At 69.9% G+C, this 111906-nt stretch carries 104 protein-coding genes and 1 pseudogene (2 of these 105 only partly in view); 50 read left to right on the plus strand and 55 right to left on the minus strand.

Going from position 1 to position 111906, the window contains the following annotated elements:
* The 10 genes in view from ACGF3C_RS20055 to ACGF3C_RS20100 are tightly spaced (at most 40 nt apart) and all read left to right on the plus strand, a layout consistent with a single transcriptional unit that may run on beyond the window.
* A protein-coding gene (locus ACGF3C_RS20055) for an acyl-CoA dehydrogenase family protein (protein ID WP_393223989.1) crosses the window boundary here: on the plus strand, window positions 1-232 show its final stretch. It extends 953 nt beyond the left edge of the window; only the last 232 of its 1185 coding nucleotides appear in the window; its start codon lies beyond the left edge, outside the window; it ends in the stop codon at window positions 230-232.
* On the plus strand, window positions 229-1389 hold the full coding sequence (locus ACGF3C_RS20060) for an acyl-CoA dehydrogenase family protein (RefSeq protein WP_393223992.1): 1161 nt from the start codon (window positions 229-231) through the stop codon (window positions 1387-1389). The genes ACGF3C_RS20055 and ACGF3C_RS20060 overlap by 4 nt, the downstream gene beginning before the upstream one ends.
* A 4-nt stretch (window positions 1390-1393) precedes the next feature.
* Window positions 1394-2212 carry a class I SAM-dependent methyltransferase gene (locus ACGF3C_RS20065; protein WP_393223995.1) on the plus strand — a complete coding sequence of 273 codons (819 nt, stop codon included), beginning with the start codon at window positions 1394-1396 and terminating at the stop codon, window positions 2210-2212.
* A complete protein-coding gene (locus ACGF3C_RS20070; protein WP_393223997.1) occupies window positions 2209-3408 on the plus strand; it encodes a cytochrome P450 in 1200 nt (399 codons plus the stop codon). The genes ACGF3C_RS20065 and ACGF3C_RS20070 overlap by 4 nt, the downstream gene beginning before the upstream one ends.
* The gene (locus ACGF3C_RS20075; RefSeq protein ID WP_393224000.1) at window positions 3405-4511 is read left to right on the plus strand and encodes a hypothetical protein; all 1107 of its coding nucleotides are present in this window, start codon (window positions 3405-3407) and stop codon (window positions 4509-4511) included. Before ACGF3C_RS20070 ends, ACGF3C_RS20075 begins: the two co-directional genes overlap by 4 nt.
* Window positions 4508-5245: a thioesterase II family protein gene (locus ACGF3C_RS20080; protein WP_393224003.1), complete on the plus strand. Its 738-nt coding sequence runs from the start codon at window positions 4508-4510 to the stop codon at window positions 5243-5245. The genes ACGF3C_RS20075 and ACGF3C_RS20080 overlap by 4 nt, the downstream gene beginning before the upstream one ends.
* Before the next feature lie 5 nt (window positions 5246-5250).
* Complete coding sequence (locus ACGF3C_RS20085; protein ID WP_393224005.1) at window positions 5251-5955, plus strand: class I SAM-dependent methyltransferase; 705 nt, start codon at window positions 5251-5253, stop codon at window positions 5953-5955.
* 40 nt (window positions 5956-5995) lie between these two features.
* A complete protein-coding gene (gene lysA, locus ACGF3C_RS20090; RefSeq protein WP_393224008.1) occupies window positions 5996-7321 on the plus strand; it encodes a diaminopimelate decarboxylase in 1326 nt (441 codons plus the stop codon).
* A complete protein-coding gene (locus ACGF3C_RS20095; protein WP_357233795.1) occupies window positions 7315-8439 on the plus strand; it encodes an aminotransferase class I/II-fold pyridoxal phosphate-dependent enzyme in 1125 nt (374 codons plus the stop codon). The genes lysA and ACGF3C_RS20095 overlap by 7 nt, the downstream gene beginning before the upstream one ends.
* Entirely contained in the window at window positions 8432-9289 is an 858-nt protein-coding gene (locus ACGF3C_RS20100; RefSeq protein WP_393224011.1) for a 2,3,4,5-tetrahydropyridine-2,6-dicarboxylate N-succinyltransferase, read from the plus strand. The genes ACGF3C_RS20095 and ACGF3C_RS20100 overlap by 8 nt, the downstream gene beginning before the upstream one ends.
* 6 nt (window positions 9290-9295) lie before the next feature.
* On the opposite strand, the gene ACGF3C_RS20105 is transcribed toward ACGF3C_RS20100, so the two are convergent.
* The 4 genes from ACGF3C_RS20105 to ACGF3C_RS20120 all read right to left on the minus strand — a co-directional run bounded on the left by ACGF3C_RS20105 (window position 9296) and on the right by ACGF3C_RS20120 (window position 12694).
* Window positions 9296-10066 carry a BTAD domain-containing putative transcriptional regulator gene (locus tag ACGF3C_RS20105; protein ID WP_393224014.1) on the minus strand — a complete coding sequence of 257 codons (771 nt, stop codon included), beginning with the start codon at window positions 10064-10066 and terminating at the stop codon, window positions 9296-9298.
* A 616-nt stretch (window positions 10067-10682) separates the two neighbouring features.
* The gene (locus ACGF3C_RS20110; protein ID WP_393224016.1) at window positions 10683-11306 is read right to left on the minus strand and encodes a DUF4241 domain-containing protein; all 624 of its coding nucleotides are present in this window, start codon (window positions 11304-11306) and stop codon (window positions 10683-10685) included.
* Complete coding sequence (locus ACGF3C_RS20115) at window positions 11300-11791, minus strand: hypothetical protein (RefSeq protein ID WP_393224019.1); 492 nt, start codon at window positions 11789-11791, stop codon at window positions 11300-11302. The genes ACGF3C_RS20110 and ACGF3C_RS20115 overlap by 7 nt, the downstream gene beginning before the upstream one ends.
* Before the next feature lie 153 nt (window positions 11792-11944).
* Complete coding sequence (locus tag ACGF3C_RS20120; RefSeq protein ID WP_357230907.1) at window positions 11945-12694, minus strand: DinB family protein; 750 nt, start codon at window positions 12692-12694, stop codon at window positions 11945-11947.
* A gap of 361 nt (window positions 12695-13055) precedes the next feature.
* On the opposite strand from ACGF3C_RS20120, the gene ACGF3C_RS20125 reads away from it, so the two are divergent.
* A complete protein-coding gene (locus tag ACGF3C_RS20125; RefSeq protein WP_393224023.1) occupies window positions 13056-13619 on the plus strand; it encodes a DinB family protein in 564 nt (187 codons plus the stop codon).
* Between the two features lie 35 nt (window positions 13620-13654).
* On the opposite strand, the gene ACGF3C_RS20130 is transcribed toward ACGF3C_RS20125, so the two are convergent.
* The 5 genes from ACGF3C_RS20130 to ACGF3C_RS20150 all read right to left on the minus strand — a co-directional run bounded on the left by ACGF3C_RS20130 (window position 13655) and on the right by ACGF3C_RS20150 (window position 18210).
* Window positions 13655-14308, minus strand: a complete 654-nt coding sequence (locus ACGF3C_RS20130; protein ID WP_393224026.1) for a response regulator — start codon at window positions 14306-14308, stop codon at window positions 13655-13657.
* Window positions 14305-15459, minus strand: a complete 1155-nt coding sequence (locus ACGF3C_RS20135) for a sensor histidine kinase (RefSeq protein WP_393224029.1) — start codon at window positions 15457-15459, stop codon at window positions 14305-14307. The genes ACGF3C_RS20130 and ACGF3C_RS20135 overlap by 4 nt, the downstream gene beginning before the upstream one ends.
* Window positions 15460-15473: 14 nt before the next feature.
* Window positions 15474-16223 (minus strand): ABC transporter permease, encoded by a 750-nt coding sequence (locus tag ACGF3C_RS20140; RefSeq protein ID WP_393224032.1) that lies wholly within the window; start codon window positions 16221-16223, stop codon window positions 15474-15476.
* Window positions 16220-17116, minus strand: coding sequence for an ABC transporter ATP-binding protein (locus ACGF3C_RS20145; RefSeq protein ID WP_393224035.1), 897 nt, complete (start codon window positions 17114-17116; stop codon window positions 16220-16222). Before ACGF3C_RS20145 ends, ACGF3C_RS20140 begins: the two co-directional genes overlap by 4 nt.
* 98 nt (window positions 17117-17214) lie before the next feature.
* The gene (locus ACGF3C_RS20150) at window positions 17215-18210 is read right to left on the minus strand and encodes a DUF418 domain-containing protein (RefSeq protein ID WP_393224038.1); all 996 of its coding nucleotides are present in this window, start codon (window positions 18208-18210) and stop codon (window positions 17215-17217) included.
* Window positions 18211-18357: 147 nt separating this feature from the next.
* Between ACGF3C_RS20150 and ACGF3C_RS20155 the strand changes: the two genes are divergently transcribed.
* Window positions 18358-19503 carry a sensor histidine kinase gene (locus ACGF3C_RS20155; RefSeq protein ID WP_393224041.1) on the plus strand — a complete coding sequence of 382 codons (1146 nt, stop codon included), beginning with the start codon at window positions 18358-18360 and terminating at the stop codon, window positions 19501-19503.
* A complete protein-coding gene (locus ACGF3C_RS20160) occupies window positions 19500-20138 on the plus strand; it encodes a response regulator (RefSeq protein WP_393224044.1) in 639 nt (212 codons plus the stop codon). Before ACGF3C_RS20155 ends, ACGF3C_RS20160 begins: the two co-directional genes overlap by 4 nt.
* A gap of 83 nt (window positions 20139-20221) precedes the next feature.
* Here ACGF3C_RS20160 and ACGF3C_RS20165 read toward each other — a convergent pair whose 3' ends face one another.
* From ACGF3C_RS20165 to ACGF3C_RS20190, 6 genes are all read right to left on the minus strand, one after another.
* Window positions 20222-20929, minus strand: a complete 708-nt coding sequence (locus ACGF3C_RS20165) for an SDR family oxidoreductase (protein ID WP_393224047.1) — start codon at window positions 20927-20929, stop codon at window positions 20222-20224.
* Between the two features lie 130 nt (window positions 20930-21059).
* Window positions 21060-21395, minus strand: a complete 336-nt coding sequence (locus ACGF3C_RS20170; protein WP_393224050.1) for a DUF4387 domain-containing protein — start codon at window positions 21393-21395, stop codon at window positions 21060-21062.
* On the minus strand, window positions 21385-22758 hold the full coding sequence (locus tag ACGF3C_RS20175; protein ID WP_393224053.1) for an acyclic terpene utilization AtuA family protein: 1374 nt from the start codon (window positions 22756-22758) through the stop codon (window positions 21385-21387). The genes ACGF3C_RS20170 and ACGF3C_RS20175 overlap by 11 nt, the downstream gene beginning before the upstream one ends.
* A 29-nt stretch (window positions 22759-22787) precedes the next feature.
* Window positions 22788-24452 carry an FAD-binding dehydrogenase gene (locus ACGF3C_RS20180; RefSeq protein ID WP_393224056.1) on the minus strand — a complete coding sequence of 555 codons (1665 nt, stop codon included), beginning with the start codon at window positions 24450-24452 and terminating at the stop codon, window positions 22788-22790.
* Entirely contained in the window at window positions 24449-25393 is a 945-nt protein-coding gene (locus tag ACGF3C_RS20185) for a phosphoglycerate dehydrogenase (RefSeq protein ID WP_393224059.1), read from the minus strand. Before ACGF3C_RS20185 ends, ACGF3C_RS20180 begins: the two co-directional genes overlap by 4 nt.
* Window positions 25393-26652 (minus strand): MFS transporter, encoded by a 1260-nt coding sequence (locus ACGF3C_RS20190; RefSeq protein ID WP_393224062.1) that lies wholly within the window; start codon window positions 26650-26652, stop codon window positions 25393-25395. The genes ACGF3C_RS20185 and ACGF3C_RS20190 overlap by 1 nt, the downstream gene beginning before the upstream one ends.
* A gap of 98 nt (window positions 26653-26750) precedes the next feature.
* On the opposite strand from ACGF3C_RS20190, the gene ACGF3C_RS20195 reads away from it, so the two are divergent.
* Together ACGF3C_RS20195 and ACGF3C_RS20200 are read left to right on the plus strand one after the other, a co-directional pair.
* Window positions 26751-27440, plus strand: a complete 690-nt coding sequence (locus ACGF3C_RS20195; protein WP_393224064.1) for a GntR family transcriptional regulator — start codon at window positions 26751-26753, stop codon at window positions 27438-27440.
* Window positions 27437-28534: a tartrate dehydrogenase gene (locus tag ACGF3C_RS20200; protein ID WP_393224066.1), complete on the plus strand. Its 1098-nt coding sequence runs from the start codon at window positions 27437-27439 to the stop codon at window positions 28532-28534. The genes ACGF3C_RS20195 and ACGF3C_RS20200 overlap by 4 nt, the downstream gene beginning before the upstream one ends.
* Window positions 28535-28678: 144 nt before the next feature.
* Here the strand turns inward: ACGF3C_RS20200 and ACGF3C_RS20205 are convergent, their stop codons facing one another.
* The 7 genes from ACGF3C_RS20205 to ACGF3C_RS20235 form a co-directional block, all read right to left on the minus strand.
* Window positions 28679-29008 carry a hypothetical protein gene (locus ACGF3C_RS20205; RefSeq protein WP_393224069.1) on the minus strand — a complete coding sequence of 110 codons (330 nt, stop codon included), beginning with the start codon at window positions 29006-29008 and terminating at the stop codon, window positions 28679-28681.
* 117 nt (window positions 29009-29125) lie between these two features.
* Window positions 29126-30145 carry an aldo/keto reductase gene (locus ACGF3C_RS20210; RefSeq protein WP_393224072.1) on the minus strand — a complete coding sequence of 340 codons (1020 nt, stop codon included), beginning with the start codon at window positions 30143-30145 and terminating at the stop codon, window positions 29126-29128.
* 248 nt (window positions 30146-30393) lie between these two features.
* The gene (locus ACGF3C_RS20215) at window positions 30394-30795 is read right to left on the minus strand and encodes a DUF4260 domain-containing protein (RefSeq protein ID WP_393224075.1); all 402 of its coding nucleotides are present in this window, start codon (window positions 30793-30795) and stop codon (window positions 30394-30396) included.
* A gap of 184 nt (window positions 30796-30979) precedes the next feature.
* Entirely contained in the window at window positions 30980-33442 is a 2463-nt protein-coding gene (locus ACGF3C_RS20220) for an ABC transporter permease (protein ID WP_393224078.1), read from the minus strand.
* On the minus strand, window positions 33439-34200 hold the full coding sequence (locus ACGF3C_RS20225; protein ID WP_393224081.1) for an ABC transporter ATP-binding protein: 762 nt from the start codon (window positions 34198-34200) through the stop codon (window positions 33439-33441). Before ACGF3C_RS20225 ends, ACGF3C_RS20220 begins: the two co-directional genes overlap by 4 nt.
* A gap of 111 nt (window positions 34201-34311) precedes the next feature.
* On the minus strand, window positions 34312-34968 hold the full coding sequence (locus tag ACGF3C_RS20230; protein WP_357235246.1) for a response regulator transcription factor: 657 nt from the start codon (window positions 34966-34968) through the stop codon (window positions 34312-34314).
* A complete protein-coding gene (locus ACGF3C_RS20235) occupies window positions 34956-36179 on the minus strand; it encodes a sensor histidine kinase (RefSeq protein WP_393224084.1) in 1224 nt (407 codons plus the stop codon). The genes ACGF3C_RS20230 and ACGF3C_RS20235 overlap by 13 nt, the downstream gene beginning before the upstream one ends.
* Window positions 36180-36346: 167 nt before the next feature.
* Between ACGF3C_RS20235 and ACGF3C_RS20240 the strand changes: the two genes are divergently transcribed.
* Window positions 36347-36577, plus strand: coding sequence for a hypothetical protein (locus ACGF3C_RS20240; protein WP_357224570.1), 231 nt, complete (start codon window positions 36347-36349; stop codon window positions 36575-36577).
* On the opposite strand, the gene ACGF3C_RS20245 is transcribed toward ACGF3C_RS20240, so the two are convergent.
* Complete coding sequence (locus ACGF3C_RS20245) at window positions 36492-37523, minus strand: LysR family transcriptional regulator (RefSeq protein ID WP_393224088.1); 1032 nt, start codon at window positions 37521-37523, stop codon at window positions 36492-36494. The genes ACGF3C_RS20240 and ACGF3C_RS20245 overlap by 86 nt on opposite strands.
* Before the next feature lie 123 nt (window positions 37524-37646).
* On the opposite strand from ACGF3C_RS20245, the gene ACGF3C_RS20250 reads away from it, so the two are divergent.
* Window positions 37647-38582, plus strand: a complete 936-nt coding sequence (locus tag ACGF3C_RS20250; protein WP_393224091.1) for an EamA family transporter — start codon at window positions 37647-37649, stop codon at window positions 38580-38582.
* Between the two features lie 199 nt (window positions 38583-38781).
* On the opposite strand, the gene zwf is transcribed toward ACGF3C_RS20250, so the two are convergent.
* The gene (zwf, locus tag ACGF3C_RS20255; RefSeq protein ID WP_357203553.1) at window positions 38782-40275 is read right to left on the minus strand and encodes a glucose-6-phosphate dehydrogenase; all 1494 of its coding nucleotides are present in this window, start codon (window positions 40273-40275) and stop codon (window positions 38782-38784) included.
* Window positions 40276-40553: 278 nt separating this feature from the next.
* Between zwf and ACGF3C_RS20260 the strand changes: the two genes are divergently transcribed.
* Entirely contained in the window at window positions 40554-41822 is a 1269-nt protein-coding gene (locus ACGF3C_RS20260; RefSeq protein ID WP_393224094.1) for a hypothetical protein, read from the plus strand.
* A gap of 135 nt (window positions 41823-41957) precedes the next feature.
* On the opposite strand, the gene ACGF3C_RS20265 is transcribed toward ACGF3C_RS20260, so the two are convergent.
* The 8 genes from ACGF3C_RS20265 to ACGF3C_RS20300 form a co-directional block, all read right to left on the minus strand.
* Window positions 41958-43193, minus strand: coding sequence for an iron-containing alcohol dehydrogenase (locus tag ACGF3C_RS20265; protein ID WP_393224097.1), 1236 nt, complete (start codon window positions 43191-43193; stop codon window positions 41958-41960).
* Window positions 43186-43335, minus strand: a complete 150-nt coding sequence (locus tag ACGF3C_RS20270) for a hypothetical protein (protein ID WP_393224100.1) — start codon at window positions 43333-43335, stop codon at window positions 43186-43188. Before ACGF3C_RS20270 ends, ACGF3C_RS20265 begins: the two co-directional genes overlap by 8 nt.
* Complete coding sequence (locus ACGF3C_RS20275) at window positions 43332-44792, minus strand: NAD-dependent succinate-semialdehyde dehydrogenase (protein ID WP_393224103.1); 1461 nt, start codon at window positions 44790-44792, stop codon at window positions 43332-43334. The genes ACGF3C_RS20270 and ACGF3C_RS20275 overlap by 4 nt, the downstream gene beginning before the upstream one ends.
* Window positions 44793-44944: 152 nt before the next feature.
* On the minus strand, window positions 44945-46021 hold the full coding sequence (locus tag ACGF3C_RS20280) for an ABC transporter ATP-binding protein (protein ID WP_393224106.1): 1077 nt from the start codon (window positions 46019-46021) through the stop codon (window positions 44945-44947).
* Entirely contained in the window at window positions 46021-47088 is a 1068-nt protein-coding gene (locus ACGF3C_RS20285) for an ABC transporter ATP-binding protein (RefSeq protein WP_393224109.1), read from the minus strand. The genes ACGF3C_RS20280 and ACGF3C_RS20285 overlap by 1 nt, the downstream gene beginning before the upstream one ends.
* Window positions 47088-47999 (minus strand): carbohydrate ABC transporter permease, encoded by a 912-nt coding sequence (locus tag ACGF3C_RS20290; RefSeq protein ID WP_393224112.1) that lies wholly within the window; start codon window positions 47997-47999, stop codon window positions 47088-47090. Before ACGF3C_RS20290 ends, ACGF3C_RS20285 begins: the two co-directional genes overlap by 1 nt.
* Complete coding sequence (locus ACGF3C_RS20295; RefSeq protein ID WP_355008525.1) at window positions 47999-48823, minus strand: sugar ABC transporter permease; 825 nt, start codon at window positions 48821-48823, stop codon at window positions 47999-48001. The genes ACGF3C_RS20290 and ACGF3C_RS20295 overlap by 1 nt, the downstream gene beginning before the upstream one ends.
* A 122-nt stretch (window positions 48824-48945) precedes the next feature.
* On the minus strand, window positions 48946-50331 hold the full coding sequence (locus ACGF3C_RS20300; protein ID WP_393224116.1) for an extracellular solute-binding protein: 1386 nt from the start codon (window positions 50329-50331) through the stop codon (window positions 48946-48948).
* 437 nt (window positions 50332-50768) lie between these two features.
* Here ACGF3C_RS20300 and ACGF3C_RS20305 point away from each other — a divergent pair, with 437 nt between their 5' ends.
* The 3 genes from ACGF3C_RS20305 to ACGF3C_RS20315 all read left to right on the plus strand — a co-directional run bounded on the left by ACGF3C_RS20305 (window position 50769) and on the right by ACGF3C_RS20315 (window position 53012).
* Entirely contained in the window at window positions 50769-51512 is a 744-nt protein-coding gene (locus ACGF3C_RS20305) for a GntR family transcriptional regulator (protein WP_357224524.1), read from the plus strand.
* Between the two features lie 89 nt (window positions 51513-51601).
* Window positions 51602-52171 (plus strand): DJ-1/PfpI family protein, encoded by a 570-nt coding sequence (locus ACGF3C_RS20310; RefSeq protein WP_355008528.1) that lies wholly within the window; start codon window positions 51602-51604, stop codon window positions 52169-52171.
* A gap of 97 nt (window positions 52172-52268) precedes the next feature.
* Window positions 52269-53012, plus strand: a complete 744-nt coding sequence (locus tag ACGF3C_RS20315; RefSeq protein WP_357224575.1) for an alpha/beta hydrolase — start codon at window positions 52269-52271, stop codon at window positions 53010-53012.
* Window positions 53013-53035: 23 nt separating this feature from the next.
* On the opposite strand, the gene ACGF3C_RS20320 is transcribed toward ACGF3C_RS20315, so the two are convergent.
* The 4 genes from ACGF3C_RS20320 to ACGF3C_RS20335 all read right to left on the minus strand — a co-directional run bounded on the left by ACGF3C_RS20320 (window position 53036) and on the right by ACGF3C_RS20335 (window position 57459).
* On the minus strand, window positions 53036-54712 hold the full coding sequence (locus tag ACGF3C_RS20320; RefSeq protein ID WP_393224121.1) for an LPXTG cell wall anchor domain-containing protein: 1677 nt from the start codon (window positions 54710-54712) through the stop codon (window positions 53036-53038).
* Between the two features lie 176 nt (window positions 54713-54888).
* A complete protein-coding gene (locus ACGF3C_RS20325) occupies window positions 54889-55458 on the minus strand; it encodes a DinB family protein (protein ID WP_393224124.1) in 570 nt (189 codons plus the stop codon).
* A 193-nt stretch (window positions 55459-55651) separates the two neighbouring features.
* Window positions 55652-56314: a response regulator gene (locus tag ACGF3C_RS20330; protein ID WP_393224127.1), complete on the minus strand. Its 663-nt coding sequence runs from the start codon at window positions 56312-56314 to the stop codon at window positions 55652-55654.
* The gene (locus tag ACGF3C_RS20335) at window positions 56311-57459 is read right to left on the minus strand and encodes a sensor histidine kinase (protein ID WP_393224130.1); all 1149 of its coding nucleotides are present in this window, start codon (window positions 57457-57459) and stop codon (window positions 56311-56313) included. The genes ACGF3C_RS20330 and ACGF3C_RS20335 overlap by 4 nt, the downstream gene beginning before the upstream one ends.
* Before the next feature lie 195 nt (window positions 57460-57654).
* Here ACGF3C_RS20335 and ACGF3C_RS20340 point away from each other — a divergent pair, with 195 nt between their 5' ends.
* The gene (locus ACGF3C_RS20340) at window positions 57655-58167 is read left to right on the plus strand and encodes a DUF1772 domain-containing protein (protein ID WP_357226891.1); all 513 of its coding nucleotides are present in this window, start codon (window positions 57655-57657) and stop codon (window positions 58165-58167) included.
* Window positions 58164-58673, plus strand: coding sequence for a hypothetical protein (locus tag ACGF3C_RS20345; RefSeq protein WP_393224133.1), 510 nt, complete (start codon window positions 58164-58166; stop codon window positions 58671-58673). The genes ACGF3C_RS20340 and ACGF3C_RS20345 overlap by 4 nt, the downstream gene beginning before the upstream one ends.
* A gap of 99 nt (window positions 58674-58772) precedes the next feature.
* Here ACGF3C_RS20345 and ACGF3C_RS20350 read toward each other — a convergent pair whose 3' ends face one another.
* Window positions 58773-60056: a PQQ-dependent sugar dehydrogenase gene (locus tag ACGF3C_RS20350; RefSeq protein ID WP_393224136.1), complete on the minus strand. Its 1284-nt coding sequence runs from the start codon at window positions 60054-60056 to the stop codon at window positions 58773-58775.
* 151 nt (window positions 60057-60207) lie between these two features.
* On the opposite strand from ACGF3C_RS20350, the gene ACGF3C_RS20355 reads away from it, so the two are divergent.
* From ACGF3C_RS20355 to ACGF3C_RS20375, 5 genes are all read left to right on the plus strand, one after another.
* Window positions 60208-60738 (plus strand): hypothetical protein, encoded by a 531-nt coding sequence (locus ACGF3C_RS20355; protein WP_393224139.1) that lies wholly within the window; start codon window positions 60208-60210, stop codon window positions 60736-60738.
* Window positions 60739-60848: 110 nt separating this feature from the next.
* Window positions 60849-62084, plus strand: a complete 1236-nt coding sequence (locus tag ACGF3C_RS20360) for a low temperature requirement protein A (protein ID WP_393224141.1) — start codon at window positions 60849-60851, stop codon at window positions 62082-62084.
* Window positions 62085-62320: 236 nt separating this feature from the next.
* Window positions 62321-62620, plus strand: coding sequence for a hypothetical protein (locus ACGF3C_RS20365; protein WP_357229643.1), 300 nt, complete (start codon window positions 62321-62323; stop codon window positions 62618-62620).
* Between the two features lie 78 nt (window positions 62621-62698).
* On the plus strand, window positions 62699-63256 hold the full coding sequence (locus tag ACGF3C_RS20370) for a hypothetical protein (RefSeq protein ID WP_357229645.1): 558 nt from the start codon (window positions 62699-62701) through the stop codon (window positions 63254-63256).
* A gap of 1 nt (window position 63257) precedes the next feature.
* Window positions 63258-64697, plus strand: a complete 1440-nt coding sequence (locus ACGF3C_RS20375) for a dihydrolipoyl dehydrogenase family protein (RefSeq protein WP_393224146.1) — start codon at window positions 63258-63260, stop codon at window positions 64695-64697.
* A 163-nt stretch (window positions 64698-64860) separates the two neighbouring features.
* On the opposite strand, the gene ACGF3C_RS20380 is transcribed toward ACGF3C_RS20375, so the two are convergent.
* Window positions 64861-65469, minus strand: a complete 609-nt coding sequence (locus ACGF3C_RS20380; RefSeq protein ID WP_355008537.1) for a helix-turn-helix domain-containing protein — start codon at window positions 65467-65469, stop codon at window positions 64861-64863.
* Window positions 65470-65776: 307 nt separating this feature from the next.
* Here ACGF3C_RS20380 and ACGF3C_RS20385 point away from each other — a divergent pair, with 307 nt between their 5' ends.
* Window positions 65777-66550, plus strand: a complete 774-nt coding sequence (locus tag ACGF3C_RS20385; protein ID WP_357229649.1) for an alpha/beta hydrolase — start codon at window positions 65777-65779, stop codon at window positions 66548-66550.
* Window positions 66551-66688: 138 nt separating this feature from the next.
* On the opposite strand, the gene ACGF3C_RS20390 is transcribed toward ACGF3C_RS20385, so the two are convergent.
* Together ACGF3C_RS20390 and ACGF3C_RS20395 are read right to left on the minus strand one after the other, a co-directional pair.
* Window positions 66689-67012 (minus strand): nuclear transport factor 2 family protein, encoded by a 324-nt coding sequence (locus ACGF3C_RS20390; protein ID WP_357229651.1) that lies wholly within the window; start codon window positions 67010-67012, stop codon window positions 66689-66691.
* Between the two features lie 101 nt (window positions 67013-67113).
* Entirely contained in the window at window positions 67114-67944 is an 831-nt protein-coding gene (locus ACGF3C_RS20395; RefSeq protein ID WP_393224152.1) for an SDR family NAD(P)-dependent oxidoreductase, read from the minus strand.
* A gap of 58 nt (window positions 67945-68002) precedes the next feature.
* On the opposite strand from ACGF3C_RS20395, the gene ACGF3C_RS20400 reads away from it, so the two are divergent.
* Window positions 68003-68653 (plus strand): TetR/AcrR family transcriptional regulator, encoded by a 651-nt coding sequence (locus ACGF3C_RS20400; RefSeq protein WP_357229655.1) that lies wholly within the window; start codon window positions 68003-68005, stop codon window positions 68651-68653.
* Window positions 68654-68699: 46 nt separating this feature from the next.
* Here ACGF3C_RS20400 and ACGF3C_RS20405 read toward each other — a convergent pair whose 3' ends face one another.
* Window positions 68700-69362: a class I SAM-dependent methyltransferase gene (locus ACGF3C_RS20405; RefSeq protein WP_393224155.1), complete on the minus strand. Its 663-nt coding sequence runs from the start codon at window positions 69360-69362 to the stop codon at window positions 68700-68702.
* Window positions 69363-69597: 235 nt separating this feature from the next.
* Between ACGF3C_RS20405 and ACGF3C_RS20410 the strand changes: the two genes are divergently transcribed.
* Both ACGF3C_RS20410 and ACGF3C_RS20415 read left to right on the plus strand, forming a co-directional pair.
* Window positions 69598-70041 (plus strand): hypothetical protein, encoded by a 444-nt coding sequence (locus tag ACGF3C_RS20410; RefSeq protein ID WP_357235671.1) that lies wholly within the window; start codon window positions 69598-69600, stop codon window positions 70039-70041.
* A 380-nt stretch (window positions 70042-70421) separates the two neighbouring features.
* Window positions 70422-70568, plus strand: a complete 147-nt coding sequence (locus ACGF3C_RS20415; RefSeq protein WP_357234822.1) for a VOC family protein — start codon at window positions 70422-70424, stop codon at window positions 70566-70568.
* Window positions 70569-71032: 464 nt separating this feature from the next.
* Here ACGF3C_RS20415 and ACGF3C_RS20420 read toward each other — a convergent pair whose 3' ends face one another.
* The 4 genes from ACGF3C_RS20420 to ACGF3C_RS20435 all read right to left on the minus strand — a co-directional run bounded on the left by ACGF3C_RS20420 (window position 71033) and on the right by ACGF3C_RS20435 (window position 78080).
* Window positions 71033-73246, minus strand: a complete 2214-nt coding sequence (locus ACGF3C_RS20420; protein WP_393224158.1) for a HelD family protein — start codon at window positions 73244-73246, stop codon at window positions 71033-71035.
* Window positions 73247-74393: 1147 nt separating this feature from the next.
* Window positions 74394-74948 (minus strand): hypothetical protein, encoded by a 555-nt coding sequence (locus ACGF3C_RS20425; RefSeq protein ID WP_357227036.1) that lies wholly within the window; start codon window positions 74946-74948, stop codon window positions 74394-74396.
* A gap of 130 nt (window positions 74949-75078) precedes the next feature.
* Window positions 75079-76926: a glycoside hydrolase family 15 protein gene (locus tag ACGF3C_RS20430; RefSeq protein ID WP_357227033.1), complete on the minus strand. Its 1848-nt coding sequence runs from the start codon at window positions 76924-76926 to the stop codon at window positions 75079-75081.
* Between the two features lie 149 nt (window positions 76927-77075).
* Window positions 77076-78080 carry a LacI family DNA-binding transcriptional regulator gene (locus ACGF3C_RS20435; protein ID WP_357227031.1) on the minus strand — a complete coding sequence of 335 codons (1005 nt, stop codon included), beginning with the start codon at window positions 78078-78080 and terminating at the stop codon, window positions 77076-77078.
* A gap of 139 nt (window positions 78081-78219) precedes the next feature.
* Between ACGF3C_RS20435 and ACGF3C_RS20440 the strand changes: the two genes are divergently transcribed.
* From ACGF3C_RS20440 to ACGF3C_RS20455, 4 genes are read left to right on the plus strand one after another with little or no spacing between them, the layout of a single operon-like run.
* A complete protein-coding gene (locus tag ACGF3C_RS20440; RefSeq protein WP_393224162.1) occupies window positions 78220-79527 on the plus strand; it encodes an extracellular solute-binding protein in 1308 nt (435 codons plus the stop codon).
* The gene (locus tag ACGF3C_RS20445; RefSeq protein WP_357227026.1) at window positions 79524-80522 is read left to right on the plus strand and encodes a sugar ABC transporter permease; all 999 of its coding nucleotides are present in this window, start codon (window positions 79524-79526) and stop codon (window positions 80520-80522) included. The genes ACGF3C_RS20440 and ACGF3C_RS20445 overlap by 4 nt, the downstream gene beginning before the upstream one ends.
* Window positions 80519-81385 (plus strand): carbohydrate ABC transporter permease, encoded by an 867-nt coding sequence (locus ACGF3C_RS20450; RefSeq protein WP_393224165.1) that lies wholly within the window; start codon window positions 80519-80521, stop codon window positions 81383-81385. The genes ACGF3C_RS20445 and ACGF3C_RS20450 overlap by 4 nt, the downstream gene beginning before the upstream one ends.
* Window positions 81386-81423: 38 nt before the next feature.
* Window positions 81424-83748 carry a glycoside hydrolase family 3 N-terminal domain-containing protein gene (locus ACGF3C_RS20455; RefSeq protein WP_393224168.1) on the plus strand — a complete coding sequence of 775 codons (2325 nt, stop codon included), beginning with the start codon at window positions 81424-81426 and terminating at the stop codon, window positions 83746-83748.
* Between the two features lie 136 nt (window positions 83749-83884).
* Here ACGF3C_RS20455 and ACGF3C_RS20460 read toward each other — a convergent pair whose 3' ends face one another.
* The 3 genes from ACGF3C_RS20460 to ACGF3C_RS20470 form a co-directional block, all read right to left on the minus strand.
* Window positions 83885-84745: an oxygenase MpaB family protein gene (locus ACGF3C_RS20460; RefSeq protein WP_393224171.1), complete on the minus strand. Its 861-nt coding sequence runs from the start codon at window positions 84743-84745 to the stop codon at window positions 83885-83887.
* Entirely contained in the window at window positions 84742-85434 is a 693-nt protein-coding gene (locus ACGF3C_RS20465; RefSeq protein WP_393224174.1) for a haloacid dehalogenase-like hydrolase, read from the minus strand. The genes ACGF3C_RS20460 and ACGF3C_RS20465 overlap by 4 nt, the downstream gene beginning before the upstream one ends.
* Before the next feature lie 65 nt (window positions 85435-85499).
* Window positions 85500-89582, minus strand: a complete 4083-nt coding sequence (locus tag ACGF3C_RS20470; protein ID WP_393224177.1) for a tetratricopeptide repeat protein — start codon at window positions 89580-89582, stop codon at window positions 85500-85502.
* Between the two features lie 74 nt (window positions 89583-89656).
* Here ACGF3C_RS20470 and ACGF3C_RS20475 point away from each other — a divergent pair, with 74 nt between their 5' ends.
* Window positions 89657-89818 carry a hypothetical protein gene (locus ACGF3C_RS20475; protein WP_357223620.1) on the plus strand — a complete coding sequence of 54 codons (162 nt, stop codon included), beginning with the start codon at window positions 89657-89659 and terminating at the stop codon, window positions 89816-89818.
* Entirely contained in the window at window positions 89815-90453 is a 639-nt protein-coding gene (locus ACGF3C_RS20480) for a hypothetical protein (RefSeq protein ID WP_357223617.1), read from the plus strand. The genes ACGF3C_RS20475 and ACGF3C_RS20480 overlap by 4 nt, the downstream gene beginning before the upstream one ends.
* Window positions 90454-90504: 51 nt before the next feature.
* On the opposite strand, the gene ACGF3C_RS20485 is transcribed toward ACGF3C_RS20480, so the two are convergent.
* Window positions 90505-91551, minus strand: a complete 1047-nt coding sequence (locus tag ACGF3C_RS20485; RefSeq protein ID WP_393224180.1) for an SMP-30/gluconolactonase/LRE family protein — start codon at window positions 91549-91551, stop codon at window positions 90505-90507.
* Window positions 91552-91834: 283 nt separating this feature from the next.
* Here ACGF3C_RS20485 and ACGF3C_RS20490 point away from each other — a divergent pair, with 283 nt between their 5' ends.
* The 4 genes from ACGF3C_RS20490 (at window position 91835) to ACGF3C_RS20505 (ending at window position 95453) form a co-directional block, all read left to right on the plus strand.
* Entirely contained in the window at window positions 91835-93013 is a 1179-nt protein-coding gene (locus ACGF3C_RS20490; RefSeq protein ID WP_357223611.1) for a MalY/PatB family protein, read from the plus strand.
* Between the two features lie 262 nt (window positions 93014-93275).
* Window positions 93276-93791, plus strand: coding sequence for a SigE family RNA polymerase sigma factor (locus ACGF3C_RS20495; protein ID WP_357204076.1), 516 nt, complete (start codon window positions 93276-93278; stop codon window positions 93789-93791).
* Window positions 93788-94957: a hypothetical protein gene (locus ACGF3C_RS20500; protein WP_357223608.1), complete on the plus strand. Its 1170-nt coding sequence runs from the start codon at window positions 93788-93790 to the stop codon at window positions 94955-94957. Before ACGF3C_RS20495 ends, ACGF3C_RS20500 begins: the two co-directional genes overlap by 4 nt.
* Window positions 94958-95069: 112 nt before the next feature.
* Window positions 95070-95453 carry a hypothetical protein gene (locus ACGF3C_RS20505; RefSeq protein WP_357223634.1) on the plus strand — a complete coding sequence of 128 codons (384 nt, stop codon included), beginning with the start codon at window positions 95070-95072 and terminating at the stop codon, window positions 95451-95453.
* A gap of 17 nt (window positions 95454-95470) precedes the next feature.
* On the opposite strand, the gene ACGF3C_RS20510 is transcribed toward ACGF3C_RS20505, so the two are convergent.
* The gene (locus ACGF3C_RS20510) at window positions 95471-95866 is read right to left on the minus strand and encodes a hypothetical protein (RefSeq protein ID WP_393224184.1); all 396 of its coding nucleotides are present in this window, start codon (window positions 95864-95866) and stop codon (window positions 95471-95473) included.
* 125 nt (window positions 95867-95991) lie between these two features.
* On the opposite strand from ACGF3C_RS20510, the gene ACGF3C_RS20515 reads away from it, so the two are divergent.
* Complete coding sequence (locus tag ACGF3C_RS20515) at window positions 95992-96222, plus strand: hypothetical protein (protein WP_355008566.1); 231 nt, start codon at window positions 95992-95994, stop codon at window positions 96220-96222.
* Window positions 96223-96229: 7 nt separating this feature from the next.
* Here ACGF3C_RS20515 and ACGF3C_RS20520 read toward each other — a convergent pair whose 3' ends face one another.
* A complete protein-coding gene (locus ACGF3C_RS20520; RefSeq protein ID WP_393224187.1) occupies window positions 96230-97105 on the minus strand; it encodes an alpha/beta fold hydrolase in 876 nt (291 codons plus the stop codon).
* Between the two features lie 93 nt (window positions 97106-97198).
* Window positions 97199-97543: a DUF1330 domain-containing protein gene (locus ACGF3C_RS20525; RefSeq protein WP_357223597.1), complete on the minus strand. Its 345-nt coding sequence runs from the start codon at window positions 97541-97543 to the stop codon at window positions 97199-97201.
* A 121-nt stretch (window positions 97544-97664) separates the two neighbouring features.
* Here ACGF3C_RS20525 and ACGF3C_RS20530 point away from each other — a divergent pair, with 121 nt between their 5' ends.
* Window positions 97665-98507: a helix-turn-helix domain-containing protein gene (locus ACGF3C_RS20530; RefSeq protein ID WP_393224191.1), complete on the plus strand. Its 843-nt coding sequence runs from the start codon at window positions 97665-97667 to the stop codon at window positions 98505-98507.
* Here ACGF3C_RS20530 and ACGF3C_RS20535 read toward each other — a convergent pair.
* On the minus strand, window positions 98462-99484 hold the full coding sequence (locus tag ACGF3C_RS20535; protein ID WP_393224194.1) for a hypothetical protein: 1023 nt from the start codon (window positions 99482-99484) through the stop codon (window positions 98462-98464). The two genes, ACGF3C_RS20530 and ACGF3C_RS20535, sit on opposite strands and share 46 nt — an antisense overlap.
* 503 nt (window positions 99485-99987) lie before the next feature.
* Between ACGF3C_RS20535 and ACGF3C_RS20540 the strand changes: the two genes are divergently transcribed.
* Window positions 99988-102984: a glycoside hydrolase N-terminal domain-containing protein gene (locus ACGF3C_RS20540; RefSeq protein WP_393224196.1), complete on the plus strand. Its 2997-nt coding sequence runs from the start codon at window positions 99988-99990 to the stop codon at window positions 102982-102984.
* Window positions 102985-103093: 109 nt separating this feature from the next.
* Here ACGF3C_RS20540 and ACGF3C_RS20545 read toward each other — a convergent pair whose 3' ends face one another.
* Window positions 103094-106555: an alpha-glucuronidase family glycosyl hydrolase gene (locus tag ACGF3C_RS20545; protein WP_393224199.1), complete on the minus strand. Its 3462-nt coding sequence runs from the start codon at window positions 106553-106555 to the stop codon at window positions 103094-103096.
* 257 nt (window positions 106556-106812) lie between these two features.
* Here ACGF3C_RS20545 and ACGF3C_RS20550 point away from each other — a divergent pair, with 257 nt between their 5' ends.
* On the plus strand, window positions 106813-107337 hold the full coding sequence (locus ACGF3C_RS20550; RefSeq protein WP_357222856.1) for a YfbM family protein: 525 nt from the start codon (window positions 106813-106815) through the stop codon (window positions 107335-107337).
* Window positions 107338-107418 (plus strand): annotated as a pseudogene (locus ACGF3C_RS20555) (DUF664 domain-containing protein); the annotation flags it as partial. It lies immediately after the preceding gene.
* Window positions 107419-107456: 38 nt separating this feature from the next.
* On the opposite strand, the gene ACGF3C_RS20560 reads toward ACGF3C_RS20555, so the two are convergent.
* On the minus strand, window positions 107457-108545 hold the full coding sequence (locus ACGF3C_RS20560; protein ID WP_357222853.1) for a LacI family DNA-binding transcriptional regulator: 1089 nt from the start codon (window positions 108543-108545) through the stop codon (window positions 107457-107459).
* Between the two features lie 185 nt (window positions 108546-108730).
* Between ACGF3C_RS20560 and ACGF3C_RS20565 the strand changes: the two genes are divergently transcribed.
* The 3 genes in view from ACGF3C_RS20565 to ACGF3C_RS20575 are tightly spaced (each overlapping or abutting the next) and all read left to right on the plus strand, a layout consistent with a single transcriptional unit that may run on beyond the window.
* Window positions 108731-109951 carry an ABC transporter substrate-binding protein gene (locus ACGF3C_RS20565; RefSeq protein ID WP_393224204.1) on the plus strand — a complete coding sequence of 407 codons (1221 nt, stop codon included), beginning with the start codon at window positions 108731-108733 and terminating at the stop codon, window positions 109949-109951.
* The gene (locus ACGF3C_RS20570; protein ID WP_393224207.1) at window positions 109948-111060 is read left to right on the plus strand and encodes an ABC transporter ATP-binding protein; all 1113 of its coding nucleotides are present in this window, start codon (window positions 109948-109950) and stop codon (window positions 111058-111060) included. The genes ACGF3C_RS20565 and ACGF3C_RS20570 overlap by 4 nt, the downstream gene beginning before the upstream one ends.
* Window positions 111057-111906, plus strand: the 5' portion of a protein-coding gene (locus ACGF3C_RS20575) for an ABC transporter permease (protein ID WP_393224210.1). The gene runs 50 nt beyond the window's last position; only the first 850 of its 900 coding nucleotides appear in the window; its start codon is at window positions 111057-111059; its stop codon lies beyond the right edge, outside the window. Before ACGF3C_RS20570 ends, ACGF3C_RS20575 begins: the two co-directional genes overlap by 4 nt.

Consider the following 111906-nt stretch of genomic DNA (forward strand, 5'->3'; position numbering starts at 1 on the left):
GTGGGTGACCGGCGGTGCGGTGAACACCCTGTCCGCAGCGGTCAAGCTGCGCTCCAGCCGTCTCACCCGTGAGGTAGCCCGCACCTGCCTGCACCTGCACGGCGCCGAGGGGCAGCTCAGCACCCACCCGGTCAACCGCGCCTTCCGCGACACCCGGCTGTTGTCCATCTCCACCGGATCGGACGAGATGATGCTCACCGCCCTCGCCCGCCTGCGCGGGTGGCCCCAGTGACCGCCGCGTCGGTGCTCGCCTCGACCGTCGGGTCGCGTTGTCCGCAGGGCGCCGCCGACGTCGAATTCGCGACGCGGCTCGACGCCTTCACCGACCGGCACCGCGACGGTCTGCTCGCTGCGGGCGTCTGGGAGTCGGCCGGCCCGCCCGTACGGGAGTTGCTGCGCGCCGTCGGCGAGGCCGGCCTGCTGCGCGACGCGTGGGCCGAGCGTGGCGGCGACCGCGCCGCAGCCCTGTGGCGCGCCGCCGCGTTGCACCGCGCGTTCGCCCGGGTCGGTAACGGCGCGCCGGGCGCGGCGCTGCTCACCCACCTGGAGGTGGCGACACGCCTGCTCGGCGTCCTGCCGACGACACCGGTGGGGCTGGTGGCGGACGCCCTGGCCGGCTCGGCGACCAGTGCGCTGGCCGCCACCGAACCGGACGGCGGCAGCGACCTGACCGCCCTGAAGACCACTGTGGGCGCCGGGGCGGCAGGTGGGCTGACCGTGACCGGAACGAAGTGGTTCATCAGCAACGCCCCGTACGCCGACCACCTGCTCGTACTGGCCGACGACCGCGACGGGCGCACCGGTCGGCGTGGGCCGGCGCTTCTGCTGGTGTCCGCCGGGCCGCGCGTCGGGGTGACCACCCTGGACGGCCTGGGACACACCGGCCTGACCGGTGCGGTGGTCCTCGACGCGGCCCCGGTCGCCGCCGTGCTCGCCGTCGGCGGGCACGGACTGCTGGTGCTGATGCGCCACTGGATCCACGAACGCGTGATGCTCGCCGTCCGGATGGCCGAACTGGCCGAGTCGGTCCTGGACCACGCGGTCGCCGACGCCGGCCGGCGGATCACCTTCGGGGTTCCGCTGATCACCAACCAGCACGTCCGATTCACGCTCGCCCGGCTCGACGCCGCGATCCAGGAGGTGCAGGCGATGGCCGGGCAGAGCCTTCGGCTGCTCGCCGCAGGCGCCTGCCCCGGCGGCTGGGCGGCCGCCGGCAAACACCGGGCCGCCGCAGTGCTGGCCGAGGTGGCCGACGAGGCGCTGCAACTCTCCGGTGCTGACGGCTACCGGCGCGGCCATCCGGCGGAACGGGCCCTGCGTGACGCGACCGGCCTGGCGCTCGCCGGCGGCACCACCGAACTCATGCTCCAACAGATTGATCGAGGGTGACACGATGACACAGCACTCCGTCCACCAGTCCCGGCCCGACCCCGGGTGGGACGCCGACCGCTACGACCGTCAGTTCGGCTACGTGTCCGCGCTGGCCGGCGGTGTCGTCGAGCTGCTCGCCCCGGTGCCCGGCGAGACCGTCCTCGACCTGGGGTGCGGCACCGGTGAGCTGGCCGCCACGATCGCGGCGCGCGGGGCGCGGGTGATCGCGGTCGACGGCGACCCCGCCATGGTCGCCTCGGCCACCGCCCGCCTGGGATCGGACGTGCTACTCGCGGACGGCCACGACTTCCAGATCGACGAGCAGGTCGACGCGGTGTTCTCCAACGCCGCGCTGCACTGGATGACCCGTCCGGCGGAGGTCGTCGTCGCCGTCCGCCGCGCGCTGCGCCCGGGTGGGCGTTTCGTCGCCGAACTCGGCGGTGCGCACAACGTGGCCGGGATCCTCGCCGCCGTCCGTGCCGCGCTGGCCGAGCAGGGTCTGACCGAGGGCGCGCGGATGCCCTGGTACTTCCCGAGCCCGGGGGAGTACGCCACTCTGCTGGAGGCGCACGGCTTCCAGGTGCTGCGGATGGACTACTTCGCCCGGCCCACCGAGTTGACCGACTGCCCTGGCGGTGTCGCCGACTGGGTCGCCATGTTCGGCGCGGCCCTGATCGGCCATGTGCCGCCGCAGCGGCGCGACGCCGTCCTGGCGCGGATCAACGAGCTGGCCGCGCCGACGTTGCTGCGCGACGGCCGCTGGTACGCCGACTACCACCGGCTGCGCTTCGCCGCCGTGCGGGAGCCGGCCGACGCGCCGGATGCGGCGGTGATGCGGTGACCGCGCCCGCGCGCAACGGCGCCGACCGCGACTTCGGGACGCCCGCGTTCCAGCTCGACCCCTATCCCGTGTACGCGGCGCTGCGGGCGCAGGGCCAGCTCGTCCACTCGACGTCGCGCCGCACCTGGTTCGCCACCGACCACGCCGCCGCCGGGGCGGTACTACGCGACCGGCGTTCCAGTGTGGAGAGTCCGTTCCGGGCGACCCGGGTGCTGTTCGGTCGCACGGTGACCGACGTGGAGGGGGAGGAGCATGTCCGGCTGCGGGCGTTGACCAACCGGAGCTTCTCCGCGTCGGCCATCCCCGGGTACCTCGACGAACTCGTCCCGGCGGCGGTGCGCGGCGTGCTCGACGATCTCGACACGGCGGCCGGTGATGGCCCGGCCGACTACGTGACGGGCTTCGCGAACGCCGTACCGATCCGGGTGATGTCGCGCATCATCGGCCTGCGACCGGCGGACGTGCCGCAGTTCCAGACCTGCAGCGACGCGGTGATCGCCTTCATCGACTCGGCCGATCCGGTGCGCCGACGGGCCGCCGTCGCGGCGTGGGCACGCATGAGCGCCCTGTTGCACAGCCGGGTCGCCGAGCTGCGACCCGCACCGGACGACAGCGTCATCGGCCAGTTGCTGTCCTCCGCCGCGGAGGGCGCCGACGTCGACGACGACGAGATCGTCCGCCAGGTCGGGCTGCTCATCCCCGCCGCCATCGACACGAGCAACCGGCTGATCGCGAACGTGCTGCACACCCTGTGCTCGCGCCCGGAGCTGATGGCGCAGGTCGCCGCGGACGGCACCCTCGTCGAGGCGGTGGTGGACGAGACCCTGCGGTACGAGGCGCCGATCCACAGCACCATCCGGATCTGGGGTGGCGGGGAGCTTCTCGGCCAGGACATCCCGAAGGGTTCGTTGCTGACCGTCCTGCTCGGCTCGGCCAACCGTGACCCGGCGGTGTTCCCGGACCCGGACACGTTCGACCCGGGCCGGCCGGGAAACCAGCGCCTGCTCTCCTTCGGCGCCGGGCGCCACCAGTGCATGGGCCGCCGGATGGCCCTGGCAGAGGTGACCACCGCGCTGCGCCTGCTGCTCGAACGCCGCCCCGGCCTGCGCTTCGCCGACGTCACGCCGAGCCCCGTGCAGGGGCTCAGCTTCCGCTCACCCGCCACCCTCCGCCTCGCCTTCGGGAGACGCCCGTGACCACCACCGTCGACGGTCCCAGGACCGACAGCCCGACGAGCGACGCCGTGACAGTGGCCTTCGTGCCCGAGCCCGTCGCCGTCGCCCACCCGACCCGCGACGTTCCCGGGGTGACCGCCCACCAGTCTGAGGTCACCGGCCGGCACTGGAACGCCGTGGAAAGCGTCTACTACGACTGCCACATCGTCAGCCTGACCCAGCTTCTGCCGCCTCGGCTGCTCGCGGCGTTCCTCCTGGTCGCCGGCGCCCCGACGCTGCGCGCCGAGTGGGGTGGCCTGTCCTGCCGGAACCTTCTCGACGGCGAGGCGGCCCGCGACGCCCTGTTACTGGGGGAGTGGGGCGTGGAAAAGCACCACCTGCCCGTCGACGGTGACATCGAGGTGACGTTGCGCGGCGCCGTGCGCGACCACGGGCACTGCGTCGCCCGCGTCGACAGCTACTACCACGAGCACTTCGACGAGTACTACCTGCGCGAGCACCGCACCAACGGGCACAAGGTGACGGTCGTCGACTTCGACGAGAACTCGTACCTCGGCATCGACAACGTCGGCGTCCGTACCCTGGTGCTGCGCTTCGATCGGGCCCTGTTCGTCGAGGCGGTCCGCTCCAACCTGTTCCACGTCTACGACAAGCACGACTCGCTCTACCGGCTGCACCTGGGCGAGCGGACCCAGACCGCCCTGGCCGACGGGACGGTTCACCGTCGTGAACGCGCCGCCGTCGACGCCCTTCTCGCCGACCGGCGGACGCTGCCCCAGCAGCTGTCCCGGTACCGCGACGCGTTCGTGCCGGCGCTCACCGCACCCGGCCAGCGCCGGCACGCGCAACTGACCAACACGTACCACTCGGCGCTGATGATCGAGCGGGCGTACCTGGCGGTGGCGGAGGCGTACCGGCGAACCGGCGAACCGTGGACGGGGCTGGCCGGTGACGGCGAGCCGTTCATCGAAGGGCTCGCCGCCGCCACGAAAAGTTGGCGCGCGCTGAAGATGCTGTGCCGCACGGCGCTCAGCGGGGGGACCGTGGCCGACCGTACCCTGGTCGCCGCCTTCGACCGGATGTACGCCGCCGAGCTCGCCGTCCCGGCGACCGCGACACCGTGACCGTCGCGGCGAGCCGGCTGTTCCTGCTGCCCCCCGCGGGTGGCTCGGCCGGCGTCTTCCGCGGTTGGGATGACCGCCTCGGGGAGCTGCTGGGCGACGCCCTGTCGGTCGTCGCACCGGAGCTGCCGGGCCGCGGCGCGCGGATCGCCGAGCGGCCGCCGCCCGAGGTCGACGGCTACGTGCGGGACCTGGACCAGCGGTACGCGCCCGCCCCCGGCGAACGGTGGGCCGTCGTCGGCCACAGCTTCGGCGCCCTGCTCGCCGCGTCCTGGGCGGCGGTCGCCCACCAGGCGGGCAGGGGCCCCGCCCTGGTGGTGGTCAGTGGTGCCGCAGCGCCGTGGCGGCACAGCACGGCAGCTCTCCTCGACGGCACCGCCGACGAGATCTGGGACCGGGTGGGTGCCCTCGGCGGTCTGCCGGCGCAGATCCGGGCGACGCCGCTGGGCCGGCGGCTCGTCGAGCGGGCCCTCGTCGGCGACGTGCGGGCATCGGCCCGCTACCGGCCGGTCGGGCCGGCGCCGGTCGGCTGCCCCGTCCTGGCGGTTCGCGGCGCCGACGACCCGCTCGTCACCGACGAGTTGACGACCGCCTGGTCGGCCCTCACGACCGCCGCATTCACCTTCCGGGTCCTGCCCGGAGGCCACTTCTACCGCTGCGGCATGGAGGACCTGGTGCCGTTGCTCGCGGACGTCCTGTCCGCACCGACCCTGCCGGCTACTGCCGAACGAAGGTGACCGCTGTGACCATCGAGACCACCGACACCCGACCGGACCAACTCGCCGACCTCGCCGACTTCTACCGCTCGCGGTCCGGCGACGACGTCAGCCTCTTCGACATCTGGGAGACCGGGGGCGCGCGCGGCGACTCGGTCACCCCCTCCACCCACTCGCCGGCCTATCGGACCTGGATGCTGGAGCTGCTCAACGGCGAGCTGACGCGGGCCGGCAGCCGCCGGTTGGTCAGCCTGGGCAGCGGCAACGCGGTGGTGGAGGGTCACCTGGCCGCGGCCGGGGTCGAGGTGCTGGCAGTGGACGCGATGGCCGAGGCCGTCACCATGTCAACGGCCAAGGGCGTGCGGTCGATCGAAGCCGACGTGACGACCTGGACGCCGACCGACCCGTGGCCGGTGGCCTATCTCGACGGGTTGCTCGGCCACCTCTACGACGCCCGTACCGCAACCTTGCCGATCATGGCGCACGTCCGGAGCTGGCTCGGCGTGGACGGCCGCGGCATCCTCGTGGCCTCCAACGACGCCACCCGCGACGGCAGCCGGGTCCAGGCGGCACCGGGGGTGACCGGCTTCCACTGGCTCGCCGTCGACTACCTGCGGGAGCAGGCTCAGCTGGCCGGCTTCGACGACGTCAGCATGGACAGCTACGTCTACCGACGCCCCCTCTCTGGCGACCGCGTCCGCTCGGTGATCATCGCCCGGTTCGGCTACTGACCCCGAATCACCCGCCCCTGGCAGAAAGCGAGCCCGACAGATGCCCGTGAGCCCCGCGTTCCAGGCACGTCTGGACGACGCCCTACCGCGCGCCGTCGAGCGTTTCGGCACACCGTTCCACCTCTACGACGAGCAGGGCATCGACGACACCTGTACGGCCTTCGACCGGGCGTTCCGGTCGGTGGGCTACACCGAGTACTTCGCGGTCAAGGCGCTGCCCAATCCGGCGATCCTGCGCATCCTGGCCCGGCACGGCTTCGGCTTCGACGTCAGCTCGGGTCCCGAGCTGACACTGGCGCTGCGGGCCGGCGCTCGGGGCCGGCAGATCTGCTTCAACTCGAACAACACCAGCCGGGCGGAGCTGACCGCGGCACTGCGCGCGGACGCGCTGATCACCGTCGACGACGCAACGGTCCTTGAGAAGATCGCGGAACTGGGCGCCGTGCCGGACACCCTGGCGTTCCGGGTCAACCCGGGCGACGACGCGCACCGGGGTTCCCGCCGGCACGCGGACACCTTCCTCGGCGACCCGGCCGACGCCAAGTTCGGCGTCCCCGCCGACCGGCTTACCGACGTGGTGGCGCGCGCCATGACGCTCGGGGTCCGCACCGTGGGCCTGCACATGATGCTGGCCTCCAACTCGCTCACCGCAGCGCCGGTGCTGCTCACCCTCGAACTGCTGCTGGAGCAGGTCCTCGCCCTGCACCGCGACACGGGCGTCGCGGTGCGGACGCTGAACCTGGGCGGTGGCATCGGTATCCCTTACCGGCCGGGCGAACCGACCGCCGACATCGACGCGCTCGGCCGGGCGCTCCGCGAGCGTCTCGACCGGTGGCAGCAGGAGTACGGCCTGCCCGCGCCGCGTCTGTGTTTCGAAAGCGGCCGTTTCATCACCGGACCGCACGGGGTGCTCGCCACCCGGGTGGTGAACCGGATGTCCAAGTGGCGCGAGTACGCCGGGGTGGACGCCAGCATGACGGCGCTGATGCGTCCGGCGCTCTACCGCGACGCGTACCACCACATCACGGTGCCCTTCGCGCGGGCGGCCGGGCCCACCGAGCCGGTGGACGTGACCGGGCCGCTGTGTGAGAACAACGACCGGTTCGGCAGGGACCGCCCGTTGCCGGCGCTGCGTGAGGGTGATCTGCTGCTGATCCACGACACCGGTGCGCACGGCCATTCGATGGGCTTCACCTACAACGGTCGCCTGCGTCCGCAGGAGCTGCTTCTGCGCCGCGACGGCAGCATCGAGATGATCCGCCGGGCCGAGGATGAACACGACCACTTCGCCACCCTCGAGTTCCCGCCCGCCGTGGTGCCCGCCCCCGCGCTGGTGACCATGGCCGGCGTTGCCGTGCCGTGCTGAGCGCCCCGCCGTCGCGCGAGGAGCTGCTCGACCTGGCGCGCGGGTCGGGGTCGGCACTGCTCGACCTGTCGCTGGGGGTTCCCGCCGATCCGCCGCCGGTGACACCCGGCGAGCCACCCGGGCAGGAACCGGCCGGCTATCCACCCAGTGCCGGGACCGATGAGCTGCGGCTGGCGGCCGCCGGCTACCTGCGCCGCCGGTTCGGGGTCGCGCTCGCACCGGACGCCGTCGCGGCCTGCGCCGGGGCCAAGGAGTTCATCTCCACCCTGCCGCTGTTCCTGCGCGACGCCGGACTCGTCCCGCCGGGGCGTGACACGGTGCTCGTCCCGCAGCTCTGCTACCCCGCGTACGAGAACGGGGCGCGTCTCGCCGGCTTCGCCACCCACCGGGTACCGGCCGACGCCGATCACCGCATGCGGCCCGACCTGCTGCCTGCCGCGGTACGCGACCGCGCGCTGTGCCTGTGGGTGAACAGCCCGAGCAACCCCACCGGTGCGCTCGAACCGTTGGACACCGTGGTCGCCTGGGGCCGACGGTACGGCGTGCTCGTGATCTCCGACGAGGCGTACACCGAGTCGACCTGGTCCGGGTCGCCACGGACCGCGTTGGCGCACGGCGCCGCCGGGGTCCTCGCCGTGCACAGCCTGTCGAAGCGGTCGAACAGCCCGGGGCTGCGCGTCGGCTTCTACGCCGGCGATCCCGCCGTGGTCGAGCGGTTGGTGCCGTGCCGCCGCGCGGCCGGGCTGATGGCGGGCGCGGCCGCCCAGCGGTCGGCCGCGTACCTGCTCGGCGACGACGAGCACGCCCGGATCCAGTACGAGCGAGGCGCCACCCGGGTGGCCGACCTGGTGCGACTGCTCACCGTCAACGGGGCGGCGGCACGGAGTCCCGACGGTGGCTTCTTCGTGTGGACCGCCGCCCCGGGCGGCGACGGCGACACCTGGGCGAGGAGCCTTGCCAGTCGCGCCGGCATCGTGGTGATGCCCGGCGGCGCATACGGTCCGGCGGGTCGGGGACATGTCCGCTTCGCCGCCGTCCGCGACATCGCCGAGATCACCCCCCGGGCGGGTGCCCTGGGACCACTTGATTCCGACCAGAGAAGGGCGGCGCATGTCTGACGCCACTGTCGTGCCGAACGCCCCGACCGGGGCGCCCCTGCCGGCCGAGATCGACGAGCTGTGGGACCGTCGGGACACGGTGACCCCCGACGATCCGGCCGGCCACGCCGTCGTCACCGCCGCGGTGGACCAACTGGACAGCGGGGTGAGTCGGGTCGCCGCCGTCGATCCGGTCACCGATGAGGTGGTCGTGGACCAGCGGGCGAAACGCGCCATCCTGCTGGCCTTCCGGGTCCTCGGGCTTGAGCCGTCCGAGGCCGGGCCGTTCCGGTACCACGACCGGCTGCCACTCAAGCGCTCCTTCGACGGGGTGCGGGTGGTGCCCGGCGCTATCGCCCGATGGGGCAGCCATCATGCGCCCGGGGTGGTGCTGATGCCCTCGTACACCAACATCGGCGCCTGGGTGGGAGCCGGCACCATGGTGGACACCTGGGCCACTGTGGGCTCGTGCGCGCAGATCGGCCGCAACGTCCACCTCTCCGGCGGGGTGGGCATCGGCGGGGTGTTGGAGCCGGCCTCCGCGGTACCGGTCGTGGTGGAGGACGAGGCATTCGTCGGTTCCCGGTCGATCGTGGTGGAGGGGGGCCGGGTGCGGCGCGGCGCCAAGCTCGGCGCCGGCGTCATCCTGACGGCCAGCACCCGTGTCTTCGACGCGGAGACCGGGGTGGAACTGCCGCGCGGGCAGGCACCCGCGTGGTCGGTCTGCGTCGGCGCGACCCGGTCCAGGTCGTTTCCCGGTGGTGAGTTCGGCATGCCCTGCCTGCTGGTGTTGCGCCGACTCGCCGAGGGGCAGACTTTCGACAAGGTCGCCATCGACGAGCTCTTCCGAAGCCACGGCGTGGCCACCTGACCGGCGCTATCGAACGCCGGCCAGTACCGCGCCGTCGTTGGCCACCGTCCCGCCGGCGAGCACCGCGCACTGGGCTGCCTGCAGCAGGGGGCCCGGGTCGACGCCTAGTTCCTCGGTGAGGATCCGCCGCCCCGCCTGGTAGACGTCGAGCGAGTCGGCCTGGCGACCCGAGCGACACAGCGCGATCATCAGCTGGGCCCGAAGCCGCTCCCGCAGCGGATACCGGGCGACCAGGCCGGTCAGCTCGCAGACCAGCCGGCCGTGCTCCCCGAGCAGGAGGTCGGCCTCCGCGCGGCCCTCCAGGGCCTCGAGCTGCAGCTCCTCCAGTCGTGGCCGTTCGGCTGCCGCCAGGTGGGAGGTGACGTCGGTGAGGGCGTCTCCGCGCCAGAGGAGCAGGGCGCGGCGCAGTTGCGGCGCGGCCCGTTCGGGATGCCCCTGGGCCAGCGCCTGCCGGCCTGCGGTCGTGAGGCGCAGGAATTCGGCATAGTCGACCCGCAGGTGCTCACTGATCAGCCGGTAGCCCCGCCCGACCCGCAGCAGCGGCACCTCGCGGCCCAGCTCGCGGCGCAGCCGGGAGGCGTAGGTGTGCAGTTGTCCGATGGCGGTGGTGGGCGGCCGGCTGCCCCACAGCAGCTCACTGAGCCGGTCGTCGCCGACCGCGCCGTCTCTGGCGAGTAGGAGGACGGCGAGCACCGTGCGAGGCTTGGTGCCCCCCAGGTCGCTCTCCCGCATGGTCGTGGTCTGGCCGCCGGACCGGTCGTCGACGCGCGCCCGCACTGGCCCTAGAATATTGATGTCCATATGTTCTTCCCCCGATTTGCGCACCACGGACCGTCACGCGTTGGCGTCCGTGACCGTTCTGCCGGCCACCGGGCGACATCGTTGTGAGCGGTGGCGTGCTCACGGTAGGTCGGCGATGGCAAGGGCCGTGGCCTCGCCCGTGCGTCACACGAGTCCACTGTGGCGCGATTCGCGGTACATGTCGGGGCGGCTGGTCGGATCGGCGGGAAGGACGGTTGTGAGCAGGGGTCCGATCGGGTATGCCCCGTCGGTGGGCGGCGCCGCCCCTGGTCGGCCGACGGCGGCGTCCTCTCCGGGATCCGTGTCACAGCCCCCTGGCCGGCCCGCAACGGGCTCTGGGGACGACCCGACCGCAGGGGAGATCAGTCCGGTGCCAGGATGCCGGTCCCCGCGCCGGCTGCGCACCCGTGGCCCGACATGCGGGAAGTGTTCGACATCCGACAGGAGTCCACCAGGCGGGCGGCGACGCTGATTATGGTCGCGGGCGCACCGCGTGGACGCCCTCATGGTCCGCGACAAGGATGCGGAGTGTGCGCTTGATCGTGCCAGGAAACGACGCCGCGGAGGGCGAAGTGCAGCGGCAGCGGTTGGATCAGACTTCTGCCGTCTGGTCCGGGATGACCAGAAAATCGGTGACGTAACTGGTCACCTCGCCGTCGGCGCCAAAACCAATGAAGGTCGGGTAGATGCCGTCGCCCCACCCGGAGCTGACGATGATCACGTTGGCTCCGGTCGCTTCATCCACGATCGCATCGACAGCGGCTGGTGCGGGTGGCACCTGCGCCGGGATGAAGACCTCGTCCACCGGGTCGACCTCCCATCGAGCCAGCGCCCGCACGGCCACCACCTCCGCCAGTGTCCCCACGCCCGCGTCGACGGGATAGCCGAAGAACCCGTCCGCTCCCAGGTCGACGGGCTCCTGCCCGTCCGTCAGCGCCAGCTCCCAGCGCACCGTCGGCCGATCCCTCACAACGAGCTGAAGGGCGGCCGTACGGTCCTGCGATCCGCTCCCGCTCTGGTGGATCGTCGCAACCCACGCGGCCAGCCGATACCGGCCAGGAGTGACCGTGACCGTGAACGGTGCCGCCGTGTCGGGGGCAATCAGCGGATCGCAACCGACGACCTGACCACTCGGCAGCGTCACCGTGCCGGCCGGATGCGCCTTGATCACGTACTCAACGTCGCCGTGGGTGATCCGAGCACCGTCGATCAACATTTCTCGTCCTTGCGAGCCGGGCGGATCAGGAGCAGGCCCAGGTCGGTGAACAGTTGCTCGCTGCCCTGGCCGGACAAGCCCTTGTCGGTGACCACGGTGGTGCCCGGGGCGGGCTGGTTAGCGGGCTGGCGGGCCAGAATCTGGCGGGTCGCTTCGCGTTCGCCGAACAGTTTGGGGTTGGCCAGGCCGAACCCGGTGACGGTGCCGTCGGCGGTGGTGATCAGCAACAGTTTGACCCCCCAGTACCAGCGGCTGTGCGCCGACTCGTAGCCGTAGCCGGCCCAGCCGAACAGATCCGAGCGTTGGCTGGTGGTGCGTGGCTGCCCGCAGGGGATCGGGGTGGCGTCCATCAGGCGCAGCGGTTCAGCGGATGCATAGGTGTGTTCGGCCAGCCACCGCAGCTCGGCCTCCATCAGCGTGGCGGCCTGCTTGAGACGCTGGTTGTACTCGCTTTGCGCCAGCAGCCGGGGGAACAGGTGGCCCACCCGGGCCGGCGCTACCCGCAGCCAGTGCCGTTCATCGTTGTACCGCAGCAGGACCTGCGCGACGTGTCACACCTACCACATCAACACCACCGGCGAATTCTGCGTTTGGCCAAACGAGTACGCGGACGGTGTAGCAGTGGGCCTCCCGGAGCATCACGCATACTCCTGTTCCAGGATGGCCAGGTCGCGGTCGGCGAACTGCACGTGCGCCCACTGGTCGCTGAAGATGACTTGCAGGCACTTGACCGCCGTACGTTCGGCGGGCGGCGGGCAGCCGATCGCGGTGTTCGGCCCCCGCACGCGATCCAGCTCCTCCTGCGTGACCTGCGCCAGATATGCGCGCAGATCGGCGATCCGCTCGGCGCGCACGGCGAGGATTTCGCCGAGGGTGGGCGCGGCCGACTCGTCGATGCCGAACTCGGTGCCGTTGGTGGTGAACGATGCGGGTACGCCGATCGGATGGAACGGGTTCGGGCGAAGGGCCGCCGCGTGGCCATACCAGGCGTCCACGACGAAGATCGTGTGACGCAGGGTTTGGGCGAGCGACCATTCGTCGTTCACTGATCTGTGGACGGCTTCCTCTGGCAGCACGCTTGCGCGTCGCAGCGTCGCTTGCCACAGCTCCTCGATGACATCCACCGCATCGCACATCGTCTCGGGTGTGGTTGGCTGCAGTCGAAGCCGTTCGGGGTGCAGGCGATCCAGCTCGGCCTCGATCAATGGCATGACCTCCACGCCGTTGACGCGCAGGCCGTCGATCGCTCCGTCGATGTCGGCGTCCAACAGCAGCACGCCACGCATCCGGGCGCCGCCGAGATCCACCTCGCGGAAGGTTGCGCTGGCCATTGACAGGTCGATGAACTCCGCACCCTCGTAGTCGGGCCGCTGCACGAATCGCGTCATCGGCACATCGTAGGGGCCCGGTACGACAAGACCACCAAATCAAGATCCCAGCATTGGGCTGCCCGGAGGTTTCCGGACAGGGGTTCCATTCGGGACCATTGACCGGGAGCGGAGGAGATAATAGTGGCACGAGTGAAGAGGAGAAATACCGGTCAACGATCTAGGAACTGGCCGGGATCATGCCAAGGTCGGCTGTCACCCATCGTCACCGGGCTCGTCGTACCGTCAAGGCCGGCTGTCGTGCATGTCCTGGGACGGATCGGATCGGGCGACATTCGCTTCTGGCCGATGCGCGAACGACGAACAAATTCCGCGTGGCGGCCGTCGAATTCGGGGCACCGCAACTCGCTTGACTGGTGCGGTGCGCCCGCGATTGGGTGGCGCCGTGAGTAAACTGTGGACCGACCCTGAGGACGACCCCAGAGCCTTCGGTCAGCCCGTCGGCGAAAAGGCCACCTACCGGGAGTACCTCGGCAACTACCGTCTCACCATAGAAATGAAGTGCGACGGACTGGACGCTGAGCAGCTCGGCCGACGCTCGGTGCCGCCCAGCACCCTGAGCCTGCTCGGCCTGGTCCGCCATCTGGCTCAGATGGAGCACCAATGGTTCCAGCGTGTACTCCAAGGACGGACCGACACGCCGTGCCTTTACCAGCACGAGGAAGACCCGGATTGGGACTTCGGGGGTGCGGTCGCCGATCCGGCGGTGGTGAAGGACGCCTTCGCGACCTGGAAGGCCGAGATCGCCAAGGCCGACGAATGGCTCGATGCCCTCGATGAGGCCGACCTGGGCCGTGAGGTACCGGTCGACGGTGGCAGCCACGCCACGCGCGACGTGCTCCTCCACGTGATCGAGGAGTACGCGCGGCACGCTGGTCACGCCGACCTCCTGCGCGAGTGCATCGACGGGCGAACCGGCGTGTGACCCACCGGGGCGATGGGTCACCACCCTTGCGCCGGTCAGCGAGGGTGGACCAGGCCGTTGTCGTACGCGAAGATCACCGCCTGGATCCGGTCGCGGGCGCCGATCTTGAACAGGACCCGTCCGACGTGCTTCTTCACCGTCGACTCGGTCAGCGTGAAGCGTTCGGCGATCTCGGTGTTTGTGGCGCCCTGGCCGATCGCTTCGAGCACCTCGCGCTCCCGCTCGCTCAGCGCCCCCAGGCGGGGATCCTCGGACGTGGCCGGCGCCGATTCCTGCAGGTAGGCGTCCATCAGCTTGCGGGTCAGGCTGGGAGCGACCACCGAGTCGCCGGCAGCCACGGCGCGGATGGCCGCGATGAGCTCTTCGGGCCGGGCGTCCTTGAGCAGGAAACCGCTCGCGCCGGCCCGCAGCCCGGCATAGACGTATTCGTCCAGTTCGAAGGTGGTCAGGATCAGGACGCGGGTGCGCGAGCCGGCCGCCGTTATGCGACGGGTCGCCTCGATGCCGTCCATGCCGGGCATGCGTACGTCCATCAGCACCACGTCGGGGCGGCTCTGGTCGATCATCCGGACCGCCTCGGCGCCGCCCGAGGCCTCGCCGACGACGGTCATTCCGGGTGTTCCGTCGAGCAGCATCTTGAAGCCCATGCGCTGCAGCGGTTGGTCGTCGGCGATCAGCACGGTTGTCATGCGGGCTCCTTGAGGACGACGTCGACCACCCAGCCGTGCTCTGCCGGGCCGGCGGTCACCACCCCGCCGTACATGGCCCCGCGCTCACGCATGCCGAGCAGACCGTGGCTCGGGGCGGCGGGGGCGCCCCGGCCGTTGTCGCGCACGCGGACCCGTACCTCTCCGTCGGAGACACTGAGACTCACGTCGGCGGTCGCGCCCCGTCCGGCGTGTTTGAGGATGTTGGTGAGCGCTTCCTGGACGATGCGGTAGACCGCGAGCTGCAGCCCCTTGCTGAGGGTGTGCAGCTCACCCGAGGTGGAGTAGGTGACTGGCAGCCCGGCTGCCCGCACGCTCGGCAGCAGTCGGTCGAGGTCGTCGATGTCGGGCTGCGGCCTCAGCTGCGGGTCGGTGTCCTCCCCGCGCAGCACGCCCAGCACCCGGCGCAGCTCCGCGAGCGCCTGGCGGCCGGTTTCGCCGATCAGCCGGAGCGGTTCGGCGGTCTGCTCCTGCCGCGATCTGGCGAGGGCGGCGCTGCCGTCGGCGAGGCCGACGATCACCGACACGTGGTGGCCGACGATGTCGTGCATCTCCCGGGCCACCCGGGCCCGCTCCTCAGCGACGGCCAGGCGGGCCTGCTGATCCCGTTCGATTTCGAGGCGGGCGGCCCGATCCTCCAGGGCGATGAGGTACGCCCGGCGGGTGCGCACCGCGACGCCGGACGCGACCGCCGCCACTGTCGCCCCGAGAGCCAGCAACGACGTGAGGGTGCGGTTCTGCGTGACCGACCCGAACAGGTAGATCTCAGCGAGAAGCTGGGCCACCGTGATCCCGGACGCCCAGGCCAGCGACCGCCAGGTACCTCGGGAGGCCACCCCGAAGAGCACCACCAGCAGGATCACCCCGGCGCCGACGCTGATGCCTAGCCCGCTGAGGAGCAGGTCGGTGGCTACGGTGGCCAGGAACGCCGGGAACGGGTACCGCCGCCGCCAGTAGAGCGGTGGCAGCAGCACCAGGGTCGCGATGGTCGCCGACAGGGGTTTCTCGATGATGTTCGGGATGCTGAAGAGCACGATCGGGACGGCTACCAGGGTGTCCGTCACCCACGGGTGGCGCCGGTCGAACGCCCGCAGCCGTGCCTGCCGGTCCACGAGCCATCCCTGCGTGCTCATCGCCCGAGTCTCCCTTACGCGTCGGTCTTCTTGAGCCGATAAGCGGCGGCAGCGAGCGTCACGACCACGTACCCGGCGAAGACCGCGAGACCGGCCCACGGACCCAGCGTGCCGTCCGTGGGAGTCAGCGCCATCACGGCGCCGCCCGCGTTGCTGGGGAGGTACGGGGTGACGGCATCGGCGATCGAGTCTGGCAGCAGCGGGGCCAGACCGGGCACGATCAGCAGCAGGCCGGCCAGGATGGTGATGGCGCCGGCGCTGGAACGGACGAGCATGCCGAGCGCGACGCCGAGCACCGCGACCAGGCCGAGGTAGACGCCGGCACCGATCAGGGCCCGCAGCACACCGTCGTCACCGAGGCCCAAGGCGTCGACGTTGTCGTTGAGTACGGCCGACCCTGCCGCGAAAGCGGCGAAAGCGCCGACGGTCATCGTGACGAAGGCGGCCAAGCCAGCCACGAGGCTCTTCGACCACAGCACCGGCAACCGGCGCGGCACCGCGGCGAGGGTCGCCCGGATCATGCCGGTGGTGTATTCGCTCGCGCCCAGCAGCACGCCGAGCACACCGACGGAAAGGGCGGCCAGGATGCTGCCGGACAGGACCAGGCCCACCGAGCTCATGTTGTCGCCCGAGAAGGACGCCGAGGCGATCATGCCGAAGGCGATCAGGAGGAAGACGGAAATGCCGGTCGTGATCCAGGTGGAGCGCAGGGAGGAGAACTTGGTCCATTCGGCGGCGACGACGCCACCAGGGGTGATCTTCATCGGGCGGCCTCGTATTCAACAGCGTCGCGGGTCAGGTCCATGAACGCCTCTTCCAGCGAGGCGTTCTGCGGGGTGAGCTCGAACAGCGGGATGCCGCGGGCAGCCGCGGCCAGCCCGATCACGCGGGCGGAGGCGCCGGCGACGAGCAGTTCCTCGGCACCTGTCGAGGTGACCGTGATGCCCGGGCCGGCAATCGTCGTGCGCAGCGCGTCCGGGGCGGGAGTGACGACCCGGACCCCCTCGGCGGTCACGAAGTCGGCCACGGTGGTGTCGGCCAGCAGCCTGCCCCGGCCGATGATGACCAGGTGGTCCGCGATCCGCGAGACCTCGCTCATCAGGTGCGAGGACAGCATCACGGTGCGGCCTTCAGCGGCCAGGCCGGTGAGCAGGTTGCGCACCCAGAGGACACCCTCGGGATCGAGACCGTTTACCGGCTCGTCGAGCATCACCACGGCCGGGTCGCCGAGCAGCGCGGCGGCGATGCCGAGCCGCTGGCCCATGCCGAGGGAGAATGCGCCGACCCGCTTGTGGGCGACGGCCGCGAGGCCGACCAGGTCGAGCACCTCATCGACGCGCGAGCGCGAAATGCCGTTCGTCCGAGCCATGGAGAGCAGGTGGCTGATCGCCGTGCGCCCCGGGTGCACGGCCTTGGCCTCGAGCAGAACGCCGATCTCGTGCAGCGGTGCCTTCGACGATGTGTAGGGCTTGCCGTTGACCAGCACGTCACCCGAGGTCGGCGCATCGAGACCGACGATCATCCGCATGGTCGTCGACTTGCCGGCGCCGTTGGGTCCGAGGAAGCCGGTGACCTGTCCGGGCTTCGCGGTGAATGACAGCTGGTCGACGACAGTCTTCGCGCCGTACCGCTTGGTTACCTCGCGTACCTGAATCATGCTCACCACGCTAGGTCTGGGCGCAGCCCTCATCGTGGTACCGGGGTCGGCTCTTCCGACCCGCCGGTGGTACCCAGGTTCTATCGGCCGTCGCCGCGTCAGGCGCGGCGGATCGGCACCCGCTGCCACCAGGTGAGGCACCGCCAGAGCCATTCGAGCGGGCCGTACCGGAACCAGCGCAGCCACAACACGCTGAAGATCGCCTGCACGACTCCGATCGCCACGCCCAGTCCGACGACGGCCGAGTAGGAGGACCGGGAGCCGATCTCGAGCAGCGCGTCACCGGCCACGATCAGGAACGACGCGGCGACATAGTTGGTGAGCGCCACCCGACCGAGCGGCGACAGCAGCGCGCCGAGCGGCCGTCGCAGAGCGGTTCGCATCAGCAGCAGGAACCCGACGGTGAAGAGGAAGGCGAAGGCGAGGCCGGCCGGCAGGATGCGGTAGTTGGCGGTCGGGCCGACTCCAGCCCGGAGCTGCAACCAGCCCATGACCGCAGCTACCGGAACCGCGACGGCGAAGGCGACCGCGAGGTGCCGGCCCCGCGATGGCAGCGTGTCCGGGATGCCGTACTCCGCGATCGCCAGGCCGAGCAGGAAGAGCCCCGGGATGATGAAGACACCGTTGAAGGTCAGCGCGGCGGCGAGGGTCAACACGATGCCCAGCCCGAGCACCCAGCGCCGGGACAGGTACGACGCCGGCAGGAGCACGACCAGCCCGAACACGGCGTAGAACTTCAGCACCTCGCCGGGCTGGATCACTGTGTGCAGCGCGCCGAAGAGGCCCAGCCAGAGCAGCCGGCGCAGCAGCACCAGTCGGGGCCGGTCGGTGCGCCGAGCCGCCGTCCGCAGGAAGAGCGAGAAGCTGATCCCGAAGAGCAGCGAGAAGATCGGGAACGGCCGCTGGACGAAGAGCAGCTCCCAGAGGTACGCGCCGACGTGCTCACCAGCAGGCCCGGAAACCCGGGTCAGGTGGGTCATCTGGACGATGTTGAACATGACGATGCCGAGGAGCGCGAGCCCACGCAGCGCGTCAAGTTCGTCGATGCGGTGGGGCCCAGCCGGTTGCGCCACGGGATCGGTCGAGTGTGCCATCCGTCAATGCCACCGCGGTCGTGTCCGGTCGGGACAGCCCCCGGAGGTCGCCTCCGCGACCTACCTTCGTCGCGTCCCCCGGTTCCTTCGTCGCTACTCCTGTTGCTCGCCGCGCCGATCCTGGCCGGCCCGGCTAACGTGCAACGCATGAGCGCGGTGGACCGCCGGAAGGTGCCGCCGCTCGCCGTCGACGTGCTGCTGGTCGTCGTAGCGGCGGCGGCCGGCGTGGCCCGTGAGGTCGCCTTTCCGAGCGCCGGGTCGAGGCATCTCCCGGCCCCCGTCTGGGTCTACGCGGTGGTGCAGGTCGCCGTGGCGGCCACCCTGCTGCTGCGTCGGCGCCGGCCGTACCCGATGGCTCTGGTCATAGCCGGCGTCAGCCTGCTGGTGCCGGCGTCGGCAGTCTTTCTCGTGCCGTACGCGGTGATCGTCTACGGTCGCGACCGCCGGCGGTCCTGGGCGGTGATCGCGGTGCTCGGGGTGTGCTGGCTGCTCGGCGCGCGGCTGTGGACGGTCGACGACCCGTTCAGCGGGCCCGGACTGCTGGCCATCTCGGCCCTGCTCGGCCTCTACGTGAGTGCCCGCCGCCGGCTCGTCGCGGAGCTGCTCGACCGCGCCGAACGCGCCGAGCAGGAGCGGCTGCTCCTTGCCGAGCAGGCCCGTAGCGACGAGCGGCTCCGGATTGCCGGCGAGATGCACGACGTGGTGACCCACCGGATCAACCTCATGGTGCTGCACGCCGGGGCGCTGGGCACCAGCACCACGGATCCCGCCGTTCGCAGCGCCGCCGAGGAGTTGCGGACGACGGGCTGTCAGGCGCTGGCCGAGTTGCGCGACCTGGTCGGTGTGCTGCGGCACGGCGACCCACTGACGATCCGCGTCGCGACGGAGGACCCGGCTGCGGAGGGCGACCTGAGCGATCTCGTGACCGACTCGCGCGCGGTCGGCCTGCCGGTCCGTCTCGACGAGGAGGGTGACCCGTCGGCGCTGGCACCGGCCATGCGGCGCACCCTCTTCCGGGTGGTGCAGGAATCGCTGACGAACGTGCACAAGCACGCGCCGGGCTCGCAGGTGACCGTGTCGATCCGCTATCAGCCGGATCTGGTCCGCGCGACAGTGACCAACGACCGGCCCGACCGTGCCCCCGACCCGGACCTCGCCGCCGCCGGCGGCGGCTGCGGCCTGGCCGGCCTGCGGAGTCGGGTCGACGTGCTGGGCGGCACCCTGGCCGCGGCGGCGACCCCGGAGGGCGGCTTCGTGGTGCGGGCGACCCTTCCCGGGTACGTGCCGCGATGATCCGGATCCTGCTCGTCGACGACGAACGGATGGTCTGCGCCTACCTGCGGACGATTCTCGAAGCGGCCCCCGACGTCGAGGTCGTCGGCGAGGCGTACGACGGCGCGGAGGCCGTGGAGGCGGTGACCCGGTACCGGCCGGACCTGGTCCTGATGGACCTGCGGATGCCCGGCGTCGACGGGCTCACCGCCATCGAGCACCTCAACCGGTCCTCGGCGCCACCGAGGATCGTCGCGCTGACCACGTTCGACCTCGACGAGTACGTGCTGCGGGCGATGCGGGCGGGTGCCGTCGGTTTCCTGCTCAAGTCGACGGCGCCGGAGGATCTCGTCAACCTGGTACGGGTCGCCGCTGCCGGGCACACGGTGCTGTCCCCGACCGCGACCCAGCGGCTGGTGCTGAGCCGGCACGGCGGAGAACGGGTCCGCGAACTGGTCGCCACGCTCACCGCCCGGGAGGTCGAGGTCCTCGGCTGTCTCGGCGCCGGCCGCTCCAACCAGCAGATCGCCCGACGACTGCGCCTCTCCGAGGCGACGGTCAAGGGGTACGTCTCCCGACTGTTGGAGAAGCTCGGCTGCGACAACCGCACCCAGGCGGGCCTGCTGGCGCACCGGGCCGGCGTCCCGGCGAACTGAGAGCACTTCGTCGGGCAGCATGAACCGCGTCCAGACGATCCGCCCGAGGCGACCGGACCTGGTCCGGGGTGCCCCCGGCGACGTCACCTGAAGAGGTTGCCGGTGATGTCGGCGTAGAAGAGGGCGGGGTCGCCTGAGAGGGAGGCCTTGACGTTGGCGGTGGGCTTGTCGGCGATGACTTCGATCTTGCCCGCTTCCAGTCCGTCGAGAGCCTGGCTGACCACCTCGTGGGGCGGGAGCTTGGGGATGTCGATGCCGGCCATCATGTCCGTGTCGGCGATCGCCAGCGCCAGGGCGGTGACCAGGGTCTTCTGGTCGGCCAACTCGAGTCGGATGCCGTTCGTCAGGGACCACTCCGCGGCCTTGGAGGCGGCGTAGCCGTTGCTGCCGGGGGCGAAGGCGTACCAGCTCAGCGCCGAGATGACGTTGAGGATGGCGCCACCGGCCAGCCTCGGTGCGAAGGTGCGGGTGACGTTGAGGGTGCCCCAGAAGTTGGTGTCGAAGTCGTGGCGGATGTTGTCCAGGGAGGGGCCGAGCAGCGGGGCTTCGGTGGAGGTACCGGCGTTGTTGATGAGGATGTTGAGGTCGCCCACCTTGCCTGCCGCGGCCTCGATGGACGCTGGATCCGTGATGTCCATCTGGAGGGCGACGGCACCGGGGATGTCGATGCTTTCCACGCGACGGGCGGTCGCGTAGACGGTGGCGCCGCGGGCGAGGAGTGCCTCGGCGAAGGCCTTGCCGAGCCCGCGGTTGGCACCGGTCACGAGAGCTGTTGAGCCGTTGATCTGCATGCCACCACGCTAAAACCTCACGCCAACGTGAGAGGCAAGTACTGCGAGGTGGATCACGGCCGGCACGGGCGGCGGCCGGCCCCCCGGCAGCGCGATCGGGCGGCTCCCGCCGACCCGGTTGGCACTGGTCTCAGTGCGACTCCGGTAGCGGGAGCATGGCCAGGGGCACATGGTGCTGCCCGGCGTGGATATCGCGGTCGCGCAGGCTGCCCTGCGCCACGGGGCGCGGGAACGAAATCTTGACGACGTTCAGCGCCGGTATCCGGAAGATGCGGATGGCGTCAGCCGGTACGCCGTAGAGGCGGGCGATCAGCGGGGCGTCCAGGAAGCCCGGGTCGGCCACCACGGCGTACCCGGAAGGGTCGCGCATGAACAGCTCCATCGTCACCCAGAACGGGCCGGCGTTCTTCGACCGAACCTCCAGCGCGAGGTCGGCGACGGTGCGGGGGCGGGCGTTAGCGGGCATCGCTGTCCTCCGGGAGGTGGATGCGGAAGAGGCTGGTGGGCGAGTCCACGTCGACGACGTGGTTGAGGACGAACTCGTACGCTGCCCCGCGCTCGGTCTCTGCGGGGGAGTAGGGGAACGCCAGGCTGGGCAGGTAGTCCATGTCGGGCGTGGGCAGGTGAAGCATGAGCGGATTGGCGATCTTCGCGACGGCGGTGGCCGTGTGCTGATCCACGGCGCTGACCAGGAGCATCACGCCGACCTCCCGGGGTGTCCGGGTGTCCGGGTCCTTTGCCTCCAGCACGGCGTCGTAGCCGTACAGGCGAATGTCGAAGGCGTAGTCGTCGGCGCTGAGCCCGAGCGTCTGGGCGACCCGATCCTCGGTGACCCGGCGCAGCAGCTGCGCCCAGGTGGTGATCTGGCCGAGGATGTGCGGGTCGCGGATGGCGGTGAACGACATCGTCTCGTAGCCGGTGATCCGGGCCCCCTCAAGCTTGTTCGTGTACGGGGCCGGCTCGAACAGGGAGCCCTCCACCCGTACCCGCCGCTCGTCCAGGGCCCGGTAGGTGGCGTCGGCGACCATCAGCGTGCCGGCCGGTTCCCGCATCGAGAACGGGTCGGCGGTCTCGTAGAGCATGTGCGCCGCGACCGAGGTGGGCGTGCAGGCGACGGCCGGATCGAGCGGCTCGATGGTGAAGCCGGTGGCGTCGATGGTGGCGAAGACACCGCTGGACCGCGGGTTCGTGGTGCACTGCGCGCCGCATTCGATGATCTTGGCGGCGTGCCAGGTCGGGCCGGCCGGCATGCCGGCCATCAGCGGGAAGGCGGCGGCCAGGGCGGTGTCGGTGGCGCGCCCGGCCAGTACCACGTCGGCTCCGCCCGCCAGCGCCTCAGCGATCGGCTCGTGGCCCATCATCGCGACGATGTGCTGGCAGCTGTCCAACGTCGCCGGGTCGAGGTCGCCGGCCGGCGGGAGCGGGTGGATCCGGCCCTTGTCGAGATGGTCCTTGAGGTCGATGGCCCGCTGCTCGCTGTAGATGGTGGCGACCCGCAGGTCCAGCCCTTCCTCGGCCAGGATGCCGCGGGCGATCCCGGCGACCCAGTCCACGCCGGAGTCGGTGCCGCTGGTGCCGCACGAGCCGACGATCAGCGGAATGCGCGCCTTCGCCGCCGCCCGGAGCAGGAGGCGCAGGTCGCGGGCCACGGCCGCGGCGGTGGTCTTGGCCGTGCCGGTGCCCAGATAGTACGGGCCGGAATCGGTGGACCCTCCGTCCACGGCGATGACGTCGGCACCGAGTTCCAGTCCACGGTCGACGATCTCGGGCGGGAATCCCGAGCCGAGCATGCCGGAGGGCACGAGAATGCGTACGCGGTCGCGGGTCACGGTTTCCTCATTTCGCGGGTACGAGCCGGTCATCCGACGGTGGTGGCCACGGCGCGGCCGGCCTGGCGGCCGGAGAAGAGACAGCCGCCCAGGAAGGTGCCTTCCAGCGCGCGGTAGCCGTGCATGCCGCCACCACCGAACCCACTGGCCTCGCCGGCGGCGTAGAGCCCGGGCACCGGCTGGCCGGTGGCGTCCAGCACCCGACCGTCGAGGTCGGTGTGCAGGCCGCCCAGGGTCTTGCGGGTGAGCACATGCAGGCGTACGGCGATCAGCGGCCCGGCCTTCGGGTCGAGGAACCGGTGCGGCGCTGCGGTCCGCATGAGCCGGTCGCCCCGGTAGTTTCGGAAGTTGCGGATGGCGGCGATCTGCATGTCCTTGGTGAAGCTGTTGGCCAGTTCCCGGTCGCGTGCCTCGATCGTGCGCTGGATGTCGAGCGGGTCCAGCAGAGGCTCGTCGGTGAGCGCGTTCATGCCCTTCACCAGCTCGTCCAGCCGGTTGGCCACGACGAAGTCGGCGCCCTGCCGCTTGAATGCCTCCACCGGTGCCGGTGCGCCGCCACGGAGGCGGCCGAGTACCTGCTTGACGCGGCGTTCGGTCAGGTCCGGGTTCTGCTCGGAGCCGGAGAGCGCGAACTCCTTCTCGATGATCTTCTGGGTGAGGATGAACCAGCTGTGGTCGTGGCCGGTGGTGCGCAGGTGGGCGAGCGTGCCGAGGGTGTCGAATCCGGGGTAGAGCGGCACCGGCAGCCGTCGTCCGCGCGCATCGAGCCAGACGGAGGACGGTCCGGGCAGAATCCTGATGCCGTGCTTGTCCCAGATGGGGTTCCAGTTCTGGATGCCCTCGACGTAGTGCCACATCCGGTCGGGGTTGATCACGGCGCCGCCGGCGTCCTGCGTGATGGTCAACATGCGGCCGTCCACGTGGGCGGGCACGCCGCTGATCATGTGTGTGGGCGGGGTGCCGAGCCGTGTGGGCCAGTTGCGGCGGACCAGGTCGTGGTTGCCGCCGATGCCGCCGGAGGTGACGATGACGGCTTGCGCGGTGTAGGCGAAGTCGCCGATCGCCTCCCGCGAGCTGGCGGTGCCGCGGGCGGCGTCGCTGGGCTCCAGGACTTGACCGGTGGCGCCCACCACCGCGCCGTCGCTCATTGTCAGCGCGTCGACCCGGTGCCGGAAGGCGAACCGGACGAGGCCGCGTTCGGCGGCCTCCCGCACGATCGCGATGAAGGGTTCGAGCAGGCCCGGCCCGGTACCCCAGGTGATGTGGAAGCGGGGCACCGAGTTGCCGTGTCCGGTGGCGTCGTAGCCCCCGCGTTCGGCCCAGCCGACGATGGGGAACATCTTGACGCCGAGGCCCCGCAACCACGCGCGTTTCTCGCCGGCGGCAAAGTCGACGTACGCCTCGGCCCACCGCCGTGGCCACGCGTCCTCAGGGCGGTCGAACCCGGCGCTGCCCTGCCAGTCCTGCCAGGCGAGTTCGGTCGAGTCGCGGATGCCCATCCGGCGCTGCTCGGGGGAATCGACCAGGAACAGGCCGCCGAACGACCAGAACGCCTGGCCGCCGAGGCTCTGCTCGGGCTCCTGGTCGAGCAGCAGGACGGATCGGCCGGCGGTGACGAGTTCGGCGGTGGCCACCAGCCCGGCGAGGCCTGCGCCGATCACCATCACGTCCGCGTCCGCTGTCCTGGTGGTCATGCCGGCTCCTTCAATTCGGTGAGCGAGTGGGCGGGCCGGCCGTCGAGGGCGGCGACGAGCTCCTTGGCACCCTCCATCCCCGCGGCCAGCCGGGCCTCGGCAGTCTGCCCGGCCATGTGCGAGTAGACAGTGATGCCGGCCACGCCGCGCAGGATGCTGTCGGCGGGCAGCGGCTCCACGTCCACCACGTCGAGGGCTGCGCCTGCCAGCCGGCCGGACCGGACCGCCTCGACCAGGGCGGCCTCGTCGACGAGCGGCCCGCGTGCGGTGTTGATCAGGTGTGCGCCCGGCTTCATCCGGGCCAGCGCCGCAGTGTCGATGAGGTGGCGCGTGAGCGGGGTCAGTGCGGTGTGGACCGACACGAAGTCGGCGTCGCGCAGCAACTCGTCGAGCGTGACCCGGGTGACCGGCGCGGGCAGGCTGCCGGTGCACAGCACCGTCATGCCGAAGACGGCGGCCAGCGGCGCCACCCGCTGGGCCACCGCGCCCCGCCCGACCAGGCCGAGCGTCTTGCCGCGCAGCTCCTGGCCGTCGGTGCGGGGCCAGCCGCCGGCGGCCACCCCGGCGGCCATCGGCACCAGGCACCTGGCCTGGGCGAGCAGCAACCCCATGGTGTACTCGGCCACCGCGTTGGCGTTGATCCCGGGCAGGTTGCTCACGCTGATCCCGAGCCGCCCGGCGGCGGGCACGTCGACGGAGTCGTACCCGACTCCGGTACGCACGACGGCGCGCAGGTCCGGTGCTTGGCGCAGCACCTCCGCGCTCATCGGCTCGTTGGCGATCAGCGCCCCCTCGACGCCGGCCAGGGCCGCGATCAGCTGCTCCGGCCGGCGTGGTCCCCGCATGGGGTCGTGCCGCGTCGTGAAGCCGAGCCCGGTCAGGTAGGTGTCCACCTCGTCGCCGGGGGTGAGGTAGTCAGTGGTGATGAGGATGGTGGACATCATTCGCTTCCGGTGAGGGTGACGGCCCGGTTGGCCCGGTGCACACGCTGCAGGCGCTCGAGACGTACGACGACGAGCATGGCGAGTACGGCGAGCACGGCGATGTAGAGCAGCATCCCGTCCCAGCCGACCATGTCGATCACCGCGCCGATCAGGGCGGGGCCGCCGAAGCCGCCCAGGTACCAGGTGACCGCGTAGAGGCCGGTGTAGGCCCCGAACACCCGGCTGGACGGCGCCAGGTTCCACAGCGCCACCGCCGCGTTGATCGTGAAGGCGGCGGCGCCGGCCGAGGCCACGCAGAACGCGACGACCGTACTGGTGGCGGTCTGCACGACGGCGCCCGCCGCCAGGGCAACGGCGAAGACGGTGATGCCCACGGCGATGATCCGCAGTCGTCCGAAGCGCTCGGCCAGCAGCGCGGCCGGATAGGCGGCAGCCACGTAGACGATGCCGCTGGGCAGGGTGAGCCCGCCCGCCTCGCCGCGGCTCAGGCCCAGCGCCTCCATGCCGTACGGGGTGATCAGCGACCGTGAGGCGAACCATGCCCCGCCGAAGAGCAGGACGGTCAGCAGCAGCAGGAGCCGGCGGCGGTCCTGGTCGGTGAACAGTCCGGCGACGATCTGCCGCAGCGGTTGGCTGACCGCGGCCGGACCGGTGGAGGCCTCCTCGGCCACCGCGGCCTGGTAGGCCGCCGACTGGCTGTCGCGCACGTTGGCCAGCAGCACGAACGTGGCGGCCAGCATGATCACCGACGGGATGACAAAGGCTGCCCTCGGATGCTCGTCCACCACGAGCAGGCTGATCAGCGACGCGACGATGATGGTCAGTGCGGTCGCGATCTTCACGACGGCGTTCGCCCGGCTGCGCCGTTGCGGGGGCAGGAAGTCCGGCACCAACGACTCCGCCAGCGGTCGTGTGGTGTTGGCGATCAGCGCGTAACAGAACATCACCACGACCAGCGTGGCCAGCGACGTGGTCCACGGCAGGAGGACGAAGACCAGCGCGGCCAGGGGCATGCCCACCGCGAGGTACGGGATTCGCCGCCCCCACCGGGTCCGGGTGTTGTCGGACCGGTTGCCGATCCAGGGCTGGATGAAGATTCCCAGCAGGTTGTCCATCCCCATCAGCGCGCCCACGAGCGCCGCGCTCGTCACGTGCTCGCGCAGCAGCACGGGCACCTGATTGTCATAGAAGTTCCAGGTCGACTCCTGGGCGAAGAGTGCGAGGGCTATGAAGAACGTGATCCGCCGGTTGGACACACGTCCACCTCCTTGTGTCCCCGGTCACGGTAATTTGCTGTAGCAAACTCGTCAACAGTTGCAAACGAGCTTGCTATCTCATGCGCTAGAGTGCGTCCATGACGACAGCCGGGACGCTCGCCGATCAGGCGTACCGACAAGTCCGCACCGCGATCGCCACCGGCGAACTCGCCCCGGGAGAAAAAGTCACCGAGCGCGGCATGGCCGAGCGCCTCGCGGTCAGCCCGACACCGGTCCGCGAGGCCCTGCGCCGGCTGGAGCTCGACGGGCTGATCGAGCGGATCGGCCCGCGTACCGTGCTGGTCGCCGCCATCCGCGACGCCGCCATCGACGACCTCGCCGAGGTGGAGGTCGGCCTGCGTGGCCTCGTCGCCCGCTTCGCCGCCCGACACGCCACCGCCGAGCAGCTCGACGCGCTGGACGCCATTCTCGACCGCGCCGACGACCTGCTGATCCTCCTCAAGGAGCGGTCGGGGCAGGGCGGGCCGGTCGAGCGGCACCTCACCGAGCTGCTCGACAGCATGCAGCAGTTCAACGACACGGTCAGCGCCTGCGCACACAACCCGGTGCTGATCCGGATGCTCGAGCAGAGCCGCGTGTTCTCCCGCCCGCAACGCCGCGAGCTGCTTCTGCAACGGGTGGCGGAGGACAACACGTTCGGCCTGGAGCGATACACCAGCCACCGGGCGCTGGTCCGGGCGCTCCGCGCGGGCGACTCCGCCGCCGCGGAACGCATCGCACTCGAGGACTCGCAGGGCGGCCTCGCAGCGCTTCGGGAGGTGCCGTGACCACGCACCGGATCGCCGTCATCCCCGGTGACGGCATCGGCAAGGAGGTCGTCCCGGCCGGCCTCGACGCGCTGCATGCTACGGCGAGTCGATTCGGCCTGACGCTCGACTTCGACAGCTTCGACTTCGCCAGCGCCGACTACTGGCAGCGGCACGGCGACATGCTGCCGCCCGATTGGGAACAGACGCTGCGTGGCTACGACGCCATCTACTTCGGCGCGGTGGGCTGGCCGGAGGTCGTACCCGACCATGTCTCGCTCTGGGGCAGCCTCCTGCAGTTCCGGCGGGTCTTCGACCAGTACGTGAACCTGCGCCCCTGCCGGCTCATGCCCGGCGTCCGCAGCCCCCTGGCCGGCCGGCTCCCCGGCGACATCGACTTCGTCGTCGTCCGGGAGAACACCGAGGGCGAGTACTCCAGCGTGGGTGGGCGGATCTTCGAGGGCACCGACCGGGAAACCGTCCTGCAAGAGACGATCATGACCCGCGTCGGCGTCGACCGTGTCCTGCGCTTCGCCTTCGAGCTGGCCAACCGTCGCCCGAAACGGCACCTGACGTCCGCCACCAAGAGCAACGGCATCTCCATCTCCATGCCGTACTGGGACGAGCGGGTGGCCGCGATGGGCGGGCGGTTCCCCGATGTTCGCCTGGACAAGTTCCACATCGACGCGCTCGCGGCGCAGTTCGTGCTCCATCCGGAGTGGTTCGACGTGGTCGTGGCCAGCAACCTGTTCGGCGACATCCTCTCCGACCTCGGCCCGGCCTGCACCGGCACCCTCGGCATCGCCCCCAGCGCCAACATCAACCCTGAGCGTGAGCACCCGAGCCTGTTCGAGCCCGTCCACGGCTCTGCACCCGACATCGCAGGCAAAGGTATCGCCAACCCGATCGGCCAGATCTGGTGCGGCTCGATGATGCTGGAGCACCTCGGCCATCCGGAGGCCGCCGCCCACCTGCTCGGCGCGGTCGAGGACGTCCTGGCGTACGGGCCCGGACAGGCGCCTCTGACCCCCGACCTGCAGGGCACCGGCACGACGGCGGAGCTGGGCCGAGCGATCGCCGAGAGGGTCAGCGAACGCCCGTCCGGCACCGCATGAACTCGTCGTCCCGCTCAACCGGCTGAACGTAGTGGCCGGCGGTGCCCGACCACTCGGAGTCAGCCGCTCCATCACCTGACCCAGGCCGCCCGGTTCGGAGATCGACCGGGACCGGCCGGTCAGGCGGTCATGCGGTCATGCGGTCTACGGGATGATGAGTTCGTCGGCGACCCAACGCGCGACGCCAGCCGGGTAGGGCGCCGGCAGTGTCAGCACGATGTGCCCGATGCCCGCGCCGATCGCCCTGCCGACGGCGTCGCGGGTGAGCCGGGGCTGGTCGTAGGAGACGGGCAGGTTGATCGAGCGGGTGATCGACGCCGGGTCGCGGCCGATGGCGGCGCAGTAGCGGTCCAGCAGAGCGTGCTCGATCTCGGCGATGGCGTCCGCTTCCTGCCACACCCGCAGGATGTCGTGGTAGTCGACCTGCATCGGGGCGGTCATGAGCCCGAAGCTGGACGAGGGCTTGCTGGGCATGGGGTCAGCTCTTCCTTTCGGCGCGTGCCTGCAAGGTCTGGCGGGGCGGCGGGTCAGCGGCAGGCGGACGCGTAGGCGTACGTCCGCCTGCCGTCTGGTCGCTGGCGTGCCGAGTGATCAGCGGCGGCGCAGCGCCGGCTCGAGCAGAGCGGGCGGGGTGTCGTTCTTCTCGTGGGCGGCGAGGTCGACGCCGGGAGCCACGATCGCGTCGATCGCATCCAGCACGTCGGCCGAGAGCACCGTGTCCGCGGCGGCGAGCTGCGAGCTGAGGTGGCCCATCGTACGGGGACCGATGATCGCGCTGGTGACGCCCGGGTGCGCGGTGACGAAGCCGAGCGCGAGCTGGATCATGCTGAGGCCGGCCTCGTCGGCAACCTTCGCGAGCTGCTCGACGGCGTCGAGCTTGGCGCGGTTGGCGGGGATGCTGACGTCGAAGCGATGCTGCATGAAGCCCGAGCGGTTGGTGCTGATCTCCTGGTCGGCGCGGATCGCCCCGGACAGCCAGCCCGACGCCAGCGGACTCCAGGCCAGCACGCCCATGCCGTACTCCTGGGTCGCGGGCAGCACGTGGGTCTCGATGCCCCGCTGCAGGATCGAGTAGTTCGGCTGCTCGGTGACGTAACGGCTCAGGCGCCCCTCGCGGGCGGCCCACTGCGCCTGCACGATGCGGTAGGCAGGGAAGGTCGAGGAGCCGAAGTAGCGGATCTTGCCCGCGCGCTGCAGGTCCGTCAGCGCCGACAGCGTCTCGTCGTCGCTGGTCGTCGGGTCCCACCGGTGCATCTGGTAGAGGTCGACGTGGTCGACGCCGAGGCGGCGCAGGCTGTTCTCGAGCGCGGTGATCAGCCAGCGGCGCGAGCCGCCCCGCTGGTTGCGCTCGTCGCCCATCGGCAGCGTCGCCTTGGTGGCCAGGATGACGTCGTCGCGGCGGCCGGCGATGGCCTTGCCGACCATCTCCTCGGACTGGCCACCGCTGTAGGCGTCGGCGGTGTCGATGAGGTTGATCCCCGCATCGAGCGCGCCGTCGACGATGGCGGCGACGTCCTCCTGGGTGGTGTTGCCGATCCTGCCGAAGTTCATTGCGCCGAGCACGAGGGTGCTGACCTGCACACCAGTGCGACCCAAGGTGCGGTACTGCATGACTGTTACTCCTTCAGACGGTCAACGTCCACGGTTTGGTGGCAGCCCGCCCGGTTCAGTGTGCCCGCCAACCGGAGCGGTGTTCCGGTAATCAACATACGGAACGAGGTTCCGGATGCCAAGTGGAGTGACGGAGGTAACGCGCCGTGGCCGGCCTCGACAGCGGCGCGGAGCAACCGCTCCCGCGCCAGCGGGAGCGCAGGTGGCAGGACGAGGACTGAAGCAGGGCCCCTGATCCCGGATGTCCGTCAGAGCGGGTTTCGTCCTCTGGCCTTGCCGATCAAGCCGAGGTGGGTGTGCTCGAATCCTTCGGCCGTCTTGAGGCCGTAGCCGAGGCCGCGATCGACGGCGATGTGAAACACCCAGGCAAGGGCCAGGATGCCGAGCCAGCCGATCTCGCTGCCGAACCCGGCCGCGGCCACGGCTACCGCGCCCAGCGCAGCCGGCAGCGTGTAGGAGTGCGCCAGGTTGTAGCAGAAGGCCCCGAGGCGTGGCCCCCGCAGGTAGCCGAGCATGGACAGGTCGAAGACGAGGAAGAGGGCAAGCAGCGACCACCACGGGTACCCGGCGGTGACGGTCACGACGACGGCCAGAGCCGCGACGGCGAGGCCCTCGACACGTTGCACTGCGACCGGACTCAGATACGGCATCTCACACCTCGATGTCGCTCAGGGACACGGGTGGGTTGTCTTCCCGTCGCTGGCCTGACCCCGGCAAGAGGATAGACCGGGAGTGACGACCCACGTGCTCCGTTAGCGGACAACAGCCTCGTCGAAGGCGACCAGCCGCCGCGAGTCGGTCAGATGGCCCGTCGTCACTCCCGCGTCCGGACGTCTACTCCTTCACACCGATGTTGTCGATGGGAGGGGCGCTGAGCAGCCGTCGAACCGGCCACACGGTGGTCGCCAGCGCCAGCAGCGTCGTGCCGCCGAGCACCGCCACCCAACCGAGCGGCGGAACGTACGGGATCGGGCTGCCGGTCAGTCCGTTGACGATCGCGCTCAGGGTCAGCGCCGCTATCGTCGCGCCGATCAGTACCGCGGTGCCGAGCAGTCCGGCCTGTTCGGCCTGGACCATCCTCCGGATCTGACCGCGGGTGACCCCGACCAGTTGGAGCAACGCCAACTCGCGGCGGCGGGCCAGTGCGGCCATCACCATCGTGGTCGCCGCGGCCAGGGCCGCGTACCCCACCATCACGCCGATCAGCAGCCGGTTCAGCCAGGCGCCGAGCGCCAGGTCGGTGCTGACCAGGCGCGTACGGGCGGCGGCGTCGAGTACCTCGGTGCCCGGATGCCCAGCCGACCACGTGGCCAACGCGGTGTCGGCCTCCGGGCCGGCGCGGACCAGGACCTCGTCGCTGGTATTCCCGGCCGTGTGCCCGGCGACCGTCTCGGCAGCCAGGGTGACGTCGCCGAAGCCGAGGCCACGGCCGTAGATCGCGATGACGTCCAACGTGACCGGGGTGCCGTCGCCCAGCCAGAGTTCCGCCTGGTCGCCGACGTCCCAGCCGGATGAGGACGCCTGCATCGCCGACAGGGCGACCGTGCCTGCCCGTAGGTCGGCCAGGTTGCCCTCGCGCACGGCGAGGTCCATCGTCGACGTGATGCCCGCCGGGTCGACCGACTGCGCGCTGACCGCGATTCCGTCGAGCGTCCGCACCAGCACCTGCGTACGGCGCACACCGGTGGCCGCCTGCACCCCGGCCAACTCGCGGATCTCCCGTGCAGCGTCCGCGGGCAGTCCTCCCGGAGCGACAAGCACCCGCTCGGCGAGGGTTCCCGCACTGCTCTGCGTGGTGGTCTGTCGTTCCAGGTTGGTCTGCAGGAACCAGACCGAGCCGCCGAACCCCACGGACAGCACGAGGACGGTCAGGACGGTCGCCATGCCCTGCGCGTTGGCCCGCAGATTGGCCGCAGCCAGGTAGCCGCTGACCCGCCACACCCGCGGCAACAACGGTGTGAGCAGGCGTGCCGCCCACGCGTTGATCCTCGGTGCGAGCAGCGCCACCGCGATGACGAACAGGTACAGCATGCCGACCGCGCCGGCCAGTGCCCCGGCCGACCCGGTGGCACCGAGCGTGAACGCCCCGAAGGCGCCGGCCGCCGCCAGCGTCAGCACGCCGGCGATCAACCGCACCCGGCCGCTACGCCGAGGCTCGACAGCGATCTCACCGAGCGCCTCGATCGGCTTGATCCCGGTGATCCGGCGTGCGGCGACCAAGGCGGCGAGCACCGCCACGAGGACCGCCGTACCGACCGCGGCCGGCACCGCGAGCAGGCCGTCGGCCATCGGGAAGCTGGCCGGCACGAACCCCCGCCCGACCAGTTCGCCGTGCACCCAGCGGGCCGCCAGCAGGCCGGCCGGGCCGCCGATCGCGGAGCCGAGCAGAGCGAGCAGCGCGGCCTCGGCGAGCAGCATGCGGCGCACCTGCCCCGGCGTGGCCGCAACCGCGCGCAGCAACGCCAGGTCACGTCGACGGTGCCGGACGGACAGCCCGATGGTGCCGGCCACCACGAAGACGATCAGCAGGACGACGTACCCCCCGAAAGCCGATCCGGCCTCGACCAGCAACGTCCGGGCGGCCTGGTCCTCCGACTGCTCGACGTTCCCACGGTCTCTCCCGACGTACGTCGTGGCGCCGGCCGCCGACGCGATCTCGCGTACCGCGCCCAGGTCCGCGCCGGGCGCCATCCGAACGCCGATCGCATCCACCCGGCCCGGGTGGGCGGACAACCGGGCGGCCTGCGCGTCGGTGAAGAACACCGCCGCCGAACCGGTCTCGGCGGTTCCGCTCACCCGGTACGACCGCCCGACCCCGCCGACGACCAGGTCGATGCGGTCGCCGGGCGCCACGCCGAGACGGGTGTCGGCCAGCACCTCGTCGTCGGCCCGTGGCGCGGCACCCGCGGCGATGGGACGACCGGTGAAGGCGTACGTGTCCCAGCCGTGTCCCACGGCAGCGGGTGAGCCGATCAGCACCCCTTCGTCGCCGCTGACGGCCGCGACGCCCGGCACCTGGCGGATCTGGTCCACCAGGGAGGCGTCCACCGTGCCACCCTCGGGCAGCGTGACGGTGCTCGTCTCGCCGTCGAACTCCTCGAACGTGTGGGTGATCGTGCGGTTGGCGACGACCACGTCGGCGGTGGCCCAGAGCCGTGGCTCCGGGCGGAACCGCAGCCCGGACTCGACGAGGGTGCCCATCGCCACCAGGATCAGCACGCCGGCGATCAGGGCCAGCAGGGTCGCGGCGGAGGGGCCGGCGCGGTGCCGCAGTAGGCGGGCGGCCAGCCCGGTCATCGGAGGACCCGCCGATCCAGCGATGCCAGGTGCTCGGCGATACCTGCGGCTCCGAGCTGCGGAAGGTCGGCGACGATCGCACCGTCGGCCAACACGAGCACGCGGTCCGCGTACGACGCGGCGATCGGATCGTGGGTCACCATGACCACGGTCAGTCCGTGTTCGTCCACGACCGCGCGCAGCAGCGTCAGCACCTCCGCCGCGGTCCGTGAGTCGAGGGCGCCGGTGGGTTCGTCTGAGAAGATCACCTCGGGGCGGGTGGCCAGCGCCCGGGCGATCGCCACCCGCTGCTGCTGGCCGCCGGAGAGCGCGGCCGGCCGGTGGTGCAGTCGGTCGGTGAGGCCGACCCGCTCGACGACCTGGGTCAGCCAGGCCCGGTCCGGACGGACGCCGGCCAGGCGCAGGGGCAGCACGATGTTCTCCTCGACGGTGAGCGCGCCGATCAGGTTGAATGCCTGGAAGATGAACCCGATCCGGGTACGACGCAGCTCGGTCAGGCGGGTCTCGGACAGCCCGGACAGGTCGGTGCCTCCGATCATCACCCGACCGGAGGTCGGTCGGTCGAGCCCGGCCGCGGTCTGCAGCAGCGTGCTCTTGCCGGAGCCCGAGGGGCCCATCACCGCCGTGAAGGTGCCACGGTCGAAGCTGACATCGACGCCGGCAAGCGCGGTCACCTGGTCAGGGCCGGCGTCGTACACGCGGGTGAGGTGTTCGACGCGTACCGCCGGTGCGGTTGTCTGGTCCGGATAATCCGGCATTCTGGTGGCCTCTCTCCGTGTCATCGGCAAGAACTGCGCGCACCAGAAACGCTATTGACGTGGGAGAACGGCGACCATCCCGCGGGCTGCCAGGTCCGGGTACAGCAGGCGCTACCGCCGATCGCCGTTGAGGTAGCGCAGCACTGCGGTGACCCGCCGGTCGGCACTGTCGTCCGGTGGAAGTTCAAGCTTCGAGAAGATGCTGCGGATGTGCTTGTGCACCGCGCCGTCGGTGACGAACAGCCGCTGGGCGATCGCGCTGTTGCCGAGCCCTTCGGCCATCAGCCCCAGCACCTCACGCTCACGCGGCGACAGCTCGCTCAGCGCCGTGTCCGTCCGGCGGTTGCGGGCGAGCAACTGCGCCACCACCTCCGGGTCGATCACGCTGCCGCCGTCCGCGACGCGGTTCAGCGCGGCGAGGAACTCCTCGACCCGGCCCACCCGCTCCTTCAACAGATAACCCAGCCCGACGGCGCCAACCGAGAACAGGTCGGTGGCGAACGCCTGCTCCACGTACGCCGACAGGACCAGCACCGCGAGGCCGGGGCGCCGCCGCCGGGCCTCCACCGCTGCCACGATGCCCTCGTCGGTATGGGTCGGCGGCATCCGTACGTCCACGATCGCGACGTCCGGCGCGTGCTCGTCGACGGCGACCAGGAACTCGCCCGGAGTGCCGGCGGTGGCGACGACGTCCAGATCCTCCGCCCGCAGCAACAGCGCCAACCCCTCACGCAGCAGCGGGTCGTCCTCGGCGATCACGATCCGCATGGCAGCTCCACGTCCATTCTGGTCGGCCCTCCCGGCGGGCTCGTCAGCGTCATCCGGCCGTCGTACGCCTCGACCCGCCGGCGGATACCGGTCAGCCCGGAGCCACGTGTCTCGTTGGCACCGCCGTGCCCGTCGTCCTCGATGCTCACCAGCAGCCGGCCGCGCTCGCGGCGTACGGCCACGTCCACCTGGCTCGCACCGCCGTGCCGGACGACGTTCGTCAGCGCCTCGGCCACCACGAAGTACGCGGTGGCCTCGACCGAGGCCGCGCACCGCACTGCCACGTCCACCTCCAGTCGGCAGGGCACCGCGCAGCTGCTGGCCAGGCCCGTCAGCGCACCGGCGAGACCCCTGTCGTCCAGCACCGGCGGCAGAATCCCGCGCACCACCGTACGCAGCTCGCCGAGTGCCTGTTCCGCAGCGTCCTGTGCCTGCCCGAGGATCTCGTCGGCGCGGTCCGGATTGCGGCGCACGGCCCGCCGCGCAGCGCCGAGCAACACGTTGACAGCTACCAACCGGTTCTGGGTGCCGTCGTGCAGCGACCGCTCGATCCGGCGCAGTTCGACCGCGTGGGCGTCCAGCGCCGCGGCGCGGGTGGCGGTCAGCTCTGCCACCCGCAGCGACAGGTCGACACCTGGCGGTGGAGGCAGCAGCCACCGGCCCGGCCATGCCTGGAGACGGGCGAGGACCGGGCTGAACCAGATCGCGGCGGCCAGGCAGCCCACCCCGAGCACCCCGACCCAGAGCGCGTCGGACAGGCCATCGATGCGCCACCAGACGATCCCCGGCGCGGCGTCGGGGGGGACCAGCCGGTACCACAGCGGGAAGGTGCCGTCCTGCACCGCATAGAGCGGCAGCGCGATGCCGACCAGCCCGGTCACCAAGCCGACGAGCGAGTACAGCGCGACCCAGCCCAGCTCCCGGCGTACGAAGGGATCGCGCGTCGCCGTTCGCAACCCGGCCGGCACCGGCCCCGGTGTGGGGATCGGCTCGCCCCGGCGGGACAGCCGGGCCCGCTCGCGGTCGCTCACCCAGCGCACCGCCCGCAACGCACCCGGTGCCGCCAGCAGCCCCACCCCGCCCAGGCAGGTCACCGCCACGATCGCCGCCCAGAGCAGCGCGCCCAGCGCCAGCGTGGCGGTGCCCAGCCCTCCGACGAGGTGCTCCAAGGCGTCGACCGAGGCGCGAACCCGGCCCCGCACGTACGCCATCGACCCACCTCCACCGCCAACATAGGCCACCGTAGGCCCCGCCCGGCGACGTCGGGGCGGAAGGTACAGCCTGCTGTACCACTGTCGTCGAGCTGGCGGGATCGTCTCCGCCGCGCCGCGTCCCTAGCGTTGACGGCGTCAGGAAACGTTTGCCGAAGGAGGCAGTCATGACCGATCCGTACCGCATCACCGAGACCCCGGTCGCCGCACCGAAAAGGCCGGGTGGCCTGCTGCGCCCGTTGCTGTGGCTGGTGCTCTTCGTCAGCGCGGCGGCCAACGTGGTGCTCTCGACCGCGGCGGACAACCAGTGGGTCAGCTCGGCGTTCGGCCTGGTGGCGGTGCTCTGCGCGGTCGCGCTGATCGTCCACCACCGCCGTAATCGGACGCCGAAGTCGTAGGGGAGGACATCACGACATTCGGGAAATCACAGTGGGCGGTCCAAGCAGCGGATGCTTCGTGCAACGCGTCGAGGGCGGCAGTGATCGCCGGCCGGTCGCTGGTGCTCGCCCGCCAGACGGCCATGATCTGCCGGGAGCTGGTTGGCCGCAGCGGCAGTGCCACGACCTCCGACGGCAGGCGCCCACGGCCCAGCCGGGGCAGCAAAGCGACGCCCAGCCCGGCGGCCACCAACGACACCTGGGACTGGTACTCGTCCACCTGGCAGGCGATGTCGGGCTGCCGGCCCCGCTCGGCGAAAGTTCGCAGCAGCCACGCGTGGCACATCGATCCGGGCCGCTGGCTGATCCACCGCTCGGTGACCAGGTCATCGGCGGAAACCTCGTCCCGGCCCGCCAGTGGATGCCCGGCCGGCAGGAGCACGTCGGCCACGTCGTCGCCCAACGGGGTGCACCGCAAGCCGTCCGGGAGGACCAGCGGGGTGTTGTGCCAGTCGTGCACGACGGCGACGTCGACCTCTCCCTCGGCCACCAGGTCGACGCCGCGGAGCGGGTCCACCTCCGACACTCGGAGGTCCAGGCCGGGGTGCCGGCGGGTCAACTGCACCAGCACGTCCGGCAGGAGTCCTCGGCAGGCCGTCGGGAAGGCGGCGAGCGTGAGGCGGCCGGTCGGCGTTCCGTGCTGCAGTTTCAGTCGGGTCTCCGCCCGCTCCAGGGCCACCAGCACCTCTCCCGCCGTCTGCGCGAGGATCTGCCCAGCGGGGGTAAGCGCCACCCGGCGTCCCGCACGGTCGAGAAGGGGGGCGCCGGCCTCCCGCTCCAGCTTGGCGATCTGCTGTGACACGGCGGACGGCGTGTAGCCGAGCGCCGATGCGGCCCCGCTGATGGAACCGAAGGCCGCCACGGCGTGCAGCGCACGCAGCCGGCCCAGATCGTGTAATGAAGCCATGCTAACGAACTCCCATTAGAAAGTGTCAGCCTTTGGGTCCTTGGCGGCGACGCCTGATGAGACATCATGGGTCGGGTCCGGTGGCGCGTGCCGGGTAGGAGAATGTGCGGTGAGGAGATCGCGATGAAGCCGACTCATGTCGGGCTGGTCGTTTTCGTCGCGGCGGTCTGGGGCGTGAATTTCGTTGTCATCGATGTGGGCCTGAAAGAGTTTCCGCCGCTGTTCTTCTCCGCTCTGCGCTTTATCCTCGCCGCGATACCGGCGGTCTTATTCATCGGTTCGCCACGGGTCGCCTGGCGGTGGGTTCTCATCGTCGGAACAGTTCTCGGCGTGCTGAAGTTCAGTTTCCTCTTCATCGGGATGCACGTCGGCATGCCGGCCGGACTTGCTTCCCTGGTGTTGCAGAGTCAGGCGGCGTTCACCATTGTTCTCGCCACTTTGCTGCTGCGCGAGCGGCCCAGGGTGGTGCAGTTGGCCGGCCTGGGCGTCGCCATGGCAGGGATCGTCCTGGTGGGCACGCGGCTCGGTGGGACGACGCCGGTCGTCGGGTTCCTGTTGGTGCTGGCCGCTGCCGCTTGCTGGGGACTGGCGAACATCGCGACCCGCAAGGCCAACCCGCCGGACATGTTCCGGTTCATGGTCTGGGTGAGCGTGGTTCCTCCCCTTCCATTGCTGATCCTTTCGGGCGTCTTCGAGGGCGTTCAGGAAGACCTCGCCGCGCTGCGCTCGCTGTCGGTGTCCGGTGTGGTCGCCGCCGTGTACGTGGCCTGGGTGGCGACGCTGCTAGGTTACGCGATCTGGGGATACCTGATCCGGATCCACGGAGCCACCGCGGTGGCCCCCTACGCGTTGCTGATACCGGTGTTCGGTCTGGGCGCCGCAGCCGTCTTCCAGGGTGAGCCCCTTACCGCCGTCACGATCCTGGCCAGCGTGCTGGTCATCTCCGGGGTCGCGGTCGGTGCGGTGCGCCTACCACGGCCGTCGTCGTCCCAAGCCACCGTGCCGGTCCGCGGGACCGACGACGCCATTCCGGTCCTGACGGCGCGGCGTCTGCCGTAGGCCGCCCTCGGCCGCCTGCCCTGCGGGGTGGCCCCCGCAAGGCGCTGACGCCGGTGCTGCGCCCCTCCGGCCGGTGATCGGGGATCGGTGGTCGGCACCTCCCTCGTCGCGGTCAGGTCAGAGACGGGTACCGCCGCACTCGATCGATACCCGCCTACCGACCGAGCTGCGTACATCGACCGGGCCCGCTCTGGCGGGGTCACGCGGAGTTGCGCCACTTGCGGCCGTGCCGGCCGATGAGCCGGTCGGCGTCGGTCGGCCCCCAGGAGGCGGCCTCGTAGGTGGGGATCGGCGAGTTGTCCTTCTCCCAGTGGTCGATGATCGGGTCGACGATCCGCCAGCACTGCTGCACCTCGTCGCTGCGGATGAAGAGCGACGCGTCGCCGATCAGCGCGTCCAGGAGCAGACGCTCGTATGCCTCCGGCGACTCCTCGACGAACGTCTGGTCGTAGGAGAACTCCATGGTGGCGGTGCGGACCCGGAAGGAGTGCCCCGGCACCTTGGCGCCGAAACGCAGCGAGATGCCCTCGTTCGGCTGGATCCGCAGGATCAGCGCGTCAGCATCGAGGCCGGTGAGCTGATCGGTCGGGATCGGCAGGTGCGGCGGCCGCTGGAACTGCAGTGCCACCTCGGTGAGCCGGGCCGGCAGGCGCTTGCCGGTGCGTACGTAGAACGGCACCCCGGCCCAGCGCCAGTTGTCCACGTTCAGTCGCATAGCGGCGTAGGTCTCGGTCCGCGACAGAGGGTCGACGCCGGTCTCCTCGCGGTAGCCGGCCATCAGCTCCTCGCGGGTGCCGCCCCGGGTGTACTGTCCCCGGACCGCGGCCTCGGCGATGTCCCGGTCGGTGGGGAGCCGGATCGCCTGTAGCAACTTCACCTTCTCGTTGCGCAGGCCCTCAGCCTCGAATGAGGCCGGCGGCTCCATCAGCGCCAGCGCGAGGACCTGGAGCACGTGGTTCTGCACGATGTCCCGCATCGCGCCGGCGTCCTCGTAGAAGCCGCCGCGGCTGCCGACGCCGAGGGTCTCGGCGACGGTGATCTGCACGTGGTCGACCCAGGAGCGATCCCAGATGGGCTGGAAGATCGAGTTCGCGAAGCGCAGCGCCAGCACGTTCTGGACGGTGTCCTTGCCCAGATAGTGATCGATACGAAAGACCTGGTGCTCGTCGAACGCGCTGTGCACGACGCCGTCGAGCTCGCGGGCGGTGGCCAGGTCGCGTCCGTACGGCTTCTCGATGACCAGGCGGGAGAAGGAGCCTTCGCGTGGCTGGTTGAGCCCGACACCGGCCAGTCCGTTGATCACCGGCTCGAAGGCCCCGGCGGGGGTGGACAGGTAGAAGAGCCGGTTGCCGGACGTGCCCCGCTGTGCGTCCAGCTCGTCGAGGGTCTCCACGAGCCGCTTGTACGTCTCCGGGTCGTCGTACCCGCCGGCCACGTACCGCACGCCGCTCTGGAGCTGGCGCTTGCTGGCGAGGGTGCGTGCACCGAGGGCGCTCTCGGCGAACTGCTCGTCGGTCATCGACGTACGCGCGACGCCGACCAGCGCGAACTGGTCCGGGAGCCGCTCGTGCCGAGCCAGGCTCTCGATTGCGGGCAGCAGCTTACGCCGGGTCAGGTCACCGGAGGCACCGAAGATCACCAGCGTGGCCGGCGGGGCACTCCGCTCCTGGATGAGCTGAGAAGCGTGGTCCATGGTCTGCGTTCCTCCGGGCACAAGGGGTGTGGGATTGGGGGCGGACTGTCCTGCCGGGACTTGTGCGGCGACGGCGGTGGTGTCCGGGGGCCACAACGGCGTGGCTCGTTGGTCGTGAAGCTTGAGCGTCGCATGCCGGGCTGACGGGTAGCCCTCTCGGTGTCGGATTCGGTGCGGTCTGCCGGCGTACGAGATGGTGGTACGAATGATCGTCGCCAGGTAGCCCCCGGAAGGTCAACCGACGGGCTGCCCCGGGACCGCCAGGGTGCGGCTGCGGCGTGGCGCTGGTTCGGCGGCGGCGGTTCATCCTGGTGTTCTTACGGCTTTGTTACGGGCGGCGAGCTGGGTGCACGCAATCCATCGACGAGCGTCACGCTGAAGGTCGGCTATCAGTGCGGGAGGGGACCATTATGCGATCACTGGCACGGCGCGGGCTATCGGCGGCGACGCTCGCCGCGGTGGCGGCAAGCGTGTTGCTCCTGCCAGCAACGTCAGGCGTGGCCGCCATCCCGTCGGTGTGGAAGGCGACGGTGCCTCCGCTGATCCAGGACAGCCGGTTGACCGACGTGGTCGCCACCGGCCCGAACGATGCCTGGTCGGTCGGATATCAGGCATCGACCTACACCGGATACTCGATCGACGAGCCCTACGCACTGCTGCGGTGGAACGGGCGGACGTGGACGGAACAGCGGCTGCCGCACGAGGCGTTCCTGCTGTACAGGGCGGCTGCCGTGAGCGAGGGGGACGTCTGGACGGTGGGCCTCGGAGTCCACGGCGAACCGTACGCCGGACATTTCAACGGCCAGACCTGGACGGGACACACGCCGTTGGGCGCCTCTACAGGGCCTTCCACGCTGCTGGACGTGGCGGCCACCGGCGGTGGGCGGGCGGTGTTCGTCGGCCACGACGGCTCCGGGCCGCTCGTCCTCGAAGGCGACACCCGTCAGTTCAACCGGGTGGCCGTGCCGGGGACCGAGCAGCACAACGGTGTCCTGCGGGCGGTTTCCAGCACTCAGGACGGCAGCCTGTTCGCCGCCGGCGATCGCTACCTCGCCGACGCCCCCTACCCGCAGCCCATGATTGTGCAGCGCATCGGCGGTGCGTGGCAGGTGGCGGCACTGCCGTCGACTCCGAGCACCCAACTGACGGGTGTGTGGGCCCGCTCGTCGACCGACGCCTGGGCCGTCGGCACGCAGGACTACGACACCGCTCCCAAGCCCGTCATCCTGCACTGGGACGGTCGAACGTGGCAGCGGTTGGCCGGACCGGCGCCTGCTGGCCGGGCGTACGCCGTTGCCGGTGATGCGAACGGCAATGTTTGGATCAGTGGCACGAATCCCATCCCTCCGTACATCGAGTACCCGGGCACGCTGTTGCTGCGCTACACCGGCGGCCGGTGGACTGTGGAGTACGGGCCGAAGGTCGGCGGCGGTGACCCGCACCTTGATGCCCTGGCGAACGTCCCGGGCAGCTCGTCCTTCTGGGGTAGCGGCGCCGCTTCGCGCAACGGCCTCGGCATCGCCGGCGTCATCGAACGGACCAGGTGACCGAGAACCCATAAGCAGCGGTACGGAATGTGTCAAGGGCGCAGCATGTCGGCACGCCTACGGCCCGTCCCTGACTCCGGCCCGGCAGCGCAGTCCTAGGCATGTACGAGGGGGATTGAGGCGGCCTGGAGTCGGTCACTTTCTGCTCGGAGTCAGGGCGTGTCGGGTCCGGTCCCCGGTCCAGGCCGCTTCGAGGATCGCGGTCAGGCTGGCGGTGTCGCTCGGGCCCGGGTGGTTCTGGATCAGGCGGGTGACACCACTGGCCATCTCCGCGAAGCGCGGGAGGTCGGCGCGTGCCACGCCGATGTCCGCCAAGGTGGCAGGGATACCGATGTCGGCAAGGAGCCCGTCGAGCCAGGTGAGGAACGTGTCTGCGGCCTCGGCGTCGGAGGCGTCGGCAACGTCGAGCCCGCACACCCGGGCGAGGATGGCCAACCGGTCTGTGATGGCATCCCTGGCCGCGTCCAGCGCGTAGGGCAGTAGCAGTCCGACGCCCAGGCCGTGCGGCGTGTGCGTGGCTGCGCCGATGGGGTACTGGAGAGCGTGCGGGGCCGCGTTGCCCGCGTGGGAAAAGGCGATCCCGGCGAGCATCGATCCATAGGACATGTCCGCGCGCGCGGCCGTGTCGCTTCCGTCCCTGACCACACGGCGCAAGCTACGGGCGATGCGTTCTGCGGCGCGGAGCGCGTAGTGGTCGGTGATCGGGTTGCGGCCGAGGAACACCTGCTCCACCGGGTCGCGCGGTCCGTGGGCCCGAGGCCGGGCCGTGTAGCTCTCCACGGCGTGACAGAACGCGTCGATACCGGAGTGGGCGGTGACGGTCGCCGGGCAGGTGTAGGTGAGTTCGGGGTCGACGATGGCGAAGTCGGGGACGATGTGGACGCTGGAAACCCCCACCTTCAGCTCGCGGTCCGGGTCGGTCAACACCGAGACGGGTGTGAGCTCGGAGCCGGTGCCGGACGTCGTGGGGACCGCGACGAGAGGGATCGTCGGCCCCGGCACCCGCGACTCGCCGTAGAAGTCACGCGGCGTCCCACCGTGGCGCCGGATGACGCCGACGATCTTGGCGAGGTCGATCACCGTGCCGCCCCCGATGGCGAGGATCACGTCGGCGTTCACCTCGGCTGCGGCCGAGACGGCCAGGGCGACATCGGAGAGAGGCACGTCCGAGGTCGCGTCGGAGAACACCTCGACGGCCTCGACCTTTTCCCGTACGGCGGCCACGATCTCGGCCACCCCTGGCTGCCCCAGGAGAACCTGGTCGGTCACGATGAGGACTCGCGAGCCACTCTCGGCCACCACTCGGGGGATGTTCTGCGCGACCCCTTCGCCCACTATCAGCTGGCGTGGTCCGCGGACGGTCTCAAGCATGGCAGTGCCTCTCCGGAGCGTCGGCGGCGATGTGCTGGATGGACGTCCAGGTCACCTGCGGGACCGGGACGGCGTCGGCGAGGTTGGCCGCCCCGGTGGCGCAGACGCGCGCGGCGGGCGCCCGGGGCAGCAGGCCGGTCACGGTAGGTCGATCGCCACGTAGGTGAGGTCGAGGTACTCGAGGACGCCCTCGTGCGACCCCTCCTTGCCGATCCCGGACTGCTTCACGCCGCCGAACGGAGCTGACGGATCCGATATCAGACCACGGTTGATGCCGAGCATCCCCGTGTCCAGCCCTTCGGCGAACCGGAGCGCCCGCTGGAGGTCACGGGTGAAGACGTATCCGGCCAGGCCGTGCTCGGTGTCGTTGGCCTTCGCCATCACCTCGTCGTCGGACGTGAACGAGATGATCGGCGCCACCGGCCCGAAGATCTCCTCCTGCAGCATTCGTGCATCCTCGGGCACGTCAACGAGGACCGTGGGCGGGTAGAAGTGGCCCGGCCCATCGGGTCGCTCGCCGCCCACCAGGACCCGGGCGCCGCGATCGACCGCATCGGCGACGAGCCCGTCGATCGTGGTGACCGAGGCCTCGTCGATCAACGCCCCGACGTTCACGCCGTCGTCGAGACCATGGCCCACCGAGAGAGCGCCCATCCGCTCGGCGAAGCGCGCCGTGAACTCCTCGCGCACCGGCTCCTCGACGTAGATCCGGTTGGCCGCGATGCAGGACTCCCCGATGTTGCGCATCTTGGCCACCATGGCACCGTCGAGCGCGACGTCCAGGTCAGCGTCGGCGCACACGATCAGGGCGGCGTTGCCGCCCAGTTCCATGGAGGTGCGCAGCACATTGTCCGAGGCCTGTCGTAGCAGGACCCGCCCGACCTCGGTCGACCCGGTGAAGGACAGCTTGCGGGTCCGACTGTCGGCCAGCAGTGCGGAGACCACCGCGCCGGAACGCTTGGTGGTCACCACGTTGACGACGCCCGGGGGAACGCCGACCTCCTCCATGATGCGGGCCAGGAGCAGCATGGTGAGCGGCGTCTGACCTGCTGGCTTGGTGATCGTCGTGCAGCCGGCAGCCAGCGCAGGAGCGATCTTGCGGGCACCCATGGCCAACGGAAAGTTCCAGGGCGTCACGAAGACGCACGGTCCGACCGGCTTCGGCACGGTGAGGATGCGGTATCCACCTGCGGGAGCGATGCTGTAGCGCCCTTCGACGCGCACCGCCTCCTCGGCGAACCAACGGAAGAACTCGGCACCGTAGGCCACCTCTCCCCGAGCCTCGGCGAGCGGCTTTCCCATCTCCAGCGTGATCAGCCGGGCGATCTCCTCGGATCGCTCGGTCAGTGCCCGGTACGTCGCGGTCAGCAACTCTGACCGTCTCCGTGGCGGGGTGGCCGCCCACGCCGCCATTGCCCTGCTCGCCGCGTCCAGGGCGGCGAGCCCGTCGACGACGTCAGCGTCCGCCACCTCGGCGATGGTCTTGCCGGTGGCCGGGTCCTCGACGGCAAAGGTGGCTCCGCTTGCGGCGTCGCGCCACGCGTCGCCTATCCGGAGCCGCCGATGCTCGGGGGCCAGCACGTTCATCGGGTCACTCATCGCGTAGCCTCCTGTGATCTTCCTCGTGATGTCCGGCGTGCCTCAGCGGTCGCGCTGTGCGTATTGACGGACGGGTCACACGCCCTCGTCGCGGGTGAGGCGGGGCTCGACTGCCACGTACGGGCGCATGTCGCCGTCGCCGCCCGGAGCCGTTACCGCCCAGCCTCGGACAGCGACACCCCGGTGCCCGCGTCGAACAGGTGCGCACGGTCCAGGTCGACGGTGACTTGCACCCGTTCGCCCGGCGTACCCGTGACTGTGGGTCGGGCCTTGACCTTGAGGATCTCCGTTCCGACCCGGACGTCGACCACCGTCCGGTCACCGAGCGGCTCAAGCCCGTAGAGCTCGCCCGACAACGACGCGTTCCCACGCTGCTCGACCGACAGGTCCTCCGACCGCAGGCCCAGCATCAGCTCACGACCGTCCTCAGCCGTGGTCCAGCGGGGCCGCGGCAGCGTCCAGCCTTCGGCACCGACCAGACGATCCCCCTCGGCACGGCAGGCGAGCAGGCTGATCGGCGGGCTCCCGACGAATCCTGCGACCCACTGGTTGGCTGGGCGCTCGTACACCTCGGTCGGTGTTCCGACCTGTTGCACAGTCCCCTCCTTTAGGACCGCGACCTGGTCGGCCATGGACAGAGCCTCGACCTGGTCGTTGGTCACGTAGACGAAGGTCGCTCCGAGGCTGCGGTGGATGCGGGTGAGCTCGGTGCGCATCTCGACGCGGAGCTTGAGGTCGAGATTCGTCAGCGGCTCGTCCATGAGGAACGCGCGCGGACGACGGACCAGCGCCCGAGCCAGGGCGACGCGCTGCATCTCACCACCCGACAATTGCGCCGGACGACGCTGCAGCAACCGCTCGATGTGCAGCAGGTTCGACATCTGCTCGACGGCAGCGGCGATCTCGCTCGACGAACAGCGACGTGCCCGCAGCGGCGAAGCGATGTTCTCGTACACCGTGTGTCGCGGGTAGAGGGCGTAACTCTGGAAGACCATGGCCAGGTCGCGTGCGGCCGGGGTGTCACCGGTCGCGTCCCTGCCGTCCAGATGCACCGACCCGGCGTCAAGCTTGTCAAGACCGGCGATCGCTCGCAGGGTCGTCGTCTTGCCTGCCCCGGAGGGCCCCAGCACGACGAAGAACGAGCCGTCCGGCACGTCCAGCGTCACCCCGTCGAGGGCCTGGACTTTTCCGAAGGACTTGCGCAGCCCGCGCGCTGCCACGGTTCCCATCAGGCCACCAGCTCTTCCGTGCTCACGTCGTAGACCGCCGGGGTGCCGCCGGTGTGCCGCAACCCGACGGTTGCGTCAGCGGCGAAACGGACGGTCGGTGGCATCCGAACCCGTACGTCGCGCTGGCCGCCGTGGTCGACCACGTAGATGATTTCGTCGCCCAGCCACTCCGCCGAGACCACGCGGGCCGGGACCGAACGTTCCGCCCCTGGTTCGGTGACTTCCAGCGCCTCCGGCCGGACGCCCGCGATCAGGCGACGGTCGCGCGGCAGGCCCGGCGGTGGCGTGAGGACCAGTCCGCCCTGACCACGCAGCTTCCCGTCGGCAACCTCCACCTCGATGAGGTTCATCGGCGGGGAGCCGATGAATGCGGCGCAGAAGAGACTCGCCGGACGGTCGTAGACCTCCAGCGGCGTGCCGATCTGCTCGACGCGGCCCTTGTTGAGGATGGCGATCCGGTGACCGAGCGACATCGCCTCGACCTGGTCGTGGGTGACGTAGACCATCGTGGCGCCCAGTTCGCCCTGCAGGTGCTTGATCTCCGTGCGCATGTCCGCCCTCAGCTCCGCGTCCAGGTTGGTGAGAGGTTCGTCCATGAGGAACGCGCGCGGTCGCCGTACCAGGGCGCGAGCGAGCGCGACGCGCTGCTGCTCACCACCGGACAGCTGGCGGGGTCGCCGGTCCAGGAGTGGACCGAGCTGCATCAGCCGGGCGGCCTCGTTGACCCGCTCGTGCACCTCCTGCTTGGGCAGTCCCTCGGCCCGCAGCGGGAACGCCAGGTTGTCGCGGGTCTTCAGGTGCGGGTAGAGGGCGTAGAACTGGAACACCATGGCGATGTCGCGCTCGGCGGGCGGCAGGTCGTTGACCAGCGTGTCGCCGATGCGGATGTCACCCGTCGTCTGCCTCTCCAGGCCGGCTATGGCCCGCAGCGTGGTCGTCTTGCCGCAACCCGAAGGGCCGAGCATCACGAACAGCTCGCCGTGGCCGATGGACAGGTCCACGTGTTCGACTGCGACCGTCCCGTCCGGGTAGCGCTTGTGCAGCGCGGTCACCTCGATGCCCGCCATCAGCGTCGCACCGCCCCGAGCGTCACGCCGGCGATGAGGTGCTTGCGCACCAGGTACGCGAAGACGAGCACCGGTAGGGCGAACACCACGGAGGCGGCGGCCACGAGGCCCCAGTCCGTAGTGGTGCCGCCGATCAGGCCGGCGATGGCGGGTGGGGCCGTCCGGACGTCGTCGCTGGAGGTGAGGAAGGTGGCGAACACGAACTCGTTCCACGAGAAGATGAGCGCGAAGACCGCCGTCGCGGCGATGCCGGGCACGAGCAGGGGAAGGGTGAAGCGCCGGAACGCCTGCAGACGGGTGTAGCCGTCGAGCATGGCGGCATCCTCGTACTCCGCGGGCACCTCGTCGACGAACCCCTTCATCATCCAGATCGTGAACGGGACGTTGAACGCGGTGTAGATGAGGATCAAGCCGAGCTTGTTGTCGATGAGTCCGACCTGGCGGTACATGAGGAAGATCGGGATCACGACCACCACGGGCGGCATGAAGCGCGTGGAGAGGATGAAGAACAGTTGGTCCTTCTTGGCCTTCACGGCGAAGCGTGAGTACGCCCAGGCCGCCGGGACCCCCAGCACGGTGGCCAGCACCGTGGAAGCTCCGGCCACCACGACAGAGTTGAGGAACGAGACGGACAGGGCCGAGCGACCGCCGCCGGGGGAGACGAACACGTCTTTGTAGTGACTCAGAGTGATCTTGAAGTCGAAGAACTTGGCCGGGATGGCGTAGACGTCCCGGTTCTCCTTGATGGACGTCTCGATCATCCACAGCACCGGAAAGAGCATCACGACGGCCAGCGCGGTCAGCAGGGCGACCTCCAGCACGGAGCGGCCTCGGCTGCCGAGGCGGCGCGCGGGGGGTGCGTGATCCCGGGCAGGACCCGTGGCCACGGCCTCGTCGACGGAGACGGCCATCAGCCCTCCTTGAGCTTGTTCAAATAGCGCAGGTAGAACTGCGTGAGGACGATGACGACGAGGACCATGAGGATTCCGTACGCCGAAGCGGTTCCGGTGTTGAAGCCCAGGAACGCGACCTTGTAGATGTGGAACGACAAGGTCTCGGTAGAGACGCCCGGTCCTCCGTTGGTGAGGATGTAGACGAGGTCGAACAGCCGGAATGCCTCGATGGCCCTGAACATCACGGCGATGAGGAGCAGCGGCCACACCAGCGGAAGCGTGATGGTGCGGAACCGGAACCATTCGGATGCCCGGTCGATCGAGGCGGCCTCATAGAGGTACTTGGGAACCGCGGTGAGGCCCGCGAGTGCGATGAGCATGATGAACGGCGTCCATTGCCAGGTGTCGACCACGATCAGGGACAGCAGTGCCGTTCGCTGGCGGGTGAGCCACTCCACCTGCCCCAGACCGAGCGAGCCGAGCATGCTGTTGACCACGCCGAACTGCGCGTCGAGCATGAATCGCCAGAACAGCCCGACCACGACCGGCGACAGCATCATCGGCACCAGGAACAGGGTGGTCAGCACTCCTCGCCCATGCGTGCGCCGTGAGATCAGGTAGGCGATGCCGAATCCGAGCACGGTCTGTAGGCCGACCGCGCCGACCACGTAGATCAACGTTGTCAGGGCCCTCGTGTGGACCTGGGCCGACGTCAGGATGGCCGTGTAGTTCCCGAATCCGATGAAATCGGCCGGCCCCCCGCGGGTGGCGGAGTAGTCGGTGAAAGACAGGTACAACGCCCACAGCAACGGGAACACCGACATGGCGAGCAGCAGCAGCATCGCGGGGGAGATGAAGGCAACGGCGAGCCCGCGGTCGCTCAGCCGAGGGGCCCGACCCCGGGCAGGCGGCCTCGCGGACGCCACCTGCCCGGGATCGTCGGTAGTCAGAGGGGCGGGGTCACTCACAGTCCGCCGCCACCCTTGCGGTTGCCGGAGTCGAGCACGCCCTGCTGCTCCTTGGCGATGTCGTCGAGCGCATCCTTGGGCTTCTTCGCGCCGTTGAGGGCCGCGTTCACGTTGGTGTTCTCGATGTCGACGAGGCGCGCGTACTCGGGCACGTTCCACATGTCCCGCATCCGCGGCACCGAGTCGGCGTACACCTTGTTGAACGGCCCGGCGTTGAGGAACTCGGGTGACTGGATTGCGTCCGTACGTGACGGCACGCCACCAGCCGCGGCCCACTTCTTCTGGATGTCAGCCCGCTCGAACCACTCCATGAAGTTCAGGGCCTCGGCCTGGTTGTCCTTGCCGGAGTAGGCCGACACGTGCATCCCCATGCCCCCGAGGGGAACCAGGTTCGTCTTCTGGCTCGGCAGGGTGGCAAAACCCAACTTGTCGAGAATCTTCTCCCGGCTGGTACCGAGCGTCGACTGCTTCGGATCGAGCAGGCCGCCACTCGCGGCGATCCAGTTGAACGCGATGCAGGCCTTGCCCTGGGCGACCGCCGCGTTCACCTCGTCGATGAACCAGTTGCCGGAACCCTTGGCGGTCAGCGGCTTCATCTTGTTGACCAGGACGTCCATCGCCTCCTGGCCCGCGGTGTCGTTGAGGACACCCTCGATCTTGCGTGCCTTGGAGTCCCAGAGGTTGCCGCCGTAGACGCCGTTCACCGTGTTGTAGGTGACGGCCGCGGCGTCGGAGCCGTTGGCCTGGTGGAAGGCCAGGCCGCTGACGCCAGGGTTGTCCGCCTGGCATTTCGTGGCGGCCGCGATCATCTCGTCCCAGGTCTGCGGTGGCTTGTCACCGATCAGGTCCTTGCGGTAGATCATCGTCCAGGTGTCGCCGAGCAGCGGTAGTCCGTACAGGCTGGCGTTCTCGTCGCGCTTGCCGGTCTCCGCCTGGGGGTACTGGCCGTAGGCCGCCAGGAGGTACGGGTCGTACGCGGTGACGTCGATGTTCTTCTTGACGAAGTCGGTGATGTCGAGGATGTTGCCGTTCGTCACGGCCTCGCCGATGTGTTGCGAGTCCAGGATCGCGATGTCGAAGTCGGTCTTTCGCGCCGCGAACTGGGTGAACATGGCGTCGTGCCAGTTCGCGTTCGGCACGGTGTTGACCTTGATGGTCGCGTTCGGCCGTTCCTTCTTGTACTCCGCGTTCGCGAAGGCTTCCAGTGCCTTGGCGGGCGGCCAGTCGAACCAGATGAAGCTGAGCGTCAGCGGATCCTTGGTGAGCTCCGGGATGGTCGCCGGCGCCTTGGGGGCGCTCGCCTTCTCGCCGTCGTCCTTGCCATCGCCGCACGCCGTCGCGGTCGTGGCCACCAGCAGCATGGCCAGGGTCGCCAGCTGCACCTTTCGGCCGGGATCGGACAATCGTCCTGTTCGCTTCAGGTACCGCATCTTATTGCCTGCTTTCTGGGTGGGAACTTCTAAGGCCTCGCTATGTGCTTCGCCGCGCAGTTGCTGGGTTGTTCAGGCGCGTTGCCGGGCTGCCGCGGGGACCGACCCGCGGACCGGTGTCACGAGTACGCCGCGAGTGCCGGGTCTGCCTGCCGTCGGGAGGTCCTTCGGTTCAGCTGCGACCCGGTGACGACCCGAGCGGGACGTCGAGCATGCTCGTGGGAGTTTCAGGTGATCGAAGTGGAGCGGTGGCGGGTGGTGCCGCGATGTACAGGATGGCGGGCGTGCGTCACTTTTCCTATACGATCGCGTGGGGGCGTCAGCATGCCGCAGCGTTGTGACTGATGTCAATAGTTTCGCGAAGGCGCAGGAAGGGACCTCACGTCACGATGGACGACGAAGCGATGACCGCGCGGGGCCGCAGGGCCGTGACGGGTGGAACGCCGGCGGGAAGATCTGGCGGCCGGCTCGCCGACGAGGTGTACGACACGCTGCTCGGACAGCTGATGTCGCTACGGATCGAGCCTGGCTCCCGCGTCACGATCGACGTCCTGGCCCGGGAGCTGGGAGTCTCGCAGACGCCGATCCGAGACGCTCTGAACCGGATGGAGGCCGAGGGTCTGGTCGTGCGGGTGCCCCATGCCGGCTACCGCATTCCTCCCCAGATAACCCGTCACCGGTTCGAGGACATGCTCGAGGTCCGCCTGCTCCTCGAGCCGGCAGCGGCGCGCAGATCCGCCGAACGCGCATCCGCGGAGCAGGTGGCGGGTCTGCGACGGATGCTGGAGGAGATGGCGGAGCTGGAGGGGGGCAGTGGACCCATGGCCTACGGCGCCTTCGGGCTACGCGACGCGGCCTTCCACGATCTCGTCGCCCTGAGCGCGGAGAACCAGGTCATCCGTGAAACGCTCGCTCGCCTGCACAGCCACGTGCATCTTTTCCGGCTTCACCACGACACCCAGGTCACTCACCTGGCCATGGCCGAGCACGAGGACGTCGTGGCCGCGATCGCCGCGCGTGACCCCGACGCGGCCGCCTACGCGATGCGTCGGCACATCCTGCGATCCGGTGAGCGTTTCCGACGATTGTTCAACGAGATCGAGCACGCGGACGGAATGACGGTAGAGGCTTGACGGGCGCGCTGGGCCCAGGAATGCTGACTCAATCCTGATCCGATCGGATTGGATCCACCTCACCCGTCCCTAGATGCGAGGAGAAGTAGGTGCCCAGAGCGCTGCTCCTGACCGGCGACGCCGCCGAGGAGCTCGACACCATGTATCCCTACTACCGCGTGCAGGAGGGCGGCTGGGACGTCGACGTCTCGTCACGGACGATGCGCGACGTGCAACTGGTCATCCACGAGTTCGACCCCAACTCCGACGCCTATGTCGAGAAGAACGGCCGCAAGCTGCCGGTCGACGTGCCCTGGGCCGACGTCGACGTCGAGCGCTATGACGCCCTCATCATCCCCGGGGGACGAGCCCCCGAGTGGATCCGGGTCGACGCCGACGTCAGGCGCATCACCGAGCACTTCTTCGCGCGCAACCTTCCCATCGCGCTGGTGTGCCACGGCGCGCAGGTACCAGCGGTGTACGGGCTGCTGAAGGGTCGAAAGACAGCATGTTTTCCCCCCATCACCGGTGACATGGAGAACGCGGGCGCGACGGTCATCGACGCTCCCGACGTCGTGGACGGCAACCTCGTCTCCTGCCGCGGGTGGCCCGACATGCCGCAGTTCGGCAGGGCGATGATGGAGCTCTTCTCGAAGTCCGTCGACCCCGCGTCGGCATGAGCACATCCGACCTGCCCTGGTGACCGCACTTCGGACCGTCACAGTCGACGGTTCCCCCGTCCACGTCCTGGACAGCGGCACGGGGCCCGCGGTGTTGATGCTGCACGGCTCCGGACCCGGCACGACCGGGTCCGGCGCCTGGGCAACGACGGCGCAGGCGCTGGGCACGTCCTGGCACGTGATAGCTCCTGACCAGGCGGGGTTCGGCCGCACACCCCTCCCGGCAGGCTCCAGGGGTGGGCTCCGGCTGTGGACGGAACAGGCCGCAAGCCTGATGGATGCCCTCGGTATCGCGCACTACGCCGTGGTGGGTCACTCCATGGGCGGTGCCGTGGCGCTGGCGTTGGCGGCCGCGCGCCCCCAGCAGGTCACCCGTGTCGTGGCGGTCTCGACGATGGGCGCACCCGGGGCCCCGCTCTCCGCCGACCTCGACGCGGTCTGGGAAGCCCCCGCCAGCCCGTCCGGCGCACGAGACATGCTCAGTCGCCTCGTCCTCGACCAGGCGCTCGTGACCGATTCGGCCGTCGCCGCCCGCGAATCCGCGATGCGGGCGGGAGCGGCGGCATTCGCGTCGGTGTTCCCTCCACCAAGGGCACGATGGGCCACCGATCTCACTCTTTCGGCGCAGACGCTGGCGGCGGTGCGCGCGCCCGTGTTGCTCGTTCACGGCGTCGAGGACCGGGTCACGCCGCTCGCGACGGCAGCCCAGCCCCTGCTCGAACACCTGGCTGACGTCCGTCTGCACGTGTTCGGTCGATGCGGGCACGTGCCGGCGATCGAGCACCCGCGGGAGTTCAGACAACTACTGTCGTGCTTCCTCGACCCGGACCGAGGTCACTGACCGCTGCGGCACTCCGCACGACGTCAGGGCCGGATGCTGGTGAGCGCCCGGGGCTCACAGCAGTTCATGCGGGTGAACCCGTGCCCCGCCGACCTGGGTCGACGGGGCACGGTTGGCGCAGGAGACAGATCAGGCGACGAAGCGGTCCTGCGGCGGCGGGCCACCACGAAGCCCGCAGCGCCGGCGGCGAGCAGTAGGCCGCCGATGCCGGCAATCAGGCCGGCCTTGGCACCGGTGATCGGCAGCGAGCCATCGGTGCCCCCGCCTTCCTGGCCGTCATCCCCACCGGGGCTCTCGCTCCCGCCGTCAGCGCTCGCGATGATGGTGATCTTCGCGCTGTCGTTGGCGGGGTTGAGATCCACGCCTGTGTCGAACGTCAGCCGCACCTCTGCGGCCCGGGTGCCTGCCTCGTCGAGGCGCAACTCGAACTCGTACTCCATCTTCTCGCCCTTGGCCAGGCGTTTGAGCTCGGCACAGCGGTACTCCTTGCCGCCGGGCTTTCCAGGCACCCAGAAGCCAGGGCTTGCGCACGTCATCGGAACGCGTACGGCCGTGACGCCATCGGGCAGCGACAGCACGGTACGGGCCCGCAGATCCTTGGCTCCGTCAACGTTGACAGCCGCTGGGCCGTTGTTGACGTAGCCGACCTTCAACGGCACCGTGTCGCCGACCTTTCCGGTAGCGGTCGCCGGCGTCCCGAGCGCCGCCACCTCAGCCCCCTGGTCCCCGCTGACGTGGAGTCTCATCACCGTGACGTCATTCTGCTCGTTGACGTCTGTCTGCCGCGACGTGCTCCGCGGGCCGACCGGCTCAAGCCTGAGCTCTCCCTCGGTGCCCTGCTGCCCGAGTCGCGTTGGGTTGAAGGACTGTCGCTCCTCCCAGTCTGCCGGCGTGTACCAGGACACGACGCCGGTGTGACCGTTCGGGGCCGAATCGTCGGTCGGCACTGTGAAACCGAAGCTGGAGTCCAGCCGTGCGGCGCCGCCCGGTGCGATGGTGTTGGGGAACCGGCAGGCGAAGGCATGGCGGAAGGCGTCGGCCGGGCTGTACTCGCAGTTCCGGTACCGCTTCGAAGGGCCGAAACCGTAGCCGCCTTCGAAGGACAGCACCACGCTTTCGACGGCCTTCTCGCCGCGGTTCGCCACTGTCAGCGGGACGTCGAGCGTGTCGCCGAGGGCGGCGTTCAGCTCGAGCCCCTGCTCGACGCCGGCGAGATCCACCCCTTCACCGATGCTGACGCTCGAGTGGTAGGTCGCCGAACCGCCGTCGCTATCGGTGATGGTGAACTTGATGTCGCCCTGCTGGTCGGGCGCCGCGCTCTTCTTCGCCCGCACGACTAGGTCGACCATGGTGATGTACGTGTAATAGTCGTTTTCTTCTGCCACCACCTTGCAGGTGAGGATCGGACCAGAATCGGTGCAGGAGTTAGCATCGCCGCCGTTGATCACATCGGCGAAGCCAGCGACCTTGCTCCGGTCCACCTTGACGGTGTATTCGCCCCACTCCATGGTGCTGATTCGGGTGCGGGCAAAGAGGTTCGATCCTTTTGCGGGGCCGCCGGGGGCGACAACCACATCCTTGGCGAAGAAATCGAGGTCCTCGACGGCAGGGGAGGCGAAGGAGGGGATGGCGGAGGCGGCGAGGAGCGCGCCTACGACCCCGAACCCGGCAAGGCAGCGCCGGGCGAGTTGCTTGGGCATTACCGCTTCCTCCGTGGGATTGACCAGTGGAACCCGCGGAGCCTATGAGGCCGTTGGGGCTGGTGCCGCCCCACTCGGGCTCCAGCGACGGATATGAGCCGAACGGACGGTCGGCATCGTCGTATGGTCGTGTTCCGTCTACAGTGGATCGCTGGCTGAGCACACTGACGGTGCGGTCATCTACCGGTGGATGCGCGCGCGGCCCCGTCCTGCCAGCGGTAGAGATCGCGCAGCAGAGAAATCTCGGCGCCGTGATGGATCAGCTCCCTGTTGACGTGCAGGACGATCCCCTCCATGGGAAACCGCTCAGGACCGACAGTCGGCGGATTCTCCAGGTCGGCATCCGACAGCTCGCGTACGCCGGCGTTCCATGCCCCGTACATCTCGTCGAGCTGTTTCAGCGCCTCGTCAGCGGTCCCCGCGTAGGCGAACGTCTGGGAGTCGACGTCCTGGCCGCCGAAGTGCCATCCGACCCGGTAGCCCAGGCAGGAGACGATGACGTGCGCCAGCCGCCAGGCAATCGTGGTCACCGGCGCCGGCACCGGGTCGGGGACCGCGAGGTCCATCGTCCATGCCCCCGCACCCGCCGGCATCGATGCGACCGACGTGCCACGTGGGCGGATGCTCCAGCAGCCAGGCACCGGCTCCCAGAAGTACTCCTCATCGGCGAGACCGTGCAGCCGAGGACGCAGGTTCCTGTGCCAGTACCGGTCCAGCTGGTCCGCGATCCGCTCGCTCCTTGTCATTCCCGCACGCTACCTACAGCAGAGACCCGGCTGTGTCCCGTGCCGCGTTCATCGAACTGTTGGCGTCGCCGGAGAGTCGCAGCCGTTTTTCTTCTGAGGTTCCGCAGTGTCGGCGGCGGCCACGTCCGGCCGAATCCTGCCACCGCACCGAAGGTGCTCACCGAGGTGGTGGCCGGCTGCTCTCCGCCGTTGCTCAGCCGTCGCCGGGGCGCACCAGCCCGCTCTCGTACGCGATAACCACAAGCTGGGCGCGGTCGCGGGCGTTCAGTTTGTGCAGCAGGCGACTCACGTACGTGCGAGCGGTGTCCGGGCTGAGATGCAGGGCCGCCCCAATTTCCACATTTGACCGTCCGGTGCCGACCTGTGCCAGGACGTCGCGTTCGCGCCCGGTGAGCCCGATCAGCCGGGCCGGGTCCGCGACGGGGGAGCGGGCGGCCGCGGCGATCACCCGCCGGGTCACCGCCGGTGACAGCAGCGCGTCCCCGCCGGCCACCACACGGACGGCGTCCCGCAGGGCGTCGGGCGGGGTGTCCTTGAGGAGGAAGCCGGCGGCGCCGGCGCGGATGGCCTCGAAGAGGTACTCGTCGTCGTCGAAGGTGGTCAGCATGACCACCCGGACGTCGGCCAGCGTCGGGTCGGCGAGGATGCGGCGGGTGGCCTCGATACCGTCGCCGCCGGGCATCCGGACATCCATCAGGACGACGTCGGGCCGCTGCTCGCGGGCGACCGCCACACCGGCCCGGCCGTCGCCGGCTTCGCCGACAACGGTGATGTCCGGGGCGCGTTCCAGCAACGCGCGGAGTCCGGTGCGGACCAGGTGCTGGTCGTCGACGAGGACGACGCGTACGTCGGTCATGCGGCGACTCCGGCCAGCGGTAGGCGGACCGAGACCCGGAAACCGCCGTCAGCGGTTTCGCCGGCATCGAGGGTTCCGCCGAGCAGGGCAACCCGCTCCGACATACCGCGTAGCCCCTGACCCGTCTCAACCGCCGTGCCGCCGGTGGATCCCCGGCCGTCGTCGACGATCTCCACCGACAGCCGGGCCGGGGTCGCCCGGATCGTCACCGTGGCGCGGGTGGCGTGCGCGTGGCGCAGCACATTGGTCAGCGCCTCCTGCACGATGCGGTACACAGTGCTGCCGACCACCGTGGGCAGGGTGTCGACCGACCCGTCGAGACGCAGTTCGACCGGCAGCCCACCGCGGCGGACGCCCTCAATGAGCGTCCGCAACTGGGTGAAACCGGGGGCCGGCTCGCGTGGCCCGGGCTCGCGACGCAGCGTGCCCAACGTGGCACGCAGCTCGGCCATGGCGCTGCCGCTCACCGAGTGGATCGCGGCCAGCGCGGCCTCGGCGCGCTCGGGCTTGGCATCAGCAAGTGCCTCCCTCGCCACAGCCGACTGCAGGGTGACCACCGACATCGTGTGTCCGAGCGTGTCGTGCACCTCCCGGGCAATGCGCAGCCGCTCGGCCTCGACCTGCCGGGCTGCCTCCCGGCGGCGTTCCTCGGCCGCCGAGGCGGCCTGCCGGGCCAGCGTGACCCGTAGCGAACGCCGGTTGCGGACGGCGTCACCGAGAGCGATGACGGCGAGTATCAGGGCCGCCTCGGAGCCGAGACCAGCACCGATCACGACAGAGATGTCGTCTCCCTCGACGAGCCGGGCGGCCACCGAAACGGCCAGCAGGCTCCCGCCGACGGCGGCGGCCGGGACCACCCGGCCCCGCTGGGCCGCCACGTAGAGGATGGCGGCGGCCGGCGCGGCCACGCCGACCGGCGGCAACTCCAGCGCGTAGTAGCCGAGGATGCCGGCGGCTGTCGCCAGCAGCGCGAAGACGGTCCAACGCCGGGCTACCAGCAGCAGTACGGCCAGGCCGACCCCGAACCCGCCAGCCAGCGCCGCCCGGGAGGCCGGCGCGTCCTCGGTTGCGATCGCCGCCGCGACCAGGCCCAGGATGGCCACAGCGAGCAGCGCCTCGGTTCGGGTGGGTGAGGTGGCCTGCACGTCCGTGAGCCTAAGTCGGCGCGGGCCCGCGCCGCTGCCGTCCGCAGGCAACACCCCCACCCCCGCACGTACGTCGAGAAGCGATGCCAGCTCACGCGGCTGCGCGGCAGACGGCCCCGAATTGGCGACCTAGCGTCGGCGGCGACATCACAGATCGTGCCCGCAAGGGTTCGAAGACCAAGGAGAAGTACTGCTGTGTCCCGTATCAGGCTGACGTGGATCGTGCTTGTCGTGCTCGTCTGGGCCGCGATGATGTCCTTTGGTGGGGTCGCGGCCGAGACCGTGATGCTCTACCCGAACGTCTTCGGCGACGCACCAGCCTCGCTGGACCGGGCCCGTGAGTTCCTGGTCGCCGGAGGCCCGAGCGACTACTTCCCGCCGCTGGGCGCCTCGGTCGTGTTGATGAGCCTCGTCGCGACCGCCCTCACGTGGCGCAATCGGCGCCTGCGGTGGTACGTCGCCGCCGCCGCAGCGGTCTTCATCGCCTGCGAGTTCCTGTTCTCGGTGGTGTTCTTCTGGCCACGCAACGAGATCATGTTCGTCGACCCGGTCGGCACGCATTCCCCGGAGTACCTACGCCAGGTCGCCGAGGAATTCGTCGCCGGCCACTGGGTGCGCCTCGCCGGCGGAGCGGTGACATCCGCGCTGGCATTCACCGCCCTGCTGCGCTTCGCCAGGGAAACCGCGCCGGTACGGGTCGAGCGATGAGCGCCGGGCGTCGCACGCTCGGGTTCTCGTGGCCTGCTTTGGTCGCGCTCGCCGTGTTGGCCGCACCACGGGTGGTCCTGCACGACCTGCACGTCGTGGAGGAAGGGCGGCCCGCCGCGGTGCTGCTCGCGGTCGTACCGCTGATCTGTTGGGTCGCCGCCGTGCTGTGGCGGCGTCCGCCGCGTCCGTTCCTGACCGTGGTGGTCATCGGGGCGATCTACGGTGTTCTTCTCGCGGTTGGTCACCAGATTCTGTGGGACGAGGCGTTCGGTGCGACCGGGCCGAGGCTCGGGGACGTCGACCCTCGGGCGCAGGAAGCGATCCTTCGGGTGGCGGCGGTGTTCTCCAGCCTCGTCACCGGAATCCTCACCGGGGTGGTGGCCGGGGCGGTGGCGGCGGTGCTGAGCCGGCTCGTCATCGGGCGGCAGCGCGCTGCCGAGCAGTCGGTCGGGAAGGTGTGGCGCCCACCGGACGAGGCGAGTGCCACTCGGCCTCCGCGAGGCTGATCTGTCGACCGGCGAGCACCAGCTCGCGCGAGCAGGGGACGGCCGCCGAGCGCGGCCGTCCCCAGAGGTAGCGCGGGTGTCACGGGCATGTCCCGAGGTTCAGCGGATCGTCGCCCCGGCGGTGGGGGTCGGGGTCGGCTGGACCCGCTCGAACCGCACCTTGCTCAGCCATCCCGGGAGGTCGCTGAGCACGTACAGCTCGCCGTTCACGTCGGCGCCGAACGCCGTCGGCTGGGTGGGGAAGGTGCCGATCTCAGCGGACTCGTAGCCACCGGTGGACTTGGGCCGCACGGCGAAGGCGCGGGTCGAGCAGTAGTCGCTGGCGATGTAGGTGCCCCGCGCCTCCGGGGTGACGGACCCCCGGTACACCAGGCCGCCGATGATGGAGCAGTTCTCGGTCATGTAGTGGTCGTACTCGACGATCGGGTCGGTGAGCCGCACGCCCGGTCGGCACTGCCTCTCGTCGAAGACCGGCGTGCCCTCTCGACAGGACCAGCCGAGGTTCGCGCCACGCTGCGACGGGCGGATGTGGTTGATCTCCTCGATCAGACCCTGGCCGACGTCACCGATCCACAGCGAGTTGTCGGCCGGGTCGATGGAGAACTTCCACGGGTTGCGCAGCCCGTAGACCCAGATTTCCGGCCGCGCGCCCGCCGTGCGGACGAACGGGTTGTCGTAGGGCACGCAGTAGGGCTTCGCCCCGCAGCTGCGGTTGACGTCGATCCGCAGAATCTTGCCGAGCAGGGTGCCGAGGTTCTGGCCGCTCTTGTAGGGGTCGTTCGCGTAGCCACCGTCGCCGAGGGACCAGTAGAGGTAGCCGTCGCGGCCGAAGGCCACCTGTCCGCCGTTGTGGTTGCCGTACTCGGCGTGCTCCTGGGTGAGCAGCACCTGCACCCGATCGGGGGCGTTGATGGGCACTCGCGCCAGGGTCAGCGCGCCGGCCGGCAGGCTCGTGTAGGCCACGTAGAGCATTCCGGTCCGCGCGAAGTTCGGCGCCGGTGTGATGCCGAGAAGGCCGCGCTCGTTGTCCGACGTGTCGATCCGGGCGGTCAGGTCGATCACCGGGTCGGGTGCCAGGCCGGTGTCGGGGTGGTAGGCGCGGACAGTGCCGTTCTTCTCCGCGATCAGCATCCGGCCGTCCGGCAGCCCGGTGATCGCGATGGGACGCTGCAGACCGAAAGCCACCCGTTCGGAAACCACTGTCAGCTCAGCGAGTGGCACAGCACGGGTTTTGGATGGGCCGGCCGCGGCAGTGCCGGCCATTGGCGTCGGTGGCGACAGGGCCGCAGCCAGGGCCAGAGCGAGCAACCCGGCCAGCATGGCGGCCGGGCGACGACGTCGTCGTGACATGTTCAGCTCCTCGAGCAGGTGGGTGGTGGACACGGTCTGGGAGCGTTCCCACCGTACAGTGACTGTAATCGATATCCAACTGATGTCTGCGCGTCCCGTTCGCGCCTGGGCCGTCCTGCGAGGTCCGGAGCGGGTGACAACGGACGGTAGGGTGAGTCACCGATCAATACGAACGGTGGTGCCGGTGAGTCTGATCCAGGTGGGTGTCACCGCGACGACGACAATGCTGGCGGTCCTCATCGGTGGGTGGCTCACCATCCGGGCGCAGGATCGGCTCTGGCGGCGCGACCAGGATCGACAGTGGCGAGACATCCGGCTGACCGCGTACACCGACTTCATCGGGGCGCTCCGGGAGTACGTGGCCTTTGTTCTCAACCCGGCCGCCCGGATCACCGCGGTGCCGCGCCCCCGTGATCCGGGTGATCTCATGCCGTTCTTCGACGACGAGGGCATTCGCTACCGGGAACGACTGGAAAGTACCAAGACCGCGCTTCGGCTGGTGGCCGGCACAGTCGAGGTGGTGAGCCGTTCGTCGGAGCTGGTGCGCCAGGCCCGGCTCCTGGCGGCTGCACGGGCCAGTAGTGGCGCCGAGGCGTTGCCCGCGGAACGATTCGACGCCCTGTGGGACGCCGAGCGCCGATTCATCGAGGTTGCCCGGGCCGAACTCGGCCTGCCCTCCGCGTTCGCGCCCCGACCGGTCAACGCCCGCCCGTAACCGTCACGCTGGGCCCGCCGCCGTCATTCCAGGCCAGACGCCAGGTGAGCGTCGACGCAACTCCACTGGCGGTCGGCTCGTTGGTAGCGAAGGGCGGACGGAGGCGGGAAATGGCGGCGGGGCGGGGCGCCGAGTTGCTGCGCCCTCCGATGAGTTCGGGTCGGGCTACGTTCCTGGAGCTCTTCTTCGATCTGGCCTTCGTGGTGGCCCTCACCCGGGTCTCGCAACGTTTCGCCGGCGTAGCCGATGACACTGGCTGGGCGCTCCTCACGGGCTTCGGGCGTACCCTGCTGCTGTTTCTGGCGCTCTGGTTGATCTGGTCGCACACCGCCTGGATCACCAGCCGGTACGAACCGGAGCAGCCGGTCATTCAGGCCGTCGTGATCGGCACCATGTTCGCCGGACTGATCATGGCGGTGACGCTGCCCCGCGCCCTTGAGGAACGAGCGGTGCCGTTCGCGGTCGCGTACCTGATGGTGATGGTGCTGCGGCCACTGGTGGTCGCGGTCGCGTTACGGGGGCATCCACGACGGCTGGTGCCCTTCCGGCTCTTCGTGTGGGCAGTGGCGAGCGCCCCGCTGTGGCTGGTCGGCGTGTTGGGCCCGGACCACCTCCGCCTGCCGCTGTGGGTTGTCGCCCTCGCTGTCGACTACCTCGCCTGGATACTGGGCTGGCCGCTGCCGTGGCTCGGGGTCTCGAAGATAGGTCGGTGGCGGATCGCGGGGACTCATCTCGCGGACCGTTATCAGCAGATGTTCCTCATCGCGCTCGGTGAGTCGATTCTGGTTATCGGCGTGGTCTTCAGCGGCGCGGACTACTCCGGGGATCGGGCGGCCGCCTTCGCGGTCACGTTCGCGACCAGCGCGTTGCTCTGGCGAATCTACTTCTACCGCGCCGGTCTGCTGTTGTCGGAGGCGTTCGGTCGGGCCGGTATGCCCGGCCGGCTGGGCGCGACGTCGGAACGGACGCACCTGTTGATCGTGCTCAGCGTGCTTGTCACAGCGGTCGGCTACGAGCTGGTGATCGATCATCCGTTCGGGCAGCCGCGGCCCAGTTGGCTGCTGTTCGTGGTGGGCGGACCGATGCTCTTCCTCGTGGGCCGCTTACGACTGGAGTACGAGATCTTCGGTCAGATCTCCCGACCCCAGGTGATCGGTTTGGGCGCCCTGTTGTTGTCCACGCCGGTGCTGGCGCATTGGGCGCCGATGGTCGGGTTGGGCGTGGTGGCCTGTGTGCTGGCCCTGGTCGCGCTACTCGGAGCGCTGCGCTGGCAAGGCCAGCCGCTGGAGGTTCCCGCGTCGCCGATCGGACGGGAGACGTCCGGAGACCGCGACTCCGAGGCGTGACGCGGCACCCGTTCGCCACGATGGCGCGTTTCGTCACGTAACCGCCCGGCTGGGTGCACCGCACGTCACGTCCAACCGGTGCTCCTTCACCCAGGGGTGGCGAGCGCCACAGCAGGCCCGAGATAGAACGGTCGGTCTTGACCGCGGGGGGCCGGGTGGGTACTCTTCCAACAGACAGAACGTTCGTTCCACTTGGCGTCCGGCCAGGTGTGTGGCTGTGCCTGAAGGAGAGCGCCGTGCCCACCAAGATCACCCTTGTCATCGGTAACCCCGCCGACCCCGACGAGTTCGAGAAGGTCTACGCCGACGTACTTCGGGCCGCGGAGACGTTCCCGAAGCTTCAGCGGGTCGAGTCGGCCAAGGTGTGGCCGAAGGAGGACGGCACGCCCACACCCGCGTACCGGACGCTCGACCTGTACTTCGCCAGCTATGAGGACGCCTCTGCCGCAGTCGCGACGCCCGCTGCCGGTGCCGTCTTCGGTGGGCTCCAGGGCGCTCAGGTGGAGATCACGGGGCTGTTCTCCCACGTCGAGTAGCACCGCCCTTCCCCTCCCGGCGGCGGCCCTCACCCCGCTGGATGTCCCTTCGCTCCGGAAATTTCCGAGAGGATGACCATGACCACCGTTGCCGTTCCCGGCATCTCGACGACGGCCGCCGCCCTGCGGCGGTTGTACTTCGGTCGCTTCGCCTTCGCGATCGTCTGGGCCGCCGTGACGTTCCCCCTCGCCAAACACCTCAACCCCCTCACCGCCGCACTGCTCGTGCTCTACCCGCTCTTCGACGTGGCCGCCGCCATCGTCGACGTCCGCGCGTCGCGGGCCACCGGATCGCCCACCCTGCTGTACGTGAACGTCGCGATCAGCCTGCTCGCCGCGGTGGGCCTGGGTGTCGCCGGCGCGTCCGGCATCCCGGCGGTCCTGCGCGTCTGGGGCGCCTGGGCGGTCGTGGCCGGACTGGTTCAGCTGATCGTGGCCGTCACCCGCCGCAAGATGGGTGGCCAATGGCCAATGATCATCAGCGGTGGCATCTCCGTCATCGCCGGCGCATCGTTTTTCGCGGCAGCCTCCACGGACAACCCGGCGCTGACCAACGCGATCGGCTACGCCATCCCCGGCGCCATCTTCTTCCTCATCGCGGCCATCCGCCTCGGCCGCACCGCGAAGGGAAACTGACGTGGAAAAGGCCGCGTACGACGTCATTGTCATCGGCGCGGGGCCGGTGGGGGAGAACGTCGCCGACCGCGTCGTGCAGGGCGGCCTGACCGCCGCGATCGTCGAGCGGGAACTGGTGGGCGGCGAGTGCTCGTACTGGGCCTGCATGCCGACCAAGGCGCTGCTGCGCAGCCAGACCGCGCTCCGGGCGGCTCGTCAGCTGCCCGGTGCGCGCGAGGCGGTGACCGGCGAACTGGACGCGCAGGCCGTGCTGCGTCGCCGGGACACCTTCGCCTCGCACTGGAAGGACGACGGGCAGGTGTCCTGGCTGAATTCGGCGGGGATCGCGCTGTATCGGGGCCAGGGACGGCTTGGCGCCGACCGGGTCGTCGAGGTGACCGGCGCGGACGGCGCCACCACCTCGCTCACCGCCCGGCACGCCGTCGTCGTCGCGACCGGAAGTGGCGCGCTGGTGCCGGACATCGCCGGTCTACGCGAGTCTGCACCGTGGACCAGCCGTGAGGCAGCCGCCGCGAGCGAGGTGCCCGGCCGCCTCGCCATCATCGGTGGTGGCGTGGTGGCCACGGAGATGGCGACCGCGTACGCCGGCCTCGGATCAGCGGTGACGGTGCTCGCGCGCGACGGGGTGCTCACTGCGGCGGAGCCGTTCGTCGGCGAGCGGGTCACGCAGTCTCTGCGGGAAGCTGGCGTGTCGGTCCAACTCGGTGCCGAGGCCAGATCGGTGAGCCGCGACGGCGACGGGACGGTGCACATCACGCTCACCGACGGCGGACAGGTCGAGGCCGACGAGATCCTCGTCGCGATCGGCCGTACGCCGAACACGCACGACCTGGGCCTCGACCGGATCGGCCTGAAGCCGGGCGCCTGGCTCACGGTCGACGACACCCTGCGGGTGGTCGACGGGGCCGGCGCGTTGATCGGCGACGGATGGCTGTACGCGGCGGGGGACGTCAACCGGCGTGTGCTCCTGACCCATCAGGGCAAGTACCAGGCCCGCGCGGTGGGCGACGTGATCGTGGCGCGAGCCACCGGCGAAGCGACAGACGACCGTCCGTGGGGTCGGCACGTCGCCACCGCCGACGAGCGCGCCGTGCCGCAGGTCGTCTTCACCGACCCGGAGGTCGCGTCGGTAGGGCTGACCGCAGCCGCCGCTGAGGCCGCTGGACTGCGGATCCGGGTCGTCGACTACGACCTGGCCGCCGTCGCCGGGGCCGCGCTGCACGCCGACGGCTATCAGGGGCACGCCCGGATGGTCGTGGACGAGGACCGACGGGTGATCGTCGGCCTCACCCTCGTCGGCCCGGACGTCGCGGAACTGATCCACGCCGCGACGATCGCGATCGTCGCTGAGGTTCCTCTGGAGCGGCTGTGGCACGCCGTGCCCGCGTACCCGACCGTGAGCGAGGTCTGGCTGCGCCTGCTGGAGGCCTACGGCCGCTGACCTGCGTCGTACGGCCGTCCGCGTCATCGGCGGCCGTGGGCCGCTGCGACGAGAAGAAGACGAGGTCCGTCGGGCGAGGGTGCGCGCTCAACCGGTGTGGCACCACAACAGGAGCTGGGTCATCCTCCGATCGGAGGGTGGCCCAGCTCGAAGTCGTGCGAGGCTATCGGGCCGACTCTGCCGACCGAAGCTCCGAGTTGATCCTGAGGAGCCCTTCGACACCGCGCAGGAAGGTCTCGGACACCTTCGTGGGGTCGGCGAGGCATCCCGCCGCCATGGCACCGTCCCGGAGCATGACGAAGTGGCGCGCTGCGGGATCCGCCGTTCCTTCGTGGACCTGTGCCATGAGCGTGGTGATGGTGTCCAGGAACCATTGCCGGTGGGCCATGAGTTCCTGGTGCACGGGATGGTTCGTGTCGGGATATTCCGCCGCGGCGTTCAGAAACGCGCACCCACGGAACCCGGGGGACTGGATGTTCTGAGCGATGGAATTGGCGATGGCCAGGAGCGGGTCGACCGGCGATCGGTTGGCGGCGAGCGCCTCGTCGACCATGCCGCGCTCCAGTTGATGCACCTCCCGCAGGTAGGCCAGGATGAGATCATCCTTGCTGGGGAAGTGTCGGTAGAAAGTAGCCCTGGTCACCTTCGCCTCGGCGATGATCCGGTCGACGCCGACGGCGTGAATGCCCTCCGCGTAGAAAATCCTGGTCGCCGTGCGGAGAAGCTTGAGGCGCGCCTCGGAGGGCCGGTTGGTGGGTTCGTCGCTCGCCATCCAACCATCTTAGCGACAGAACGTTCGGTCTTATCCTTGTCGGCGGTTGAGACGTCATACCCAATGCTCGCTCAACGTGCGAACGGTGACCGTCAACTCATCTCGCTGTCCGGTTCGGATGCCGGCCAGGCGTTCGGCGTTCTCCGATCTCGCTGACAGTGGCCCGATCAATGCGGGATTCTGGATGCTGCAACCCCAACGGAGCAGGATCGCGCGGGCTGATACGCGGTGCCCGGGCGACCGTACTCGTCGGTCCGGCCGGCAATCGCGGGCAACGGGTGACGAGGCCTCTCGAAAGGACCTCCAGATGAGCGCTGCTTCTGACATGTCTGCCCAGGAGATGCCGACGATCGTGCTGATCCACGGGGCATTCGCCGAATCGTCGAGTTGGAACGGGGTGATTGCCAACCTCAAACATCGGGGCTATCCGGTCATTGCCGTCGCCAACCCGCTGCGTGGTGTGCAAAAGGACGCCGCATACGTTCGCGCCCTCCTGGACAGCCTGCCCGGACCGGTGGTGATTGCCGCCCATTCCTACGGCGGGGCGGTCATGACCGAGGCGGCGGCCGACGCCCCCAACGTCAAGGCCCTGGTGTACGTCGCCAGCTTGAGCCCGGACGTGGGCGAAAGTGCGCTCGGGTTGCTCACCAAGCACCCCGGAAGTCAGCTCACCTCGAGCATCAGGATGATCCCGGTACCCGACGACGACGGCGGCATGACCATGGATCAGTACATTGTGCAGGACAAGTTCCACGAGGCGTTCGCCGCCGACGTCGACTCCGGCACCGCCGAACTCATGGAGGCAACCCAGCGGCCCGCGTCCGCGCGCGCTCAGGAGGAGAGCGTGACCAAGGTCGCCTGGAAGACGATTCCCTCCTGGACCCTGATCAGCGCCCAGGACCAGGCCATCCCGCCAGACCTGCAGCGCTTCATGGCCGACAGGGCGGGCTCCACGACAATTGAGATCGCCGCCTCCCACGCTGTGGCGGTCTCGCAACCCGGCCCGGTCGCCGACTTCATCGACACCGCCGCCCGTGCCACCGCACGCTCGATGCAGATGTCCAAGAGTCGTCGAGGTTAACGACGGTCGCTTCGTAGCGAACGCGAGTCTGTCGAACCTGGTCGCGACTGCACCGTGGCGGTTGAGCCGATTGATGCCGTGTTCCACTATCACGTTCACCGGCCGGAGCAGCACTCGGGCAACCCGGCCGGTGACGCATCAGACGGGCTCGATCGCGAGGTCGATGACCTGGTCGTTCTTGATGTCGAACACAAATGCGAATGACAGCGGCCCGCCAGGGAAATCACCGTCCCCGGAGGCCACCAGCCGGTCGTCCGCGAACGAGGTCGGCGTGAGCACGACCTTGGGGTCGATCAGGTGCCCCTGGATCCACTCGCGGATCTCGGCCTCGCCGGCCCAGGTCTTCCCGTCATCGCGCACGGTGGCCCCGTCGCCGAAGACCGCGGCCAGCGCGTTCGCGTCGTGCGCGTTAGTTGCCGTGATGAAGTTGTCGACGGCCGTGGGTAGAGTGATGTCGTTCATTCCTGCTCTCCAATGTGTCGAGTGGTGCCAGGACGCTGGCGCGTGCTGGCATGTCCCTGCGACACCGGTGTTCAGCTCGAGGTGCCGACCAGGGGCAAGGCTCAGAAGTCCGCTCCGCGGGAGAGCTTCTCGTTCGCGCGCAGCTCCGCGAGTGCGTTCTCGTGCATCGCGACAACGACGTCGTAGCCGGAGTTGCCGAGCACGATTCGTTTCGGCGGAACGGGTGCGTTCATCGCGCTGATTACGGCCTGCACTCCACGGACAGGGTCTCCTGCCTGCTTGCCGTTGTGGTCAACGAACGCCGCCTTGACGCCCTCGACCATCGGCACGTAGGCGTCGACGATCTCGTTGACGTCCTCGTTCTGGAAGTAGGTGAAGGGCTTGGTGCGGAACGCTCCCGGCTCCACGACGAGCACTCGCACACCGAATGGCTCAACTTCCTGGCGCAGTGTCTCCGACAGTCCTTCGATCGCGAACTTCGCCGCCGCGTAGTAGCCGAACCCCTGTGCGCCGACGAGGCCTGCCACCGACGACATGTTCACGATCCATCCATCGCCTCGTGCCCGCATACCGGGCAGGACCGCGCGCATCAGCTCGACCACGGCGAACAGGTTGAGGTCGAACGTGCGGCGGATCGTCTCGTCAGGGGCACCCTCGATCGAGCCGTACCAGCCACGGCCCGCGCTGTTGACGAGCACGTCGATCCCGCCGAACCGCTCCTCGGCCGTCTTGACCGCCGCACGCACCTGGTCGGCATCGGTGACGTCGAGCTGGAGAACCAGCACACGGTCTCCGTGTTGTTCAGCCCACTCGTGTAGTTCAGAGGGCCGACGGGCGGTCACCACCACCTGATCGCCCTGCTCCAGGGCGGCATCGGCATAGACCAGGCCGAACCCTCCGGGAGTCCCGCCAGTGATGAACCAAGTCTTCATGGACTTCTCCTCTCGCTATAGAAGCCAATGTAGCGCTACATGAGGTAATGTAGCAAGCATGCAGAACGCACGGGATCGACTCCTGCTCGCCGCGGCGGAATTGCTGGAGAGCGGCGGCACGGTGTCCACGAGGGCGGTGTGCGATCGCGCCGGGGTGCAGGCCCCGACGCTGTACCACCACTTCGGCAGCAAGCAGGGCCTGATCGACGCCGTGGCAAGCCACGGCTTCACCCAGTACACGGCGGTCGAGAGCTCCGGCGACCCGCTGGACGACCTGCGCGAGGGCTGGAACAGGCACGTGCAGTTCGGGCTGGAGCACCCGTCGTTCTACGGGCTGCTCTACGGCCGCGCCCAGCCAGGAAAGCCCTGCGCCGTCACCGCCCCCGCGCACGCCGCGCTGCGCGAGCGGTTAACCGCCGCCCGGGGCCTGCTCAAGGTGCCAGCGGCCGATGCCGCCGAACAGGTGCTGGCCGCCAACGTCGGCATCACGCTCACCTTGATCAGCCAACCGGACCCGGATCTCGGGCTGTCCGGACGCGTCCGCGAGGCCGCCCTGGCCGGAGTCCTGCGCATGCCCCCCGCAGAAGCCTCCGAGACTCGTGCGAGCGCCGCACTGACGCTGCGTGCGCTGGTCGGCAACGACCCGGGCGACCTCACCCCTGGCGAACACGCGCTGCTCGGCGAGTTGCTGGACCGCCTGGCCCACTAGGGTCTGTGCCGAAGTCGGTCAGACCGACTCTTGACTGCCGTCGTCGTCAACGTGGTGCCTGAGCGACAGGTTTCTGGGCGAGAAGAAACCCCTGGCCAGGGCTGTCCGGTCCATCGGCGGGGACGCCACCCCAGAACACAGTTGTGAAGCCAGCGTCGGTGCAGCTCTGTTCCGCCTCCCGTGGGGTCTGCCAGTAAAGGTCGAACTCGGCGCCGAGATTCGCGCTGCGTCCCGCGCGTCGGACCTGACTGCTCCCGGCCTTGAAAGCCGTCACCAGATAGCAGCCCGGCTTGATAACGCGGTACAGCTCGCCAAAGGCCACTTGTCGGTCGTCCGGTGCCAAGAAGATGAGGGAGTACCAGCAAACCGCGCCTACCAGCGACGCGTCCTCGAAGGGCAGCTCACGCAGGTCGGCGACGTCGAATCGGTAAGCCGCATGGTCACGGCGGGCCACGCGGATCATCTCGGGTGAGAGGTCGACTCCCCAGGGCGTCAGGCCCTTGGCCGCCAGGTAAGGCGCGAGGCGCCCCGATCCGCAGCCGATGTCGCCGATGTTGGTGCCCAGCCCCGTGGCAAGCGCCAGTACACAGAAAAGGTCGAGGACGGCTCTCTCCGCGGGCATGCGATCCAGGGCGTCATTCAGGCGTTCCGCATAGAGCTCGGCGAGGACGTCGTGCGCGGCTCGCAACTCTTCGGTCTTGGCGTCCACGGAGAGGACAGTAGGACCCCCCACCCACCCGCACCTGCCGCCGTCCGGGCGATCAGTGCGGGAAGGCGCGGGGTATGCGCGCGGCGAAGAGCTCGTCGCGGAACGCTTGGATGCGGGTGATGACCTGCCGTCTGCCGACGGTGTTCTCGATGCGGTCGAGGTAGAGGCCACACCACCATGCTGTCCGATCCCACGGGTACCGTCACAAAACCAGACATGGGATACAGTCGATGAGATGGCGACGACCCTTCATCCGGATCCGCGTCCGTCCGCCTCGCGCCTGTCGGCACGACCGTGGTCACTGGTCGCCGTCGCCGGCTTGACCGGCGCCGCACTCGGGGCCCTCGCCTGTTACTCCCTGTTGACGCCCCGCTGGGGGGTACCGCACGCGGTCACGGGCACCGTCGTAGCGGTCAACGCCGACGCCAACGCGTTCGTGGTCCGGCCCGATGGGCGGCAACCGTCGGCGAACAAGGCCGACGACGGCGGCCATGGCTATCAACTGGGCCCGGTGGAGTGGGTCGACTACGCCGGCCAGACCCACCACGAAGGAACACCCGTCTGCCTGGCTCCGCTCTCCGAAGGGGCCAAGGTCGAGCTGATGGTGGTGGATGTGCGCGGAGGCACCGGTGGGCCGGACGCGCTGATCACCCGGGTCCGGTGCCTGAGCGTCCGGTGATCGACCGACCGCTGATGCGGAGCCCCGGTGCTCGCGGGCTGGGCCACAGGGCTAACGCCAGGGACAGGCCCGCGTACACGTCAAAACCCCGCCCGCTCCGGCGATGAGGACGCTCCGCGCCGGCGCCAACGCGGCGAACAGTGGCGGAACGGTCAACGAGAACGCGCCGAAGTCGGCGGGCGGCGCCGCAGGGGTCGTCACCGCTCAATGATCACTGATGGGCGGCGGACACCGGCAGTGCTAGATGACGGGAACGGGGGGAGGGTCGAGCAGTGCGCGGTCACCGTCGAAGCCGTGATTCAGTGCGGCGGTGACGTCCTCGTGCGGGGTTCCCAGCGACCTGGCCCTCGGGCGAACGATCACAGCAGATCCACTTCGACCTGGCCGTCGACGAGCCCGATGACCTCGATGACGCCGAGGCGCGCGCGATCGAACTCGGAGCCGTCAAAGAAGAGCAACAACCCGCGCCGGAACGCTTTCGCGTCCTGCGCGACCCGGCCGGCCATCCTTTCTGCCTACGCGGCTGACCCGCACGACTCGCACAGCATCAGGGGCGAACCCGCCACCCGCCGACAACGCCGCACCTTCAACACATCCGACTGACAGCAATGTGAAGCGCGCTCTCAGTCCATGACGGCGGTGGCCTCGACCTCGACGAGGTAGTCGGGGCCGGCGAGGGCGCTGACGCCCAGCCCTTCCACCGACAGGTACCGTCACGCACCCGGTCCGCACTACCTACAGGATGCCGTCGACGGCCGCCCGGCGGGAGCGCATCTCTGCTTTGCCCATCCACTGCGGCGACGGCAGCATCGGCTTCACGATCTCCCACTCGGTATCAGTCAGATCCGACGCGTACCGCCGCATTCGATCCGTACCCTTCTACCGACCCAGTCAGGCCTATCGATCGGACCGGCTGACGCCCGACCAACCCACAACCCAAACGGGCTCTCCGGGCTGCCCACCGGCCTGTTCGGACTTGTCCGGACGCTCGTCAGGAGGTGGGCGGCCGCTCCTGGTCAAGGTGTGGGGACTGCTGAGTGAGGGTCAGCTGTCCGAGTTCCTGGGTGCATCGGGTGAGCGCGACGTAGAGGCCGTTCCAACCGCGCGGTTCGGCGGCGATGCCCCGAGGGTCGATGAGGAGTGTCGCGTCCCATTCCAGTCCCTTGGACTGGGTCGCGGTGAGCGCCGGCACATCACTCAGCACGGCTTGGAGTGCGGCGATGCGCTCCGCGGGGGCGATGACGCCGACCGTGCCGCCGTGCCACCGTTGCTGCAACTGTCGCACTGCGTCCACGGCGGCGCCGGCAAGCTCAGCCGGTGTGATCGTCAGCTCCCAGGGGGCGATGCCGGAGGAGCGCACCGCTCGTGGCGGGGTGTTGTGGCTGCCAGCCTTCTTCAAGACCGGTTCGGTGAGGTCCATGACCTCGCGCGGGGTCCGGTAGCAGATGGTCAGTTCCGCGGCGGTCCAGCGGTCTCCGAAGGCAGCCCGTACCGCTTGCGCCCAACTGGTGTGCCGGTGGGCTGCCTCGGCCTGGTCGATGTCGCCGACGGCGGTGATGGAGCGACTGGGGCAACGGCGGAGAACCATCTGCCACTGCATCTCGGACAGTTCCTGTGCCTCGTCGATGACGACATGGCCGTACACCCAACCGCGCTGGCGGCGAGCACGTTCGGCGAGGAATTCGCCCTGTGGTTGCGGGGTGTCGACGTCGCCGAGCAGGTCGGCGAGGGCGTCGAGAAGAGGGATGTCGCTTGATGCCCAGGGGGTGGGCTCGGCCGCGACAGCCGCGACCTCCTCGGGGGACAGCTGCGGGGCGAACCGGGCCAGCAGGGTGCGGTCGGTCAGGAGACCACCCAGCAGGGTTTCGGGATCGAGGGTGGGCCACCAGGCCTCGATGAACCGGGCGATGGTGGTGTTCTCGGCGATACGACAACGAAGCTCTTCGACCTCCTCCTCGGAGAGCAACCCGTTGATGTCGCTGCCGGTGGACGCCTCGGTGGAGGAGTGGTCATGCGCCATGCCCTTGTCGACGCGGGCGAGGATGTCCTCGAAGCCTTCCTCCATCTCCGCCATCAGCGTCTCGCGCTGTTCGGCGACGACATCGGCCAGACGGTGGTGCAACTGCTCGGCGAACGCCGCGCGGGCCCGGTGGTACGGACGCCCCTGCACCGCTGAGGCGAGCGCCTGCGCCACGGTCGCGGCCGGAATGACGTAGAACTCGCCCTCCCAGCGCAGCTTCAGCTCGCGCGGACGGGGGAGTAGCGACGTGACGTAGCTTTCGAGCGTTGGCTGCCAGAGGGCGCGGCCCTTGATCTCGGCGAGACGCCGGCTCTCGTCGCGGCCGACGTGGATGTCGGCCAGCAGGGTGTCGCAGGTCGCCGAGACGACGGCGGTCTCACCGAGCGCGGGCAGCACCTGGGCGATGTACTGGAGGAACCGCGGCGAGGGACCCAGGACCAGGACCGCCTGGTCGGTCATCTTCCGGTGGGTGAACAGCAGGTACGCGACGCGGTGCAGGGCGACCACGGTCTTGCCCGTGCCGGGACCGCCCTGGACGATCAGTGGGCCGGTCGCCTCAGCCCGGATGATGTCGTCCTGTTCGCGTTGCAGGGTGGAGATCGCCGTCGACATGCGGCCGGTGCGCCGCTGGTCGAGAGCGGCCAGTAGGGCGCCTTCGCCGACGAGGTCCGCAGTCGCACTTCCGTCGAGGGGTTCGTCGTCCACCCCGACGACGGCCGATCCCGTCGTACGGATGTGCCGGCGCCGTGCCTGACCCTGTGGGTCGACAGCCGTCGCGGTGTAGAACGGTCGAGCTGCGGGAGCGCGCCAGTCCACCAGTAGTGGCTCGGTGCCCTCGCCGTCGTCGCGAAGACCGACGCGGCCCACGTGGCGCACAGTGCCGTCGAGGCCGTCGAGGCGGCCGAAGACCAGCCCTTCCTCTGCTCGCCGTAGCTCGTCGTACTGCTGGCGGAGCATGCGCTGCCGGGCCAGCTCCAACGCGTCCAGGGCCTCTGCCGAAAGCTCGACCTGTAGGTGATCGACCAGCCTGTCGCGCCGGGCCATGGCCAAATCCAGAAATGCCTGTTCCTCGGCGACCGCGGATCGCAGCGCGACGCCCTCCGCCGTGGAGGCCGGCAGGTGGCCGCCAGGTGCTGATTCGGCGACGCCAGCGGTGCCGATGCTCGGGGCAGACTTCCGGTGCATTCACAAATCCTTGGATCGGGGTAACCCTCGGCCCGGATGAGCCGCAGCGCATTCGGCGGCAAGCATAGAGTCCGTTTCCCTCACCGACCAGGCAATCCGCCAGCAGAGATCGGAATCTCAATGCCTTGCAGTTCCGGCGTTGTTCGTGGCCTCATCAATCCCATTTTCATATTGACAGTTCGGTCTCCGTCTGTTCTTTGAGCGTGTTCCGAGCCGTGGGTGCTCTTCGGCCTCAGGCCTGGGTGCGGCACGATGGCGGCGTGTCGATGAAACGCGTTGAAGCTCCGGCCACGCTGTTGACCTGGCTTGCGGACCGTCCTGTCTGGGAGTCGACCACCGGCTACGACGCCGCTGGTTGGCAATCGTCGACCTGGGTCCTCCATTCGATGTACGAGAACGCCAGCCGTGCGGGTCTGGGCACTCACGACGAGCTGCATCGCCACCGGCTCGAATCTGGTGACCTCGCGCCGGAGATCGTCGGAGGCATAAACCTCGACGAGGACACCACCAACACCGGTATTCCCCTGGGCTTCGTCGTCCGACCGGGAAGTCCATGGCGACGGGCGCTCTGGTCGCGGCATCTGATTGACGGACCGGCGTCGGATCGGAGTCACCCGCCATGCCACCGCTGGTTCCCGCACCGCAGTTGGCCCGTCGCCGTCCAGCCGCCGCCTGAAGGGTCCCTCGACGAAGAGAGCCTGGACGCCCTGCTGGACATCCTGAGCAGTTGTTCGGTCGACGGTCCCAGGACCGACTGCGTCGCCTTCTACGCGTCCTTGCCGGCCGGCACCTTCGACAACCCTCAGGTGTGGCGGGGACCGTTGTCAGCAGTCCCCGAACTGATCGAAGAACGTGGGGGGTCTTATCCGTTCTCGCCGACGAATCTGTGGCCCACGGACCGGTCCTGGTTCGTCTGGACGGACTACGACCTACTCGGCACCAAGGTCAGCGGGTCTGCGCAACTGGTCGAGGCGGTCGGTAGCCACCCCGCTCTCGAAGACGGTGGACTGGCCCGCTCAACCCCACTGAGCCGACCTGCGGCAGACGTCGGCGGAGGTCGCGCGGCGCGAGGATGGTCACCGCGGCGCGAGGACGGTCACCGCGGCGCGAGACGGTCACCGCGGTGCCGAGGGTCGTCCCGCGCAGGTCAGCTCAAGCTGAAGGACACGTCGTCGACGTCGAAAGCGGTGGCCCCGTTGCCGGCCGTCTCGCTGGCGAGGAAGCTGGCCGTCGCGGTGCGTTCGGTCGTGGCGGTTCCGCTCGACATCACGTACTGCCGCCACTGCGCTCCGCCGTCGAAGGCCAGCGAGAACCTCGTCTTCGGGGGTATCCCGGTGACCGCCAGTCCGACATTCAGGTAGTCGCCGCGGCTGGTCTCCGTGGTGGTGGTCCGCACCCAGAAGCTGACCGTCAGGTCGCAGTTCGCCGGCACTGTGACGGTGGTGCGCAGCAGGTCGGTACGCGTCACGTCCAGCCCGGCGAAGGCGGCGTAGGCGCGGCCGGTGTGTGCCGGTCGGGTCGCGTCGCCGAACACGACGATGCGGGGGCCAGCCGTCCAGCCGGTGGTGCCGCGCTCGAACCCCGGGTTCGGGTGGATCTGCCCGGTGCAGGGCGGGTCGGCAGCTGGCTGGCCGTGGGATGCGCCGCCGGTGGCCAGGAGCAGCAGTGCCGCAACCGAGATGGTGGTGACGAAGGCCTTCATCGGTTCTCCCCGCGTCTATACATTCGAGATGGTCGATGCATGTCGACGATCCGCGATGGAATCGGGCGCGTCAAGTCCTTCCCGCCGTCGGCTCCGCGTGGGCAGCGGGGCTGGCCGGGACGAGCTGGCGCTACCGCCTGCGGCGGGCGTCTGCCTCGTTGTCGAGCAGGTCGTTGAGTGTCAGCGCTGAGTTGATCAGTGAGAGGTGGCTGAACGCCTGGGGATAGTTGCCGATCTGCTCCCCGGTCGCGGCGATCTCCTCGGCATAGAGGCCAAGGTGGTTGCTGAAGGTGAACATCTTCTCGAACGTGAGTCGGGCGTCGTCGAGGCGGCCGGAACGGGCCAGCGCCTCGACGTACCAGAAGGTGCACATGTTGAAGGTGCCCTCGTGGCCCGGGAGGCCGTCGGGGGAGTGGACCGGGTCGTACCGGTGGACCAGGCTGTCGGAGACCAGTTCACGCTCGATCGCCAGCAGGGTGGACTGCCACAGCGGGTCGCTCGGCGTGACGAAACCGACCGCCGGCATGGCGAGCAGTGCCGCGTCCAGCACGTTCTCGTCGTACGCCTGCACGAAGGTGCCGCGGGCCCGGTCGTATCCGCGCTCCATGACCTGGTTGTAGATGCGGTTGCGCTGCTCGGTCCAGCAGGCCATGTCCCCGGGGCGACCGGTGCGGGTGGCCAGCCGAATGGCCCGGTCCAGCGCGACCCAGGACATCACCCGACCGAAGGTGTAGTTGCGGGGGTGGTGGCGGCTCTCCCAGATGCCGGCGTCGGGTTGGTCCCAGTTGTGGCAGAGCCAGTCGACCAGTCGGACGGTGCTCTTCCACACCTGGTGCGAGACGCGGATGCCCTGCTCGTCGGCGAGGTGCATGGCGTAGAGGGCCTCACCGTGGATGTCGAGCTGGACCTGGTCGGCGGCGCCGTTGCCGATCCGTACCGGCCGGGAACCTCGGTAGCCCTCCAGATGGTCCAGCACCTCCTCGTGCAGGTCGGAGGAGCCGTCCACCCGGTACATGATCTTCAACGGGTCCTGGTGTTCGCCGGCCTCGCGGATCCGCTCGTCCAGCCAGTTCATGTACCGGCTGACCTCCTCGGTGAAGCCGAGGCCGAGCAGTGCGTGCACCGAGAACGACGTGTCGCGTACCCAGGTGTAGCGGTAGTCCCAGTTGCGGGTGCCGCCGACCAGCTCGGGCAGCGCGGTGGTGGGCGCGGCGATCATCGCGCCGGTCGGCGCGTACGTCATGAGTTTGAGCGTGATGGCCGAGCGCTCGACCATCTCCCGCCACCGGCCGGTGTAGCGGGAACGTTCGAGCCAGCGCCGCCAGTAGTCCCGGGTCCACTCGAACATGCCCTGGATCTCTTCCGGCGCGAAGATGCGCGGATCGGCCCCACCCGTCTCCAGGACCACCCCGCCGGTGTCGCCCTCGTTCAGCGTGCCGTACGCGACCAGGTCGCCACCCTCAAGGTGGACGTCACCCTGTTCGGAGATCAACCGCCGAACCGGGTCGACCGGGTTGAACGTCAGCGCCGCCGACCGGCTGCGGAAGACGTAACCGTTGTGGTGGCGCTCAAGCTGATGCTCTTCCCGGGCGTAGTCGAACCGTGGGCGGCACTCGACCCGGAAGCGCATGCTGCCGCGGACCATGGTGACGGTCCGGACCAGCCGATGCGCGTCGGTGGCCCGCTCGCCGGTGACCGGCATGAAGTCCATGACCTCGGCCACCCCGTCGGCGCTGATGAACCGGGTGATCAGGATGGGTGTGCCGGGGAGGTAGAGCTGTTTGGTCACGTACCGTACGTCGTGCGGCGCGATCTGGAAGTAGCCGCCCTTTTCCTTGTCGAGCAGGGCGGCGAAGATGCTCGGTGAGTCGAACCGCGGCGCGCAGAACCAGTCGACGGTCCCGTCGCACGTCACCAGCGCGGCGGTCTGCAGGTCGCCGATGAGCCCGTGATCCTCGATCGCCGGATAGCTGTCCACATCTCTCCCCGGTTCGGCGGCGTCCTGCGCACCGAACTTAGGGGAGGAATTGTCGGCTTAGGTGAGATTCACGTTCCGCCACCCTGTCGCGTTCCCCCACGTAACGCGGCGAGGTCCGGGGTCCTGCGCCGACCCGGCCAGCCTCACGGTCAGCGCAGCGGGCGGCAGGAGGAGCGGATGACCAGCTCGGTGGGGAGCCGGATGTGGGTGTCGCGGTCGACGCCGGCGATCAGGTCGACGAGGAGGCGCAACGCCTCGGCGCCCATTCGTTGCAGCGGCTGCATGATGGTCGTCAGTGGCGGGTTGACCAGCGCCGACTCCGGGACGTTGTCGAAGCCGATCACCGACAGGTCGTCGGGCACTGACAGGCCCATGTCGCGGGCCACGGTCATCGTGGAGATCGCGGAGAGGTCGTTACCCGCGAAGATCGCGCTCGGTCGGTCGCTGAGGGCGAGCAGCTCCGCGGCCGTGCCGGCGGCGCTCTCGATCCGGAACCCGCCGACGCGGACGAGCCGCTCGTCCACCGGCACGCCGGCTTCGGCCATCGCACTGCGGAAGCCGGCCTCGCGCAGCTGGGCGGACTTCAGGTCGGTGCGTCCACTGATGTGCCCGATGCGGGTGTGGCCGAGGGACAGCAGGTAGTTGGTCGCCAGTACGGCGCCGGCGAAGTTGTCCGAGTCGACGGTGGGCAGGTCGGACGGCCCGGTGTGGGGGTCGACGGCCACGACGTGGAAGCTGTGTTCGGTCTCGACCACTGTCGGCGTGACGATCACGGCGCCGTCGATGAGTGTGCCGGAGAGTCGGGCGAGCGAGCGCCGCTCCCACCCCACGGCGGCACCCTCGCCGTCACCGCTGGAGTAGGCCAGTAGCTGGTATCCGCTCCCGGCGACCTCCTGCGACGCCCCCTTGAGCAGCTCGGTCGAGAACGGCTCGAACTCGGCGACCAGGATGCCGAGCACGTTGGTGCGGTGGCTGCGCAGGCTCTGCGCCCCCAGGCTCGCCTCGTAGCCGAGCTCGTGGATGACCTGCTGGACTCGCTCCACTGTTGCCTGGGCCACGCCGTAGCGGCCGTTGACGACCTTCGACACGGTCGCGACCGAGACGCCGGCAGTACGTGCCACATCCGACATCTTGACGCGCTGCTGAAACACCACGTCGATGATGATAGGGCCCTGCTGCCGCTGCGGTGTCACCGACTCGAAAACGTTATCGATACCGATTGACATCAAGTTACATGACTGTAAAACTTCGCCGCAGGCCGAGTACCGCGACTGAGTAGTCGAGGAGACATCTATGGCAACGAAGCGGCGTGCAAGTGCCGTCCTGGCACTGTTGATGACAAGTGTTCTCGTTACCGCCGGCTGTGGCGGCGGCGGCGAAGAGGCGGCCCCTCAGAACGAGCTGTACAAGGATCCGGTGACCCTGACCTGGTGGCACAACGCCTCACAGGACGGGCCCGGCAAGACCTACTGGGAGAAGGTCGCCAAGGACTTCTCCGCACTCCACCCCACCGTCAAGATCGAGATCGAGGCGATCGAGACGAACCAGCTCCAGCGCACCCGGCTCCCTGCCGCGCTGCTGAGCAGCGACCCGCCGGACATCTTCCAGGCCTGGGGTGGCGGCGAGATGGCTGAGCAGGTGGAGGCCGACTACCTCAAGGAGATCACCGACCAGGTCAAGACCGAGGTCGGCGACATCGGCAGTGCCGCAGAGATCTGGCAGGTCAAGGGCAAGCAGTACGGCCTGCCGTTCCGGATGGGCATCGAGGGCGTCTGGTACAACAAGGAGATGTTCGCGCGAGCGGGCATCGCGGCTCCGCCGACCAACTTCGAGGAGCTCAACGCCGCGGTCACCAAGCTCAAGGCGATCAACGTCATTCCGATCGCCGTGGGTGCCGGTGACAAGTGGCCGGCCGCGCACTGGTGGTACAACATGGCGCTGCGCGCCTGCTCGGTCGACACCCTCAAGAAGGCGTCCGCGGAGAAGACCTTCGACGATCCGTGCTTCGTGAAGGCCGGCCAGGACCTGAAGGCGTTCATCGACACCAAGCCGTTCCAGCCCAACTTCATCGCCACGCCGGGCCAGAACGATCCGACCAGCGCCAACGGCATGCTCGCCAACGGCAAGGCCGCGATGGAGCTCATGGGTGACTGGAACCGCGGCACGCTGGACACCGTCGCCACGGACAAGACGAAGCTCGCGTCGTTCCTCGGCTGGTTCCCGGTGCCGGCGATCAGCGGTTCCCCGGGTGACCCGAAGGCGGCCCTCGGCGGTGGTGACGGGTTCTCCTGCTCCAAGAACGCCCCGTCCGAGTGCGTCGAGTTCCTCAAGTACATCGTGAGCCCCGAAGTGCAGAAGGGCTACGCCGAGACCGGCACGGGCCTGCCTGTGGCCAAGGGTGCGGCGGACGCCGTCAAGGACCCCGCGCTGAAGTCCATCCTGGAGGCCACCTCCGGGGCGAGCTACGTCCAGCTCTGGTTGGACACGGCTTACGGCAGCACCATCGGTAACGCGATGAACGACGCGATCGTCACCATCTTCGCCGGCAATGGGACGCCTGAGAAGGTCGTCTCGGCAATGAAGGCGGCCGCAAGCAAGTGACCTCCGCCAACCAGATCCGTATGCCCGCCGGCGGCGCTTCCGCGTCGCCGGCGGGCCCCCGCCCGGCCGCGCGCGATTCCGCCCGCCGAGCCGACAACCGCCGCAAGTGGTACGAGATCATCGGGCTGACCGCGCCGGCCGTCGCCATCTACGTGATGTTCGTGCTGGTGCCGATGGGCTTCGCGGTCTACTACAGCCTGTTCCGGTGGCGCGGGGTCGGGCCGCCCACCGAGTTCGTCGGTCTGCGGAACTACACCCTCGCCTTCCAGGATCCGATCTTCCTCGACGCGTTGCGCAACAACGCCATCATCGTGTTCGGGTCGCTGCTGATCCAGGGGCCGATCGCCCTGGGCGTCGCCCTGCTGCTCAACCGTCGCTTCCGTGGGCGGTCCGTGTTCCGCCTCCTGGTGTTCGTGCCGTACGTGCTGGCCGAGGTCACGGTCGGCATCATGTGGAAGTTGCTCCTCACTGGCGACGGCACTGTCGACGCGCTGCTGCGGTCCCTGGGAATGGGCGGCCTGGTGCAGGCCTGGCTGGCGGACCTGGACGTGGTCATCTGGACCCTGTTGGCCGTTCTCACCTGGAAATATGTCGGCTTCGCCATCATCCTGCTCCTCGCCGGGCTGTCCAATGTGCCCGACGAGCTGACCGAGGCCGCCGCCATCGACGGCGCGAGCTGGTGGCAGATCCAACGGCACGTCACGATTCCGCTGCTCGGCCCGACGATCCGGATCTGGATGTTCCTGTCCATGATCGGCTCGCTGCAGATCTTCGACATGATCTGGGTGACCTCGGTGCCCGCGGTGCGGTCGCTCGGCGCGTCGGCCACCATGGCGACGTACATGGTGGACAACGGGTTCTTCGCCCGGCTCTGGGGCTACGGCAACGCCGTGGCGGTAATCCTCTTCGTCATCTCCTTCGTGGCGGCGCTGCTGTTCCAGCGGTTCCTGCTCCGCCGCGACATCGAGGGCGCCATCACCGGAAGGGCGAAGTGACGATGGCCGTGAACTCGGTTCTCCCCCCGTCCACCGGACGCCGCCAGGTCTCCTGGGGCACGCCGCTCACCTACGCGCTCGCCCTCGCGATCGCGGCGGTGTCGATCGCCCCGGTCATCTACGTGGTCATCGGCGGTTTCCGCACCACCCCGCAGATCGTCGCCGACCCGGCCGGCCTGCCCGACCCGTTCGTCTGGGACAACTACTCCCGGGTGCTGACCCAGAGCAACTTCTGGCAACAGGCGTTCAACAGCGCGGTCATCGCCCTCGGCACCACGCTCGCCGTCGTCGTGCTCGGCCTGGCCGCCGCGTTCGTGCTGGCCCGCTACCGGTTCCGCGGGCGAGAAGGGCTCTACACCTTCTTCACCCTCGGCCTGCTGTTTCCGGCCGGGGCGGCGATCCTGCCGCTCTACCTCATGCTGCGTGACCTGAATCTGATCAACTCGTACTACGCGGTGATCCTGCCGCAGGTCGCCTTCTCACTTCCGCTGACGATCGTGATCCTGCGTCCCTTCCTCTCCGCCATTCCGCGAGAGTTGGAGGACGCCGCCGCCATCGATGGTGCGAGTCGGCTCGGCTTCCTCTGGCGCGTCGCGATGCCGCTGTCGCGGCCCGCGCTCGTCACCGTTGGCGTCCTGGCGTTCGTGGCGAGCTGGAACTCGTTCCTGCTGCCGCTGCTCGTCCTCAGCGACGTCAACCTGCACACCCTGCCGCTGGGCGTGCAGAACTTCTCCAGCCAGTACACGACCGACACGGCAGGCGTACTCGCCTTCACCTCGCTGGCAATGCTGCCGGCGCTGCTCTTCTTCACGCTCGCGGAGAAGCAGATCGTCGGTGGCCTGCAGGGTGCGGTCAAGGGCTGAGCGGCAGCGGTACGAGCACAACCACAGGAAGGCACAGCATGACTGAGGTCCACGCGGTGGTGGACGGGCCGGTGCCGGCCCAGGCCGGTCCGGAGCACGGACGACCGGACGGGCACGACGGCGAGGCCCGCGTACGCGAACTCCTCGGCCGGATGACGATCGAGGAGAAGATCGCCCAGCTCGTCGGCTTCTGGGAGAAGGAGGACGGCGAGGCGGTCGCACCGTTGCAGGGCGAGTTCGGCGACTCCTCCAAGCTTGAGGACTTCTCCCGGCACGGGCTCGGCCACCTCACCCGCGCCTACGGGACCCGCCCACTGGACGCGGCGCAACGCGCGTCCTGGTTGTGGAAGTTCCAGCGGGACCTGGTCACCGGCACCCGGCTCGGCATCCCGGCGATCGTGCACGAGGAGTGCCTCACCGGACTGTCCGCGTGGAAGGCGGCCACGTTCCCCACCCCGCTGGCCTGGGGTGCCGCGTTCAACCCCGAACTGGTCACCGAGATGGCCGCGGCGATCGGCGCCTCGATGCGGGCCCTGGGCGTGCACCAGGGGCTCTCCCCGGTGCTCGACGTGATCCGTGACCCCCGCTGGGGCCGGGTCGACGAGTGCGTCGCCGAGGACCCGTACCTGGTCGGCACCATCGGCACCTCGTACGTGCGCGGCCTGCAGTCGCAGGGGGTGCACGCCACCCTCAAGCACTTCGCCGGCTACTCCGCCTCGCGCGCCGGGCGCAACTTCGCCCCGGTGCACATCGGCCGCCGGGAACTGGCCGACGTGCTGCTGCCCCCGTTCGAGATGGCGATCCTCGACGGCGACGCGCGCAGCGTCATGCACTCGTACACCGAGATCGACGGGGTGCCGGTCGCCGCCGACCCGACGATGCTGACCGGCATCCTGCGCGACCAGTGGGGCTTCGACGGCACTGTGGTGGCCGACTACTACGGTGTCGCGTTCCTGAACCTGCTGCACCACGTGGCGAGCGATCACGCCGACGCGGCCGGGCAGGCGTTGACCGCCGGTCTCGACGTCGAACTGCCCACCGGCGACGCCTACCTGACCCTGGTTGAGTCGGTGCGGACGGGCAGGCTCGACGAGGCGCTGATCGACCGCGCGGTGCTGCGGGTGCTGCGCCAGAAGCGGGACCTCGGTCTGCTCGACGCGACCTTCGACGACGAGCCGCCCCAGGCGATCGATCTCGACTCGCCCGAGCACCGGTCGATCGCCCGTCGGCTCGCCGAGGAATCGATCGTGCTGGTCGCCAACCGGGACGCGCTGCCGCTGCCCGCGGGGCGACGGGTGGCCCTCATCGGCCCGAACGCCGACCGGCAGAGCGCGCTCTTCGGGTGCTACTCATTCCTCAACCACGTCCTTGTCCAGCACCCCGGCGTGGAGACCGGCATCGACGTGCCGACCGTGCTCGACGCCCTGCGGGCCGAGTTCGGCGGCGACCTCGTCACCTGGGCACGCGGCTGCGACGTGGACGACGACGACCGATCCGGCTTCGACGAGGCCGTCGCCACAGCCTCCGGCGCGGACGTGGCCGTCCTGGTCGTCGGCGACCACGCCGGCCTCTTCGGACGCGGCACGGTCGGCGAGGGCTGCGACCGGGAGGACCTGGAGCTGCCCGGCGTCCAGCGCCAACTGGTCGAGGCGGTGCTGGCAACCGGCACACCGGTCGTCCTCGTGCTGGTCACCGGCCGGCCGTACGCGGTCGGCTGGGCGCTCGCGCGCTGCGCGGCGGTGGTGCAGGCGTTCTTTCCGGGAGAGGAGGGCGCCGGGGCGATCGCGGGGGTGCTCTCCGGGCGGGTCAACCCGTCGGGCCGGTTGCCGGTCAGCCTGCCCCGGTCGGCGGGCGCGCAGCCGTACTCCTACCTGCACCCCACCCTCGGTACGGGCAACGAGGTGACCAACCTGCCGGCGACGCCCGTGGCGCCGTTCGGCCACGGCCTGTCCTACACGACATTCGCGTACAGCGAGCTCACCGTGCCCAGCACGACGCCCACCAGCGGGGCGGTGGAGGTGACCGTGCGGGTGACGAACACCGGCGCGTTCGCTGGCGACGACGTGGTCCAGCTCTACGGTCGTGATGTGGTCGCCTCGGTGACCCGGCCGGTGGCGCAGCTGCTCGGCTACCGGCGGGTCCATCTGGAACCGGGCCAGTCCGTCACTGTCGAGCTCACGGTGCCCACCACCCGTCTGGCCTTCTCCGACCGCACGTTCACCCGGGTGGTGGAGCCTGGCGACGTCGAGCTGTGGGTCGGCACCAGTGCGCGGCGGGACGCCCAGGCGCTGACCACGCTGGTCGGCGACACCGTCCCGGTCACCAACGCCTCCCCACGCTGGACCACCACAGACGTCCGCTGAGAGTCGGTCCGCCGACTGTCCCCAGCGGACAGTCGGCGGACCGGCCGCACTCTCGCGTGGGTCGCCGCGGTGACCTCGCGCGGGTGGCGTAGGGCCCGGCGCGCGTCCGAGCCGGCGACGACGGCACTACGACGTGCTACTCGTGCACGCGGTCCTGGCGAGGGCCGAGCCGGCTGATCTCGTACCCGTCGGGGTAGCTCTTGGTTGTGATCCCGTCGGCGAACAACGCGGTCGTCGGTGGTGCTCCGAACCACCGCTGCGACAGCGAGCGCGTCCGCAGGGCCAGGTGCACACCCGCCCGGACCGGCCAGGTCGGCGTGTCGACCCGCGTCGCGCGCCGCAGCGGCGCGTCATACAGGGCGCTGACCAGCGCGTTTCCCAGTGGGGCGAGCGTCCGGGGGATCCGGGTGAGCATCAGCATGCGGGTGGCGCGTTCGATGGCCGCCGCGTCGTCGTTGGGTTGCAGGTGAACTGCGTCGTACGCGTCGAACCAGGTCTCGAACTCGCCGTACGACCCCGGGATGTCGGTGATGCCCATCCGTCGGCCGAGTTCCCGGTAGAACAGGTACGTGGCGTGACGTTCGTGGCAGCAGGGTGGGCGCCAGCCGTACTCCTGCAACCACCGGGTGGGGATCACGACCAGGCAGCCGAGGACGTAGCGGAAGTCGTCGTTGCTGATGTCGTACGGGCGGTGGATCTGGTTGACGCGCCGCAACGCCTCGCGGCCCCGAGGCTGATCGAAGCCGTTGAGCACCATCTCGTACATCAGCAGACCGGTGTCGTCGATGCGCTTCTGGGTGCGTTCGGTCAGCTCCCCGGTGGCGGTGTGCACGGCGGCGATGGCGGGGATGGAGAACGACCGGTTGAAGGCGAGGTTGAGCCCGAGCTTCATGTCCCACGGAAACTCGTAGCGCAGCATGGTCTGGTAGATGACCAGGTGGTCGCGCTCCGGGTCGAGAGCGCGGGTGCGGGTCAGGTTGTCGTAGCGGCCTCTCATCGGCGGGCGTCTCCAGCGGTGTGATGTGGGTGCCTACCCGACCAGGTGACAGTCGTCAGCCGGGCGCCGAGGAGCCGCCGCGCCCGGGCGACCTGACGCGTTGTCGCGTTGACCAGCACTGGCTGCTCGGCGGCGTCGAGGATGGGCAGATCCGACAGTGAGTCGCTGTAGGCCACCCGCCACGGTGGCGTCACCCCCTGGCCGGCGAGCTGCGCCATCTTGGTCGCCCCATGGTTGTGCACTATCAGTTTCGGCCCGCGAATGCGCGAGGCCACGAGCTCGACCTCGGCGAGGCCGATCGCGTCGAGCACGGCGCGCGCCAGGGTGTGCTCGCACGCGGTCACCACGATGACCCGGTCGCCGGCGGCAAGGTGGGTACGGATCATCCGCAGACCGGGCTCGATCATCCGCCCGGGTTCCGCACCGAGGTGCGCACCGAAGCGTTCCAGCTCTGCCCGCAACTCGTCCGCGTTCCGGCCCACCAGGCCGATCCGGCTGACCCACCGCGCTGCCCACGGACGGAGGGCGGGAAGGGTGGCGACGGGCGCGAGGAAGACGAGCGCGGCGACGGCGAGCGGCAGCCGGGCACCCGCGAAAGCAGTGCGTCGTAGGAAGAGCCCGAATGCGTCCCCGCGCAGCAGCACACCGTCGAAATCGAAGATCACGGTGTCTGCGGTCGACGCCCTCATCGGTCTATCGACCTCGGTGCCGCGGGCGGTTCGCCATCAGCCGAGTGTACGGGTGGTCGGGTGGGTCAGGTTGGCTCGTCCGCGGTCGGTAGCACCGCGATCAGGTCGAGCACCTCGGCGGCGCTGGCCGCGCCGAAGGCGTCGGTGAGGATGGCCGCGAACACCTCGTCGCCGAGCCTGGCCCGTAGTTCGCGCAGCGCGTTGAGGTCGAGCGCCGCGTTCGCCGACCCGATCTGCCGGTCGATGCTCAGCGCCTCGACGATCAGTGGGATGCCCTCCGCTGGGTGGCCCTGCTCGACGCGCAGCTGCCCGAGCGCCACCTGGTCCAGCGCCACCGCCTCCCAGTCGCCCTTTTCGCGGTCGATCCGCAGGCAGGTCCGGTAGCACCGCTCGGCCAGGGCCCGGTCGCCGCGCAGGCCGGCCACCCTGCCGAGGTGGAAGGTGCTGTTGGAGACGCCCGTCAGGTTCCCGAGCCGTTTCTTGATCGCGATGGAGCGACGGTAGAACCCGTCCGCGTCGGCGAGATCCTCCTGCGCCTCGCAGACCCGGCCGAGCTGGTGCAGGACGATGGCCTGGTTGGGCTCGTGGCGCAGCACGCGATAGACCTGCAACGCCTGCTCGTAGCGCGACCGCGCCTCGGTCAGCCGGCGGGTCTCCAGGGCTGCCCCGCCGAGGTCCTCGTGGCACTTGGCGACCCCCGCCTGGTAGCCGGCGGCGGCGCAGATCGGCAACGCCCGCAGCAGGCACATCCGGGCGGTGCCGAAGTCACCGGCCTGGGCGGCGGCGATGGCGCGATGGACGTAGCCACTGCCCAGCGGCGTCGGGTGGGAAGTGTCGAACCGGAACCGCAGGTACGCCTCGACCCACTCGGCCCGCTGCGCCGCCTGCCTCCGTTCGAGGTGCCGGGACAGCAGGGCGGAGAAGGCGTGCGCGCCCAGTTCCAGGCGCTGCACGGCCAGCCATTCCAGGGCCGCCTGGAGCGGCGGCTGGTCGTCCCCGCCGATCGCGTTCAGTGTGTGCGGCACCGCCTCGGCAGCCCGGCCGAGGACGGTCCGGACGCCGCCGAGCAGTTCGTCGCAGCGGCGCAGCAGCGGGTCCTCGCCGAGAGCCGCGACGATCGTCCGGGCGCGGGCGTAGCAGCTCTCGGCGAACTCAAGGTCGTCGAGGTCGCGGGCGAGGTGACCGAGCAACAGCGAGCACTCCGCGATGTGACCGTTGCTGCCGACCTCCTCGAAGATCTTCAGCGCGGCGCGGACCCGCTCCTCGGCGGTCTCGTACGCGAACTGGGCGAGGGCGATGCGTCCGAGCATCACCAGCCCGCTGCCCTGCTGGACCCGGACGCCCAACCGTCCGTAGCTGGTGATCGCCACCTGGACGCACCGCTCCGCCTTCACGAAGTCCCGGGCCTCGAAGGCGAGTACGCCGATCTGGTGGTGGCTCGCCGCGATCCCCTCCAGGTCGTCGAGGTCCCGGGCGATCGCCAGCTCCTCCAGGTAACGCGACATGGCCAGCTCGGCGTCGCCGTTGCCGCGGGCGATCCCGGCGAGCTGGTGCAGGGTCCGGGAGACCGCCGAGCGGTCGCCGAGCCCGCTCAGGATCGTCAACGCCTCCTGGAACAGCCGGTCCGCGCTCGCCCGGTCGCCCCGGTTGTCGGCGACCAGGCCCAACTGGTGCAGGAGCTTGCCGACCCCGCTGTCGTCGCCGAGATCCCGGTAGACGGCGAGCGCCGCCTCGTAACGCTGCGTCGCCTGCGGGTACTCACCCCGGCTGAGGTGCACGTCGCCGAGTCCCTTGAGGAAGCTCGCGAAACGCGCCGAGCCCGGGGATGCCAGCGGCAGCAGTTCCCGCCAGATCCTTTCCTCCCAGGCCCAGTGCCCGGCCGCGTGCAACTCCTGGCAGGCCAGCTCGGAGTAGGTGACGACCTCGTCGGTGTCACCCGCCGCCAGGTGGTGGTACCGCGCCTCGACGGCCCGGCGGATGAAGTCGTGCTGGTCGGTGCTGGACCGGGCCCGCCAGCCCCAGTAACGGCCCGCCCGGCGGTGCGCGTCGACCACCGCGTCGCGGCCGGCGATCCGCTGCAGGCTCGCCGCCGTCCACCGGTGCACCAGGTGGCCCCTGGTGACCGGGGCGAGCAGCCCCAGCTGCGACAGCGCCTCGACCGCCTCGTCCAGCCCCGCCGGTTCCGGTGGTGGGTCGTCGCCGTCGGCCGGGTCGACGAGCTGCCAGGCGAGCCCGGTCCGGTCCGCCGGAGTGCGGTACACCGCCGCGCCGAGCAGCAACCGACGGGCCGCCGGGACGGCCTCCAGGCGGGCGAGCAGCCGGGGCAGCAGCACATCCTCGGCGGCCAGCGCCCCGGCCTCGGCCAGCGGCGTGCCGACCTCGGCCGGCGCGGCGTCCGGGCCACCGCCGGCCGCGGCCAGTCGGCCGGCGACCTCGTCGGATCGGGCGTTGCCGCCGCGCAGCAGGCCGTCGAGGTATTCCAGCGCGCGCGGGTGGCCACCCAGCCGGTGCCACATCCGTTGCTGTTCCGCCGACGCCAGCTGGCCCACGCCCGGCAGTCGCCAGAGCAGCTTGCGGGTCTCCTGCCAGGAGAGCGGACCGAGGTGACAGGCTTCCAGACCGGCGACCGGGAACGGGTGCCGGCTGGTCACGACCAGCTCGTGGTGGGACGCCCAGGCGGCGAGGAACGCGGCCAGGTCCGCGTCGGCCAACCGGTGCTCGGCATCCAGGGCGTCCTCGGCGTTGTCGAGGACGAGCAGCAGCGGCGGGCCACCGGTGCCGATAGCGTCCAACCGTCGCCGCCAGTCCTGGCCCGGCTGGGCGAGGACGACGAGCCATCGCCGCAGCGCGTCGTCAGGGGCCGCTCCGGCGCAGCGGCTCTCCACCTGGCGGCACAGCTCGTCGAGGATCGCGTCGACGGTGGCGTCGCCGTGGGTCGCCACGACGATGCCACCCGCGTCGCGGAACCGCCGCGCGAGTTCCGCGGCGAGACTCGTCTTGCCGATCCCACCGATGCCGTGAACGAGCACCCGAAGCTTTCCCCGGGACAGCCGACGCAGGATCTCCCGGCGGCCCACGAAGTCAGTGGGCGCACGCACCACGCCGTCCCCGACTATCGATTGGCCCGGCGGGGCGGCAATGGCAGCGCCGTCCCGTCCGCCGGCCAGCCGCAGCCCGGGGTCCGCCAGGAACAGCGTCGGCATCCACCACTCGGCGGCGGTCGGGGCCAGCTCGCGCCGTACGGCGGAGACCTCCGCCAGCAGCTCCGGCTCGCTGCGGGCGGCCAACCGCTCGTAGAGCCGAGCGCAGAAGTCGATGGTGTACCCGTCGCTGACCGTCCCGTTCATCGCCAACACCGCCGGCGCGCCGTGGGTCAGCAGCGTGCCGGCCAGCCCGGGCAGTTCCCGTTGATCCTGGCGGGCTGTCGAGCAGCCGGCCAGGACGATCAACGGCACGGTCCGGCCGGGCGGCAGCACCTCGGCCAGGAACCGCGCGGCGTCCACACGGTCCTCCGTGCCGGTGGGCGTCTCCAGCAGCAGCGCGCCCGGACGCGCGTGGCTGGAGACGTGCAGGACGTGGAACGGTTCCTCGGCGAGGGCGGCCCGGATCGCGGCGGCGCTGCCCCACTCCAGGACGCGGACCCGCACCCCGTGCCGATGCCCGGGTTCCACAGCGCCGAGGATCCGCCCGAGTTCCCGCTCGTGGTCCAGCAGCGGCTGGGTCGAGTCGTCCGGGCTCGCGATCGCCGCGAGCATCCGCAGTGGGCCGTCCACCCGGACCGTGGGTGCCGGTGTGTCGTCGCCGGTCCGGCAGACGTCGACGTCGGGTCGCAGCGCCAACGGCAGTTCCTCGCCGGGCAGCACCAGCGTCTCCCAGGGCAGGTCGGCCAGGGCCGGGTCGACGACCTCGATGCCGAGTCGGTGCCGGCCGGGGCGGGCCAGTTCGGCGCGCAGGGCCGGGCCGGGGGCGTCGAGGAAACGGCGGCCGAGCGCGACGCCGACCTCATACGACAGCTCCACCGAGGGGCCGCCGCGCAGCCGCCAGAGCAGGTCGGCCGTGCGTTGATCGCCTGGGCCCACCGGGTACCGGCGTCGGTCGCCCTCAACGACCAGGACCACGTCGGTCGCGCTGACTGTCAACCGGATCACGAAAGGCCCCCTGCGGTCGCCCGGCGGACGACCCGATGCCGCGATGGATTGCCGGGCTGACCGATACTGTATCCATGGCTGACGATCCTGAGGAGCTCGCGCAAGTCCACGCCGTGCGGATCAACGACAGCGGCGAGCTGGAGTTCTTCGACGGGCAGCGCTGGGTGCCGTACACCGATCTGCCCGACGACGAGAACGGCCCGCTGGGTGTCGTCTTCCGCGACGACAGTCGATGACCGGGGAGTCGCCGACGAGCGGCGCGGGGTTGGACGTGCTGCCGTCCCCGTTGGACTCTGTCGCGGACAGTCGGGCGGCGGCGCGGTGGATCATCTCCTCGGCCGGCGCGGTGGGCGCGCTGCTGCTCGGTGGCGGCCCGCTGATCGCCGCCGGAAAGGTCACCGACTGGGCTCACGCGGCGTGGGCGGGCGGCGGCCTGCTGGTGACGCTGCTCGGCGTGGCCTGGGCGATCTGGCGGACCAGCGAGGTGCTCGTACCGCCGATGACCACGCCGGCGACGCTCACCGGGCCGGAGCTGCGCGGCCTGCGCGAGCGGCTGGAGGCCGAGCCCTGGTACCACTTCGGCGGGTACGCGGACGACGTCGACGGTCTGCTGCGTCATCGCCGGATCGCCGCGGAGATCACCTGCCGCCTGTCGACGGCTGCCCCGCAGGAGCGGGCCGCCCTCCGGGCGGGGCTCGCCACCGCGCGCCGCAACATCGCCCGGACCGACCCGTACCTGCGCTGGCTGCTCGCCACGGCGCACGCCTGGCAGGTCAGGGAGGCGTTGCGCCGGGCCCGCCGGCAGACGTTCCTGGCCGCCGCGCTGGTGGTGGTCGGGGCAGTGGTGTTCATCGCCGCGACCGCCGGATAGCGCGCCGCCTCGTCGGGCTACGACGAGAGCGGCGCGCCGCCCAACCGTTGGTCAGTACGGATATCCGGGGACGTTGAGCCGCACGCTGTACAGCCCGGAGTCACCCCAGCGGCCCGACGTGACGAAGAGGGTCTGCCGGTCGGGGCCGCCGAACGCCACATTGGTCGTGCCGGAGTTGCCGGACCGGATCGTGCCGAGCTCGGTGCCCGCGGGGGAGTAGACGTGGACCAGGGAGTCCCCGCCCGAGGTCCAGTAAACGTTGCCGGCGCAGTCGATCGTGCCGCCGTCCGGGCCGCCGATGTAGTTCACGAAGACGCTGCGGGCCCCGATGCTGCCGTCGGGCTGGACCGCGTACTTGTAGATCTTGTTCTCCGAGTAGGCGCCCACGTACAACGCCGTCCCGTCCGGTGAGAGCGAGATGCCGTTGGGTTGGCGCAACCGGTCGTCGACCAGCGACACCTGCCCGTTGGAGACGCGGAAGACACTGGTGCGCCCGCTCATCTGGTCGGGGCGGTTGCCGCGCTGGAAGTTGGGGTCGGTGAAGTAGACGACGCCGTCGGAACGGACCGCGACGTCGTTTGGCGAGTTGAACGCCCGGCCCTGGTAGTTGGGCGCGACGGTGCTGCGGGCCCGGTCGCTCAGTCGGTACGCCGACACGCTCCGCTGGTCGTGGGTGGCCGCGACGAGCTGCTGGGCGTCGGCGCTGAGCGCCAGGCCGTTGCTGCCGGCGTTGGTGATGAACGTGTCGAAGGTGGCGGGCGCGGTGAACCGGCGGATCGTCGACGGCTGGACGTTGTACGGCCCGGTGCCGGCGGTCATGTCGGAGAACAGCAGGTAGCCGCCGTCGGCGACCCAGACCGGTCCTTCGAGGAACGTGAACCCGCCCTGGATTCGCGGGGCCGTCACGGTGCTGGCCGGCAGCGGCGGGCCGTAACTGGCCCCCGTCGGGCAGGCCCCGGGCGGTGCGCCGGGCGGACCGGCGAGCGTGGCGTGAGCGCTGACGTGCGCGGCGGCGACGGCAGCGCCGGCGGGCAGGGGGGTGGCGCTGACCGCCAGGCACAGGCCGGCCAGTGCGGCAATGGTTGGACGCCAGGTCATCGAACACTCCAATCGGCGTCGAGGGTTGCGATGGCCGGCGTGCAAGGTCGGTGGCTGGCACGGCGTGAGGGCGGGCCGTCGATGTGGGCATTCGGGAGCCTAGGTGATGAACTGGCAACTCGCAGCAATCTTTCGGCGTTGATTCCGAGCGGCACGAGGATCGCAAACACAAAGACGCTGGTCAATGCCAAAACGGTCTCCGGAAATCCTTCCGGTACAACCACAGTGGACACGTCAACGGTGACCCGGAGCGTGGGTCGGAGGCAAGGAATAGGGTGGGGACATGAGTGACCTGCTCAGTGGCGCCCGAACCTCGGTCAATCCCCTCCGCCAGCTCACCATCGAGCAGCTTCGGCAGCGGACGAGCCTCAAGTGGCGGGAGTACCCCGACGACGTGCTGCCGCTCTGGGTGGCCGAGATGGACGTGCCCCTGGCCGAGCCGGTGGCACGGGCAATCACCGACGCCGTCGCGCGCGGCGACACCGGCTACCCCGCCGGAACGGCGTACCCGCAGGCGGTGGCCGAGTTCGCCGCGCGGCGGTGGGGTTGGGACGGGCTGGCCGTGGAGCGCACCGCGCTGGTGCCCGACGTCATGCACGGCGTCGTCGAGGCGCTGCGACTGGTCACCGAGCCGGGGGACGCGGTGATCGTCAACTGCCCGGTCTACCCGCCGTTCTACGAGTCCGTGGCGCACGCCGGCCGCCGGATCGTGGAGGCGCCGCTCGGCGAGGACCTGCGGATCGACCTCGCAGCCCTGGAGGATGCGTTCCGGCGGACTCGCGCCGGTGGACGGCCGGCCGCGTACCTGCTCTGCAGCCCGCACAACCCGACCGGTGTCGTGCACAGCGCGGCCGAGTTGACCGCGGTCGCCGGACTGGCCCACCGGCACGGGGTGCGGGTGGTCGCCGACGAGATCCACGCTCCGGTGGTGGCCGGGGGAGCGCGGTTCGTGCCGTACCTCTCGGTGCAGGGCGCGGAGAACGGCCTGTCGCTGGTGTCCGCCTCCAAGGGGTGGAACCTCTCCGGCCTGCGCGGCGGGCTCCTGATCGCCGGCCCGGCCGCGGCCGCTGACCTCGCTCGCGTCCCGTTCGGGGTCAGCGTCAGCACCAGCCACCTCGGCGTGATCGCCCACACCGCTGCCTTCCGCGACGGTGGCGAGTGGCTCGACGCCCTGTTGACCGGCCTGGACGACAACCGCCGGCTCCTGGCCGCACAGCTCGCCGAGCACCTGCCGGCCGTCCGCTACCAGCCCGGTCAGGCCACCTATCTGGCCTGGCTGGACTGCCGCGCCCTGGGCCTCGGCGACGACCCGGCCGCCGTGTTCCTCGACCGTGGCCGGGTGGCGCTGAACTCCGGACTGGCGTTCGGCACCGGCGGTGTCGGGCATGTCCGACTGAACCTGGCCACCGCACCGGAACTCATCATCGAGGCGGTACACCGGATGACCAGCGCCGTCGGCTGAGACCGGCACTGGTGTCGGTCGGTGGTTCCACGGTGTGCCAGTGAACGCCGTCCAGACGTACCGACATCTCCAGCCGTCCACTCTGCGCGCCGCCGGTCTCGACCTCCGGACCAGCGGCGGCCCGGCGGCTCGCTGACCCGTCCGGGTGTGGCCGGGCCGGGTCCCCGGCCCGGCCGAGCGGTAGGGCTTCCGAGCGTTCTTCGACGGGGACGCAACCTGATGACCGTCCGGTCCCGTCGAGCATGCGGAGGAGGGAGCCTCGATGGTGGAAGCCGAGGGTGAGTTCGTGGAGTACGTCTCCGCGCGACTGCCGAGCCTGCATCGGACCGCGTTCCTGATGTGCGGCGACGCCCATCTGGCCGACGACGTGGTGCAGCAGACGGTCACGGCGCTCTACGTGAACTGGCGCCGGGTCAGCCGGGCCGACAACGTCGACGCGTACGTACACCGGATGCTGGTGCACAAGCTCGTCGATGAGAAGCGGTTGAACTGGGCGAAGGTTCGCCTGCTGGGGTCGGTGCCGGAGCCGGAGCGCTCGCCGGTGACGCCGCACGACGACCTGGCCGAGCGGGACAACCTGCTCGCCGCGCTCGCCCGCCTCCCGCGCGGCCAGCGCACCGTGCTGGTCCTGCGGTTCCTGTGCGACCTGTCGTTGACCGACACGGCCGCCGCGATGGGCTGCTCGGAAGGCAACGTGAAGTCGCAGACGGCTCGGGCGTTGGCGGCCGTCCGCCAGGTGCTCGACGTGACCGAGATGTCAGTGAGGAGTCCGAGATGACCACGGTGGACGAGCAGCGGATCGCCGAGCTGCTGCGGGCGGCGCCGGTGCCGGAGCCTCGGGTCGACCTGAGCCGGGCGGTCCGTGACGGTCGGCGGCGCCGACGGCGTCGCCGAGTCGGCGGGATCGCCGCGCTGACGGTGCTGGCCGGGGTCGGTGTCGTGGGTGCCGTCCAGGTGGGTGCGACCACCGGCCCGCCGGCTCCGACCCCACCCGCGCTCGCGGTGACGCCGGAGAACACCGGGTCGATCGCCCCGCGCCCGCCGGTCACCTGCCAGGCGTCGTGGTTGCCGCAGCCGGTCAAGGGTCCGGTCGCGGTGGCCAACAGCGTCGATCCCACCGGACGGCACATCGTCGGCGACATCGGCACCGGGCAGGAGGACGGACGGGTCGTGCTCTGGACCGACGGCCGGCCGGTCGTCCTGCCGGCGACCGCGCGGCACGCGGCCGCGGTCAACACCCGTGGCTATGTGGTGGGCACCAACGGAGACGGCACCGGCTGGCTCTACCGGGACGGGAAGCTGCGTTTCCTGGCCACGCCGCCCGGCTACGACGCGGTGCTCGTGCACGCCGTCAACGGTCGTGGCGACATCGTCGGCACCGCCCGCAGGTCCGACGACTCGCACCAGGCTGTGCTGTGGTCGACGGACCACCCCCAGAAGCACCGGCTGGTCGGCCAGCGGGGGTCGTCCGCGACCGGGATCACCGAGGACGGCACGATCGTCGGCACCGTCGACGATCGGCCCTACCGGTGGACGCCGCAGGGCGTCGGGGCGACGTTGGCGGTGCCCGACGGTCATCCGCGTGCCTCGGTCGAGTCGGCGCAGGGCGAATGGGCGATCGGCATGGTTCCCGGCGACCAACGCAGCGGCGCCGTGCAGATGCTGCCGGTGCGGTGGAACCTTGCCACCGGGGCGGTGAGCCTGTTGCCCTTCCCGGGGGCGAGCGGCATCGCCGGCAGTGGTGACGTGCTGGTCGCCGACGGTGCGCCGCTGGTCGTGGCGCCGGACGGCACCTCCCGCCGGTTGCCGGGTCGACCGGAGGTCCGGGCGACCGAGGCGGGCACGTACACGGCCGAGGGGATCAGCGGCGACGGCCTGACGGTGGTCGGGGCCGTCTACGAGAACGAGGCGTATCGGCCGCTGGTGTGGCGGTGCACACGCTGAGGGTTGAGCGGCTCAGCCTTGGGGGCGTGCCGTCCGGACCGTTTCAACCGACCGGTTCCGTGGGTACGCTCCCACCGGCTGATCACCCGATCGACGGAGACTTCCCGTGATTATGGCTCTGCTGCTCGACCTCGCCAACATCGTCGGTGGCTTCCTGCTCGCCGTGGCGGTGCTGCGGCTGCTGCCGCGGGTCGGCGACGACCTGGGCCGCCTCGCCGGTCGGGCCGCCCCGATCGCGTGGGTGGTCGGCCTCGTGGCGTTGGTGACCGGCGGTTACTACCTGATCGTCCACCTGGTGTCCGGGCCCCGGGTGTTCCACTTCGAGGTGGTGGGGATCGGTGTGGGGCTCGCCCTGCTGTGGGGCCGGTTGACCGGGCGGTCGACGCCGCGCGACGAGCGGTCGGACGCTGCCACCGGTGTCCGGCTGTTGCTCGCGATCTTCGGTCTCATCGCGATCGTCGTCGGCGTACAGGGGCTGTTCACCCCGGACGGCTGACAGCGGGGGTCACCGGGTCACGTGGTGGACGGTCGTGGCGCCCAGGTGCCCGCGGCGCTGGCGATCAGGAGTATCACCCCTGGTAGGAACGCGACACCGATGCCCAGCCCGAGCAGCAGACCCCATCCGGTGAGCACGAGCGCGGCCGCCAGGTCGGCGACGATGGTCAGCCGCCCGGTCTGCTGCGCGAGGACGGGCAGCAACGCCGCGACGACGGGGATGCCGAGCAGATAGCCGGCCGCCGCTCCCGAGTCGTTCACGGTGAAGGGAACCAGCACGGCGGCCACCAGCACAGTGATCGCCAGCGCCGACCATCTGAGCACCGAGCGGGCGTTGGCCGGCTTACGGACCAGGACCACGAGACCGACGAGCAGGACACCCACGAGTGCGCCGACGGTCGCCAGACCAGTCATAAATGCCCTCCTCGACCGGAGCGGGTGGCGTTTAATCGAGGACGGCGGATCGTCGCCCCCGCGTTTCACGATACGGCTGGTCGGCCAGCCGCACGAGATTGAGCGTCGAGCAAGGAGGTCCCGGCGTGCCTCTCCTGCGAATCCACCTCGGCACCGACCGGGGCACCGCCCGCCGGGTGCTGCAACTGCATCAGCAGGGCAAAGCCCATCACGAGTCGCGGGAGGCGGCCCGGGAACAGGTGTGGCGTCAGGGCCGCACCCCGTGCGGTGATCCGGTCTTCGTCGGCGTCACCAACGGCCGCCGCGATGTGCAGCTGCTCTACGACGTAGAGGTCTACTCCGAGGCGACCGGTTGAGCAGAGGTCAGCCGGCGTCCAGCACCTCCCGCAGACGCTCGGCGAACTCCTCCGGCTTGCCCGCGTAGCCGAACTCGCCGCCGAGGAACCCGCCGTGGTGGCTCGGGAACACCACGGCCTCCTGGCCGAGCAGCGCCGCGAGGCCCAGGGCGGTGCGAGCGGTGTACGTTCCGGCCGACTCCTCACCGACAGCGACCACGATCCGGGTGGGCGCGGCGGTGAGCACAGTCGCGTCGGGACGGTAGTCGGTGATCGCCCACGAGTTCTGCGACAGCAGCGGATCGTCGCGGCGGCCGTCGTCGTCGTCGGTCATGCCGAACATCGCCGGGTCGGGAGCGGGCTGGGCGAAGTAGGCGTCGGTGAACTCGCCCTGCCAGGACGTCATGGCGATGAACGCGGCCATCCCCGCACCCGGGCCCTTCGCCTGGTACGCCTCGTAGAAGTCGGCTCGGGCGCGCTCGGCGGCCGTGGCGTCGGGGAGCACGGCGTTGATCGGCGGTTCGTGCGCCACCAGGGTGGCGATGTCGTCGGGGTGGGTGGCGACCAGTTCGAGTGCGGTCACCGCGCCGCCGCTGCTGGCGAACACGTCGACCGGACCGACCTCGAGTGCCTGAAGGAGCGCGTGCAGGTCGGCGGCCTGCTGCTGCGGTGTGTGGTCGGAGCGACCGTCCGTGCGGACGCTGCGGCCCAGACCACGCGGGTCGTAGGTGAGGACCGTGCGGTCCGTGAAGTGCGGGGCGAGCGCGGTGAAGCCCTCGGCCGCCATCGGCTGGCCGATCATGAGCAGCGCACGATGGGCGCCGCTGGGAGGTAGCGGGCCGCGGACGTCGTAGACCAGGTCGACGCCGGGAATGGCCAGGGTGTGCGTCTGGATGTCCTGCATTCGATGAGACTACGGACGGCTGACCTGTGTCGGGGTGCCTTGCGGGCGGCGAGCCGTCGGGTTCTCTTCGGGACGGCGCTCGCGCGTCGGGTGCTACCGATCGGTGGCGCGGCGGATGGCTGCGGCCATCCGCGACGAGTCGTGGCCCGGCTCGACTCCGTCGACGAGAATCACCTCGCCGGTGAGGTGCCTCGTCCGCAGGGGCTTGATCTCCTGATAGGCGCTGGACCGGTACCAGGAGCGAGCCTGGTTCAGGTCGGGGAACTCGATGACGACCACGTCGCCGGGCCAGTCGCCCTCCAGGACGTCGACGGTGCCGCCGTGGACGATGAACCGGCCCGCGAAAGGCGCGAGGGTGGCGTCGATCCGCTCCAGGTAGGTCAGCACCTCGGCGTGGACGGGTGCCTTACGGAGGTGTGCGAGCGCGTACGCGGTCATGGTTGTCCGTCCTTCGCGTTGTGTTTTCTGAGGTGGGAGTCGATTCTTCCGGTGTCGTGGTGGGCCGTCGATTACCTCGCAGGTAATGGCTCGGCCGTCGGTGCGGAATTACTGTCGGTGAGTGACTATCTCGACCCGGCACGGGCGACCAGTGGGGGAGCTGCTGCGCGACTGGCGCCGGACTCGCGGAATGAGCCAGCTCGACCTGTCGATTGAGGCGGGAGTGTCGGCCCGGCACCTGAGCTTCGTCGAGACCGGGCGGTCCCGGCCGAGTCCCGACCTCATCCTGCGGCTGGCCGAACACCTGGAGATGCCGCTGGCCGAGCGCAACACGATGCTGCTGGCCGGCGGTTACGCGCCCGCCTTCCCGCGTCACGAACTGGGCGACCCCGAGCTGACACCGGTCCGGGCCGCCATACGGCGGATCCTCGATGGTCACAGCCCGTACCCCGCGCTGCTCGTCGACCAGCACTGGCACCTCGTCGACGCCAACCCCGCCGTCGCCCTGTTCACCATGGACGCGCAGCCCCACCTGCTCACTCCACCGATCAACGTGCTGCGCCTCAGCCTGCACCCCGACGGTCTGGCACCGCGCATCGTCAACCTGCCCGAGTGGCGCGCCCACCTGCTGAAACGGCTGCACCAGCAGGCGACGACAACCAACGACCCGATCCTGTACGACCTGCACGAGGAGCTTCGCGGCTATCCCGGTGGCGACGTCGAGACGACACCGCCAGGCGATGCCCTCTCACGTGTTCTCGTCCCGCTGCGCTACCGGCACGGTGACCAGGAGTTGTCCTTCGTCAGCACCACGACCCTCTTCGGTACGCCGCGGGAGGTCACAGTCGCCGGGTTGGCCGTCGAGGCATTCTTTCCCGCTGACTCGGCGACCACGCAGACCCTCCGGATCCGTGCCGATCATGACTCGGCTGCCCGTCCCCCTGGGGGAGCGGGTGGCGGCTGACGGAGCGCGTCGTCGATGATGCCGGGCATCCGCCGGGCCACTCCGGCGAGGAGATCCGCTACCTGCACGCGCGGATCGTCGCGGGAGTCGACCATCACCAGCCCCGCCAGGGGCGACACCCCGTTCGGCAACCCCCCGGCCCGGTCGGTGCCGGAGGCCGACGCGTAGGCGTCGGCCAACACCCGCTGGAGGCGGGTCAGGCGGTCGGCCGTCAGGGCGCTCTGCTCGTCGTGGGTCACCAGCACCTGCCGCTGGCCGCCGCTCCAGGACAGGACCGTCTCCGCCAGCGCCGGAAGCAGCGGTTCCAGCGGGGGAGGGACCGTGCGGTCGTCGACGTCGAGCCTAGCCACCACGGCCCGTACGTGGTTCGGGCTGAGCCCGTCGAGGACGGCGTCGGCCACCGTGCCGAGGCCGTGTCGCCGCAGCGCGTCCCGGGCCTGGAAGAACCGCTGCACGGTCTGGTCGACCGGAAGTCGCCGCTTCATCCGGACCAGATCGACGAACGCCGACAGGAAGGTGCCCCAGTCGCCTCCGGTCGCGCGTCCGGCCTCGTGCAGGGCGAGAGCCGCCGGATGGTGCTCGCGGGCCAGGTGGGTGCCCGCCGCGTACGACGGCTCGGTCAGCAGGAAGTCCACGATCCGGGTGACGAGGAAGAACTCCTTGTCGATGAGGTGGACGTGCGCGCGGCCGGCCAGCGCCGCCAGGAACCACTCCAGTGCCTCCCGCGCACCCGAACCGCGCAGGAACCGACCGGACTTGAGCTCGTGCGGCGCGAACCGGAACCCGGACCGCAGGGCGGTGATGAGCGCGACCGCCTCGTCGACGGCCAGGTCGACGCTCGCGTGCGTGATCACCGGGGCGGTCGAGTGCAGCAGGTTCGTACCCGAGAATCCCGACTCGTCGCAGGCGATCTCCACGACGGCTCCGACCACCACCGCGCTGCCGGGCGGTAGTCCGCCTTGAAGAGGCGATCTCACCCCCGAGCTCCCGCCATGCCGCCCATGGTCACCCGTGCGCCGGCAGAGAACAACCCGATTGGGTACGGGAGCCGCAGTCCGCGATCCGTGCTCCCGGACCCACCGGGGTTGCACTGCCGCTTCGGGGCGCACGTCGGACCTTGTGCCACGGCTGGCTCGACTGCCCGCCTGCGTACATCCGATGTATGTCCATCGGGGTGAGTGCTCGTCGGCGTGATTCTGGCGGATCGCGGCGCGGTGCCGAGTCTGCGCGACGCTCTCCGTCCACCCGTGCGTCTTGCTGACCGGCCAGATGGTCACCGTGTCCATCAATCGATCGACCGTTGCCTATTCTGTGCCCCCGGAGTAACCTTCCCGAAACACATCAGATGTCTGGCGCGCCAAGGCCCGGCGTCGGCCTGCTCAGGCAGGGTCCCGGTTGGCCCCACCAAGCGGATCCCCATGTCGAGTCCCATAGTTGTCACGCTTCGGGGTGGCCGGACTGGCCACCGTTTGGAGGATCGATGTCAGACCTGACCCGACGGCAGGCCCTCAAGGTCGGCGCAGCCGGCGCGGGCGGTGCTCTCCTGCCGGTGCCCTGGACCGCGGTGGCCAAGGCCGACTCGGCGGCCCCGCCGCAGGTGTTGGCCGCCGGGGACCTCGCCCTCTGGTATGACGAAGGGGCCGGCACCGACTGGCTGCGGGCGCTTCCGATCGGCAACGGCCGGCTCGGCGCGATGGTCTTCGGCAACGTCGACACCGAGCGGCTTCAGCTCAACGAGGACACCGTCTGGGCCGGTGGGCCGCACGATCCCAGCAACACCCGAGGCGCGGCGGCGCTGCCGGAGATCCGGCGGCTGGTCAACGCGAACCAGTGGACCCAGGCCCAGGATCTGATCAACCAGACCATGATGGGCAACCCCGGTGGTCAGCTCGCCTACCAGACCGTCGGCAACCTCCGGCTCGCGTTCGGTTCCGCCAGCGGAGCGTCACAGTACGACCGGACGCTCGACCTCACCACCGCCACCGTGACGACGTCGTACGTGCTCAACGGCGTTCGCCACCAACGGGAGGTGTTCGCGAGCGCGCCGGATCAGGTCATCGCCATGCGACTGACCGCCGACCGGACCGGCTCGATCAGCTTCACCGCCACCTTCGACAGCCCGCAGCGGACGTCGGTGTCCAGCCCCGACGGCACCACCATCGGCCTCGACGGCGTCTCCGGAAACATGGAGGGCGTCACCGGCCAGGTCCGTTTCCTCGCCCTCGCCAACGCGACGATCAGCGGCGGCAGTGTGTCCAGTTCCGGCGGCACCCTGCGGGTGACGAACGCCAACAGCGTGGTCCTGCTGATCTCCATCGGCTCCAGCTACGTCAACTACCGTAACGTCGGCGGCGACTACCAGGGCATCGCCCGGCAGCGGCTCACCAGCGCGCGGGCCAGCAGCTACGACCAGTTGCGCAGCCGGCACGTGGCCGACTACCAGGCGCTGTTCAACCGGGTCAGCCTGGATCTGGGCCGCACGTCGGCGGCCGACCAGACGACGGACGTCCGGATCGCCCAGCACAACAGCGTCAACGACCCGCAGTTCTCGGCGCTGCTGTTCCAGTTCGGCAGGTACCTGCTGATCTCGTCCTCGCGGCCCGGCACCCAACCGGCAAACCTGCAGGGCATCTGGAACGACTCGCTGACCCCATCCTGGGACTCGAAGTACACGATCAACGCCAACCTGCCGATGAACTACTGGCCGGCCAACACCACGAACCTGGCCGAGTGCCACAAGCCGGTCTTCGACATGGTCAGAGATCTCGCCGTCGCCGGAGCACGGACCGCCCAGGTGCAGTACGGGGCCGGCGGCTGGGTCACCCACCACAACACGGACGCGTGGCGGGCCACCGCGGTGGTGGACGGCGCGTTCTGGGGCATGTGGCAGACCGGCGGCGCCTGGCTGTCCACGTTGATCTGGGACCACTACCTGTTCAACGGCGACATCGAGTTCCTGCGGACGAACTACCCGGCCATGAAGGGCGCCGCGCAGTTCTTCCTCAACACCCTGGTGACCGAGCCGACCCTCGGTTACCTGGTCACGAACCCGTCGAACTCACCAGAGCTGAGTCACCACTCGAACGCCAGCGTCTGCGCCGGCCCCACCATGGACAACCAGATCCTGCGGGACCTGTTCGACGGCGTCGCCCGGGCGAGCGAGATCCTCGACGTGGACAGCACCTTCCGGGCCCAGGTGCGTGCCACCCGGGACCGGCTCCCCCCGATGAAGGTCGGCTCGCGCGGCAACATCATGGAGTGGCTCTACGACTGGGTGGAGACCGAGCCCAACCACCGGCACATCTCGCACCTGTACGGGCTGGCCCCCAGCAACCAGATCACCAAGCGCGGCACGCCACAGCTGTTCGAGGCGGCCCGGCGGACCCTGGCGCTGCGCGGCGACGACGGCACTGGCTGGTCGCTGGCCTGGAAAATCAACTTCTGGGCGCGGATGGAGGAGGGCAAGCGGGCCCACGACCTGATCCGCTACCTCGCCACCACCGCGCGACTCGCGCCCAACATGTTCGACCTGCACCCGCCGTTCCAGATCGACGGCAACTTCGGCGCCACCGCCGGCATCGCCGAGATGCTGTTGCAGAGCCACACCGGCGAGCTGCACGTCCTGCCCGCGCTGCCGCCGGCCTGGCCGAGCGGGCGGGTGACCGGTCTACGCGGTCGGGGCGGGCACACGGTCGGCATCACCTGGGCGAGCGGCCTGGCCACCGAGATCCTCGTCCGCCCGGACCGGGCCGGCACCGTCCGCCTGCGCTCCCGGATCCTGACCGGCACCGTCACCGTGGTCGACACCGCCGACGGTACGGCCGCCCGGACCACCCGGATCGAGTCCGACCTGATCGAGGTCACCGTGCAGGCCGGGCGCACCTACCGGGTCACCAGTTCCGGGGCCGCCACGCCGACGCTGGAGCAGAGCTTCAGCAACGTCGGCATCACCAGCGACAGCAACACCAACGTCGGGAACTTCGACGGCGGTGGGGCCTCGCTCTCCGCGCAGGCCCTCGCGCAGGCCGGTGCGAGCCCGGGTGGCACGGTGAGCCGCAACGGGGTCAACTTCCGCTGGCCCAACGTCAGCTCCGGGGCCGCCGACAACGCCATCGCCTCGGGCCAGACCATCGGCGTGACCGGCACCGGCAGCACGCTCGGCTTCCTGCTGACCGGCACCTACGGAGCGGTGTCGGGGACCGGCACTGTGGTCTACGCCGACGGCACCCGCCAGACGTTCACGTTGAGCTCGCCGGACTGGTACGGCGGGCCGCACTCCGGGGGCACCGCGGCCATCGTGTCCGCGTACCAGAACCGGCCCAACAACGTCCGTCAGAACACCGCCGCGTGTGTCTACTACGTCGGCGTGGCGTTGCAGAGCAAGGCGGTGGCCTCGGTCGTGTTGCCGAACATCAGCGCCCGTCCCGCGACGAACGTGCCGACCATGCACATCTTCGCCATCGCGATCGGGGGCTGACGGCAACGAATCCAGCTCGGGGGAGCACGACCGGGCCCGTCCCACCTGGGGCGGGCCCGGTCGCGGTCGGCGGTCGGCGGTCGGCGCTGACCGTCGGTCACCGCCTCGTCTAGCGGATGCGCTCCCCGCGGCTCTCGATCCGGAAGTAGTCGAAGGCGACGTCGAGGTCTGTGGAGGTGCCGGCCCGGTTGAAGGCCGACAGCCCGGCCTTCGTCACGTCGGCGTTCAGCGTCTGGGTGCCGATGTAGCGGTAGACGCTTCCGTCGGTGGAGTAGTAGGCGCGGTAGCTGGCCCCGACCTTGGTCAGTCGCAGCCAGACGGCGCCGTCGGCCCCGACGATGCGCTGGGCGTCGGCTCCGGTGATCTCCAGGGTGGACGCCGTGCCGTTCTGTTCTCGCAGGAAGACGATCCGGGTCTTGTTGACGGCGGCTGTCGCGTTCCCCATCTCCCAGGCGAGCTTCACGTAGTTGTTGTCGTCGGCGTACCCGAGAACACCGCCCTGCTCGTTGTTGGCGGCGAGTGGGCGGGAGAACACGACCCTGGATTCGGCCGTCCAGTCACCGTCGACGTCCTGGAGGGCCAGGTTCCTCGCGGTGTTCACAGTGCCCTGGAGGTCGCCCTGTTGCGCGGTGATGACCAGGGACCCGTCGGCCACACGCCGGCTGCTCTCGTCCGGGCGGACCCACTGCCACTGCGGGCCGAGCTGGGCCGAGTCGAACTCGTCGCTGCCGGTGATCGTGGTGTTCAGGTCCACCGTGTAGACCGACGAGGCTCCGCCGTTGGTGACGGTGACGCGGGCCTGCCCGGTGGGGCTGGTCGCCTGCTCGACCGCGACCGTGGCGGCGGGGTCGGCGGCGCTGGCGGTGACAGTTGGCGCGGTGGTGGTGCCGGCCGGCGTGAGGGCGTTGTAGCGCAGCACCGTCGGCGCGAAGGACGCCAGACGCCTGCCGTCGACGCGCAGGGCCTTCAGCGTCGTGTCGGGCACCAGGTTGAAGACGTAGTTCTTCACCAGGGGGCCGAAGAAGCTCTCCGTCGTGACCTTGACGACCGCCTGACCGGGTACGCCGGCCGCCTGGGAGATGACCTCGTAGCGGGCCTTCCGGTCGGCCGTCCGCACCTTCGTGATGGTCGGCGACGCCCCGGCCGGCAGCGGGATGGTGTACGAGGTGTCCGACAGGTTGAAGCCGCCGAACCTCTTTCCGTTGACGACGATCGTCGCCGACAGTGGCGCGTCGTCGACCGGGATGTCCCGTCCGCTGAACTCCTTCCAGTAGTTCACCGAGGTGTCCCGCCAGTCGGCCGCGTCCGCCTCGTGGACCGCCAGCTTGGCGCGTACCTCGGCGAACCGGCGTGCGTCGATGTCGGGTTGCAGCGCGTCCCAGGTCTCCCGCATCCAGGTCACGTACTGCACGCCCATCTGATAGCGGTAGACCAACTCGTCCCAGAACGTCCGGCCGCTGTTCATCCGATGGCCCCACGGCACGTGGTGGAACCACATCAGCAGGCTCTCCGGGACCGAGTTGATGTTCCCGTAGCGCTGCTGCAACCGGGGGAAGTACTGGGCGGCCAGGTTACTGCCGGTGGGGGAGCGGTCGAAGCCCAGACCGACGCTGTCGGCCTTGTTGTAGTAGATCGGGCTCCAGTCGTCGCGGCCCGCCCAGTCGGCGGGGTCGGGGCGGTAGTGGGCGCCCTCGGCGAACTGGTGGCCGATGCCCAGCGGCGTCTGGTAGCTGACCAGCGACTCCCACGAGCCCATCATCATCCGATGGATGGTGTCGACGACGCGCCGGTCGTTGCTCCAGGTCATCCGCGTCCAGTCGGTCGCGATGTCCGCCGAGTCGAGCGTCCAGTTCCACGCCTGACGTCCGAAGGCGAAGAGGTTCGCCTGGGCGAAGTGGTGCCCGGTCAGGTTGTCCGCGTTGCCGAGGTTGGCGACACCCACGATGGCGGTGTCCGGGTGGTGCTGGGCGGTCCCGTCGACGATGTTGCCGACCAGGCGCTTCTTGAGCAGTTTCCCGTTCGCGTCGGTCGCGTACGTGTCGGTCTTGAGGATCTCCTCGTACATCGGGCCGAGGTAGGCCAGCATCCAGTTCTGGCCGGTGTACTCCTGCGTGATCTGGAGTTCGAGGGCCTGGTTGGTGTTCTCCATCCGACCGAACATCGGGTGGACGGGCTCCCGGGCCTGGAAGTCCAGTGGCCCGTTCTTGGTCTGGAGGAACACGTTGTCGGCGAAGCGTCCCCGGCTGCCGGCCGGCTGGACCTCGTCGTCGATCGGCCCGAACTCCAGGTAGGCCCGCTTGAGCCGGTCGTTGTCGACCTCGGCGTTGTAGACGAACGTCCGCCAGTGCACTGTCATGCCGAGCGGCGCGACCGCGGCGGCGATGGCGTTGGCGCCGTCACCGTGGTCGTACCCGAAGTCCTGTGGCCCCGGCTGGCCCTCGGAGTTGGCCTTGACGGTGAGGCCCATGAAGTCCGGGATCGCGGCCTGGATCTGCTGGGCCCGACGGTGCCACCAGCCCCGGAAGTCCGCTCCGTACGGGTCGAGTTGACTGTTGGTCAGGGTGTCCGGCGCGAACCGGCTGTCGGTCGGTGCGGTGTAGCGGATCGACAGGCCCAACCTGATGCCGTACGGACGCAGCGCGTCGGCGAGGGCCGCCTCCTGCGCGATGCGGGTGCTCGTCAGGTACGCGTTGTCGGCGTTGACGTTGTTGATGGTGATGCCGTTGATGCCCAGGGACGCCAACGCGCGGGCCATGACGAGGTAGCGGTCGAGAATGACGGGCAGGTTGCGGCCCGCGCTGGCACCGGTCGCGGCGAAGTTGAAGATCGCCCCGCTCTCCCCGTTCAGCCCGCCCAGCCCGGAGGCGTTGTTGCCCGCGTAGAGACGCTCGGTCTCCCAGTTGTTCAGCAACCGATGCTTGATCTTCGGTGACTCCGCGACGCGGAGGTGGTCGATGGGTTTCCGGGTCTGTAGCAGCCGGAGGAAGGCGAAGGTGCCGTACAGCGCACCGAGGTCGGTGTTGCCGGCGATGACGGTGAAGCGTGTGCCGCCCCTCGACACCGACCGGACGAGGTAGCCCTCGTCGCCCACCTTCGCCAGGTCGCCGGTCGCGATGGTGCGGCCCACCAGCGGCGAACTCGTGGGCGTGCCCACCACGACCGCGCCGTCCGGGACCGTGCCACCGGCGACCGTCGCGACGGGCGTCGGCTGACCGAGCAGCCCGCCCAGACCGCGGACCAGTTCGTCCCGGGCGGCGCCCAGCGTGGTCTCGGCGAGCTTCTCGCTCGAATCGGGGGCCATGGCGAGGTCGGTGGTGTGCCGGTGGACCTTCGTGGCGTCGGCGTTCTCGACCACGATCGCCGTGGCCGCGCGGAGGTAGTCACCGCGCAGCTTCGCATCGTCGACCGGTACGTATCGCAGCCACAGGTCGGAGCCGTTGTAGTCGTCCGGCGACGGGGCCGCGGCGACGGGCATGGTGGTGGCGACCGTGAGGGTGGCCGCGACGGTGGCCAGTGCCGTGCCCAGCACGATGAGGGTCCGTCGTAGCCTGGGCGTCGAGCCTCGGATCATCGCCGTCTCCTCGTTCGTCCACTCGTCGCCGTGCGCCCGGCGCGGGAGCACGACGACGTCGACAGATGGGTGCGCGTCGATGTTGCTCGGTGGGGCCGTGCCTCGGCAACGAGTTGTCGTTTCTTGCCGCGGCCCGTGCGGCCCCAATCTCCCCGACACGTTCCGCGAGAGCGGCCCTCGACATGGTGGAACATGGCTGCGGAATCTCGGTGCTGTCCGGAATTGTCGTAGCCGGTACTTAGGCTGCCGCGGTGAGTATGAACGGCAACTGGCTGCGCGTTTCGCCCGACGAACTGGAGCGGGCGAGGACAGACCTCGGCTGGGCCTACGACCTCGCGATGACGCAACGGAACGACGACTCTGAACGCTGGGAGGGCATCGACAAGGCCTGGGACGGGTTCGAGTTCCTCCTCGATCGGCTGGGCTTCGAGATTCCGCTGGTCTCGGGCGCGGAGCGGTTCGTGGAGCTGCCCGACGTCGAGCCCGACAGCGAGGAGATGTTCGACTTCCTGGAGAACCTCGAAGACGACTGGGGCTACGGGCCGCCCTCCTATCTGACACCGGTCGACGTCGCGACGGCGGCCGCGCGCCTGGCCGAGCTCACCCAGGACGACCTCATCCGAGGCGTCGACCCACAGGAGCTGGTCCGGGCCGACATCTACCCCGGAACCTGGGACCGACCCGGCCAACTTGCGTGGGTGGCCCATTACCTGCCCGACGTCCAACGCTTCTTCGGTGCGGCCGCCAGGGATGGCGCCGCGCTGATCTGCTGGCTCGACTGAGCGGAGACCGCACGCCATGCGGGTCACCTCGACGTCGTGCGCGAGCTGATTGACGGAAAGACAGGCCTCGGCCCTCGATAGCTGCCTTCCCCTCGAACGGGTCGCTTTCGGGGACGTGTTCACTGCTCCGAGGGAGGTGGCAGGCTCGCGGCGAGCGCCGGCCGCTGGCGTATCCACGGTCGGGGGCGACCCGCTTTCCGGTCGCGGGCGGCCGTCGACTGGCGGACAACGAGGCGTACCGGCAGGACCATCGGCCGTCCGGTGTGCCCGGGGGCGCCCTCGATCATCGTGAGCAGGTGCCGGGTCGCCGCGGAACCCTCCGCGTAGAACGGTGCCGCGACCGTGGTGAGGCCGGGGGTGACGATGTCGGCGGCGAGAGTGTTGTCGAAACCCACGATGCTGACGTCGCCCGGAACGTCGACGCCCATCCGGGTGAGGCCCCGGATGAGCCCGATCGCCATCTGGTCGTTGAAGGCGAGGACGGCGGTCGCGGGACGAGCGCGCAGCTCCTCGGCAGCCCGTTCGCCACCCTCGATGGTCGGGCTGAACGGGCCGATCTGGCGCACCTTGATTTCGAGTTCCATGCCGGCTTCGAGCAACGACCGCCAGCGGATGCCGTTCGGCCAGGACGCCTGCGGCCCCGCGACGTAGGTGATGTGGTCGTGCCCCAGTTCCCCGAGGTGCTCGGCGGCCCGCCGGACCCCACGGGGGTTGTCCGTCACGACGCAGGGCACGTCGGCGACGGAGCGGTTGAGGACCACCACTGGCCGCTGCTTGGCGAACATCCGGATTGCCGAGTCCGACATCCGGCTGCTGGCGAGCACGATCCCGTCGACTGTCGACATCGTGCGTTCGATCGCCGCGCGCTCCACCCGGTCGGACTCCTGGGCGTCGATGAGCACCATGGTGTACTCGTTGTGCATCGCCGCCTCCTGCGCCCCGCGCACGATCCCGGCGTACACCGGGTTGGTGATGTCGGCGATGACGAGCGCGATCATGCGCGTGCGGGACGTGGCGAGGGCGCGGGGAAGCGGGTTGGTCCGGTAGCCCAACCGCTCGGCGACCTGCCGGATCCGTTCGGCGGTCTCGGAGTTGACGCGACTCGGCCGGGAGAAAGCGCGGGACACCGTGGACGGTGAGACGTCCGCCTCAAGGGCGACGTCGTAGATCGTGACTCGCTTTTCCGGCGGCCTGGTGTGGTCGGGCATCTGCATGCTCCTCCCGGCTACGCGCCGTGATCATGGTATGACGGCCGTGAATACTCGGCAATGCCCCCGCAACAATCCAGCGCCCGGAACACATTCGCGCGAGGCAATACATGGCAACCCGTTGCCGCCGCGGCGCGCCGGCTGCCTCAATCAGCACTGATGACACCTGGCGGAGGGAACGGCTCATGGGTATCTCACGACGCGGCGCTCTCCTGGTCACGGCATCGTCGCTTCTGGTGGGCACGGTCGGGTGTGGGGCACCCGAGGCCCCCGGCGACAACAAGGGCGACAGCACCGGTGAGGTGCCGCAGCGGCCCGGTAAGGCCGTCACGCTCAACGTCCTCGACGTGGCGGGCAACCTCCAGCTGACCCAGGCAATGATCGACGAGTTCGTCTCGAAGAACCCCGACGTGATCTCCCGGGTGACCTATTCGAAGGCGCCGGCGCCCGAACTGGCCGGGAAGATCAAGGCCCAGCAGGGGGCGGACCGGGTGGACATCGGCCTCGTGCTGACCGGCGTCGACGGTCTGGCCGCCGGGATCGAGCAGGGGCTCTGGATCGACGTGTTGCCAACCTTCCAGGACCGCCTCGGCGCCATGAGCAACTATCTGGCACCGGCCGCCGCGATGCAGAAGCTCGCTGGCAACGCGGGCGTCACCGTCACCTACTACCCGTCAGGTCCGCTGCTCGAGTATCTGCCGTCCCGCCTGGCGACGCCACCCACCAGCGCGGACGCGCTGCTCGCCTGGGCCAGAGCCAACCCCCGGAAATTCCAGTACGCCCGGCCGGCCAACTCCGGACCGGGGCGGACGTTCCTGATGGGTCTGCCCTACATCCTGGGGGACACGAACCCCAAGGACCCCACTGCGGGCTGGGACAAGACGTGGGCCTTCCTCAAGGAGTTGGGCCAGTACGTCGACTACTACCCGTCCGGCACCACCGAGACGATGAAGAACCTCGCCAACGGCACCGCGCATCTCATCGTCAGCACAACCGGTTGGGACATCAACCCGCGGGTGCTCGGCACGGTGCCCAAGGAGGCCAGGATCACCCCGATCGACGGCTTCCACTGGGTCACCGACGCGCACTACGCCGTCCTGCCCAAGGGCGTGTCGACCGACACCCAGGCCGCGGTGCTGGCCCTGCTGGCGTTCATGCTCACCCCTGAGCAGCAGGCGAAGGCGTACGACGAGGGTTACTTCTACCCGGGCCCGGCGATCAAGGAGGTCCAGCTCTCGTCGGCGCCGCAGAAGAGCCAGGACGCGATCCGGGAGTTCGGCCGCCCCGAGTACGACGCGCTGATTGCCGGAAACCCGACCGAGGTCCCGCTCGACGCGAAGAGCCTGGTGGCGGCGTTCAGCCGCTGGGACCGGGAGATCGGCGGCGGCAAGGTCAAGCAGGGATGAGCGCCTTCACCCAGCTGCGGCTGGACGGGGTGTCCCGCCGCTTCGGTGGTCAGGCCGCGCTCACCGACCTGGACCTGACGATCGAGGCGGGGGAGTTCATCGCCCTGCTCGGCCCGTCCGGCTGCGGCAAGTCGACGGCGTTGAACTGCCTGGCCGGGCTGCTCCCGTTGACGCAGGGGAGCATCTGGCAGGACGAGCGCCGCATCGACACGCTCCCGCCGGAGCGGCGCGGCTTCGGCATGGTGTTCCAGAGCTACGCCCTCTTTCCGCACCTGACGGTCCGGGCGAACATCGCCTTCGGGCTGCGGATGCGGCGGCTGCCCAAGGAGGAGACGCGCCGGCGTACGGCGGAGGCGGTGCGGCTGGTGCGGTTGGAGGACCACGTCGACAAGCTCCCCGGTCAGCTCTCGGGTGGCCAGCAGCAACGCGTCGCGATCGCCCGCGCCGTCGTGTTCGAGCCGTCCCTGGTGTTGATGGACGAGCCGCTGAGCAACCTCGACGCCAAACTGCGCCTGGAGATGCGGACCGAGATCCGCCGCCTGCACCAGTCGTTGGGGCTCACCACCGTCTACGTGACCCACGACCAGGAGGAGGCGCTGTCCCTGGCCGACCGGCTGGTGGTGCTGCGGGAGGGGCGGGTGCAGCAGATCGGCTCGCCGCGTGAGCTGCACACCCGACCGGCGAACTGGCACGTCGCCGACTTCATGGGCTATCGCAACCTGTGGCGGGGGCGGGTGGAGCAGTCCGACGGCGGCCGGGCCACCGTCGAGTCGTCCGGCCATCGCCTGCTCGGCGAGGTGGTGGGGGGCCTCCAGCCCGGCGCGGACGTCGTGGTCGCGGTACGCCCCGAGGACATCCGCGTCGACGGGCCCGGCGAGACCCGCAACGCCATGTCGGCGACTGTCGAGGTGGTGGAATACCAGGGCCGCGAGTTGGCGGCAGAGGCCCGCACCGACACCGGGCTGCTGCTGCACCTGCGGACCGAGCAGCGGATCGCGCCGGGCGACCAGGTCAAGCTCGCCGTCGACACGCAGCGGCTGCTCGTCTATCCCGCCGACACGTCGGCGCAGCCCGACCGCCTCGCGAACGCCTCGGGGGCGACGCGGTGAGCGGCGCCGGGCCCGGGAGACCGCTGGCGCACTGGCAGCACCGCCTCGCCGAGCGGGGCGTCGATCGCCAGCTCTGGTTGCTGCTCCCGGCCCTGGTCTTCGTCATCGCCCTGTTCCTCTACCCGTTCTTCTACGGGCTGACGCTCTCGTTCCAGCCGACCAGAGGCGGGCCGTTCAGCGACTACGCCCGGTTCTTCTCCGACTCCTACGAACGGGGCACGATCTGGATCACGCTGCGGATCGCGTTGCCCGCCGCGCTCCTGAACGTCCTCGCCGCGGTGCCGATCGCCTACCGGATGCGTGGCCGGTTCCGGGGCAAGCGGCTGGTCACCACGCTGCTGGTCGTGCCGATCACGCTCGGCACGGTCCTCACCGCACAGGGGTTGCTGAACTTCCTCGGCCCGACCGGCTGGTTCAACCGGATCCTGTTGGCCGGCAACCTGGTCGACGAGCCGGTGCGGCTGACCCACAACTACTGGGGCGTGTTCTTCTCGCTGGTGATCACCGGCTTTCCGTTCGCGTTCCTGCTGGTGCTGTCGTACCTGTCCGGCATCGACCCGACCCTGGAACGGGCGGCCGCGACGCTGGGCGCGGACTGGCGTCGTCGGTTCACCCGGATCACCCTGCCGCTGCTGATGCCCGGCCTGGCCACGACCTTCTGCCTGACGTTCGTCCTGGCGTTCAGCGTGTTCCCGTCGGCCGTTCTGGTCGGCAACCCGGCCGGAGAGACCCGGGTCATCTCCCTCGCCGCCTACCAGGCGGCCTACGAGCAGTACGACTACCCGTACGCGTCGGCGATCGCCATGATCATGGGCTTCGTCGAGCTGGTCATCATCGCTGTGGTGC

Source organism: Micromonospora sp. NPDC047762 (assembly GCF_043204655.1).
Classification (GTDB): Bacteria; Actinomycetota; Actinomycetes; order Mycobacteriales; family Micromonosporaceae; genus Micromonospora.

What these genes read in the sequence shown, in the direction of transcription:
- ACGF3C_RS20370 (WP_357229645.1), top strand. Translation starts at nt 62,699, where the DNA reads ATGACCACCGTTGCCGTTCCCGGCATCTCGACGACGGCCGCCGCCCTG.
- ACGF3C_RS20225 (WP_393224081.1), bottom strand. Translation starts at nt 34,200, where the DNA reads ATGCCGGATTATCCGGACCAGACAACCGCACCGGCGGTACGCGTCGAA.
- ACGF3C_RS20145 (WP_393224035.1), bottom strand. Translation starts at nt 17,116, where the DNA reads ATGATTCAGGTACGCGAGGTAACCAAGCGGTACGGCGCGAAGACTGTC.
- ACGF3C_RS20485 (WP_393224180.1), bottom strand. Translation starts at nt 91,551, where the DNA reads ATGACCTGGCGTCCAACCATTGCCGCACTGGCCGGCCTGTGCCTGGCG.
- ACGF3C_RS20540 (WP_393224196.1), top strand. Translation starts at nt 99,988, where the DNA reads ATGTCAGACCTGACCCGACGGCAGGCCCTCAAGGTCGGCGCAGCCGGC.
- ACGF3C_RS20460 (WP_393224171.1), bottom strand. Translation starts at nt 84,745, where the DNA reads ATGAGAGGCCGCTACGACAACCTGACCCGCACCCGCGCTCTCGACCCG.
- ACGF3C_RS20570 (WP_393224207.1), top strand. Translation starts at nt 109,948, where the DNA reads ATGAGCGCCTTCACCCAGCTGCGGCTGGACGGGGTGTCCCGCCGCTTC.
- ACGF3C_RS20220 (WP_393224078.1), bottom strand. Translation starts at nt 33,442, where the DNA reads ATGACCGGGCTGGCCGCCCGCCTACTGCGGCACCGCGCCGGCCCCTCC.
- ACGF3C_RS20505 (WP_357223634.1), top strand. Translation starts at nt 95,070, where the DNA reads ATGGCTCTGCTGCTCGACCTCGCCAACATCGTCGGTGGCTTCCTGCTC.
- ACGF3C_RS20130 (WP_393224026.1), bottom strand. Translation starts at nt 14,308, where the DNA reads ATGACAACCGTGCTGATCGCCGACGACCAACCGCTGCAGCGCATGGGC.
- ACGF3C_RS20140 (WP_393224032.1), bottom strand. Translation starts at nt 16,223, where the DNA reads ATGAAGATCACCCCTGGTGGCGTCGTCGCCGCCGAATGGACCAAGTTC.
- ACGF3C_RS20180 (WP_393224056.1), bottom strand. Translation starts at nt 24,452, where the DNA reads ATGACCACCAGGACAGCGGACGCGGACGTGATGGTGATCGGCGCAGGC.
- ACGF3C_RS20110 (WP_393224016.1), bottom strand. Translation starts at nt 11,306, where the DNA reads ATGTTGATCGACGGTGCTCGGATCACCCACGGCGACGTTGAGTACGTG.
- ACGF3C_RS20235 (WP_393224084.1), bottom strand. Translation starts at nt 36,179, where the DNA reads ATGGCGTACGTGCGGGGCCGGGTTCGCGCCTCGGTCGACGCCTTGGAG.
- ACGF3C_RS20275 (WP_393224103.1), bottom strand. Translation starts at nt 44,792, where the DNA reads ATGAGTGACCCGATGAACGTGCTGGCCCCCGAGCATCGGCGGCTCCGG.
- ACGF3C_RS20195 (WP_393224064.1), top strand. Translation starts at nt 26,751, where the DNA reads ATGACGACAGCCGGGACGCTCGCCGATCAGGCGTACCGACAAGTCCGC.
- ACGF3C_RS20560 (WP_357222853.1), bottom strand. Translation starts at nt 108,545, where the DNA reads ATGCCCGACCACACCAGGCCGCCGGAAAAGCGAGTCACGATCTACGAC.
- ACGF3C_RS20150 (WP_393224038.1), bottom strand. Translation starts at nt 18,210, where the DNA reads ATGGCACACTCGACCGATCCCGTGGCGCAACCGGCTGGGCCCCACCGC.
- ACGF3C_RS20155 (WP_393224041.1), top strand. Translation starts at nt 18,358, where the DNA reads ATGAGCGCGGTGGACCGCCGGAAGGTGCCGCCGCTCGCCGTCGACGTG.
- ACGF3C_RS20440 (WP_393224162.1), top strand. Translation starts at nt 78,220, where the DNA reads ATGGCAACGAAGCGGCGTGCAAGTGCCGTCCTGGCACTGTTGATGACA.
- ACGF3C_RS20100 (WP_393224011.1), top strand. Translation starts at nt 8,432, where the DNA reads ATGTCTGACGCCACTGTCGTGCCGAACGCCCCGACCGGGGCGCCCCTG.
- ACGF3C_RS20205 (WP_393224069.1), bottom strand. Translation starts at nt 29,008, where the DNA reads ATGCCCAGCAAGCCCTCGTCCAGCTTCGGGCTCATGACCGCCCCGATG.
- ACGF3C_RS20395 (WP_393224152.1), bottom strand. Translation starts at nt 67,944, where the DNA reads ATGAAGACTTGGTTCATCACTGGCGGGACTCCCGGAGGGTTCGGCCTG.
- ACGF3C_RS20455 (WP_393224168.1), top strand. Translation starts at nt 81,424, where the DNA reads ATGACTGAGGTCCACGCGGTGGTGGACGGGCCGGTGCCGGCCCAGGCC.
- ACGF3C_RS20285 (WP_393224109.1), bottom strand. Translation starts at nt 47,088, where the DNA reads ATGGCGGGCATCGAGGTGACCGCGCTGCACAAGCGCTACCCGGACGGG.
- ACGF3C_RS20380 (WP_355008537.1), bottom strand. Translation starts at nt 65,469, where the DNA reads ATGGCGAGCGACGAACCCACCAACCGGCCCTCCGAGGCGCGCCTCAAG.
- ACGF3C_RS20345 (WP_393224133.1), top strand. Translation starts at nt 58,164, where the DNA reads ATGAGCGCCGGGCGTCGCACGCTCGGGTTCTCGTGGCCTGCTTTGGTC.
- ACGF3C_RS20265 (WP_393224097.1), bottom strand. Translation starts at nt 43,193, where the DNA reads ATGCTTGAGACCGTCCGCGGACCACGCCAGCTGATAGTGGGCGAAGGG.
- ACGF3C_RS20120 (WP_357230907.1), bottom strand. Translation starts at nt 12,694, where the DNA reads ATGACGCGATTCGTGCAGCGGCCCGACTACGAGGGTGCGGAGTTCATC.
- ACGF3C_RS20135 (WP_393224029.1), bottom strand. Translation starts at nt 15,459, where the DNA reads ATGAGCACGCAGGGATGGCTCGTGGACCGGCAGGCACGGCTGCGGGCG.
- ACGF3C_RS20410 (WP_357235671.1), top strand. Translation starts at nt 69,598, where the DNA reads ATGGCGACGACCCTTCATCCGGATCCGCGTCCGTCCGCCTCGCGCCTG.
- ACGF3C_RS20475 (WP_357223620.1), top strand. Translation starts at nt 89,657, where the DNA reads ATGGCTGACGATCCTGAGGAGCTCGCGCAAGTCCACGCCGTGCGGATC.
- zwf (WP_357203553.1), bottom strand. Translation starts at nt 40,275, where the DNA reads ATGGACCACGCTTCTCAGCTCATCCAGGAGCGGAGTGCCCCGCCGGCC.
- ACGF3C_RS20420 (WP_393224158.1), bottom strand. Translation starts at nt 73,246, where the DNA reads ATGCACCGGAAGTCTGCCCCGAGCATCGGCACCGCTGGCGTCGCCGAA.
- ACGF3C_RS20160 (WP_393224044.1), top strand. Translation starts at nt 19,500, where the DNA reads ATGATCCGGATCCTGCTCGTCGACGACGAACGGATGGTCTGCGCCTAC.
- ACGF3C_RS20185 (WP_393224059.1), bottom strand. Translation starts at nt 25,393, where the DNA reads ATGTCCACCATCCTCATCACCACTGACTACCTCACCCCCGGCGACGAG.
- ACGF3C_RS20520 (WP_393224187.1), bottom strand. Translation starts at nt 97,105, where the DNA reads ATGCAGGACATCCAGACGCACACCCTGGCCATTCCCGGCGTCGACCTG.
- ACGF3C_RS20545 (WP_393224199.1), bottom strand. Translation starts at nt 106,555, where the DNA reads ATGATCCGAGGCTCGACGCCCAGGCTACGACGGACCCTCATCGTGCTG.
- ACGF3C_RS20305 (WP_357224524.1), top strand. Translation starts at nt 50,769, where the DNA reads ATGGACGACGAAGCGATGACCGCGCGGGGCCGCAGGGCCGTGACGGGT.
- ACGF3C_RS20385 (WP_357229649.1), top strand. Translation starts at nt 65,777, where the DNA reads ATGAGCGCTGCTTCTGACATGTCTGCCCAGGAGATGCCGACGATCGTG.
- ACGF3C_RS20170 (WP_393224050.1), bottom strand. Translation starts at nt 21,395, where the DNA reads ATGCCCGCTAACGCCCGCCCCCGCACCGTCGCCGACCTCGCGCTGGAG.
- ACGF3C_RS20165 (WP_393224047.1), bottom strand. Translation starts at nt 20,929, where the DNA reads ATGCAGATCAACGGCTCAACAGCTCTCGTGACCGGTGCCAACCGCGGG.
- ACGF3C_RS20495 (WP_357204076.1), top strand. Translation starts at nt 93,276, where the DNA reads ATGGTGGAAGCCGAGGGTGAGTTCGTGGAGTACGTCTCCGCGCGACTG.
- ACGF3C_RS20210 (WP_393224072.1), bottom strand. Translation starts at nt 30,145, where the DNA reads ATGCAGTACCGCACCTTGGGTCGCACTGGTGTGCAGGTCAGCACCCTC.
- ACGF3C_RS20280 (WP_393224106.1), bottom strand. Translation starts at nt 46,021, where the DNA reads ATGGGAACCGTGGCAGCGCGCGGGCTGCGCAAGTCCTTCGGAAAAGTC.
- ACGF3C_RS20480 (WP_357223617.1), top strand. Translation starts at nt 89,815, where the DNA reads ATGACCGGGGAGTCGCCGACGAGCGGCGCGGGGTTGGACGTGCTGCCG.
- ACGF3C_RS20525 (WP_357223597.1), bottom strand. Translation starts at nt 97,543, where the DNA reads ATGACCGCGTACGCGCTCGCACACCTCCGTAAGGCACCCGTCCACGCC.
- ACGF3C_RS20245 (WP_393224088.1), bottom strand. Translation starts at nt 37,523, where the DNA reads ATGGCTTCATTACACGATCTGGGCCGGCTGCGTGCGCTGCACGCCGTG.
- ACGF3C_RS20315 (WP_357224575.1), top strand. Translation starts at nt 52,269, where the DNA reads ATGCTGCACGGCTCCGGACCCGGCACGACCGGGTCCGGCGCCTGGGCA.
- ACGF3C_RS20230 (WP_357235246.1), bottom strand. Translation starts at nt 34,968, where the DNA reads ATGCGGATCGTGATCGCCGAGGACGACCCGCTGCTGCGTGAGGGGTTG.
- ACGF3C_RS20360 (WP_393224141.1), top strand. Translation starts at nt 60,849, where the DNA reads ATGGCGGCGGGGCGGGGCGCCGAGTTGCTGCGCCCTCCGATGAGTTCG.
- ACGF3C_RS20330 (WP_393224127.1), bottom strand. Translation starts at nt 56,314, where the DNA reads ATGACCGACGTACGCGTCGTCCTCGTCGACGACCAGCACCTGGTCCGC.
- ACGF3C_RS20465 (WP_393224174.1), bottom strand. Translation starts at nt 85,434, where the DNA reads ATGAGGGCGTCGACCGCAGACACCGTGATCTTCGATTTCGACGGTGTG.
- ACGF3C_RS20425 (WP_357227036.1), bottom strand. Translation starts at nt 74,948, where the DNA reads ATGAAGGCCTTCGTCACCACCATCTCGGTTGCGGCACTGCTGCTCCTG.
- ACGF3C_RS20400 (WP_357229655.1), top strand. Translation starts at nt 68,003, where the DNA reads ATGCAGAACGCACGGGATCGACTCCTGCTCGCCGCGGCGGAATTGCTG.
- ACGF3C_RS20290 (WP_393224112.1), bottom strand. Translation starts at nt 47,999, where the DNA reads ATGGCCGTCTCCGTCGACGAGGCCGTGGCCACGGGTCCTGCCCGGGAT.
- ACGF3C_RS20250 (WP_393224091.1), top strand. Translation starts at nt 37,647, where the DNA reads ATGAAGCCGACTCATGTCGGGCTGGTCGTTTTCGTCGCGGCGGTCTGG.
- ACGF3C_RS20500 (WP_357223608.1), top strand. Translation starts at nt 93,788, where the DNA reads ATGACCACGGTGGACGAGCAGCGGATCGCCGAGCTGCTGCGGGCGGCG.
- ACGF3C_RS20295 (WP_355008525.1), bottom strand. Translation starts at nt 48,823, where the DNA reads ATGCTGCTGCTGCTCGCCATGTCGGTGTTCCCGTTGCTGTGGGCGTTG.
- lysA (WP_393224008.1), top strand. Translation starts at nt 5,996, where the DNA reads ATGCCCGTGAGCCCCGCGTTCCAGGCACGTCTGGACGACGCCCTACCG.
- ACGF3C_RS20240 (WP_357224570.1), top strand. Translation starts at nt 36,347, where the DNA reads ATGACCGATCCGTACCGCATCACCGAGACCCCGGTCGCCGCACCGAAA.
- ACGF3C_RS20550 (WP_357222856.1), top strand. Translation starts at nt 106,813, where the DNA reads ATGAACGGCAACTGGCTGCGCGTTTCGCCCGACGAACTGGAGCGGGCG.
- ACGF3C_RS20565 (WP_393224204.1), top strand. Translation starts at nt 108,731, where the DNA reads ATGGGTATCTCACGACGCGGCGCTCTCCTGGTCACGGCATCGTCGCTT.
- ACGF3C_RS20215 (WP_393224075.1), bottom strand. Translation starts at nt 30,795, where the DNA reads ATGCCGTATCTGAGTCCGGTCGCAGTGCAACGTGTCGAGGGCCTCGCC.
- ACGF3C_RS20390 (WP_357229651.1), bottom strand. Translation starts at nt 67,012, where the DNA reads ATGAACGACATCACTCTACCCACGGCCGTCGACAACTTCATCACGGCA.
- ACGF3C_RS20065 (WP_393223995.1), top strand. Translation starts at nt 1,394, where the DNA reads ATGACACAGCACTCCGTCCACCAGTCCCGGCCCGACCCCGGGTGGGAC.
- ACGF3C_RS20320 (WP_393224121.1), bottom strand. Translation starts at nt 54,712, where the DNA reads ATGCCCAAGCAACTCGCCCGGCGCTGCCTTGCCGGGTTCGGGGTCGTA.
- ACGF3C_RS20510 (WP_393224184.1), bottom strand. Translation starts at nt 95,866, where the DNA reads ATGACTGGTCTGGCGACCGTCGGCGCACTCGTGGGTGTCCTGCTCGTC.
- ACGF3C_RS20490 (WP_357223611.1), top strand. Translation starts at nt 91,835, where the DNA reads ATGAGTGACCTGCTCAGTGGCGCCCGAACCTCGGTCAATCCCCTCCGC.
- ACGF3C_RS20325 (WP_393224124.1), bottom strand. Translation starts at nt 55,458, where the DNA reads ATGACAAGGAGCGAGCGGATCGCGGACCAGCTGGACCGGTACTGGCAC.